At 71.0% G+C, this 115,343-nt stretch carries 79 protein-coding genes, 2 pseudogenes and 1 CRISPR repeat array (2 of these 82 only partly in view); of the genes and pseudogenes, 51 read left to right on the forward strand and 30 right to left on the reverse strand.

What is annotated here, in order from left to right:
* The 4 genes from ACIRQY_RS12485 to ACIRQY_RS12500 all read left to right on the forward strand — a co-directional run.
* A protein-coding gene (locus ACIRQY_RS12485) for a hypothetical protein (RefSeq protein WP_403924421.1) crosses the window boundary here: on the forward strand, window positions 1–1,360 show its final stretch. It extends 1,397 nt beyond the left edge of the window; the window shows 1,360 of its 2,757 coding nt (coding positions 1,398–2,757); the start codon falls outside the window, past its left edge; its stop codon occupies window positions 1,358–1,360.
* Between the two features lie 171 nt (window positions 1,361–1,531).
* Window positions 1,532–2,764 carry an arginine deiminase gene (locus ACIRQY_RS12490; RefSeq protein ID WP_351781399.1) on the forward strand — a complete coding sequence of 411 codons (1,233 nt, stop codon included), beginning with the start codon at window positions 1,532–1,534 and terminating at the stop codon, window positions 2,762–2,764.
* Window positions 2,765–2,881: 117 nt separating this feature from the next.
* Window positions 2,882–3,907, forward strand: coding sequence for an ornithine carbamoyltransferase (argF, locus tag ACIRQY_RS12495; RefSeq protein ID WP_403924424.1), 1,026 nt, complete (start codon window positions 2,882–2,884; stop codon window positions 3,905–3,907).
* A 263-nt stretch (window positions 3,908–4,170) separates the two neighbouring features.
* Window positions 4,171–5,649 carry an amino acid permease gene (locus tag ACIRQY_RS12500; protein WP_403924427.1) on the forward strand — a complete coding sequence of 493 codons (1,479 nt, stop codon included), beginning with the start codon at window positions 4,171–4,173 and terminating at the stop codon, window positions 5,647–5,649.
* On the opposite strand, the gene ACIRQY_RS12505 is transcribed toward ACIRQY_RS12500, so the two are convergent.
* The gene (locus ACIRQY_RS12505; protein ID WP_403924430.1) at window positions 5,603–6,169 is read right to left on the reverse strand and encodes an ATP-binding protein; all 567 of its coding nucleotides are present in this window, start codon (window positions 6,167–6,169) and stop codon (window positions 5,603–5,605) included. The genes ACIRQY_RS12500 and ACIRQY_RS12505 overlap by 47 nt on opposite strands.
* 241 nt (window positions 6,170–6,410) lie before the next feature.
* On the opposite strand from ACIRQY_RS12505, the gene ACIRQY_RS12510 reads away from it, so the two are divergent.
* Both ACIRQY_RS12510 and ACIRQY_RS12515 read left to right on the forward strand, forming a co-directional pair.
* The gene (locus ACIRQY_RS12510) at window positions 6,411–7,238 is read left to right on the forward strand and encodes an enoyl-CoA hydratase family protein (RefSeq protein WP_403924433.1); all 828 of its coding nucleotides are present in this window, start codon (window positions 6,411–6,413) and stop codon (window positions 7,236–7,238) included.
* A 302-nt stretch (window positions 7,239–7,540) separates the two neighbouring features.
* Window positions 7,541–9,775 (forward strand): bifunctional salicylyl-CoA 5-hydroxylase/oxidoreductase, encoded by a 2,235-nt coding sequence (locus ACIRQY_RS12515; protein ID WP_403924705.1) that lies wholly within the window; start codon window positions 7,541–7,543, stop codon window positions 9,773–9,775.
* 130 nt (window positions 9,776–9,905) lie between these two features.
* On the opposite strand, the gene ACIRQY_RS12520 is transcribed toward ACIRQY_RS12515, so the two are convergent.
* Together ACIRQY_RS12520 and ACIRQY_RS12525 are read right to left on the reverse strand one after the other, a co-directional pair.
* Window positions 9,906–10,802: a PaaX family transcriptional regulator C-terminal domain-containing protein gene (locus ACIRQY_RS12520; protein ID WP_403924436.1), complete on the reverse strand. Its 897-nt coding sequence runs from the start codon at window positions 10,800–10,802 to the stop codon at window positions 9,906–9,908.
* 72 nt (window positions 10,803–10,874) lie between these two features.
* Window positions 10,875–12,497: an AMP-binding protein gene (locus ACIRQY_RS12525; RefSeq protein ID WP_403924439.1), complete on the reverse strand. Its 1,623-nt coding sequence runs from the start codon at window positions 12,495–12,497 to the stop codon at window positions 10,875–10,877.
* A gap of 231 nt (window positions 12,498–12,728) precedes the next feature.
* Here ACIRQY_RS12525 and ACIRQY_RS12530 point away from each other — a divergent pair, with 231 nt between their 5' ends.
* From ACIRQY_RS12530 to ACIRQY_RS12545, 4 genes are all read left to right on the forward strand, one after another.
* A complete protein-coding gene (locus ACIRQY_RS12530) occupies window positions 12,729–14,060 on the forward strand; it encodes an acyl-CoA dehydrogenase family protein (RefSeq protein WP_403924442.1) in 1,332 nt (443 codons plus the stop codon).
* The gene (locus tag ACIRQY_RS12535; RefSeq protein WP_351781411.1) at window positions 14,057–14,470 is read left to right on the forward strand and encodes a RidA family protein; all 414 of its coding nucleotides are present in this window, start codon (window positions 14,057–14,059) and stop codon (window positions 14,468–14,470) included. The genes ACIRQY_RS12530 and ACIRQY_RS12535 overlap by 4 nt, the downstream gene beginning before the upstream one ends.
* A 96-nt stretch (window positions 14,471–14,566) precedes the next feature.
* Window positions 14,567–16,117, forward strand: coding sequence for an MFS transporter (locus tag ACIRQY_RS12540; protein ID WP_351781413.1), 1,551 nt, complete (start codon window positions 14,567–14,569; stop codon window positions 16,115–16,117).
* 201 nt (window positions 16,118–16,318) lie between these two features.
* Window positions 16,319–18,238 (forward strand): fibronectin type III domain-containing protein, encoded by a 1,920-nt coding sequence (locus tag ACIRQY_RS12545; RefSeq protein WP_403924445.1) that lies wholly within the window; start codon window positions 16,319–16,321, stop codon window positions 18,236–18,238.
* A 101-nt stretch (window positions 18,239–18,339) separates the two neighbouring features.
* Here the strand turns inward: ACIRQY_RS12545 and ACIRQY_RS12550 are convergent, their stop codons facing one another.
* The 3 genes from ACIRQY_RS12550 to ACIRQY_RS12560 form a co-directional block, all read right to left on the reverse strand.
* Window positions 18,340–18,615, reverse strand: coding sequence for a DNA-binding protein (locus ACIRQY_RS12550; protein WP_403924448.1), 276 nt, complete (start codon window positions 18,613–18,615; stop codon window positions 18,340–18,342).
* Complete coding sequence (locus tag ACIRQY_RS12555) at window positions 18,612–19,379, reverse strand: hypothetical protein (RefSeq protein WP_403924450.1); 768 nt, start codon at window positions 19,377–19,379, stop codon at window positions 18,612–18,614. The genes ACIRQY_RS12550 and ACIRQY_RS12555 overlap by 4 nt, the downstream gene beginning before the upstream one ends.
* Before the next feature lie 302 nt (window positions 19,380–19,681).
* A complete protein-coding gene (locus tag ACIRQY_RS12560; protein WP_403924453.1) occupies window positions 19,682–19,840 on the reverse strand; it encodes a hypothetical protein in 159 nt (52 codons plus the stop codon).
* A gap of 165 nt (window positions 19,841–20,005) precedes the next feature.
* Between ACIRQY_RS12560 and ACIRQY_RS12565 the strand changes: the two genes are divergently transcribed.
* The gene (locus ACIRQY_RS12565; protein ID WP_403924456.1) at window positions 20,006–22,828 is read left to right on the forward strand and encodes a tetratricopeptide repeat protein; all 2,823 of its coding nucleotides are present in this window, start codon (window positions 20,006–20,008) and stop codon (window positions 22,826–22,828) included.
* Window positions 22,829–22,858: 30 nt separating this feature from the next.
* Here ACIRQY_RS12565 and ACIRQY_RS12570 read toward each other — a convergent pair whose 3' ends face one another.
* The gene (locus ACIRQY_RS12570) at window positions 22,859–23,824 is read right to left on the reverse strand and encodes a serine/threonine protein kinase (protein ID WP_403924459.1); all 966 of its coding nucleotides are present in this window, start codon (window positions 23,822–23,824) and stop codon (window positions 22,859–22,861) included.
* A 28-nt stretch (window positions 23,825–23,852) separates the two neighbouring features.
* Between ACIRQY_RS12570 and ACIRQY_RS12575 the strand changes: the two genes are divergently transcribed.
* The 4 genes from ACIRQY_RS12575 to ACIRQY_RS12590 are packed head-to-tail and all read left to right on the forward strand — an operon-like array spanning window position 23,853 to window position 33,021.
* A complete protein-coding gene (locus ACIRQY_RS12575; RefSeq protein WP_403924462.1) occupies window positions 23,853–25,391 on the forward strand; it encodes a PD-(D/E)XK nuclease family protein in 1,539 nt (512 codons plus the stop codon).
* The gene (locus ACIRQY_RS12580) at window positions 25,388–26,584 is read left to right on the forward strand and encodes a hypothetical protein (RefSeq protein WP_403924465.1); all 1,197 of its coding nucleotides are present in this window, start codon (window positions 25,388–25,390) and stop codon (window positions 26,582–26,584) included. The genes ACIRQY_RS12575 and ACIRQY_RS12580 overlap by 4 nt, the downstream gene beginning before the upstream one ends.
* Entirely contained in the window at window positions 26,577–30,158 is a 3,582-nt protein-coding gene (locus ACIRQY_RS12585; RefSeq protein ID WP_403924468.1) for a hypothetical protein, read from the forward strand. The genes ACIRQY_RS12580 and ACIRQY_RS12585 overlap by 8 nt, the downstream gene beginning before the upstream one ends.
* A 10-nt stretch (window positions 30,159–30,168) precedes the next feature.
* Window positions 30,169–33,021 (forward strand): pPIWI_RE module domain-containing protein, encoded by a 2,853-nt coding sequence (locus ACIRQY_RS12590; protein WP_403924470.1) that lies wholly within the window; start codon window positions 30,169–30,171, stop codon window positions 33,019–33,021.
* Between the two features lie 58 nt (window positions 33,022–33,079).
* On the opposite strand, the gene ACIRQY_RS12595 is transcribed toward ACIRQY_RS12590, so the two are convergent.
* Window positions 33,080–34,243, reverse strand: coding sequence for an aminotransferase class V-fold PLP-dependent enzyme (locus ACIRQY_RS12595; RefSeq protein ID WP_403924473.1), 1,164 nt, complete (start codon window positions 34,241–34,243; stop codon window positions 33,080–33,082).
* Window positions 34,240–36,231: a hypothetical protein gene (locus ACIRQY_RS12600; protein ID WP_403924476.1), complete on the reverse strand. Its 1,992-nt coding sequence runs from the start codon at window positions 36,229–36,231 to the stop codon at window positions 34,240–34,242. The genes ACIRQY_RS12595 and ACIRQY_RS12600 overlap by 4 nt, the downstream gene beginning before the upstream one ends.
* Before the next feature lie 159 nt (window positions 36,232–36,390).
* Between ACIRQY_RS12600 and ACIRQY_RS12605 the strand changes: the two genes are divergently transcribed.
* The 6 genes from ACIRQY_RS12605 to ACIRQY_RS12630 all read left to right on the forward strand — a co-directional run bounded on the left by ACIRQY_RS12605 (window position 36,391) and on the right by ACIRQY_RS12630 (window position 43,581).
* Window positions 36,391–37,773 (forward strand): ABC transporter substrate-binding protein, encoded by a 1,383-nt coding sequence (locus ACIRQY_RS12605; RefSeq protein ID WP_403924479.1) that lies wholly within the window; start codon window positions 36,391–36,393, stop codon window positions 37,771–37,773.
* Complete coding sequence (locus tag ACIRQY_RS12610; RefSeq protein WP_403924482.1) at window positions 37,770–38,702, forward strand: carbohydrate ABC transporter permease; 933 nt, start codon at window positions 37,770–37,772, stop codon at window positions 38,700–38,702. The genes ACIRQY_RS12605 and ACIRQY_RS12610 overlap by 4 nt, the downstream gene beginning before the upstream one ends.
* Window positions 38,699–39,790: an ABC transporter permease subunit gene (locus ACIRQY_RS12615; protein WP_403924485.1), complete on the forward strand. Its 1,092-nt coding sequence runs from the start codon at window positions 38,699–38,701 to the stop codon at window positions 39,788–39,790. The genes ACIRQY_RS12610 and ACIRQY_RS12615 overlap by 4 nt, the downstream gene beginning before the upstream one ends.
* 2 nt (window positions 39,791–39,792) lie before the next feature.
* On the forward strand, window positions 39,793–41,772 hold the full coding sequence (locus tag ACIRQY_RS12620; protein WP_403924488.1) for an alpha-galactosidase: 1,980 nt from the start codon (window positions 39,793–39,795) through the stop codon (window positions 41,770–41,772).
* Complete coding sequence (locus tag ACIRQY_RS12625) at window positions 41,769–42,764, forward strand: LacI family DNA-binding transcriptional regulator (RefSeq protein ID WP_403924491.1); 996 nt, start codon at window positions 41,769–41,771, stop codon at window positions 42,762–42,764. Before ACIRQY_RS12620 ends, ACIRQY_RS12625 begins: the two co-directional genes overlap by 4 nt.
* A 244-nt stretch (window positions 42,765–43,008) precedes the next feature.
* Window positions 43,009–43,581 (forward strand): hypothetical protein, encoded by a 573-nt coding sequence (locus tag ACIRQY_RS12630; RefSeq protein ID WP_403924494.1) that lies wholly within the window; start codon window positions 43,009–43,011, stop codon window positions 43,579–43,581.
* Window positions 43,582–43,594: 13 nt separating this feature from the next.
* Here ACIRQY_RS12630 and ACIRQY_RS12635 read toward each other — a convergent pair whose 3' ends face one another.
* Together ACIRQY_RS12635 and ACIRQY_RS12640 are read right to left on the reverse strand one after the other, a co-directional pair.
* Complete coding sequence (locus ACIRQY_RS12635) at window positions 43,595–43,897, reverse strand: hypothetical protein (protein WP_403924497.1); 303 nt, start codon at window positions 43,895–43,897, stop codon at window positions 43,595–43,597.
* The gene (locus ACIRQY_RS12640) at window positions 43,894–44,139 is read right to left on the reverse strand and encodes a hypothetical protein (protein WP_403924500.1); all 246 of its coding nucleotides are present in this window, start codon (window positions 44,137–44,139) and stop codon (window positions 43,894–43,896) included. Before ACIRQY_RS12640 ends, ACIRQY_RS12635 begins: the two co-directional genes overlap by 4 nt.
* A 216-nt stretch (window positions 44,140–44,355) precedes the next feature.
* On the opposite strand from ACIRQY_RS12640, the gene ACIRQY_RS12645 reads away from it, so the two are divergent.
* Together ACIRQY_RS12645 and ACIRQY_RS12650 are read left to right on the forward strand one after the other, a co-directional pair.
* Window positions 44,356–45,198 carry a helix-turn-helix domain-containing protein gene (locus ACIRQY_RS12645; protein WP_403924503.1) on the forward strand — a complete coding sequence of 281 codons (843 nt, stop codon included), beginning with the start codon at window positions 44,356–44,358 and terminating at the stop codon, window positions 45,196–45,198.
* Window positions 45,180–45,389: a DUF397 domain-containing protein gene (locus ACIRQY_RS12650; protein WP_403924506.1), complete on the forward strand. Its 210-nt coding sequence runs from the start codon at window positions 45,180–45,182 to the stop codon at window positions 45,387–45,389. The genes ACIRQY_RS12645 and ACIRQY_RS12650 overlap by 19 nt, the downstream gene beginning before the upstream one ends.
* Window positions 45,390–45,533: 144 nt before the next feature.
* Here the strand turns inward: ACIRQY_RS12650 and ACIRQY_RS12655 are convergent, their stop codons facing one another.
* Window positions 45,534–49,046 carry an FG-GAP-like repeat-containing protein gene (locus tag ACIRQY_RS12655; RefSeq protein WP_403924509.1) on the reverse strand — a complete coding sequence of 1,171 codons (3,513 nt, stop codon included), beginning with the start codon at window positions 49,044–49,046 and terminating at the stop codon, window positions 45,534–45,536.
* Between the two features lie 633 nt (window positions 49,047–49,679).
* Between ACIRQY_RS12655 and ACIRQY_RS12660 the strand changes: the two genes are divergently transcribed.
* Window positions 49,680–56,450, forward strand: a complete 6,771-nt coding sequence (locus ACIRQY_RS12660) for an RHS repeat domain-containing protein (protein ID WP_403924708.1) — start codon at window positions 49,680–49,682, stop codon at window positions 56,448–56,450.
* Window positions 56,451–56,470: 20 nt separating this feature from the next.
* On the forward strand, window positions 56,471–56,896 hold the full coding sequence (locus ACIRQY_RS12665; RefSeq protein WP_403924512.1) for a hypothetical protein: 426 nt from the start codon (window positions 56,471–56,473) through the stop codon (window positions 56,894–56,896).
* Window positions 56,897–57,072: 176 nt separating this feature from the next.
* On the opposite strand, the gene ACIRQY_RS12670 is transcribed toward ACIRQY_RS12665, so the two are convergent.
* From ACIRQY_RS12670 to ACIRQY_RS12690, 5 genes are all read right to left on the reverse strand, one after another.
* The gene (locus ACIRQY_RS12670) at window positions 57,073–58,602 is read right to left on the reverse strand and encodes a UDP-N-acetylglucosamine 1-carboxyvinyltransferase (RefSeq protein WP_351781474.1); all 1,530 of its coding nucleotides are present in this window, start codon (window positions 58,600–58,602) and stop codon (window positions 57,073–57,075) included.
* A gap of 86 nt (window positions 58,603–58,688) precedes the next feature.
* Complete coding sequence (locus ACIRQY_RS12675; protein WP_351781476.1) at window positions 58,689–59,045, reverse strand: VOC family protein; 357 nt, start codon at window positions 59,043–59,045, stop codon at window positions 58,689–58,691.
* Between the two features lie 206 nt (window positions 59,046–59,251).
* A complete protein-coding gene (locus ACIRQY_RS12680; protein ID WP_403924516.1) occupies window positions 59,252–62,077 on the reverse strand; it encodes a phosphotransferase in 2,826 nt (941 codons plus the stop codon).
* 360 nt (window positions 62,078–62,437) lie between these two features.
* On the reverse strand, window positions 62,438–63,199 hold the full coding sequence (locus ACIRQY_RS12685; protein WP_351781479.1) for a hypothetical protein: 762 nt from the start codon (window positions 63,197–63,199) through the stop codon (window positions 62,438–62,440).
* A 221-nt stretch (window positions 63,200–63,420) separates the two neighbouring features.
* The gene (locus tag ACIRQY_RS12690; protein WP_403924519.1) at window positions 63,421–64,239 is read right to left on the reverse strand and encodes a leucine-rich repeat domain-containing protein; all 819 of its coding nucleotides are present in this window, start codon (window positions 64,237–64,239) and stop codon (window positions 63,421–63,423) included.
* Between the two features lie 468 nt (window positions 64,240–64,707).
* Between ACIRQY_RS12690 and ACIRQY_RS12695 the strand changes: the two genes are divergently transcribed.
* The 11 genes and pseudogenes from ACIRQY_RS12695 to cas2e all read left to right on the forward strand — a co-directional run bounded on the left by ACIRQY_RS12695 (window position 64,708) and on the right by cas2e (window position 79,373).
* On the forward strand, window positions 64,708–64,989 hold the full coding sequence (locus ACIRQY_RS12695) for a hypothetical protein (RefSeq protein ID WP_403924522.1): 282 nt from the start codon (window positions 64,708–64,710) through the stop codon (window positions 64,987–64,989).
* A 173-nt stretch (window positions 64,990–65,162) separates the two neighbouring features.
* Complete coding sequence (gene acnA, locus ACIRQY_RS12700; protein ID WP_403924525.1) at window positions 65,163–67,877, forward strand: aconitate hydratase AcnA; 2,715 nt, start codon at window positions 65,163–65,165, stop codon at window positions 67,875–67,877.
* A gap of 304 nt (window positions 67,878–68,181) precedes the next feature.
* Window positions 68,182–68,639 (forward strand): annotated as a pseudogene (locus tag ACIRQY_RS12705) (transposase); the annotation flags it as partial.
* A gap of 475 nt (window positions 68,640–69,114) precedes the next feature.
* Window positions 69,115–69,324 carry a hypothetical protein gene (locus ACIRQY_RS12710; RefSeq protein WP_403924528.1) on the forward strand — a complete coding sequence of 70 codons (210 nt, stop codon included), beginning with the start codon at window positions 69,115–69,117 and terminating at the stop codon, window positions 69,322–69,324.
* A 559-nt stretch (window positions 69,325–69,883) separates the two neighbouring features.
* On the forward strand, window positions 69,884–74,488 hold the full coding sequence (casA, locus tag ACIRQY_RS12715; protein ID WP_403924531.1) for a type I-E CRISPR-associated protein Cse1/CasA: 4,605 nt from the start codon (window positions 69,884–69,886) through the stop codon (window positions 74,486–74,488).
* Window positions 74,489–74,546: 58 nt separating this feature from the next.
* On the forward strand, window positions 74,547–75,308 hold the full coding sequence (gene casB / locus ACIRQY_RS12720; protein ID WP_403924534.1) for a type I-E CRISPR-associated protein Cse2/CasB: 762 nt from the start codon (window positions 74,547–74,549) through the stop codon (window positions 75,306–75,308).
* Window positions 75,309–75,386: 78 nt separating this feature from the next.
* Window positions 75,387–76,613: a type I-E CRISPR-associated protein Cas7/Cse4/CasC gene (cas7e, locus tag ACIRQY_RS12725; RefSeq protein ID WP_403924537.1), complete on the forward strand. Its 1,227-nt coding sequence runs from the start codon at window positions 75,387–75,389 to the stop codon at window positions 76,611–76,613.
* Entirely contained in the window at window positions 76,610–77,353 is a 744-nt protein-coding gene (gene cas5e, locus ACIRQY_RS12730; RefSeq protein WP_403924539.1) for a type I-E CRISPR-associated protein Cas5/CasD, read from the forward strand. Before cas7e ends, cas5e begins: the two co-directional genes overlap by 4 nt.
* Window positions 77,344–78,060 (forward strand): type I-E CRISPR-associated protein Cas6/Cse3/CasE, encoded by a 717-nt coding sequence (gene cas6e, locus ACIRQY_RS12735; protein ID WP_403924542.1) that lies wholly within the window; start codon window positions 77,344–77,346, stop codon window positions 78,058–78,060. Before cas5e ends, cas6e begins: the two co-directional genes overlap by 10 nt.
* A 3-nt stretch (window positions 78,061–78,063) precedes the next feature.
* Window positions 78,064–79,014 carry a type I-E CRISPR-associated endonuclease Cas1e gene (gene cas1e, locus ACIRQY_RS12740; RefSeq protein WP_351781499.1) on the forward strand — a complete coding sequence of 317 codons (951 nt, stop codon included), beginning with the start codon at window positions 78,064–78,066 and terminating at the stop codon, window positions 79,012–79,014.
* Window positions 79,011–79,373: a type I-E CRISPR-associated endoribonuclease Cas2e gene (gene cas2e, locus ACIRQY_RS12745; protein WP_403924545.1), complete on the forward strand. Its 363-nt coding sequence runs from the start codon at window positions 79,011–79,013 to the stop codon at window positions 79,371–79,373. The genes cas1e and cas2e overlap by 4 nt, the downstream gene beginning before the upstream one ends.
* A gap of 156 nt (window positions 79,374–79,529) precedes the next feature.
* A CRISPR array of direct repeats spans window positions 79,530–80,290; the repeat unit is 29 nt; unit sequence GTGATCCCCGCGCACGCGGGGTTGGCCCC.
* Between the two features lie 20 nt (window positions 80,291–80,310).
* Here the strand turns inward: cas2e and ACIRQY_RS12750 are convergent.
* Together ACIRQY_RS12750 and ACIRQY_RS12755 are read right to left on the reverse strand one after the other, a co-directional pair.
* A pseudogene (locus ACIRQY_RS12750) lies at window positions 80,311–80,568 on the reverse strand (helix-turn-helix domain-containing protein); the annotation flags it as partial.
* A 436-nt stretch (window positions 80,569–81,004) separates the two neighbouring features.
* Window positions 81,005–81,952 carry an FG-GAP repeat domain-containing protein gene (locus ACIRQY_RS12755; RefSeq protein ID WP_403924548.1) on the reverse strand — a complete coding sequence of 316 codons (948 nt, stop codon included), beginning with the start codon at window positions 81,950–81,952 and terminating at the stop codon, window positions 81,005–81,007.
* Between the two features lie 503 nt (window positions 81,953–82,455).
* Between ACIRQY_RS12755 and ngcE the strand changes: the two genes are divergently transcribed.
* The 8 genes from ngcE (at window position 82,456) to ACIRQY_RS12795 (ending at window position 92,579) form a co-directional block, all read left to right on the forward strand.
* A complete protein-coding gene (gene ngcE / locus ACIRQY_RS12760) occupies window positions 82,456–83,901 on the forward strand; it encodes an N-acetylglucosamine/diacetylchitobiose ABC transporter substrate-binding protein (protein WP_351781508.1) in 1,446 nt (481 codons plus the stop codon).
* 100 nt (window positions 83,902–84,001) lie between these two features.
* Window positions 84,002–84,931 (forward strand): sugar ABC transporter permease, encoded by a 930-nt coding sequence (locus tag ACIRQY_RS12765; protein WP_351781510.1) that lies wholly within the window; start codon window positions 84,002–84,004, stop codon window positions 84,929–84,931.
* On the forward strand, window positions 84,931–85,869 hold the full coding sequence (locus ACIRQY_RS12770) for a carbohydrate ABC transporter permease (RefSeq protein ID WP_403924553.1): 939 nt from the start codon (window positions 84,931–84,933) through the stop codon (window positions 85,867–85,869). The genes ACIRQY_RS12765 and ACIRQY_RS12770 overlap by 1 nt, the downstream gene beginning before the upstream one ends.
* 226 nt (window positions 85,870–86,095) lie before the next feature.
* Window positions 86,096–87,307, forward strand: a complete 1,212-nt coding sequence (locus tag ACIRQY_RS12775) for an ROK family protein (protein ID WP_403924555.1) — start codon at window positions 86,096–86,098, stop codon at window positions 87,305–87,307.
* Between the two features lie 122 nt (window positions 87,308–87,429).
* On the forward strand, window positions 87,430–88,503 hold the full coding sequence (locus ACIRQY_RS12780; RefSeq protein WP_403924558.1) for a sugar ABC transporter substrate-binding protein: 1,074 nt from the start codon (window positions 87,430–87,432) through the stop codon (window positions 88,501–88,503).
* A 307-nt stretch (window positions 88,504–88,810) separates the two neighbouring features.
* Window positions 88,811–89,590, forward strand: a complete 780-nt coding sequence (locus tag ACIRQY_RS12785) for an ATP-binding cassette domain-containing protein (protein ID WP_351781516.1) — start codon at window positions 88,811–88,813, stop codon at window positions 89,588–89,590.
* Window positions 89,587–90,900, forward strand: a complete 1,314-nt coding sequence (locus ACIRQY_RS12790; RefSeq protein WP_403924563.1) for a sugar ABC transporter permease — start codon at window positions 89,587–89,589, stop codon at window positions 90,898–90,900. Before ACIRQY_RS12785 ends, ACIRQY_RS12790 begins: the two co-directional genes overlap by 4 nt.
* Before the next feature lie 560 nt (window positions 90,901–91,460).
* A complete protein-coding gene (locus ACIRQY_RS12795; protein ID WP_403924566.1) occupies window positions 91,461–92,579 on the forward strand; it encodes a hypothetical protein in 1,119 nt (372 codons plus the stop codon).
* Window positions 92,580–92,620: 41 nt separating this feature from the next.
* Here the strand turns inward: ACIRQY_RS12795 and ACIRQY_RS12800 are convergent, their stop codons facing one another.
* Window positions 92,621–93,817: an MFS transporter gene (locus ACIRQY_RS12800; protein WP_403924569.1), complete on the reverse strand. Its 1,197-nt coding sequence runs from the start codon at window positions 93,815–93,817 to the stop codon at window positions 92,621–92,623.
* A 166-nt stretch (window positions 93,818–93,983) separates the two neighbouring features.
* Between ACIRQY_RS12800 and ACIRQY_RS12805 the strand changes: the two genes are divergently transcribed.
* From ACIRQY_RS12805 to ACIRQY_RS12820, 4 genes are all read left to right on the forward strand, one after another.
* The gene (locus ACIRQY_RS12805; RefSeq protein WP_403924572.1) at window positions 93,984–94,343 is read left to right on the forward strand and encodes a zinc ribbon domain-containing protein YjdM; all 360 of its coding nucleotides are present in this window, start codon (window positions 93,984–93,986) and stop codon (window positions 94,341–94,343) included.
* Window positions 94,344–94,727: 384 nt separating this feature from the next.
* Window positions 94,728–96,656, forward strand: coding sequence for a 1-deoxy-D-xylulose-5-phosphate synthase (gene dxs, locus ACIRQY_RS12810; RefSeq protein WP_403924575.1), 1,929 nt, complete (start codon window positions 94,728–94,730; stop codon window positions 96,654–96,656).
* A 110-nt stretch (window positions 96,657–96,766) separates the two neighbouring features.
* Window positions 96,767–98,281 (forward strand): amino acid permease, encoded by a 1,515-nt coding sequence (locus tag ACIRQY_RS12815; RefSeq protein ID WP_403924578.1) that lies wholly within the window; start codon window positions 96,767–96,769, stop codon window positions 98,279–98,281.
* A 98-nt stretch (window positions 98,282–98,379) separates the two neighbouring features.
* Window positions 98,380–99,459, forward strand: a complete 1,080-nt coding sequence (locus ACIRQY_RS12820) for a hypothetical protein (RefSeq protein ID WP_351781527.1) — start codon at window positions 98,380–98,382, stop codon at window positions 99,457–99,459.
* Between the two features lie 71 nt (window positions 99,460–99,530).
* On the opposite strand, the gene ACIRQY_RS12825 is transcribed toward ACIRQY_RS12820, so the two are convergent.
* The 5 genes from ACIRQY_RS12825 to ACIRQY_RS12845 form a co-directional block, all read right to left on the reverse strand.
* Window positions 99,531–101,669: a 3-hydroxyacyl-CoA dehydrogenase NAD-binding domain-containing protein gene (locus tag ACIRQY_RS12825; protein WP_403924581.1), complete on the reverse strand. Its 2,139-nt coding sequence runs from the start codon at window positions 101,667–101,669 to the stop codon at window positions 99,531–99,533.
* Entirely contained in the window at window positions 101,666–102,880 is a 1,215-nt protein-coding gene (locus ACIRQY_RS12830) for a thiolase family protein (protein WP_403924584.1), read from the reverse strand. The genes ACIRQY_RS12825 and ACIRQY_RS12830 overlap by 4 nt, the downstream gene beginning before the upstream one ends.
* Before the next feature lie 234 nt (window positions 102,881–103,114).
* Entirely contained in the window at window positions 103,115–104,395 is a 1,281-nt protein-coding gene (locus tag ACIRQY_RS12835; protein WP_403924587.1) for an HRDC domain-containing protein, read from the reverse strand.
* A gap of 83 nt (window positions 104,396–104,478) precedes the next feature.
* Window positions 104,479–105,144, reverse strand: a complete 666-nt coding sequence (locus tag ACIRQY_RS12840) for a response regulator transcription factor (protein ID WP_015037008.1) — start codon at window positions 105,142–105,144, stop codon at window positions 104,479–104,481.
* A gap of 368 nt (window positions 105,145–105,512) precedes the next feature.
* Window positions 105,513–106,208, reverse strand: a complete 696-nt coding sequence (locus tag ACIRQY_RS12845; RefSeq protein WP_403924590.1) for a DUF3000 domain-containing protein — start codon at window positions 106,206–106,208, stop codon at window positions 105,513–105,515.
* Window positions 106,209–106,298: 90 nt separating this feature from the next.
* Between ACIRQY_RS12845 and hemE the strand changes: the two genes are divergently transcribed.
* Window positions 106,299–107,414 (forward strand): uroporphyrinogen decarboxylase, encoded by a 1,116-nt coding sequence (hemE, locus tag ACIRQY_RS12850; RefSeq protein ID WP_351781537.1) that lies wholly within the window; start codon window positions 106,299–106,301, stop codon window positions 107,412–107,414.
* A 172-nt stretch (window positions 107,415–107,586) separates the two neighbouring features.
* Here hemE and ACIRQY_RS12855 read toward each other — a convergent pair whose 3' ends face one another.
* Both ACIRQY_RS12855 and ACIRQY_RS12860 read right to left on the reverse strand, forming a co-directional pair.
* A complete protein-coding gene (locus ACIRQY_RS12855; RefSeq protein WP_403924593.1) occupies window positions 107,587–108,960 on the reverse strand; it encodes an FAD-dependent oxidoreductase in 1,374 nt (457 codons plus the stop codon).
* A 70-nt stretch (window positions 108,961–109,030) separates the two neighbouring features.
* The gene (locus ACIRQY_RS12860; protein ID WP_403924596.1) at window positions 109,031–110,053 is read right to left on the reverse strand and encodes a DUF4349 domain-containing protein; all 1,023 of its coding nucleotides are present in this window, start codon (window positions 110,051–110,053) and stop codon (window positions 109,031–109,033) included.
* A gap of 173 nt (window positions 110,054–110,226) precedes the next feature.
* Between ACIRQY_RS12860 and hemG the strand changes: the two genes are divergently transcribed.
* Together hemG and hemQ are read left to right on the forward strand one after the other, a co-directional pair.
* The gene (gene hemG / locus ACIRQY_RS12865) at window positions 110,227–111,678 is read left to right on the forward strand and encodes a protoporphyrinogen oxidase (protein WP_403924599.1); all 1,452 of its coding nucleotides are present in this window, start codon (window positions 110,227–110,229) and stop codon (window positions 111,676–111,678) included.
* Between the two features lie 17 nt (window positions 111,679–111,695).
* Window positions 111,696–112,409 (forward strand): hydrogen peroxide-dependent heme synthase, encoded by a 714-nt coding sequence (gene hemQ / locus ACIRQY_RS12870; protein ID WP_351781545.1) that lies wholly within the window; start codon window positions 111,696–111,698, stop codon window positions 112,407–112,409.
* A gap of 188 nt (window positions 112,410–112,597) precedes the next feature.
* Here the strand turns inward: hemQ and ACIRQY_RS12875 are convergent, their stop codons facing one another.
* The 3 genes from ACIRQY_RS12875 to ACIRQY_RS12885 form a co-directional block, all read right to left on the reverse strand.
* Window positions 112,598–113,614, reverse strand: a complete 1,017-nt coding sequence (locus ACIRQY_RS12875; RefSeq protein WP_403924603.1) for a TIGR04222 domain-containing membrane protein — start codon at window positions 113,612–113,614, stop codon at window positions 112,598–112,600.
* A gap of 7 nt (window positions 113,615–113,621) precedes the next feature.
* The gene (locus ACIRQY_RS12880) at window positions 113,622–115,088 is read right to left on the reverse strand and encodes a DUF692 family multinuclear iron-containing protein (protein WP_403924606.1); all 1,467 of its coding nucleotides are present in this window, start codon (window positions 115,086–115,088) and stop codon (window positions 113,622–113,624) included.
* Window positions 115,089–115,171: 83 nt separating this feature from the next.
* Window positions 115,172–115,343: the end of a hypothetical protein gene (locus tag ACIRQY_RS12885; protein ID WP_403924609.1), read on the reverse strand. Its footprint extends 290 nt past the window's final position; 172 of the gene's 462 nt are visible here — the last part of the coding sequence; its start codon lies beyond the right edge, outside the window; it ends in the stop codon at window positions 115,172–115,174.

Genomic DNA, 115,343 nt, shown 5'->3' on the forward strand with positions numbered 1-115,343 from the left:
CGACCGCCCGGCAGGCCCGTCCCATCCGGACCGGCGAGTGGAGGCGGGGCGCCCGGAGCGCCCGCAGCCGCTCACCGGGGCCGACCGTCCGGAACGGCCCCCGGGCGCCGACGCGTGGAACCGCCCGGCGGAGGCGGAGGACCGCGCCGACTCCGCACCGAAGGCGCCCGACCGTCCGACCCGGCCCGACCGTCCGTCCGTGCCTGACCGTCCGTCCGTGCCTGACCGTCCGTCCGGCCCCGACCGTCCGACCCGGGCCGGCCGCGAGGACCCTCCGGAGTCCCCGGGGAATCCCCAGGGGACCCCCCGACCCGCACTCGACAAGTCCCCGCAACCCCGACACCCTCACCAGCCCCCACAGCGTCCACGGCCTCCACAGTCCCCACAGCGCAATGAACCGCACCAGCCCCACGAACACCCCGATTCCCCTCTTTCGGATCCCTCCGATCCCTTCGATCCCTCCGACGGCCCCGCGACCGTCACCTTGACCCTCAGGGACCCCGACCCCTACCCAGACCCCTACCCCGACCCGCCCGCCGACCCCTCCCCGCGCCCCGACCCCGACGCCTCCCCGGCCGGGCCTCCCGTCCGTGATCCGTACCCCCGGCCCGTCCTGACCCTGAACGCGCCCCAGTGGACCGGGCCCGACGCCACCGGGCGGGTGCGGCTCCGGGGGCGGGGCCGGGAGCGGGACGCCGAGACCGGGCTCGTGCACAAGCTGGCCGACGCCCGCTCGGTGGACGAGGCCCGCGAACTCGTCGAGCGGGGCGGGGGCCGCGAACTGCTCGACGCGCTGCGGCGCCAGCAGGTGTACGCCGTGCTCACCGTCCTGCTCGCCGAGGTGGCCCGCCGTCTGCCGTCCTGGGACCACGGGCGGCGCCGGGAGCTGTGCGAGATCGCCATCGCCCGGGAACTGTGGGCGGTCCGGCCGCCGGGCGCGGACGCCGACCCCTCGGACCCTCCGGAGGAGCAGCGCGCGGCGAACTCCGCCGCACTGCACCGCTGGGCCGTCCGTCCCCTCCTCGGCGGCGGCGACGCCCCCGTCGGCACGGTCGCCGAACTGCTCTCCCGGCTCCGTACGGCCCCGGAACCGTCCGCCCGCGAGACCTTCTGGCAGATCGTCGACGGCGAGCGGCCGGGGCTGCCGGACGCGGTGTGGCTGGCGCTGCTCAAGGAGGCGTACGGGCTGCCGCGTTCGGCCCCGCGCCCGGTGGCGGCGTCCTGGCACGGGGCCGGTCAGGACGTCCCCGAGGACCCGGGCGACCCGGGTGACGGCTACACCCGGCGCTTCCTGTTCCGCGCCGGGCTGTTCCTGGGGGGCCTGGTGTCCGTGATCCTCCTGATCATGGTCTTCTTCTGAGCCCCGGCCCCCCGACCCCCCGGCCCCCCGGCCCCCGCACCCGGGGCCCGGCCCCCGCCCGCCGCGCCCCCGCCTGTCGTGTGCCCGTCCGCCGTGCCCCCGCCCGCCGCGCCCCGGCCCGCCCATGAGGAAAGGCGGGCCGGGGGCCCTTCGCTCCGTCAGGATGGCCGTATGGGATTCCACGTCGACTCCGAGACCGGGCGGCTGCGCCGCGTCATCCTGCACCGGCCCGATCTGGAGCTGAAGCGGCTGACACCGACCAACAAGGACGCGCTGCTCTTCGACGACGTGCTGTGGGTGCGCCGGGCGCGGCAGGAGCACGACGGCTTCGCGGACGTGCTGAGGGACCGGGGGGTGGCGGTGCACCTCTTCGGGGACCTGCTGCGGGAGTCCCTGGAGGTGCCCGTGGCGCGCGCCCTGGTCCTGGACCGGGTCTTCGACGAGAAGGAGTACGGGCCGCTGGCCGCCGACCACATCCGGGCCGCGTTCGACTCGCTGGACGCGGGCGCGCTGGCCGAGGCGCTGGTCGGGGGGATGACGAAGCGGGAGTTCCTGGCGGCGCACCGGGAGCCGACGTCCGTGCGGTTCCACGCGCTGGACCTGGACGACTTCGTGCTGGGGCCGCTGCCGAACCACCTGTTCACCCGGGACACCTCGGCGTGGATCTACGACGGTGTGTCGATCAACGCGATGCGCTGGCCGGCGCGGCAGCGCGAGACCGTGCACTTCGAGGCGATCTACCGGCATCACCCGCTCTTCGCGGGGGAGCGGGCGGGGCCGTTCCACCAGTGGTCGCAGGGGCAGGCGGACTATCCGTCGACGATCGAGGGCGGGGACGTCCTGGTCATCGGGAACGGCGCCGTGCTGATCGGGATGAGCGAGCGGACGACCCCGCAGGCGGTGGAGATGCTGGCCCGGCGCATGTTCGAGGCCGGTTCGGCGCGGGCGATCGTCGCCCTCGACATGCCGAAGCGGCGCGCGTTCATGCATCTGGACACGGTGATGACGATGGTGGACCAGGACACGTTCACGCAGTACGCGGGGCTCGGGATGCTCCGCTCGTACACGATCGAGCCGGGGGACGAGGGGCAGTCCCTGCGGGTGACGGACCGTCCGCCGGAGCGGATGCACGGCGCGATCGCGGCGGCCCTCGGCCTTCAGGAGATCCGGGTCCTCACGGCGACGCAGGACGTGCACGCGGCGGAGCGCGAGCAGTGGGACGACGGGTGCAACGTGCTGGCGGTGGAGCCGGGGGTGGTGGTGGCGTACGAGCGGAACGTCACCACCAACACGCATCTGCGGAAGCGGGGCATCGAGGTGATCGAGATCCCCGGCAGCGAGCTGGGCCGGGGGAGGGGCGGACCGCGCTGCATGAGCTGTCCAGTGGAGCGGGACGCGGCCTGAGTACCGGGGGACGCCGAACGGGGCCGCACCTGGGCTGTATATAAATGTTGAAGTATGTATACACTTCCAGGGTCCTGATCGCCGTCGCCCCGACCCGTACCCCCAGGAGCGCGTCCCATGTCCACAGACCTCATCGGCCGCCCCTTCCTCAAGGAGCTGGACTTCACCGCCGAGGAGTTCCGCGGCCTGATCGCGCTCTCCGCCGAGCTGAAGGCGGCCAAGAAGGCGGGTGCCGAGGTACAGCGGCTGCGCGGCAGGAACATCGCCCTGATCTTCGAGAAGACCTCGACCCGCACCCGCTGCGCCTTCGAGGTGGCCGCCGCCGACCAGGGCGCCTCCACCACCTATCTCGACCCCTCCGGCTCCCAGATGGGCCACAAGGAGTCCGTCAAGGACACCGCCCGGGTCCTCGGCCGCATGTTCGACGGCATCGAGTACCGGGGTGACAGCCAGGCGGCGGTGGAGGACCTCGCGGCCTTCTCCGGCGTGCCCGTCTTCAACGGTCTCACCGACGACTGGCACCCCACCCAGATGCTCGCCGACGTCCTCACCATGACCGAGCACACCGACAAGCCGCTGGACCGGATCGCCTTCGCCTACCTCGGCGACGCCCGCTTCAACATGGGCAACTCCTATCTGATCACCGGCGCGCTGCTCGGCATGGACGTGCGGATCGTGGCCCCGGAGGCGTACTGGCCGGGCGCGGAGGTCGTCGCCCGCGCCCGGGAGCTCGCCGTGGCCAGCGGCGCCACGGTCACCCTCACCGAGGACGTGGCCGAGGGCGTCGCGGGCGCCGACTTCGTCGCCACCGACGTCTGGGTCTCCATGGGGGAGCCCAAGGAGGTGTGGGACGAGCGGATCGCCGCCCTCGCCCCGTACTCCGTGACCATGGACGTGCTGCGCGCCACCGGGAACCCGGACGTCGGCTTCCTGCACTGCCTGCCCGCCTTCCATGACCTGGGCACGGCCGTCGGGCGGGACATCCACGCCCGGCACGGACTGACCGAGCTGGAGGTCTCCGACGAGGTCTTCGAGTCGGCCCACTCGGTCGTCTTCGACGAGGCGGAGAACAGGATGCACACGATCAAGGCGGTCCTGGTCGCCACGATGGCCGGCGGCCCGCTCCCCGCGCTTCCCGCGTAACCCGGCGGTTCGGGCGGGCTTGGCTCAGAGGGGCCCGGCGGAAGGGCTCAGGGGCCCGGCCGAGGGGCCTCTGGGGTCCGCCGAAGAGCTTCGGAGACCCGACGGAGGGCCGCAGGCCCCGCCGAAGAGCTTCGGCGGCATAGTTTTACGCCCGATTGGGTGAATATGCACGACGCGGTTTACGATCGCGTTCCTCAGGGGGGTTCAGGCGGATATGCCCGAACCCCCCTCTCGCGTGCGCCACCAGAGATGAGAACCACCGCATGACCCCGTCCGCCCCACGGAGCACCACCCGCTGGAGGATCGCCTCCCCCCAGCGGATCAAGAGCCCGCAGCAGCTCCTCGCCGAATCGGGCGCCGACCTGGAGGGCCACGGCCTCAGGCGCACCATGGGCCTCTTCCAGCTCGTGTGCTTCGGCATCGGTGCGATCGTCGGCACCGGCATCTTCGTCGGGCTCTCCGACAGCGTCGCCAAGGCGGGGCCCGCAGTCGTCGTCTCCTTCGTCCTCGCCGCGATCACCTGCGTCTTCACCGCCTTCTCCTTCGCGGAGCTGGGCGGCGCGATCCCGGTGTCCGGCTCCTCCTACTCCTTCGCCTACGCGAGCCTCGGCGAGCGGACCGCCTTCCTCGTCGGCTGGTGCCTGCTCCTGGAGTACGGCGTCTCCGTCTCCGCCGTCGCCGTCGGCTGGAGCCAGTACCTCAACGAACTGCTCGACAGCCTCGTCGGCTGGCGGCTGCCCGCCGTGCTCTCCGCGGGCCCCGCCGACGGCGGAGCGGTCAACCTGCCCGCCGTGGTCGTCATCCTGCTCGCCGCCACCCTCCTCGTGCGCGGGGTGCGGGAGAGCGCGCGGGCCACCGCCGCGATGGCGATCCTCAAGATCGGCATCCTGATCGTCTTCTGCGCCATCGGCTTCTCCGCCTTCCAGGACGGCAACCTCTCGCCGTTCGCCGGAGCCGGGCTCGACGGGATCACGGCGGGCGCCTCGGTGGCCTTCTTCTCGTACATCGGCTTCGACGCGATCACCACGGCGGGGGAGGAGGTCAAGAACCCGCGCCGGAACATCCCGATCGCCATCCTCGTCTGCATCGGTGTCGTCACCCTGCTGTACTGCGCCGTCGCGCTCGCCGCGATCGGGGCCCTCGGCGCCGACGCCGTGGCCGGCCGTCCGGCCGCGCTCTCGGTCGTCGTCGACCAGGTCACCGGCTCCTCGGTCGGCGGCGGGATCATCGCCTTCGGCGCGGTCGTCGCCATCGCGTCCGTCGTCCTCGCGGTGATGTACGGGCAGACCCGCATCCTGATGTCGATGTCCCGCGACGGGCTCGTCCCCCGGGTCTTCGAGCGGGTCTCGCCGAAGTCGGCGACACCGGTCGCCAACACCTGGATCGTGGCCGCCGTCTTCGCCGTCCCGGCCGCCTTCGTACCGCTCGACGTGGTCGTCAACCTGACCACCATCGGCACCCTCGCCATCATGGTGGCCGTCAACCTCGCCGTGATGGTGCTGCGCCGCCGCGACCCGGAGCTGCCGCGCTCCTTCCGGGTGCCGCTCTTCCCCCTGAGCCCGGTCCTCGGGATCGGCTTCTGCCTCTATCTGATCTGGGGCACCGGCTGGACGACCTGGGTCCAGTTCGCGGCCTTCCTGGCCGTCGGCTCGCTCGTGTACGCGGGATACGGGCGGCGCCACTCGCGCCTCGCCGTCACCGCTCCGAGCGCGGACGCGGAGCCGGGATCGCGGGGAGCGTGAACCAGACCGCCTTGCCGCGCGCGGTGGGGCGGTGCCCGCAGTCGCTGCTGAGGGCCCGGATGAGGAGGAGGCCGCGGCCGTGCTCCTGCCAGGGGTCGACCTCGGTCTCCGGGTCGGGGCAGACGAGCTGACCGGGACGGGCGGGCTCGGCGTCGTGGACCTCGATCTGGCAGCCGCCGGGCGACGCGAACAGCTCGACGACCAGTGCGATGGGGCCCCGGCCCGCGGTGTGCTCGACGGCGTTGGCGACCAGCTCGGCGGTGAGCAGTTCGGCCGTGTCGCGGTCGGGGCGGCCGGTGGCGGCGGGGTCGATGTCGGCGAGCGCGGTACGGATCAGCGCGCGGGCGAGCGGCACGGCGGCGGTCGTGTGGGGCAGCTCGACGCGCCAGGACGCGACGGCGTCGGTTCCCGGGCCGTCCGGGAATCCGGCCGGTCCGGGGACGTCGTCGGCCCCGGTGCTGATGGTGCTGGTGGTGTCGTCGATGGCGGCGTGGACGGACGGTCCGTCGGCCTCGGGCATGGTGCGGGCTCCCTTCGCCGGAGGGGCGGGTGGGCGATGACCTCCCAGACGTCCCGGTTTCAACCTTACGAGGTGCAATCCGCAAGTCCAGAGGCGCCTCTCCCGCCCCGGGGAGGACCTCGGTCGCGGGCCGGGGGACCTCGGTCGCCCCCCTACGACTGCCGTCGGGCTCTATCGCGTACTCATGACGACAGTCACAGGTGAGTGATACCCTCCGGGAGGAGGAAGGAGGCCGTTCCGGATGAGCCCCTTTACCGGTTCCGCGCCCCGCACCGAGGAATGGCGGCATCTGCGCCTCACCGTCGACCGGGGCGTCGCCACCGTCACCCTCGCCCGCCCCGCGAAGCTCAACGCCCTCACCTTCGGCGCCTACGCCGACCTGCGCGACCTCCTCGCCGAGCTGTCCCGCGAGCGGTCCGTGCGCGCCCTCGTCCTCGACGGCGAAGGCCGGGGCTTCTGCTCCGGCGGCGACGTCGACGAGATCATCGGCGCCACCCTCGCCCTCGACACGGCCCAGCTCCTCGACTTCAACCGGATGACCGGCCAGGTCGTCCGGGCCCTGCGCGAATGCCCCTTCCCCGTCGTCGCCGCCCTCCACGGAGTCGCCGCCGGAGCCGGGGCCGTCCTCGCCCTCGCCGCCGACTTCCGGGTCGCCGACCCCACCACCCGCTTCGCCTTCCTCTTCACCCGCGTCGGACTCTCCGGCGGCGACATGGGCGCCGCCTATCTGCTCCCCCGGGTCGTCGGGCTCGGCCACGCCACCCGCCTCCTCATGCTGGGCGAACCCGTCCACGCCGCCGAGGCCGACCGCATCGGGCTGCTCTCCGAGCTGACCGAGCCGGGCAGGGCGGGCGAGCGGGCCGCCGCGCTGGCCCGGCGCCTCGCCGACGGCCCCGCCCTGGCCCTCGCCCAGACCAAGGCCCTGCTCACCGCCGAACTCGACATGCCGCTCGCCGCCTCCGTCGAACTGGACGCGGCGACCCAGGCGCTCCTGATGAACGGCGCGGACTACGCCGAGTTCCACGCCGCCTTCACCGAGAAGCGCCCCCCGAACTGGCGGGGGTGCTGACGGTGCCGCCCCCCGAAGGCACCACCAGCACCACCGCCCCCACCGGTGCCACCGATCCCCGCGCCCCTTCCCGTACGGCCCCGGGAGACGACGGAGCCCCCTCCCGCACGGGAGACGACGGAGCCCCCTCCCGTATCGCCCGGGGCGGCGACGCCCCTTCCCGTACGGGCCCCGCCGACGAAGGCGGCGAAGGCCGCGAAGGCGCCCCCGCGCGGACCACCGCCGCCTCCCGTCCCGGCCCCGCCTCCCGTCCCGGCCCCGCCTCCCGTCCCGGCCCCGCGGACCGGCCCGGCCCCTCCCGGATCGCCGTGGTCGGCGGCGGGCCCGGCGGGCTCTACGCCGCCGCCCTGCTCAAACGGTCCGACCCCGCCCGCGAGGTCACCGTCTGGGAGCGGAACGCGCCCTCCGACACCTTCGGCTTCGGAGTCGTCCTCTCCGACGAGACCCTCGGCGGCATCGGCGACGCCGACCCCGCCGTCCACGAGGCACTCACCCGCGACCTCGTCCGCTGGGACGACATCGACGTCGTCCACCGGGGCCACCGCACCACCTCCACCGGCCACGGCTTCGCCGCCCTCGGCCGCCGCAGACTCCTGGAGATCCTCCGGACCCGCTGCGCCGAGCTGGACGTACGCCTCCGCTTCCGCACCGAGGCCCCTCCCGCCGCCGACCTCGCCGCCACCCACGACCTGGTCGTCGCCGCCGACGGCGTCCACAGCCGCACCCGCGAAGCCCACGCCGAGCACTTCCGGCCCCGGATCACCACCCACCGCTGCCGGTACGTCTGGCTCGCCGCCGACTTCCCCTTCGAGGCGTTCCGCTTCGAGATCGCGGAGACCCGGCACGGCGTGATGCAACTGCACGCCTACCCGTACGAGGCGGACGCCTCCACCGTCATCGTGGAGATGCGCGAGGAGGTCTGGCGGGCGGCGGGCTTCGACATGATGGACGAGGCCGAATCGGCCGCCCGCTGCGCCAGGATCTTCACCGAGGCGCTCGGCGGCCGGACCCTGCGCTCCCACCGCTCCGCCTGGACCGCCTTCCGTACCGTCGTCAACACCCACTGGTCGTACGGGAACACCGTCCTCATCGGCGACGCCGCCCACACCGCGCACTTCTCCATCGGCTCCGGCACCAAACTCGCCGTCGAGGACGCCGTCTCCCTCGTCCGCGCGCTCGACACGCACCCCGCGCTCCCCGAGGCCCTCACCGCCTACGAGACCGAGCGCCGTCCCCTCGTCGAGTCCACCCAGCGCGCCGCCGCCGCCAGCCTGCGCTGGTTCGAGGACCTCGCCGAGCACGTGGACCGCCCGCCCCGGCGCTTCGCCTTCGACCTGCTCACCCGCAGCCGCCGGGTCACCCACGCCAACCTCAGGCTCCGCGACCCCTCCTTCACGGCCACCGTCGAACGCGACTTCGGCTGCCCGCCCGGCACCCCGCCCATGTTCACCCCGCTCAGACTGCGCGGACTGACCCTCCGCAACCGGATCGTCGTGTCCCCCATGGATATGTACGTCGCCGAGGACGGCGTCCCCGGCGACTTCCACCTCGTCCACCTCGGCTCCCGCGCCCTCGGCGGCGCCGGACTCGTCATGACCGAGATGGTCTGTGTCAGCCCCGAGGGCCGCATCACCCCCGGCTGCACCGGCCTGTGGAACGACGGACAGGCCGACGCCTGGGCCCGGATCACCGCCTTCGTCCACGAACGGGCCCCCGGCACCGCCCTCGGAGTCCAGCTCGGCCACGCGGGCCGCAAGGGCTCCACCCGGCGCATGTGGGAGGGCATCGACCAGCCCCTGCCCACCGGCAACTGGCCGCTCGTCGCCGCCTCGCCCCTGCCGTACCGGCCCGGCGTCAACCAGGTGCCGCGCGCCCTCGACCGCACCGGACTCACCGCCGTCCGCGAGGAGTTCACCGCCGCCGCCCGCCGCGCCGCCCGCAGCGGCTTCGACCTCCTCGAACTGCACTGCGCCCACGGCTATCTGCTGTCCGGCTTCCTCTCCCCGCTCACCAACCACCGCACCGACCGCTACGGCGGCGACCTCCACGGCAGGCTCCGCTTCCCGCTCGAAGTCTTCGACGCGGTACGGGAGGTCTGGCCCGAGGACCGCCCGGCGACCGTCCGGATCTCGGCCACCGACTGGGCCGAGGGCGGCACCACGGAGGAGGAGGCCGTCGCCGTCGCCCGCGCCTTCGCCGAGCACGGCGCCGACGCCGTGGACGTCTCCACCGGCCAGGTCGTCCCCCACGAGACCCCCGCCTACGGACGCTCGTACCAGACCCCCCACGCCGACCGGATACGCAACGGGGCGGGCGTCCCCGTGATCGCCGTCGGCGCGATCTCCTCCTGGGACGACGTCAACTCCCTGCTCCTGGCGGGCCGCGCCGACCTGTGCGCCCTGGCCCGTCCCCACCTCTACGACCCGCACTGGACCCTGCACGCGGCGGCCGAACAGGGCTACGAGGGCCCCGCCGCGCCCTGGCCCGCCCCCTACCGGGCAGGCAACCGGCCGCCCCCGACAGGCCGCAGGGCGTAGGGGCGCCTGCCCGGATGTACTTCCCCCGATGCCGTCGGGCGTCGTCCCCCGGACCCGCCGAAACGGTAGGGCGGTCGGGGACGGTCCTGGCCTTCGTCGCGTCCGTGCCGGCCCCTCGGAGGACGGGCGCTCAGGGCCCGGTGGAGTCCTCCCCCTGCCGGGGCGCCCCGGCGGACGGAGCGGTACCCCCTCCGGGTCCCCCGTCCGCGTCCCCGGTCAGGAACGGGCGTACGTACTCCGCGCCCCGGGCCCGCAGCAGTTCGTGCAGCGCGGCGAAGACCTCGGCCGAGCGGCGGCCCGGCCAGTCGTCAGGGAGCAGCTCCGCCGGGAGGACCGGGTCGGCGTACGGCAGCCTGCGCCAGGAGTCGAGGGCCAGCAGATGGTCCCGGTAGGCGTCCTCGGGTCCCGCCGGAGCGGTCCGCCAGGCCCGTAGCACCGGCTCGTGCGCGGCCAGGAACTCCTCGTGGAGCCCGGCGACGGCGGGCAGGTCCCACCAGCGGGCCACCGCCCCGGCGGTCGCCGCGTACCCCAGGTGGTCGCCCCGGAAGAGGTCCACGTAGGGGGAGAGCCCGAGCCGTTCCAGGGCGTTGCGGGTCTCCTCGTGGAGACGCGCGGGCGCGATCCAGACGCCCGGTGCCGCCGTGCCGAAGCCGAGCCTGCCCAGCCGGGAGCGCAGCAGGTGCCGCTTGTGCCGTTCGGCCTCGGGGACGGAGAAGACGGCGAGCACCCAGCCATCGGACAGCTTGGGCTCGGTGCGGGCGTAGATGCGCCGGTCGCCGTCGTCGAGGAGCCTGCGGGCGTCCTCGGAGAGGGCGTATCCGGCGGCCCCGTCGGCGGTCCTGCCCGGCAGCAGCAGTCCGCGCCGCTTCAGCCGGGACACCGAGGAGCGCACCGAGGGCGCGTCCACGCCGAGGACCCCGAGCAGCCTGATGAGCCCGGCCACCGGCAGGGGGGAGCCGTCGGGGGTACGGCCGTAGGCGCCGTAGAGGGAGACGATCAGGGATCGGGGGGTGTGCTGCTCGGCCACGTGATCACTTTAGGGGGTGTCGTGGCGGACGCGCCCGGCCGAGGCGGGCCCCGGGGAGCGGATCGGGGCCGGTCAGGCGGGGTCGCGCAGCCGGAAGCGCTGGAGCTTGCCGGTCGCGGTGCGGGGCAGCGCGTCCACGAAGACGATCTCGCGGGGGGACTTGTACGGGGCGAGCCGGGCGCGGACGAAGGCCCGCAGGGCGGCGGCGGTGGCCGCGTCGCGCGGCACCCCGTCCCGTATCACCGTGTAGGCCACGACGACCTGCCCGCGCAGTTCGTCGGGGCGGCCCACGACGGCGGTCTCGACCACGTCGGGGTGGTCCAGGAGGACCTCCTCCACCTGGGTTCCCGCGATGTTGTAGCCCGCCGAGATGATCATGTCGTCGGCGCGTGAGACGTACCGGAAGTAGCCGTCGGGATCGCGGACGTAGGTGTCTCCCGTGACGTTCCAGCCGTTCCGTACGTACTCCGTCTGGCGGGGGTCGCCCAGATAGCGGCAGCCCACCGGGCCGCGCACGGCCAGCAGCCCCTCCTCGCCGTCCGGGACGCCCCGGCCCTCGTGGTCGACGATCCTGGCCCGCCAGCCGGGGACCGGGCGGCCGGTGGTGCCGGGGCGGATGTCGCCGTCGGCGGCCGAGATGAAGATGTGCAGGAGTTCCGTGGCGCCGATGCCGTTGATGAGGCGGATTCCGGTGCGGGCGTACCAGGACTTCCAGGTGGCCTCCGGCAGGTTCTCCCCGGCGGAGACGCAGCGGCGCAGCGAGCCCAGGTCGGGCGCGGTGCCCTCGGCCAGCTCGTCCAGCATGACCCGGTAGGCGGTGGGGGCCGTGAAGAGCACCGACACCCGGTGCCGTTCGACCGCCGCGAGGAGTTGTTTCGGTCCGGCCTGTTCGAGGAGGACCGTGCTCGCCCCGGCCCGCAGGGGGAAGACGACGAGCCCGCCGAGGCCGAAGGTGAAGGCGAGCGGCGGCGAACCGGCGAACACGTCGTCGGGCACCGGGCGCAGGACGTGCGCGGAGAAGGTGTCGGCGACGGCCAGGACGTCCCGGTGGAAGTGGACGCACCCCTTGGGGCGGCCGGTGGTGCCGGAGGTGAAGGCGATGAGGGCCACGTCGTCGGCGGCGGTGGGCACGGCCCGGTAGCGGCCGGGGCGGCGGGCGGCGAGGGCGAGCAGGTCGTCCGGCCCGTCCCCGCCGAAGGGGGTGACGCGGAGCCCGGGGATCCGGGCGGCGAGGAGTTCGTCGACGGTGTGGGCGTCACAGAGGGCGTGGGTGCAGCGGGCTGCTTCGGCCATCGCGGCGAGTTCGGGGGCGCGCTGCTGGGCGAGGACGGTCACCGCGACCGCCCCCGCCTTCATCACGGCGAGCCAGCAGGCGGCCAGCCAGGGGGTGGTGGGGCCCCGGAGCAGGACCCGGTTGCCGGGCAGGACCCGCAGGTCGGAGGTGAGGACGTGGGCGATGCGGTCGACGTGGTCGCTGAGCCGGCCGTAGCTCCAGACGCCGCCGTCGCCGTCGCGGAAGGCCGGCCGGTCGGGGCCGAAGCGTTCCACCGTGCGGTCGAGGAGTTCCGTCCCGCAGTTGAGCCGGTCGGGGTACGCCAGCTCGGGGAGGTCGAAGACGAGGCGCGGCCACCGGTCGGGCGGGGGGAGCCGGTCGCGGGCGAAGGTGTCGAGGTGGGCCGAGGGCGTCAGCTCCATGAGTCCGTCCCCCTGTCGTGGTGGGGTCGCACATCGCTCCACGAGCGTATCGTGTCGGTGACGACAGTCAACGGTTCGCTACAGATGGGCTGGACCGGGCCCGTGCCACCGCCCCGCCGGGGGCGCGCGCGGAACCCCGGACCACCCCGACGGAGGAGCCGTCCGGCGCCCGGAGGAGAGCGCCGGACGGCACGGGGACGGAGACGCCCGAGGGCGTCGGAGAGGGCCCACATGCCCGCATTCTCGCTCGATCCCGCACAGATCACCTGGTGTGCGGAGCTCCGTGCGCTCACGGACACGCATCTGCGGCCCCTCGCCGAGGGCGGCGAACCCGGCCGGGTCAACCGCCCCCTCCTCGCCGCCCTCGGCGACCTCGGACTGCTCGCCCGGCTCTTCGACTCCGGCGCCCTCGGGCTCTGCCTCCTCCGGGAGAGCCTCGCCCGCGTCTGCACCGAGGCGGAGACCGCCCTCGCCCTCCAGGGCCTCGGCGGCCACCCCGTCGCCGCCTTCGGCAGCCCCGCCCAGCGGGCCCGCTGGCTCCCCGGGATCACCTCGGGCCGGGCCGTCGCCGCCTTCGCACTCTCCGAACCGGGCGCGGGCTCCGACGCCGCCGCCCTCGCCCTCGACGCCGTCCCCGACGGGCACGGCGGCTGGCGCCTGCACGGGGAGAAGCGGTGGATCTCCAACGCCCCCGAGGCCGACTTCGCCACCGTCTTCGCCCGCACCACCCGGGGCGCCGGGGCCCGGGGGGTCACCGCCTTCCTCGTCCCCGCCGACCGGCCGGGGCTCGGCGGCGAACCGCTCGACATGCTCGCCCCGCACGCCCTCGGCACCCTCACCTTCGACGGCGTCCCCGTCGGCCCCGAGGACCTCCTCGGCGACCCCGACCGGGGCTTCCGGGTCGCCATGGGCACCCTCAACCTCTTCCGCCCCAGCGTCGGCGCCTTCGCCGTCGGGATGGCCCAGGCCGCCCTGGACGCGACCCTCGCCCACACCGCCGCCCGCCCCGCCTTCGGCGGTGTCCTGCGCGACCTCCAGTCCGTCGCCCACCAGGTCGCCGAGATGGCCACCCGGACCGAGGCCGCCCGCCTCCTCGTCTACGCGGCGGCCACCGCGTACGACGAGGGCGACCCCGACGTCCCCCGGCGCTCCGCCATGGCCAAGCTCCTGGCCACCGAGACCGCGCAGTACGTCGTCGACGCCGCCGTCCAGCTCCACGGCGCCCGCGCCCTGCAACGCGGCCACCTCCTCGAACACCTCTACCGGGAGGTCCGCGCACCCCGGATCTACGAGGGCGCCACCGAGGTCCAGCGCACGATCATCGCGAAGGAGCTGTACGGGTCCCTGGCGGGGACGACCGCGCGCGGCCGGGTCGCCGGGACACCCGCCCCCACCGGACCCGCCACCCCTGACGAGGTCCCGAACTCTGCCCAGGTCACGGCCACCCCTGCCCAGGCCGTGACCGGCCCCGCCCGGATCACGACCGCCCCCGACCCGGCCGCAGCCGCCCCCGGGCGCCGTCCGCCCGCACCCCACCGCCGCCAGGAGGAGCCGTCCCCATGAGCCTGCACCGGCACAATCCCGCCGAGCTGTCCCCGCCCGCCGGGTTCTCGCACGCGGTCACCGCGACCGGCACCCGGCTCGTCTTCCTCGCCGGACAGACCGCGCTCGACCAGCAGGGGAAGATCGTCGGGGACACCCTCGCCGAACAGTTCACCACCGCCCTCGGCAACCTCCTCACCGCGCTCCGCCACGCCGGAGGCGCCCCCGCCGACCTCGCCCGCGTCACCGTCTACACCACCGACGTCGACGACTACCGCGCCCACGCCCCCGAACTCGGCCGGACCTGGCGCCGGTTGGCGGGCCGCGACTATCCGGCGATGGCCGTGATCGGAGTCGTACGGCTCTGGGACGAACAGGCCAGGGTCGAGCTGGACGGCTTCGCGGTCCTGGACGGACCCGCCCCCGCTTGATCGACTGGTCCGCCCTCCGGGGCGGGCTTAGGGTCGAGAGGTGGACCGACCGGCCCACGGCTCCCTCCCCGAGGGCGCGATGCGCCATGACCAGCGATGACCAGCAGTAGCCCCGCACCGAAGACAGCCGCCGCCCGACCCCGGCGCGGCGGGGACGGCAAGGGCATCGCCCTGTTCGTCATCGCCTCCTGCCAGCTGATGGTGGTCCTGGACATCACCATCGTGAACATCGCGCTCCCGCACATCCAGAGCGCCCTGAACTTCTCCACCACCAACCTCTCCTGGGTCGTCAACGCCTACACCCTCACCTTCGGCGGACTGCTGCTCCTCGGCGGACGCGCGGGTGACATCCTCGGCCGCCGCCGGGTCTTCGTCTTCGGCGTGCTGCTCTTCGGACTCGCCTCCCTGCTCGGCGGGTTCTCCCAGACCTCCTGGCAACTCCTCGCGGCCCGCGCGGTGCAGGGCGTGGGCGGCGCGATCGCCTCGCCGACGGCGCTCTCCCTGATCACCACCACCTTCGAGGAGGGCCCCGAACGCAACCGGGCGTTCGGCGTCTTCGCGGGCGTCTCCGCGGCGGGAAGCGCGATCGGCCTCCTCGCGGGAGGCGTCCTCGTCGAATGGCTCGACTGGCGCTGGGTGTTCTTCGTGAACGTCCCGATCGCCCTGCTCATCGCCTTCCTGACACCACGCCACGTCAAGGAGTCCGAGCGCCGTCCCGGCAACTTCGACCTCACCGGCGCGCTCACCTCGACCCTCGGCATGGTGTCCCTGGTGTACGGCTTCATCCGCGCCGCCCAGCGGGGCTGGAGCGACCCCTACACGATCGGCTCCTTCGTGGCGGCGGTCGTCCTGCTGACCGCCTTCGTCCTGGTGGAACGCCGATCCCGGCAGCCGATCACCCCGCTGCACATGTTCGCCGACCGCAACAGGGCGGGCACCTACGGCATCATGCTCTGTCTGTCCGCGTCCATCTTCGGCATGTTCTTCTTCCTGACGCTCTTCGTCCAGACCGTCCTCGGCTTCAGCCCGCTGCGGGCCGGTCTCGCCTTCCTCCCGGTCAGCGCCGTGATCGCGGTCCTCGCCGGGATCACCTCCCAACTGCTGCCCCGGTACGGTCCGAAGCCCTTCATGGTGGTGGGCTCGGTCTTCCTCGCGGCCGGCCTCTCCTGGCTGACCCAGACCGATGTCCACTCCACGTACCTGGGCAGCATCCTCGGACCGATGCTGGTCCTCAGCGCGGGCATGGGCATGATGTTCGTCTCGCTGACCCTGATGGCGCTCTCCGGGATCGCCCCCAAGGAGGCGGGCGCGGGCTCCGGACTCCTCAACGCGACGCAGCAGGTGGGTGGTTCACTGGGCCTGTCCATCCTGGTCACGGTCTTCGGCACCGCCAGCCGCAACGAGGCCGACCGGCAGGTGCCCGCCTTCCTCGCCCAGGCGGACCCCCTGGAGAAGGCCCGGTTCGCCAGGACCGGCCAACTCCCCCCGGAGTGGGGCAACCAGATCCTCACCTCCGGCGTCTCGGCGGGCTTCGTCGTGGCGGCGGTCTTCGCGGCCGTGGCCCTCCTGGTCGCCCTCTTCGTCATCCAGGTCCGCCCCTCCGACCTCGAACGGCTGAAGGGCGGCGGACCGATGCCGGGCGGCTGACCGCACGGAAGGGACGGCGATGCCGGGCGACCGCGCGGAAGGGACGGCGATGCCGGGCGGCTGACCGCGCGGAAGGACGGCGGGGACGCGCGGAGGCCCCGCGCGAAAAAACCGCCCCGACCCGTACAACCATGATCCGTTCCCAGGGGTCTTGATCACGCGCGCTCTGTGACGCGCGCGGGACCACGACCGAAGGAACGCATGAGAACTGCCCGTCGGACCACGGCGGCCACCGCCCTGGTACTCGCCACCGCCGGTGGACTGCTCACCACCGCGCCCGCCGCCGAAGCCGCGGTGAGCTGCGCCTCCCCGCTCTTCAAGCGGGAGTACTTCGCCAACACCACCCTCACCGGCGCCCCCAGGCGCACCGACTGCGACAGCGCGGTCAACGAGCACTGGACCGGCGCCCCGGCCACCGGTCTGCCCCGCGACCGGTTCGGCGTCCGCTGGACCCTCACCCGTGACTTCGGCTCCGGCGGCCCCTTCGCGCTGTCGGTCCAGGCCAGGGACGGTGTGCGCGTGTACCTCGACGGCGTCCGCAAGTACGACGCCTGGAGCGATCTCACCGCCGTCCGCAAGGGCACGGTGAACCTCTCCGTCCCCAAGGGCCGTCACACCCTGCGGATCGACTTCGTGAACTGGACAGGACCCGCCGACGTCACGTTCACCTACGCGCCCCGCACCTCCGCCACCGTCGACAAGGTCAAGCCGCTGGCCCCGGCGGGCTTCGGCGTCGCCCACGACCGCGCCACCGCCCGGACCAAGCTGAGCTGGGTCCGGAACAAGGAGATGGACCTCGGCGGCTACCGCGTCTACCGGCGCCTGGCGGGCCAGCCGTTCCCCGCCCGCCCGCTGGCGGTCACCACCGGCGCCGCGTACACCGACGCCACGCCCGCCACCGGCCAGACCTTCCTCTACGAGCTCCGCGCCCACGACCGCGCGGGCAACGAGTCGCCGGGCACCTCGGACCTCGCCGTCACCACCGCCGACCGGACCGCGCCCGCCGCCCCGACCGCTCCCCGGGCCACCGTCGCGGCCGGTGCGGTGAAGGTCGGCTGGCAGGCCGTGACCGGGGCGGACCGCTACCGGGTGCTGCGCGCCCCCGGCACGAGCGGCCCGTGGACCACGGCCGTCGACCGTGTGACCGCCGTGTCCTGGCAGGACACCGGGGCCGACATCAGGAAGCAGTGGTACTACCGGATCGCCGCGATCGACGCGGCGGGCAACGTCTCCGCGCCCTCAGCCACCGGCACCACCGGCGCCCCCGACACGACCGCGCCGCAGCCCGTCGCGGGGATCGCCGGACAGGGCACCACCGCGGGGAACCGGATCACCTGGACGGCGCCCGTCTCCACCGACACCGCCGGGTACCAGGTGTTCGCCGCACCGGCCGGGGGAGCGGACCCGGACGGCCCCACGCACGTCACGGGAACCAGCTTCCACGACGACCTCGCGGAGACCGGCGCCGAGACCGTGTACCGGGTCCAGGCCGTGGACCACTACGGGAACCTGTCGCCGTCCGCCGAGGTCCGCGTCACCCGCCCGGCGCCCGCCGCACTGCCCGCCCCCGAGATCGACCGGGCCCGCCCCGGCGACCTCGGCAACCAGATCTCCTTCGGCCCGGTCGGCCCGGAGGCCACCGGCTACCGCCTCTACCGCCGCACGGACTCCACCTCCGCGTGGACCGTGGCCGACACCACCGGAGCGGACGCCTACGAGGGCATCGACCGCGGGGCCCCGCTGGGCCGCTCCTTCTACTACGTGGTCGCCCTCGACGCCCAGGGAGCCGAGGGCCCGCCCTCGGCCACGGCGGAGGTGCGCCGCGACCGCCCGGTCCTGACGGCCCCGCTGAGCGCCCCGAAGCTGACGGTCGTCCAGGACGTCCGGATCGCCGTGAAGGTCGACGTGAAGCCCGCCGACGCGGACCGGGGCAAGGGCGTCGCCGGCTACGAGTGGAGCTTCTCCTGCACGAACGGCGTCTGGCAGTGGTCCGCGGGCGAGACCGTCCGCATCGAGAAGAGCATCGGCACGGCGGGCCCCTGCACCCTCATGGTCCGCGCGATCGGCCACTACGGCAGCGAGGGCGACATCGCGTCCCACGACTTCTTCTGGCTGAGGTGACCTGCTGAGGGCCGCCCGACCGACCCCCTCATGACGACGAGGGCCCGCACTCCCCTTCCGGGGAGCACGGGCCCTCGTCCGTTTCGGTGGCGGGCCCGGCCCTAGAAGATGGTTCCCTGCCCTTCCTCGTCCGACTCCAGGTCCACGGTGTACAGGGGCCGCTCCTCGATTCCCAGGGCCCGCATCAACGCGGTGGTCGGCACCCGGTACCTACCGCCGACCCGGAGCACGGGGCAGGGGAACTGCCCCAGTCGGTTCAGCCGGTACGCGGTCCCCAGACAGATGCCGAGCGCACGCGCCGCCGTCCGCAGGTCGGTCGCGACGGGCAACTCGAACATCTCGGTGAAGCCGAGACCACGGTCCACCGGCCGTGTCACGCCCGCCTCGCGGTGGGCCGGATCGGGAGGGTGCCGACACGACGCCCGGTCCGGCGCCTGCGGGAACACCGTCCCGGCGGGATCCTTCCTTCGGCGTCGGAGGCATCGTCGACGGCCGGGCCCCGCAGGTGTTCGGCGTTCACACGGAAGCGCAAGGAGGCCCGCAGCCCCTCCGGTCCATCGGGACGGTCCACCCGCACGTCCAGTCCGCCCGGGGACGCCGGGGAGTCGGGGGCGTCGTACACGGACCTGACGGCGTGCTCCTCGGTCATGCGCTCGACGCGGGTCGAGGGGATCTCCCGGATCGCCGAACGGGCGTACCTCCAGGCCCTGTTGCGGGCAGCCCCGAGAATGAGCGGGACGGAGGCGGGGTCGGCGGACCCGAGGGCTGCGAGTTCCTCGAACAGGGCCAGTGCCATCTCCGACTCCACGTCGCCCGGTTCGGCCCGCATGCGCCTGCTGATGTGATGCGCCGTGCGGGTCAGCGGGGGCAGGGCGAGCCAGAGCACCAGCAGGCGGGCCGTTCCGTGCGAGCCGCGGTCGGCCAGGGCGGAGCCGAGCGCCGCGGCCCAGACGGCGTCGGAGAGTTGCGAGGTGCTGCCCGCCCCGTACAGGGCGTCGTGGGCCTCGTCAGGGGTGAGTTCGACCGGCTGGACGCCGAAGGCCCCGGCGGGAACCTTCACCAGCGCCGATTCCTTGATCCGAGGATCGGCGAAGTGCTGCCTGACAGAGGTGAAGACACTTGCGGAGGGTGCATATGTCATGAAGATCCTCTTGATGGCTGAAGGGGTGCTGTCGGACGGAATGAGGGGAGGCGGTGGTCATCTCTTCGGGTGGACAAATCGGTCAGCTGTCACAGGGGCCCCACTTTTGTCCATGCGTGCACGTGGGGGACGAAGCTGACGAGGGAGTGGTGTCAGGAGCCCCGAGTACGAAGTCGGGCGTGCGCGGCTGTCCGCGTGGTGGTCCGACCGGTTGACGGGTGGAGATCGGGGCTCGGAGGGCGCCCTGAGCCAGAGGTCGGGGCGCCCTCCTGTCCCGGGGTGCGGGCCCCGGGTGATGGGTGTCAGGCGGAGTCGGAGGAGCTCGCGGTCGGGTTCTCGGTCTGGGGGGTCGTCGGGGTCGTTCCCTCGGCGGGGGTGGCCGGCTGGCGGCGACGGCTCGGGGGGAAGCCGGGGGACTTGCGGAGGCGGCTGAGGCGCTGGCTGCGCTGGCGGCTGTTCAAGGGCTGACGCTCCTTCTCGGATGGATTGCGCCGTTCTCTCACCGTTTGGTGAGCGGCTGATGCCATGGTGCCCCGATCGCAACGAGTCCCGCAGAGCCAAAACTGAGCGAAAACTGAGCGCGAGGGGGCGTGAAGGCGCATACGTGTGTGAAGGGAGGTGCCGCCGTGTACAGAGGTGTTGATGGGGAGAGGAGCAGCAGTTCCGGCGCCCCGCCGCACAGGGAGGGAGTGAGCGTGATGGATGGGCGAGTGCTGGGCCCGATCGGCTTCGAGGTGGGGGGACGGAAGGAGGTCCTCGGCACGAGGAAGGAGGCCGAACTCCTCGCCCTGCTGGTCACGTCCGAGGGGCTCAGCCGCAGCAGGGAGGAGATCATCGAGATCCTCTGGCCCGAGGAGAAGGATGAGAAGAAGCGCAAGGACCTGATCAACTCGGTGGTGCGGGAACTTCGGAAGAGACTGGGCAAGGAGTTCGTGCCGCACGCCGGACGGACGAGGCGCTGCACGCTCCTGTTACCGAGCGGGAGCTTCGACTACCTCCGCTTTCTCGAAGGGCGCCGGCGCGCCGAGGGACTTCCGCCGTCCGCGCGCTTCGAGTGCCTTCGCGTCGCTCTGGGTGAATGGGGGAGCGGTGAACCGCTGCTGGGACTCCTCGGGCCTCACTTCGAGCTTCTCCGGGAGAAGCTGAGGAGGGAGCGGATCGATGCCGTGTGCGAGCTGCTGCGAGCGGCGTGGGAGGACCGGCCCGGGACGTTCCTCCTGGAGGAGGCGCGGAAGTGGTTCGAGTTGTTCCCCGAGAACCACCATGTCTTCGCCTACTACCTGCTCGCACACGAACACCAGCAGATGGACAAGAGCCTCGAACGGACCGTCGCCCAGTGGATCGAACGTCACGGGGAGCCGGGAGAGTTCCTCCAGACGGTCATCGACAGGCTACGCGGAGAAGAGCCGCGGGAGGGCCGGTCGAGGTTCCTCTCCGTACCGGACCAGCTGCCTCCCGAGAAGCGGGTTCCCGTCGGGCAGGAGAAGCTCCTCGGCGAGCTCGTCGATCTCGTCGAGGAGGCGCAGTCCGCCGGAAGGGGACTGATCCTGCTCCTCAGCGGAATGGCGGGGGTGGGGAAGAGCACGGTGGCCCTCCATCTCGCCCATCGGCTGCGGGGCAGGTTCCCCGACGGGGCGCTCTACGGTGAGCTGAACGGGCACACCGACGGTGCTTCCCCCGCTGATCCGGAAATCATCCTGGACGGTTTCCTGGCGGCTCTTCCGCCCTATCCCACGGTGAGGTCACTGGAGGCGAAGGGCAAGGAGCTGCGTTCCGCTCTGGCCCATCGCTCGGCGCTGATCTTTCTCGACAACGCGTTGAACGTGAAGCAGGTGAAGGAGCTGCTTCCGGGAACCGGCGCCTGTGTGGCGATCGTCACCAGCCGCAACGAGTTGGGCGCCCTCTACTCGTGGAGAGGGGTGCATCCGCGCAGGGTGGAACTGCTCGGGGACGATGACGCGCTGAGAGTTCTCCAGGAGAATGTGGCCGAGAAGGAATGGTCGAATTGTGCCCAGGCGTTCGCGCAACTGATCAGACACTGTGGAAATCTGCCACTCGCGCTCACGGTCGTGGGGCGACGGCTGGCTCATCGTTCGGCGAACACGATTCACGCCCTGGTGAAGGAGATGGATGAGGAGAGGAGAAGGCTGGAGTCCTTGCATCTTCCGGAGGAGGAACTCTCGGTCCGTGTGGCACTGAATTGCTCGGTACGGGATCTCAGTGCGGAAGCAGTTCTGCTGCTCTGGCAACTGGCCGTCCATCCGGGGCCGGGGATCTCCTGGGAAGCGGTGATGGACCTCGGTATGGCGGCGGAGGAGCAGCACACGGACAAGGCCCTGGGGGAACTCCAGCGAGCCAATCTGGTGGAGCTGCGATCGGACCGGTATCGCCTCCACGACCTGGTGCGCACCTTCGCTCGGCACCACCTGACTCCCGTATCGCCGGAGGAGAGGGACGCGGTCGAAGCGGCGACTCTCCGCCAGGTGATGGAGCATCAGTTGCACAACGTCAGGGCCTGTGACCGTGTCCTGGACAGTCAGCGCGCCCTCCCCATCGGCGACCCGGAGGGAGTGAGGGTCTTCTCCCCCGAGGACCCGGCCCAGGCCATGGAGTGGATGGACAAGGAGTATGAGACCACCCGGCAATGCCTGGAACTGGCCAGGAGGAAGGAAATGGACCGGTACGCGTGGCTGCTGCCCACGGCGCTGGTCACCTATCAATGGCGTCGCAGCCTGTTCCGAAGCATGGAGAGCGACCTCCGTGAAGCCGCTGAGACCGCGGAACGGGCGGGAGCGTCTCCCGTGGAATGCGCCATGGTCCACCGGATGCTGGCGGGCACGCAATGGCGCCTGTCGGAATTCGAGAAGGCGGCGGCCACTCTCGCCCGGGCGGTCCTCCTGAGCCGGGAGGACGACAGCGGGAGCGGGCGGCTCAGCCTCGCCCGCTCTCTTTACGCGCTCGGCATCACCCACCGGAAGAAGGGTGAGGAGACAGCGGCGGAGGAGCGTCTCCGGCAGGCTCTCGACCTGTACCAGGAACTGGGCGAACCGGTGGGCGAGGCGATGGCGCGGAACGCCATCGGTGTGCTCCATCTGGATGAGGGGGACTGCGACCAGGCGCTTCAGTGGTGCGAGGGCGCCCTTCAGTTGATCGCGCAGACCGCTGATCACAGTGGCCAGGCCGATGTCCTGTTCACCCTGGCGAAGGTGCGCCTCGCGCGGGCGGAACGGGAGGAGGGCATCGCCCTGTACACCGAGGCGTGCGCCATCTACCAGGCGCAGGAATGCTGGACGGACGAGGACAAGACCCGTCGGCTCTTCGCGGAGGTGCTGGTGTCCGCCGGCCGAGCGGAGGAAGCGGTACGGGAACTGGAACGGGTCCTTGTGCTGCGCGAGCAGATGGATACGGACACGAACGAGATCCGGGATCTTCTCGAGACCCTGAGGTGACGCTGCCCGCGCGGTCGGGAGCGTGCGCCGTCACAGCCGTGGCAGGCTGCGCCGGTAGTACTCCGTGGGATCCGGCCGCAGCGGTTTGGCGGGCCGTGGGGAGTGGGGTGGGGGGAGGTGGCGGCGGATCCTGTCGAGTACCTCGAGGGCATCGTGCGGGCGTTCCTCGGGCTCCCATTTCACCATCTGCAGAGCGAGGTCGCGGAAGGCCTCCGGGATCAGGGCGCTGAGCCCGTCCGGGAGCACGGGGTACCCCTTGTGGACATGCTTGTTCAGTCCACCGTAGGGGAGTCGGTGCACGGTCATCTCCAGCAGCATGCAGCCGAGGCCGAAGATGTCCGCGTGGGGCGTCAGCCCTCGCTCGCTCCCTTCGAGTTGGGGCGCCGAGGCGTATCCGGTCGAGCCGTGCCCAGGGTCGGTCGGAACGTCGGCGCGGACGGACAGCCCCATGTCGATGAGGCGCAGACGGCCGTCCGGCTCCACGATGACGTTCTCCGGCTTCAGGTCGCAGTGCACGAAGCCACTCTCGTGCACCTCGTGCAGAACCTCGCAGAGCTGACCGATCACCGATGCCACCGTCCCCTGGTCCTTGATCGGGACCCGCTCCGTCAGGCACTCCCGCAGTGATCGCCCCTCGATGTACTCCATGACGATGCAGCGGTCGTTCTCGTAGGTGCCGATCCCGATGACCTTCGGAATTGCTTTGATTCCGCTGAGATCGTGCATGAGACTTCCTTCGCGGCCTAGATCTACTCCTTGCTGTTTGTGCTGGATGTAGGGGCCTTCTCGCCATGGCTTTTGTTTCTTCACGGCTACGGTCTGCCCGGACTTACGGTCACGGGCGACGTAAAGGTCACCGAATCCTCCATCACCGAAGAATCGAAGGACCTGGTAGGACTCCTCGATCCTGCCGATGTCCCTGACTTCACTCATAGCTTCTCCCGTGCTTTCTGCTCCGAAGACCGGAATGTCGGACCACAAGAAAGGACATGTCATGTCTCAGCCCTGGCTACCCCCTGACGGAGTGCGGCGAACGTCCCGCACCATCACGGTGTCCGCCGCCATGTTCAAGAAGGGGGAGCTGCGCTGCCCGGCCGCCGACGCGCTCACAGCGCGCGGCTATCTGGCGACGCACACCGTGCCCCGTCGTGGCGAGCGTCTCGAGCACTTCACCCTCGGTCCGTTCATGGAGGCGTGCGACGCGCGCCGATCGGCCTCCTCGTCCGGTGAACCCCCACGCGGAAGGCGAACCCATCGGGTCCACGACGCGCTCCGCGTATGGACGGAGCACGGGCTGGAGAACTACGCGGTGGCCTTCCCCGAGGACCAGGAACTGAGGGAGGTCGACCCCCGGTGGACCTATCGCCATCGGCCCTCCGGACCCGACACGAGAGCCGCCGACGAGTACAGGTTCACCGTGTGGGGCCGCTGTCTGGCCTCGGTGGACGGAAGCCTCCGTGAACTCCGCCTTCCCGTCCACCGGATCGGACCCGGGCTGCCGCCGGCGGAGTTCGTCGCCGCGGCGGCCCTCGTCCTGGCGGAGGGGGCACCGGGACCTCCGCCCGAGCGGGTGCGGATCGTGGAGTTCGCACTGTTCGACGGGCGGACGCGTCAGCTCTTCGACGGGAGCCGGGCGGAAGCACTCGCCCTCTACCGGGCGAGCGGGCGAGCGGCGCTGACCACTCTGCTGGACAGCCAGGAGTACCGGCCGGGGCCCTCGTGCGGCGGCTGCGTCTTCGCGCAGGTGTGTCCCGCCCTGCGAAGTGCCCCGGGACTGCTGGGAGTCACCTCGACGAATCGCCCGCGACGCACCTGGTCGGTGACCAACGGGCGTAACTACCGCGACTGCCCGGCACGCGACCACATGCGCCGTCTGCGGCTGCCCGCCGCCGACGCCATCGAGCGCGATGCCCCGGCCGAGCGGGGCAGGGCCTTGCACGCGTATCTCGCCGACCGCCACGCCCAGAGCCCCCTGCGGCCGTGCACGGCCGATGTCCCCGATCACTGGGTGCCGACCGGGTTCGACCTGCCGGAGCACGAACGCGCCCTCGGAGTGACCCTGCTGCGCCGGCACGCGGAGGTGTGCCCGCTCAGCCGCGTCGCAGACGGTACGGACGTCCGTACCGAACCCAGAGTGGTCCGGCACGACACCGCGGCCGACGTCGTGGTGGTCGCGGCACCGGATCTGCTCTACCGGGACGGGGAGTCCTGGGTGTGGCGGGAGACGAAGACGTCGGCCAGTGACCACGTCTCCACGCGACCGCTGCTCGACCGGTACCCGCAATTGGCCCTCGCGGTCCTGCTGGTCGCACGTGGTGACCTCGGAGGCACGCGCGCGCGGGCCAGGGTCGAACTGGAGTTGCTGCGTCCCGGTGGCGCGGACCTGGAGGTCATCGACCCGTTCGTTCCCGCCAACCTGAACGCGTCGGAGAAGGTCCTGCGGGCGATGGTGGCCGACTGGCACGACGACGACGCCTTCGCGCCCGCCCCGGGCCGTTCCTGCGCGCGGTGCGAGATGTCCCGTTGGTGTTCGGCGAAGGCAGCCGTGGAGGAGGCCGCATGACGACAGGGACGGCTGAGCGGGAGAGCGGTCGTACGGGAACCCCCGGGAGGGACAGGGCGGGCACGACTCTCTTCCGGGACCTCGCCCGCATGGTGGTGGCGCTGTCCGAGGAGGAGGGGCTTCGTTCCTTCAGCCTGCCCTACTCGGGGCTGGCGCAGTACGCGTTGGACCGGACGGTCGCGCACTGCATCGGCATCGGGGAGACTCCGCCGACGAGCCTTCCGGAGCTCTGGGAGTGGTGCCGGCTCAGGAGCGCGGACGACCCCCTCTTCGGAGTTCCGGTCTCCTTCGTCACGCCCGGGACGACGCTGGTGCATCCCGTCGGCCGGATGCCCACCCGAGCGTGCCTGGAGATCGCCTCGCACGGGCCGATCGGTGGCATGGCGGGAGAGGCACGGATGGTCCTGAACGATCTGGAGGCGCGCGCCGGATCGACCGAGCGCTACCGGAGGTGCCGACGCTTCCTGGCAGGCCACCCCCTGGTGCGGCAGGGGGACCGAGGGCTCGGGTGGAGCAGTACGGTGTGGAGTCACGTCAGGGACCTCTACCGTCCGCTGCCCGAGTTCCTGACGGTCGGCGGAGCCTTCCCGTTCTGTCCGGAGTGCCGGCTCCCGGCCAGGCCGCGTGACCCGGCCACCGACCTTCCGGGGCAGCCCTCCTCGCACGAGGCGCTCTGGTGCGAGGGGGAGGAGTGCCCCCGGGACCAGGGTTTCCAGCTGGTCCGGGACCCCGGTCGCGCCGTGGTCCTCCGGCGTTCCCTGCGCGCGTTCCTGGTGCTCCCGCATCGGGTCGAGGAGGCCGCACTGGACGCGCTCCGGAGCGCGGACGTCGAACACACGCCCGTATCGGGGAGGCTGGCTGCCTATCGGCTGCTGGGCACCGGATCGTCCGGAACGCTCGAGATCCAGATGCACGACCGGGTACAGCCCGCCCTGCTCGCTGCCCACGTCGCCGACGACACGGACCTCGCGGACCGCACGCTCGTCGTGGTGCCCCAGCGAGCCGCCGACCGCGTCGACTACCGGCGTGGATTCGCCGAGGGACTGCCCCAGGCCCTGCGGGGGCGGGTGGCCCTGACGACACCGACCGAACTCGTGCGTGACCTCGGAACGCCCGTCAGCACTCAGGCCGGAGCGGCACCGGGCCGGAGCGGCCCGGCACCGACGCCAAGGGGGAAGGACAACGATGCGTAGCATCACACCACCGCTCAACGACACGATCGGCGCCCTTCAGGCCTTCCTGGGGGATGCCGTGCGCAGACCCGCGATCGAAGCCTTCTGCCAGGTGGAACTCGGGCTGTACCTGCAGGAGAAGCTTCTGCCGGGGACTCCCGCGGGCAGTGCCTGGGTCCTGTTCAGCGGCTACGGGTTCGCGCAGGCGTACGGGGTGCCCCTGCCGCCCGATGGGGAACGGACGCTGAGGGTCGCCCGGTACTCGCTGTGGACGCTGCGCCGGAGCAGGGTCTGGCGGGAGGCCCTCGACCGCTATCAGCGGGTCGCCGTGGCGGCACGTGCCTACGACGTGCCGGACACCGAAGCGCCGGCGGCCGTCCGGGACCCCTCCGTCGCGAGTGATCGGTTCCAGGTCTACGAAGGGCTGCTGAAGGTGGCCCCGCCGCTGGCCGGTCGGAGGCTCCCGGTGGCGGGTCCGGGCCCGCACGCCTTCGCCGTCAGTCGTTCCCTGGCGGTGGTCGACCTTCCGGTGGTCCCCTCCGCACCGGTCGTCGCGCACGACCTGGACATGGTTCCGGCAGGGGGCGGCGCGCCCTTGCGCTTCACCAGGAAGGCGCTGGAGCGGACGGCGGCGGACATGGACGCCACGCACGCCCGTGCGGGAAAGGGAAAACCGCCGCGATGGGTGGACCGGCTCAGGGCGTTCGAGCTGTCCGTGAAAGAGGACGGTGTCTTCCACAAGAAGTACGACTTCGCGTTCACGATCGACGAGATGCAGCACCTGCTGGGCATCGTGGGCGCGGGCAAGAGCACCCTCCGCGACATCATCGCCGTCCACCTCGCGAAGCGGGGCCTGCGCACCACGATCGTGGTCACGGACGTGGCGGAGGTGCTCAAACTGGTCCAGCTCTACAACCTGTACACGGACGGTGCCGCCGCTCCCGTACTCGGTTCCTCGGGCCGGGAACGGCATGCCCAGCGTCTGCACCGAAGGCTGGCCGGACGGGGCGAGCACCGGTTGCTGGCCCATGACGACCCCGCCTTCGCGTACCTCGGAACCTCCTGTGTGCTGAACACCTTGCGGCAGGAAGCCGACACGCTGGGGGAGCCACTGGCCTTCGGCGAGGCCCCCTGCGTCCGGCTGAGGCCATCGAGGGAGTCGCGCAGGGGCGGCGCGGGCCGGTCCCCGTGGCGGAAGGACCTGGCGAGTTGCCCCTATTGGTCCTTCTGTCCCCGCCATCACGGTTCCCGCGTCCTGGTCGACGCGAGCATCTGGGTGACCACACCGGGTGGACTGATCGACGCGTCGCCGCCCCGGCCGCAGAACGGCGAGCGCATCCGCTACCTCGAACTCGCCTGCCGCCGCAGCGATCTCGTGATCATCGACGAGGCCGACCGCGTTCAGATGCAGCTGGACCAGATCTTCGCACCCTCCACCGTGCTCGCCAGCGACGAGGACAAGGGGCTGGTCGACGAACTCGTCCGGCACAAGACCAGGGAGCTGGCGGAGAGCGGGCGCACCCAGCTCTCCGAGCGGGACGTGGAGACCTTCTCCGCCGCGCTGAACACGGTGACCGCGGCCACCGACCGGCTGTACGCGATGCTCGTGTCCGACTTCCAGCTCCGTTCCTGGGTCCGAACCGGCCACTTCAGTTCCTGGACCCTGCAGGCCGGTCTTCTCGACGAGCGTTATCCGCTGCCCGAGGAGAGCGGTCCCGACCACGAGAACCACGCGCCGAGGGAGGCGCTGGGCAAACTCATCGGTGCCTTCAGGGACAACCCCTTCGGTGACCGGGCCCGACGCGCGGACACGGACTCCAGCCGCCTCACCGTTCTGCTCAACGAGCTGCTGCACACCGGGAGTCCCGAGGTCACACGGCAGCGGTTGACCCAGGTCATGGACGAGGTCTTCCAGCTCGACGAGAGCTGCATGGAAGCCCGGCGGAAGGAGTACGAGGACGAACTCGCCGAGTGGCGGAGGCGACAGGAGGAGTCCGCGAGGAGGAAGGGAACGCGTGAGGGCGACGGCTCACGGTCCCGCGGCCGGTCCGCACCGCGTTCCCCCGAGGCCTGGCGCAAAGAACTGGCCACACACTTCGAGTTCACTCTGCTGCTGAGCGCTCTCGAACCCCGGCTCGCGATGATCAACGCGATGTGGCCGCGGGTCGAGGCGGCTCTCAGCCTCGGGTACAACGAGATGTACCGCAGACCCCTCGACTACGGACCGATGGTCCCCGAGGCCCCCATGGGCAATGTACTGGGGTTCCAGTTCAAGGTCCCCGGTGAGGACGAGGGCGGGGTGCGCAGCGGGGAGCTGACGTTCTTCCGTTGCAGCGGGGTCGGCCGTGAACTGCTCCGATCCATCCCCCACCTCGCCTCCGTGGACGACCGGCCCGGCGCGCACCTGCTGCTGATGTCCGCGAGCAGTTGGGCGGGTGAGTCCAGTCGCTATCACGTCTCCGTTCCGGTGGGGGTGGTCATCGAGCCGCCGTCCGACGTGACGGAGCGCATCGCCACCGGGAGTGAGATGCGCTTCGAGTTCATCGACGACGGCGACGAGAAGCTGCGCATGTCCGGCACCGCCCCCGAACAGCGGCCCGAGAAGCTGCGTCGTATCGCCCGGTACCTGGGGGGCGAGGACGACGGCACCAGCGGTCCGCTCCAGCAGGAGCTGCTGTCCCTTCCCGAAGGAAGGGACCACATCCTGTTGCTGGTCGGCAGTTACGCCGAGGCGCGCGTCGTCGCCGACGAACTGCACAACCTCCAGGCCCGGTGGCACAACAACGTCCTCTGCCTGGTGTCGGACGACGAGGACCTCGGCCCCGAAGAGGAGTTCCCCTCCGTCCACCAGGCACGAGCGCTACGGCGGGGAGACGTCGAGCGACTCAAGGACCTCGAAGCCGATGTCCTCGTGGCTCCCCTCCTCGCGGTGGAACGCGGCCACAACATCCTCAACAAAGGAGACGAGGCCGCGATCGGGACCGTCTACTTCCTCGCCCGGCCCAACCCGCATCCGGACGACCTCTACCAGGCCGTCCACGCGGTCAACGACTGGATCGTCCGGGCGACCACCGGCGAGACCTTCAGCACGCTGGTACGACGGGCCCCCAGCGTCGAGAAGGGGGCCGAAGAGGTCCGGAGCGCGGCTCGTTCGCGCTGGCACCAAGTACTGAAGCGGTCCCTGGCCTGGAGCCGTCTCGGTGACGAACGGCACCGTGTCACCTGGGACATGCTCGTCCTGATGTGGCAGGTGATCGGACGTCTCGTACGTGGCGGCGTGCCCGCGAGGGTCGTCTTCGTCGACGCCGCCTTCGCCCCGAACCGCGGAGCCGCGACGCGCGGTCCCGGAACTCCGGAGAACGAGGTCCTGGTGTGGCGCCCGGACACCCCCGAGACCAGCCTCCTGCACAGCATGCTCGAGGTGCTGGATCCCTACTTCGAGCCCGACACGAAGCCCGCCGAGGAGCGGTTCATCGCCCAGGCCCTCTACGGGCCGCTGCGGAGCATGCTCATGCGCGTCCTCGCGGACCCGCCCGCCGGACACCGCCCCGACGGCACGGCCCAGGTCTCGGACGGCACAGCCCAAGTCTCGTAGGAGGAGCACCGTGTATCCCACCATTCGATCAGCGGCGTACGAACCCGACCCCCGGCACGGGCCGTGGCAGCAGGACCTCCACGTCCTGCGGCTCGGAGAGGAGCTCCACACGGAACTCACCCGGATCAACGGGGGGTCCGAGGGGCCTGGGGGCCGCCCCGATCAACTGCCGACCCGTCGGCTCGACTCCCTTCTCCAGGCCGTGGCGCCGGGAGTGATCGCGACCGGACGGAACGCGGGTACCGACGGCCGACTGCCCTGGCTCTACGCGCGGGAGCCCGTGCCGCCGGAGGTCCTGGCCCCCGTCATCGGGACCTGGGCGGCGAGTCTGGCACCCGACCGGGAGGACGACGACGAACCGGAACTGGAGGAGAGGCTGCTGGCGGACCAGCCCGCCGAGCCCGTCCTGCTGCCGCGCTGGGAGACCGAGCGGGCCGACCTCACCGAGTCGGCCGGATCGGCGGGCGGCACGGTGGAACCGGTGCCCCGGCTCTACGGGCTGCTGCCGGAATGGATCGCCTTCCGGCTCGCGGCCCGCCCCTTCCACGCACGCGGCGCGACCCTTCACTTCCGTGTCGAGAGCTCGGCGAACGGAGCCCGCCTGGTCTCCTGGCCGCCCCGGCGGTACGAGCACCGCAAGAAGACCTGGTACTACTCGGCGTGCCTGGGCATCACCGTCCACACCGTTCCGTTCGCGGAGCGGTTCCGTGTCCACGTCTCCTCCCATGTGCGCCGGTGGGCGACCCACCTGGACGTGCGCCCGCACCAGGTCAAGGGGGCGACCGTCCTCCTGGACGCACCCCTGCCCTGGCCCGAGGGACCCGACAGGGGATACCGGATCACGGCCAACACCCTCGGCCGCGATCCGCGCACCAGGGAGCTCGTCTGGCGTCGGCACAGCCCGGCGCCCTTGCTGCCGGACCTGGACATCGTGCGTCGCTACCCGCGGCCCCAGGAGCTCTTCGACCATCCGGAACGCTGGATCAACGGATGCGGCGACGTGGCGGCGGGCATCGTCCACCACCCGGCGCTGGGTCCCCACGCGGTCGGCAGCGGACTGATGCCCCGGGAGAGGGCCGATCTGGACGCCTGGGTCGAGGAGGGGCTGGGCCCGATGCTGCGCCGGGTCCCCGACCTCACCCGGGTGACACGGCGCAACACCCCGTCCCTGCTGCCGAGGTCGGGCGGGAAGAGCACACCGGAGGCGCGAGAGGCACAGCTGGTCCTGCGGCGCCGGGAGACGCTGGCGCACGTCCTCGGGGGCCGTGCCCTGGAGGTCGAGGTCCTCTGGCAGTCCCCCGAGACCCGCGCCGCGCTCCTCGCTGAACTCCCGGAACTCATCGGCCTGCCGCCCGCCGAACGGGTGGGGGAGGAGGCGGACGACACCTGGCGGTGGCAGGGCGGCGGGCTGGACATCCGGCTCCGCGCCAGGCCCGCCGGTGCCGTGGCCGACGCGCTGAAGATCTCCCGTGACCGCACGCGCACCAAGGGAGCGCGCTTCGCGGAGGCCGTCGAGGAGCGCTGTGGGGTGGTGGCGGACCGCCTGGCGGCACCGGGCGACGCCCTCGGTGTCGTCATCGCCGAGATCGCCGGAAAGGAGCGATTCACGGCGGTCCCCGACTCCGACCCCAAGCACGCCCTGCGGATCGCCTGGGCGAGGCAGGGGTGGCTCAGCCAGTTCGTCAACCTCGCGGACGACGCCGGGACCACCCTGGAGCACCGCGCTCGGTGGACCTGGCTGGACGTCTTCCGGCAGCTCGGCGCGACCAGGCCGCCCGCCCACCGGGTGGGGGAGGCGATCCCCGCCGACCTCCAGTACGCCGCGCTCTGGCTCGTACGGCACACGCGGAAGGGGCCGACGCGCCGCCCGGTGCACCGTCTGGTGGCCGTCCGGGTCCGTCCCGGGGAGGGTTCCGGCGGGATCGAGGGGTGGGATGCCGAGCGAGCCGAGTGGGTGCCCTACCCGCGACTGATGGTTCTGCTCGCCGGGGCACGTGAACAGGCCGTCGGGACCCCGGACACGGCCGGTCCCGGATCCGCCGACGCCTCCCCGCCGGTCAGCCGGTCCATCGGACGCGCCACGGGTACGGCGCAGCGCAGGCGGCAGGAGATGGAGCGGCAGATCCGGACCCTGCTCTTCCAGCTGCGGGACCGGCCCACGCTCCTGCTGGTGGACTCGGCCAATCTCCGGCAGTGCTGGCCACGGCTGCGCAACGGCTCGCTGAGCCGCGACATGCTCGGCTTCGGCTCGGGGCCCGACCAGCGCCTCGCCACCTACGGCGGTGATCTGCGCGTGGTGTGCCTGCGGGACGCGAACGGACGCGGCGAGGTCGCCGAGTGGTACGCGCACGACGGCCGGGGCAAGGTCGGTTTCGCCGAGGGGGTGTGGGGCGCCGACGAGCCGGACGGCCGGGTGTTCTCCAGTACGGTTCCCACCCCCCACACCGCCGCGAAGCTCCCGAAGGGCCTGATGAAGCTGGTGCCCACGGCGGAAGGGAGGACGGCCCCCGGAAAGACGGCCTGGAACCCGGGCCAGCTGGAGATCACCGTCCTCGGCTGTCTCTCCGGGAAGGCACTGGCGGACGCCGGGCGGGAGGGCGAGACTCCCGATCGTCCGGCGGAGTGGGCGACGCTGACGCACCAGCTGCGCCACCACGACGACTATCCGCCGCTGGCCCGCCCGCTCCCGCTGCACCTGGCGCGCCTCGCGGGAGAGTACGTGCTCCCTCTCGCGGGACCGGTGACGATCCGGGCAGCCGCCCAGGGGTCCGATGAGGCGGCGGCGGAGCCATGCGGGCTCGCCGCGGCGGGAACGGCGACGCGTCTCCCACGGGTGGCCACGGAGAGCGGTGCCCAGGTCTGAGGCCCGAGCGCGCCCATGGTGGCCCGGCGAGGGCACTCCCCGCCGGGCCACCCGCCCCTCACCCCCCGTCCAGCACCTCCCCCACCCCCCGCGCCAGCGCCTCGTACTCCGCCGGGTGGTTGTAGATCTGGGCGGAGACGCGGAGGCCGCCGCCGGTCGGCCAGGGCCAGACGGCCACCCGGCAGCCGAGGCGGGTCATCAGTTCCTCGCGCAGGGCCTCCGCCTCCGGTTTCGTACGGGCGAACCGTTCCGGCAGGCGCAGGGAGCGCATCGCGAGCCGGTCGTCGAAGGGCAGCGGGCGCACCCCGGGCAGCGCCGCGAGAAGTGCGGCGCCGTACGTGACCAGGGCCGCGTTGTGCCGTCGTACGGCCGGGGCGCCGAGCCGTTCCAGCAGGTCCAGGCCCTCGGGGGCGGCGAGCGGGCCGGTGTAGTCGGCGGTGGCCCGGTACTCCACCGAGCGGGGGAAGCCCCGGTGGTCCTCCCAGGACGGCACGGGCGCCGGGACCCGGTCGCGGAGCGCGGGCGCGACCACCAGGACGGCGCTGCCCGGGGGCGCGTACGCCCACTTGTGCAGGTTGCCGAACCACAGGTCGGGCCGTCCGGCGAGCGGTTCGGCCAGCATCCCGGGCGCGTGCGCCCCGTCCACGACCGTGGTCACGCCCCGCGCGGCGAGGTCGCCGAGCAGCCCGGGTCCCGCGACGATCCGGGCCGTCGGCGAGCTGATCTGGTCGAGCAGCGCCACTCTCGTACGGGGGGTCAGCGAGGCCAGGACCGCTTTCCGCACGGCCTCCTCGTCGGGCAGTTCCGGGTCGAGCGGGACGGTGACGAGCCGGGCCCGCCGGGCGGCGGCGGCCGTGACCGTGCCGTACCCGTGGTCGGTGACCAGCACCTCGTCGTCCGGGCCCAGGTCCAGCGCGTCCAGGGCCAGGTGCGCCGCCTCGGTGGCGTTGGTGACGAGCGCGGTGCCGTCCGGGTCGGTGCCCAGGCGGGCGGCGATCCGTGTCCGGGCGGCGGCGAGCCGGTCCGGGGCGCCGAGGAAGAAGGCGTCCGGGTCGGCCGCCGCCTCGGCGGCGATCCGCCGCTGCTCCAGGGCCACGGGCAGCGGGACGGCCCCGTAGGAGCCGTGGTTGAGGTGCGCGGTCCGCCGGTCGAGCCGGAAGAGCTCCGCTCCGCCGGGGAAGACGCCGGGCCCGGTCATGGCGGTGCCGTCCTCGCCGCTCATCGGAGTTCCGCCGTCACTGTGCGGCCCGGCGCCACGTTCACCCGGACCGTCGTGGTCGTGACGCCGTCGAGCACCTCGACCCGGGCCGGGCGGGCCACGCCGTCGACGAGGACCGTGCGGTGGGCGCCGGGGAACCGGGCCTGCCAGGTGTACGGGGCGGAGCCCGTGGTGTGGGTCAGGGTGGAGCGGCGGGTCCCGTCGTGGCGGAGCGCGAAGGAGGAGTCGCCGGTCCGCAGGTCCTCGATGCCGAGCCAGGCCATGCCGGCGGGCAGTGCGGACCGGGTGGTGAGGGTGCGGGCCGGGGCGTCCGGGGTGACCCCGAGGAGGCCCCGTACGGTCTGGCCGACCAGGGTGAAGGAGACCTCCGGGTAGTCACCGTTGGTGCCCTGACGGGTGTTCACGTGCGGGACGTCCTTCTGGGCGTAGACGTGCCGCATCCACTTCCAGGCGGTGCCGGGGCGCCCGTTGGCGAAGAAGGTGTCGGGCAGATAGGTGAGGGCCTCGATGTTGTCGGGGCGGCCCGCGCCCTCCGCCTGGGCGTCGATGTAGTCGAGGTAGGCCTCGCGGCGGGCGCCCGGGGCGACGATCCCCTTCATCGGCATGAACCAGCTGTTCTCCTTGCCCCAGCCGGTCAGCGGCTGTCCGTCGGTGGTGTAGCCGCGGACCATGTCGGCGCCCGAACCGGTGCCGCTCCACTCGGAGTTGAAGTACCGCTTGAGCTCGCGGGCGCGGCGGGCGAAGTCGGCGGCCAGGCGTCCGTCGCCCTTGGCGCGGGCCAGCGCCGACATGGCCAGGTACGCCTGGTACTGGGAGCCGATGGCGTCGCCCGCCTCGGCGAGCGGCTCGTCGCTCTGCTCGTTGTAGCTGGCCACGCCCTGGAAGATGCCCTTGCCGGTGCCCTCGGCCACCTCCACCCGGCGCCCGTTGTCCTTGCGGCCGTCGTGGAGGGTGACGAACTCCTCGGTGGCGTGCCGGTAGAAGTCCCAGAGCGCCGGGTCGTCGAGATAGCTCCGGTCGCCGGTCCAGCGGTACGCCTCCTCGGCCTTCTGCACCAGTTCGAAGACGGCGGGGACCTCGCGGACGAAGAGGTCGGGGCGGCGGTAGTCGATGGACAGATAGGTGCGGTTGTCGAAGTTGAGGGCCCACACCGGGTAATAGGCGTGCTCGGCGGTGGCGGAGGCGGCGAACGCGCGGAGCATGGCCTTGTTCTCGGCGTGCAGCCCGAGGGCGCCCGCGCCCGCCAGCTGGTGGGCCATGTCCCGGGAGTAGTAGCCGCTGCGGTTGGCGTAACCGGCCCAGTAGGAGGGGGCGTAGACGCCGGTGCCGTCGCCGCCGGTCTGCCGCTCGTCGGCGTTCAGGGGGCCCTCGGTGCCGGGGAGGTGGACCCAGCTGTTCGCCTTGCGGGCCGCCCAGTCGAACATGGCCGTCAGTTCCGGGTCGCTGGAGGTCACCCGGGGCGCGGCGGTCGCGGGGGAGACCATCACGTCGTCGGCGTTGACCCAGCCGCGGCCGGACTCGAAGGCGATCTCCAGCCGGTCGCCGGGGGCGAGTGCGACCGGACCCAGCGTGTAGCGGCGGTAGTCGGCCGCCGAGGGCAGGTCCAGGGCTGCGGCGGGGGAGCCGTTGACGCGGAGCGCGTACCGGCCGCCGGTGCCGCCGGTGGCGATCCAGGCGGAGACGACGTACCGGCCCCGGCCGGTGGCGGTGACGGTCTGGGAGACCTTCATGCCGTCGCCCTCGTCGAGGTAGGCGAGCCGGGAACCGGCGTGCGGCCGGTTGGTGGCCGTGCCGGTGCCGGAGGTGAACTCCCAGCCGGTGCCGCCCGCTTCGAAGCCGGGATCGGAGACGGTGAGCGGGGCGGACGTCCCGGCGGCGCGAGCCGTCGCGGGGAGCGCGGAGGCGGCCGGGGCAGCCGGGGCGACGGCGAGCGGGGCGAGGGCGGCGAGCAGGGCGACCGCGGATCTGAGAGCCAGGCGGGAACGCGTCATCGGATTCTCCCGGTGAGGGCGGACGGGATCGGCGCGCGGCACGCTAGCAACCCTGACGCAGGCTTGCAATGATTCTGCCGCTCTTGAGCAGACAGATGAACTGAAAGTTTTCGCAGAAGGATTGCAAGTGAAGGAGGGGCGCTTGTACTGTCCGGCCCCATGACCGACACCGCCCGCGACGACGCGGACAGATCGACCCCCGGACGCAGAGGCGTCCTGCGCATGGGCGGCGGCGCCCTCGCCGCCGCGTTCGGCGGACTCGCCCTCACCGCCTGCTCCGGCACCGGCGCCACGGCGGGCGCCGGAAGCGAGGGTGACCCGGAGAAGGGCCGCATCACCGTCTGGTCCTGGCAGGGGCCCGCCGCCGAACTCAAGGCCCTGATACCGGAGTTCAACAAGGCCCACCCCGGCATCCAGGTCACCGTCGAGGACATCGGCAACCCCGCCATCTGGGAGAAGATCACCGCCGGTCTCGCCGCCGGGGGCCAGGGACTCGCCGACGTCCTGCACATCGGCGTCGACTACCTCCCCGGCTACGTCGAACGCTTCCCCGGCGGCCTCGCCGACCTCGCCCCGCTCGGCGCCACCGCCCACGAGGACGCCTTCGCCGCCGGTCTCTGGGGCACGGTCTGCCCCGACGGCAAGCGGGTGAACGCCCTTCCCTGGGAGGCTAATTCGGGCGGCTTCTACTACCGCTCCGACCTCTTCGAGAAGGCGGGCGTCGACGCCGGGGCCCTCCAGACCTGGGACGAGACCATCGAGGCGGGCAAGGCCCTCAAGGCGAAGACCGGCGCCCACCTCCTCGGCCTCGACAAGCCCGCCTCACAGCCCGACGCCGCCAACTTCTTCCAGCTCCTGCTCCAGCTCCAGGGCGCCTTCTACTTCGACCTCGAAGGCCGCGTCACCCTCGACTCGCCCGAGGCGGTCAAGGCCATGACCCTGATCAAGACCATGAACGACGCCGGTCTCGTCAGCGACCTCTCCGGCGGCTGGAACGCCCTGATGAGCTCCCTCAAGAAGGGCACCAACGCCGTCGTGCCCTGGCCCACCTGGTTCGGCGGCGTCATCGAGGAGCAGGTCCCCGAGGAGGCCGGACGGTGGAAGGTCCGGCTGCCCCCGGCCGTCCGCCGGGGCGGCCCCACCGCCGCCACCGTCAACTCCACCCACCTCGCCGTCGCGGGCGCCAGCCAGCACCGGGCCGCCGCCTGGACCTTCGTCGAGTACGCCCTCACCCGGCCCGCCTCCCAGGTGCGGATCTACCGGGGCAAGGGCATCGCCCCCGCCCTCATGAAGGCGTACGACGACGCCGTCTTCCACGAGCCGTCCGCCTTCTTCGGCGGCCAGAAGAAGGGCGAGGTCTTCCTCGGGGCCCTCAAGGCGCCGTCCCCGCCGGTCAATTACACCGCCGACTACGCCCGCGCCCTCAAGCTCGTCACCGACGCCCAGTCCAAGGTCCTCCTCAAGGGCGCGGACCCCGCCGCCGTACTCCGCGACGCCGCCACCGAACTCGTCCGGCAGACCGGCCGGAAGGCCGCCCGGTGAGCCTGGCCGTCACCCGCCCGGCCGCCCGGCGGAAGACGCCCGGCTCCCTCCCGGCCGCCGCCCGTCCCAGGCGGCGGCGCGGCCGGGCGGCCCCGTACCTCTTCGTCCTGCCCGCCCTGCTGCTCTTCGGCGCCTTCAAGCTCTACCCCATCGGCTGGTCCTTCGTCCTCAGCCTGCACCGCACCGTCGCGGGCGTCGACACCTTCGTCGGCCTCGACAACTACGCCCGGCTGGTCGAGGACCCGCTGATGTGGACCGCGCTCCGCAACACCGCCGTCATCCTCGTCGTCCAGGTCCCGCTCATGCTGGCCCTCGCCACCGGCCTCGCCGTCGCGCTGAACTCCACTCTCCTCAAAGGCCGTTCCGTCTTCCGCCTCGGCTTCTTCCTGCCGATGGTCACCGGCCTCGTCGCGTACGGCATCGTCTTCTCCGTCCTCCTCAACAAGGACTACGGGCTCGTCAACTGGGCCCTCGGCCTCCTCGGTCTCGACCCCGTGCCCTGGCTCACCGACGGCACCTGGGCGCGGATCTCCCTCGGCCTCGCCCTCACCTGGCACTACACCGGCTACAACGCCGTCATCCTGCTCGCCCGCCTCCAGACCGTGCCCCGCGAGCTGTACGACGCCGCCGCCGTCGACGGAGCGGGCGCCTTCACTGCCTTCCGGCACGTCACCCTGCCCGGACTTCGCCCGGCGCTGCTGCTCACCACGGTCCTGTCGACGATCGGCACCCTCCAGCTCTTCGACGAACCGACCGTCCTCACCGGCGGCGGCCCCGACAACGCCACCCTCACCCTCGGCATGTACCTCTACCGCAACGCCTTCACCTACTTCGACTTCGGTTACGCCTCCGCCGTCGGCTACGCCCTCACCGTCCTCATCGGACTCCTGGGCCTGCTCCAGTTCCGCCTCCTGGGAGACAAGTCGTGAGACCAGCCGAGACATCCGACGGCCCGGCCGACAGGTCCACGGGCCCGGCCGACGACTCCACGGGCCCGGCCGCGAAGAGCACCGGACCGGCAGGGAGCAGCACCGGACCGGCAGGGAACAGCACCGGACCGGCAGGGAAGAGCCCGGGTCCGGCAGGGAGGGCCGCCGGACGACGAACCGGGCGCACGGCCGCCGAGGGAGCGCCGGGGACGACCGTACGAGCTGCCGCCCGCCCCGCCCCTCCCACACCCGGCCGCACCACGCGCCCCACCCGGACCGGCCGCTCGATCCTCCTCACCTCCGGCCTGGCCATCGTCCTCGCCGCCGTCGTGGTCCCCTTCTACTGGCTCACGGTCGGAGCGACCCACAGCTCTCAGGAGCTGTTCTCCAGCCCGCCGCCGGTGCTGCCCGGCGGCCACCTCGCCGAGAACCTCGCCACCCTCCAGGAGACCGCCCACTTCGGCCGGGTCGTCCTCAACTCCCTCGGCATCGCCACCGTCTACACCCTGCTCGCCGGGACGGTCTGCACCCTCGCCGGATACGGCTTCGCCACCTACCGCTTCCGTGGCCGGGAGGCCCTCTTCGGCCTGCTCATGCTGGGCCTGGTCGTCCCCGCCCAGATCACCCTGGTCCCGCTCTTCCGGATGATGGCGGAGCTCCACTGGCTGGGCACCTACCAGGCCGTCATCGCCCCCAACCTCGCGCTGCCCTTCGGGATCTTCCTCATGCGCCAGTCCATGGGCGCGCTCCCGCAGGAACTCCTCGACTCCGGGCGGATGGACGGCTGCGGCGAACTGAGGCTCTTCCTCCGGGTCGCGCTGCCGCCGATGCGGCCCGCCCTCGCCGCCCTCGCGATCTTCCTCTTCCTCTACCAGTGGAACGACTTCATCTGGCCGCTCATCGTGCTCCGCGACGAGCTGACCTTCACCATCCCGGTCGCCCTCGCCTCCCTCCAGGGACTCGACGAGACCGACTACGGCGCCATCCTCGCCGGCACCTCGATCGCCGCCGTCCCGATGGCGGTCGTCTTCCTCCTCCTCCAGCGCCACTTCGTCTCCGGCCTCCTCGCGGGAGCGGTGAAGGAATGACCATGAACCCCCACCCGTCGACCGAACCCGCGTCCGAGCCTGAGACCGGGGCCGCGCCCCACCCCGCGACCGGACGCGCGCACGCGACCGTCCCCGGGCAGGCGACCGGGCCCGCCACCGCCATCGAGGCCCCGGCCCCCGCCGAACCCCTCATCACCGCCCACCGGGCCCCGGCCCCCGCCGAACCCCTCACCACCGCCCACCAGGCCCCGGCCGCCCCCGAACCCCTCACCACCGCCCACGACGTCCCCGCCCCCGCCGAACCCCTCCTCGACCAGGTGTCGATCGCCCTCGTCGCCCCCGGCGCGGACCCGCGCTGGACCCTCACCGACCTCACCGACCTCACCGGGCCCGGCGGTCTGCGCGCCCTCGACGTCCACGCCCCCGGCGCCCCCGTCGAGATCCGGCTCTCCGTCCCCCTCGGCGACGCCACCGGCTACTGGCACCCCCAGGGCGGCTGGCGCCGCACCCTCGTCCCCGACTGGGCGGGCCGCACCACCACCTGCCTGGTCGACGGCCCCGCCGCGGGCAGCCTCTACGAGCACTCCGGCGCCACCCTCCTCACCTGGGCCGCCGCCGACCCCGTCACCGAGGCCACCGTCCGCTACGGGGTGTCCGAGGAGAACGACACCCATGTCGTCCACCTCCGCCTGCCCGCCGCCGACCGCCCCCACCGACTGCTCCTCGCGCCCCGCGCCCCGTCCGTCGCCGCCGCCCTGCGGCCCCTGCGCGCCCACTTCGCCGCCGCGCACCCGCCCATGCCCGTCCCCGAGGCCGCCCGCGTCCCCGTCTACTCCACCTGGTACGCCTTCAACCAGGACGTCACCGCCGAAGCCGTCGAGACCCAGGCCGCCCTCGCCGCCGGACTCGGCTGCGGCGCCCTGATCCTGGACGACGGCTGGCAGCGGTACGGCTCCGGCCGGGGCTACTCCGGCGTCGGCGACTGGACGCCCGACCCGGCCAAGTTCCCCGACCTCACCGCCCATGTGGCCCGCGTCCGGGAGCACGGCCTGCGCTACCTCCTGTGGGCCGCGCCCCTCCTCCTCGGCCCCGGCGCCGACTGCCACCCCCGCTGGGCCGCCGCCGCGCCCCGCCCCGCCACCGTCCCCGGCGCCCACGTCCTCGACCCGCGCCTCCCCGAGGTCCGCGCGCACGTCGTCGGACTGTGCGTCCGGCTGGTCGCGGAGCACGGACTCGACGGGCTCAAGCTCGACTTCCTCGACGAGGCCGCCGTCTACGCGGGCGACGGAGGCGGCGATGTCGGCCACGCCATGACCACGCTCCTGGCCGAACTGCGCGCGGCCCTCGAAGCCGTACGGCCCGATGTCCTGATCGAGCTGCGCCAGCCGTACACCGGACCCGGCATGGCCCCGTACGGGAACATGCTGCGGTCCTTCGACTGCCCCGCCGACGCCACCGCCAACCGGGTCCGCACCCTGGACACCGCGCTCCTCGCGGTCGGCGGCGCCGTCCACTCGGACATGCTCCTGTGGTCCGCCGACGCCCCGCCCGAGGCCGTCGCCCGGCAGCTGATCGGCGCCCTCCACTCCGTACCGCAGATCTCCGTCCGTCTGGACCGGGTGCCCGAGGCGCACCGCGAGACCGTACGGTTCTGGCTCGGCTGGTGGCGGGCGCACCGGGAGCTGATCCTCGACGGGGAGACCGAACCCGGCAGGCCGGACGACCTCTACCCGCTGGTCACCGCCGTCCGGGGCGAGGAGTGCCTGATCAGTGTGCACGGTGACCGGGTCGTCCCGCTCGACACCGCCACCCACCGGGTCTTCCACCTCGTCAACGGCACCGGCGGGGACCGGCTCGTGGTCGACGTCACCGGCGGCGGGGGTACGGTCTCGGCCCGGGTCCACGGACCCGACGGACGTATGATGGGCGACCGTCCGACGCCGCTGCCGGAGGGGCCGGGGCCGCTGAACGTCCCACGCGGCGGCCTGGTGTCGCTCACTCTCACGGAAGGACCGCGATGAAGGTCGGCATCACCGACCTCGCAGCCCACGCACAGGTCAGCGAGGCCACCGTCAGCCGGGTGATCAACCGGCGCCAGGGGGTGTCCCGCAAGACCCGCGAGGCCGTCGAGCGGGCCATGGTCGAGCTGGGGTACGAGCGGGCCACTCAGGGTCAACTGGTCGCGGTCGTCACCGAGTTCGTGTCGAACCCGTTCTTCGCGGACGTCGCCGAACGCATCGAGTCGGCCCTCGCCCCGCACGGCCTGAAGACCGTGCTCTGCCCGGTCTTCCCCGGTGGCGTACAGGAACTGGACTTCCTCACGGCGCTCGTCGACAAGGGCGTCGCCGCCGTCGTCTTCCTCTCCGCGTCCAACACCGTCGAGGGCGCCGACACCGAGAGCTACGAACTGCTGCGCCAGCGCCGGGTGCCGTACGTCGGTGTCAACGGCGAGTTCGCCGACGGGGTGCCCGTGCCCGTGTACTCCACGGACGACGCCCTCGCCGCCGAACTCGCCGTCGACCATCTGCACCGGCTCGGCCACCGCCGCATCGGCATGGCCTCGGGCCCGGCCGGGAACCGGCCCGCCGACCGGCGGGTGCGGGGCTTCGTCGAGTCGATGGCCCGCCGGGGCGTCACCGACGCCGAGCGCTGGGTGGTCCGCCAGTCCTACACCGTCGAGGGCGGTCAGGCGGCCTCCTCCGTCCTCGTCGCCCTGGGCGTCACCGCGATCGTCGCCGCCAGCGACTACATGGCGCTGGGCGCCGTCCGGGGGCTGCGGCGGCAGGGCCTGTCGGTGCCCGACGACGTCTCCGTGGTCGGCTACGACGGCACCTCGGTCACCGAGTTCACCGATCCCGCGCTCACCACGGTCCGCCAGCCGGCCGACCGCCTGGCCCTGGAGGTCGGCCGCTCGGTCCTGGCTCTGGTCAGCAACCGGGACGTGCCGACCGGGGAGCTCCTCTTCGACCCGGAGCTGGTGATCCGCGCGTCGACCGGCCCGGCGAAGGACTGACGAGGGGGCGGAGGTACGGGACCGTGCCCGCACGGGACGGGGTTTCCGTACCAGGGCCGTACGGGGCCGGGCTTCCGTACCCGGGTCGTACCGGACCGGGCGTACGGAGCCGGGGCCCGGGGGCTCCCCGCAGGTTCCGCCCCCACACCCGTCCGGCGGTGCGCGGACCCCCGTGCGCGGGAATTCCGGCCCCCGGATCGAACCTCTTTACGCACTCCACAGCCGCGTCGGCCATACTGCGGCCGTGGAGCAGCAGAGCACAGGACCCAGCACCCAGCCCCTGCCCGGCGCCTCGGCGGACCCGGGATTCATACCGGGCATCATGGCGGCGCCCGTCCCGGTGGTGACACCGAAGGCCGAGGAGGAACCGCCCGAGGACGCGCGCCCGGCAGCCGCCGACGCGCCCGCCGAGGCCGAATCCGAACCCGGCCCCGGACCCGGACCCGCCGACGCCGAGGCGGACACGGACGCGGACGAACCGGCCGAGGAGGAACCCGAGGACGCCGCCCCCGAGGCGGCCGACGGCCCCGTCTTCGAGGCGGCGGACCGGCGGGGCCGCATCGTCGCCGACGCCGACGGCGTCCGGCTGAGCTACGACGAGGAGGCGTGCGAGTTCCGCTGGGACGAGATCAACGCGGTCGAGTCGGAGACGAAGCGCTTCGGCCGCCGCTTCCTCGTCACCGTGCACACCCCCGGCCCCCGCTGGTACCCCATCGAGATCATCGCCCCGGACCGCAACCAGCTCCCCGTCTGGGAGAAGGAACTGGACGCGGCCCTGGACGCGTACTTCGAGGACGAGGCCGAGGACGGCGAGTAGCCGCCGGAATCCGTCAGACCGGGCCGCCCCCAGGAGGGGGCGGCCCTTCGGTTTCCCCCGGAGCCAGCCCGAGTGGCGGCCCGTTGCCGCCGTTGCGGCGACTGCGGGCGTTGGCCTCGGCGACGAGGGTGCTCAGCAGCTCCGCGCCGGTGAGGCGGTGGAGCTGCGCCGCCGTGACGTCCCACTCGCGGCCGCCGCCGAGGGGACGGAGCTGGAGGTAAGGGCCCTCGGAGCCCATGACACGGCCCACGCGGTTGCGGGCGGTGTCGAGGACGACCGCGTCCACGAGGGGCGGCCCGTCGCCTTCCTCCGTCACCGGGCGAGCCCGTTGAGGATCACGGTGGCGAGCGCGTGGGCGACCGGCGCGGAGCAGACCCCGAGATGAACGAGGGCGTACCGGGTCTCGCCCTCGCGGTCGTCCTGCCACGGGGTGCGGATGTCCATGGCGGGAAGCTGGACACCGGCCCGGCTGAGGGCGGCGGCGAGCGCGTCCCGCGCGTCCAGGGCCTCCTGGATCTTGAGGGAGGGGGTGTCCGGTTCGTCGGGGGTGAATACCATGGGTCGGCTCCTCGTGGGGGTCGATTACGCGGATTCCCGGACTCGCTGACAATGCGGTGAATTACGCTGCGTAGTCCGGATGTGACGAGGATGTGCCCGACTGTGCGGGGGCCGGACGTGGACGGGGAGCGTGCTTCCCCGGGCGTGCCGCCGGTTCCACACCTTCCACGGCCTGTCCCGTCCTCCGCCCGCGCGAGCGATTCGGAAGGAAGCACCATGCCGCAGCGACGAGTGGTCAGCGGTCGCAGCCAGGAGCCACGTCAGCGGTTCGCGGAGGAACTGCGCAGACTGCGGGTGGAGCGGAAGCTGAGCCTGCGGCAGCTCGGGGAACGGGTCGGCTGGGACTGGTCGCTCTTCGGCAAGATGGAGAAGGGCGAGACGATCAGCAGCCCGGACGTCGTCCGGGCCCTGGACACCTTCTACGGAACGCCGGAACTGCTGCTGGCCCTCTGGGAACTGGCGGCGGGGGACAAGTCGCAGTTCAAGGAACGCTACCGGCGGTACATGACGCTGGAGGCCGAGGCGGTGAGCCTGTGGCACTTCGCGGTGAGCGTGCTGCCGGGGCTGCTGCAGACGCCGGGGTACGCGCGGGAACTGCTGTCGCTGGGCGGGTTCAAAGGAAAGCAGCTGGAGCAGCAGGTCGAGGCGCGGATGGAGCGGCGGGAACTACTGGAGGGTGAGGACCCGCCTCCCTTCCGGACGATCCTGTCGGAGGTGGCCTTGCGGACGGCCTTGAGGGACGCGGCGGCGTGGCGGGAGCAGCTCAAGTACTTGTACGAGGTGGCCGAGCGGCCGAACGTGACGCTCCAAGTGCTGCCGCAAGAGGCGGGACTGCACGGCTTGTCGAGCACGGACGTCTGGTTCCTACGTCTGCCGGGCTGGCGCACCGTGGCATATACGGAGCACGGATACGGCGGCGAACTCTTCGAGGACAACGCTGTAGTGGAGCGTATGCAGCGTGCGTACGATGCGATGCGTGACCTGGCGCTTTCCCCTGCCGAGTCGCGGAAAACCGTCCTGTGCATGTTGGAGGAACTACCGTGCGATCCATCGACCTGAGCGCTGTGAACTGGCGCAAGAGCAGTTACAGCAACCAGGACGGTGGGGCGTGCGTCGAGATCTCCGACGACTTCACCCCCCTCGTCCCGGTACGGGACAGCAAGGTTCCGGGCGGCCCGGTGCTCGTGTTCCCGGTGGGTGACTGGTCGTCCTTCGTGACGGCTGTCAAGGCGGGGCGGCTGAACGGCTGAGTACGAGGCAGAGGCCCCGCGAACCATCGGGACCGCAGGTCTCGCTGGAAGGCGTCGGAGGTCCCGGGCAGGTCGCGGAGAACGGGTAAGGGGAACGACCACGGTGTGGCCGTTCCCCTTACCCTTCGCCGTCGTGTCGGCCGGTCAGCCGATGGCGCGGTTGGTGGTCCAGCCCACGTCGCTGGCCATGAAGCGGATGCCGTGCTCGGTCTGCTTGCCGGGGTAGAAGTACAGCTTGCCGTCGGAGGCGGCCGCCCAGATGTCGGGGACGGTGTCGCCGTTGGCGTCGGGGGTGCCCATGAGCATGGGCATGGAGGCCTTGTTCCAGCCACCGGTGCCGTAGACCTCGTCCTGGCCGGTCTTGGAGTTCGCGGCGATGGCGAGAGACGTGAGGTCGACTCCGCCGTTCGCGCCGGGCTTGCCGTGTCGCAGGAGCAGACCGCGTCCGGACTCCTCGGTGCGGAAGAGCAGGTCGGGCACGCCGTCCCCGCCGATGTCGGCGACGCTGACGAGGTCGCGTGCGGCCCAGGGGGCGCTGGTCAGCATGCGGGCTTCGGAGAAGGAGGCTCCGTTGTAGCCGGTGAAGGCCCAGAGCTGGTCGCCCGCGGTGGCGAACAGGTCGGGCAGGCCGTCACCGGTGACGTCACCGGTGGCGAGGATCTGGGTGTAGACGAAGGTGGAGGGAACGGGCGCGTTGGGAGGCAGAAGGATCTCACGGCGTTTGGTGATGTTGATGGCCCCGTAGCCGTCGCCGGGGTAGACCCACCACTTGCCGCCCACGCCCGCGATGACGTCCTGCAGGCCGTCGCCGCCGTAGAAGTCTCCGTTGTGGGTGATCAGCGCGCCGCTGAAGTAGCCCGAGGGCGGGCCGATGAGTTTGGGCAGCTTGTCCGTGCCGTTGGGATCCCTGGCGGGGTTCTCCTGGTACGCGCCGGACATGGAGTAGTCGATGTCACCGGTGGGCTTGAGGTTCTTGTCGGCCTGTGAGGGGTAGAGGCGGAGGTTGCCGCCCGCGGTGATGGTCAGCATGTCGGGGAGTCGGTCGCCGGTGAAGTCGCCTGCGGCGTCCGCCTGGTCCCGTGGCGTGATGTAGAAGAAGTACTTCGTGGGCTGGGAGTAGTTGTCGGCGCCGTCGACGGTTCTCACATAGAGCACGTTGGGACCGGCCGCGGGGGGCTTCACGTCGTCGAGGGTGGCGGGGACCGAGGTGGCGGTGCCGGCGGTGCGCTTCAGGACGTGGGGGTAGCTGCCGGCGTTGAAGCCGTACTCGTAGCGGACGACATCTGTCTCTAGAGCCCGGAAGGTGAAGGAGCCCGGGGTGCCGAACTTCTTCTTCGACCAGGTGGAGTCCTCGGGCGCGTTGCCGAAGGAGTTGTCGTTGTCCTCGCCGTCGGCGTCGGGGAAGTCGACGGAGCTGACCCTGGGAGGGCTGGGCTCGGCACTGTCGAAGACGAACCGGCAAGGAACCTTGGGCGTGTAGACGGACGAGGCACCGGCGGCGTCGATCGCCCGGACGTTCCACGAGTAGGTGACGTTGTTGGTCAGGGTACTGGTGGAGAAACCAGAGGTGGTGCGCTTGGCATCGCTGGTGTCCGCCCCGACGGAGACGGTTCCGGTGGACTTCAGCAGGTTGCCGGTGGTGGACCACTTGTTGGTGGGCCACAGGGCGAAGTTGAGGGAGGCGAGGTTCTTGTCCTTGTCGGTGGCGCGTGCGGTGAAGGCGATGCTGGAGGCGCCGACGCGGACGTAGGGAGGTGTGGTGGTGCACCTGGCGTCGGGGCTGAGGTCGTGGCCCGTCGGGGCCGTCGGGGGACTGTTGAAGGTCAGTTCGAGGACGGGGCCGTTGTCACCGTTGGCCGAGAACTTCTTCCAGGCGAACTGGCTCTTCTCGTCCCTGGCACGCATGCCGAAGGTGATCAGGTCCTTGCCCCTGTCGGCCGTCTTCTGCGCGGCGGCCCTCACGTCGAAGGTCTCGTAGTCGTCCCTGCAGCCCGTCTTGTATCCGTGGGCGAAGCTCCTTGGCGCGGCGGCCAGGTTCGCGTCGGTCAGGGCGGGGGCGTTCTTCCAGTTGGTCCGCCCGTTGATGGGACCGGTGAGGTGGACGGACATGGACCTCGGGCTGCAGGACCAGGAATAGGTCTCCAGCACCCGCAGGGTGGCCGTCTCGATCTTGGCGTCCTTCAGGTCCCTGCCGAAGGCGATGTTGAAGTACGAACGGGAGGTTCCCCAGGTGTCGGACTCGAACCCGACGCGGGCCTCGTGGGTACCGCCCTTGTTGAAGTCCTTGCCGTTGAAGAAGGTGGCGTTCGGATGACGGCTGTAGGCGGTCGTCCAGTCCTGGGTGTGCTTCTTCACCGTCGGGTCGATGAAGACCGGGAAGACCGTGGCCGGGTCGTTCAGGAAGTCCAGATCCGGCGTGAGAAGCCAGCTGTCTTCACCCAGGTCGCTCTCCACCACGTCGCCACGCGACTCGGGCGAGGGCCCGTTGAGCAGCGGCAGGCTCAACGTGGCCGCGGAGCCCGTCTGTGAGGGCGCCGGTAGGGGCTCGGCGGGGACCGTGGGCAGCGGGGCGCCGGTGAGCGTGGGAGCCGGCTCGTCCGTGGCGGTGGGCAGCACCTCGGCCTCGGGGTCGACGTTGTCGTCGGCCAGCCCCTCGGTGCTCGTGCTGGGGCTGGGTTCCGGAGCGGAGGTCGTGGTGACCGGCTCGACGGACTCGGGAGCGGTCGGCTGCGAGGACGCGCCGAGCTGACCGTCGGTGACGGCGGGAGCGCCACTGCTGTCCCACATCAGAGGGGTCGGCGACAGCGCCACCCCCTGGCCGTCGGCGTCCTCGGCCCCGACGATGCCCGACACCGGGTCGAGACGGAAGTTCAGCGTGGGCGAGGTCAGTCCGTACGTCAGCTGCGCGACGTGCGGGTCCGCCGCGGCCTGACGGTTCTTCAGGACGACGAGCTGGGCGAAGCCGTCGTCCTCTGCCGTCAGCACCAGGTCGGCGCCGGGGAAGATCTCCGGGTACAGCGCCCTCGATCCGTCGATGATCGGCGTGGGCACCGGCCCGGGCCAGGTCAGCTGGATGTCGTGGAGGTCCGGAACCTCCGCCGTGCCGCCGACGGTGAGCGTGACCAGCGGGGTTCCCGTACCGGCCTCGGTCTTGAAGCCCTTCACGAGGGCCTTGTGGTCCTTCACGAGGGAGACACGGCTCACCCGTGCGCGCGACGCCCGCTCGGAGCGCCCGGCCTCGCCGCCGGCGGAGAACACCACGCGGGTGTTGGTCGCCGCGGGTGCCCAGCCTCGGTCCGTCCGCCGCAGTGTCGTGTCGATCGCCTTCCACTCCTGGCCGACCTTGGCCCGGATCGGCGAGGCGTAGAGCTTCTTCGTCATCCGCCCGTCCGGACGGGCCCACGTCGTCGAACGGGTCGTCCGCAGCGCCGTGACCTCCACCGGCTCACCGGTCTCGCGTGCCAGCGACACCGCGCGCGCCTGGCTCACCGTCCGAGGCGCGTTCCCGCCGCTCTGCCCCGCCTCCGGGGCGAGGGCTCCGTCAACGGGGGAGGAGGTGTGGAGGCTCGCGTAGGTGATGCCGCCCGCGGCGAGTGCCGCCGCGATCACCGCGGCGCCCAGGCGCCGGGCCGCGGGCTGCTGCCATGTCTGTCTCATCAGGAGAGAACCCCTCACTTCCCAGGATCCGGGCTCTCAGGGCACCGGCTGAAACCACGAAGCCGGCCATGACGTCATAGCGGGTGGGTCCGGGACGGAGCACCTTTCGCGCAGGCACGGCTGGGCCAGCAGATGATGTCCCATCGACCGGACGCCGTCACCTGTCTTATGGGGGACCGGTTTCGCCCCTTGAGGCCGCTTCCTGTTCCTGGTGGTGGGAGAAACCGCCCTCGACGCACGGCGCACACACGTCGAGGGGCAGGGCGGAAGGGTGGAAATCGCCTGAAGCGGCTTCACAGGCGCGCCTTTTACGCACAAGACACATCAGTCGCGAATTTTGATGACCTTGGTGGCTTGGCCAACGGCTTTGCCGGTTCGATTCGCATACCGGCATCCTCGCCCGTGTCTGCGTGATTACGTTCCGTGATGATAATCACGGCGAGGATATATTCCCTGGCTTTCCTTCACGGCCTGCCCACAGAATCTGCCGAATCTGAAGTGAAATCACCTGCGGTCCGTCTCCGGTTCCCGCTTCAAGTGGTCCGGAGGGTCCCCTTGTTCGCTCGTCATTCCCGTCACCGGGCCCGCCGCGCCGTCATACCCGCGCTCGGCGCGGCACTGTTGCTGGGACTCATGCCGGCCGAGTCCCTGGCCATGCCACCCGACCCGGCGAACATCGAGACCGGCCGGGAGACCCTCGCCGACACCGAGCCCCTCGACCTTGAGGCGATCGAGGTCGAGAAGCCCCTCGACGGCCGGACGTTCGAGCAGGGTCTCGATTCGCTCAAGGTCCAGGTGCCCACCGATCTGGCGCAGGCGCCAGTGGGCACGGCGACGACCCCGGCTCCGGACACCGGGGCGCTCACCTTCGGCCCCACGGTCGGCCCCGCCTCGGCGACCTCCACCACGACAGCCGCGGAAAGCGACGGCCTCAAGCAGATCTCCGGCCTTCCCGTCCTGGCAGGGCCGGCGGAGGGTCGGCCCGCGCCCACCGGCACCTGGCAGTTCGGTGTCGTCGACCGCAGCGGCGAGACCGGCAAGGGCGTCGAGGAAGCGCTCAAGGTCGGGGCCCTCGTCACGGTCCAGGCCCCCGCCACCGGCTCCGTGCCCATCAACGTCGGCCTCAAGTACGACAAGTTCGAGAACCTCCACGGAGCCGACTGGGCCTCGCGCCTGCGGCTGGTGCAGTTCCCCGAGTGCTACCTCACCACGCCCCTCGAAGAGGCGTGCCAGGCGTACGAGGAACTTGAGACGGCCAACGACCCCGTCACCCACACCCTGACCGCAGTGGTCGACACCGCGGCCGACGGCACCGTCACGCCCGCCTCGTCCGCGGGCGCCCCCCAGTCCGGCCCGTCGATCATGCAGGCGTCCTACGCGACCGCCACCCCCGCAGCCGCGGGTGGCGACAAGGCGGTCGTCGGCGCGGTGGACTCCGGCGCGGGTCCCGGCGGCTCCTTCAAGGCCACCCCGCTCGCCTCCAGCGGCAAGTGGGGCGCGGGCGGTTCGTCCGGCGCGTTCACCTGGTCCTACCCGATGACCATGCCCGCCGCCCCGGCCGGCCCCGCACCGAGCATCACGCTCTCCTACAGCTCGCAGGCCGTCGACGGCAAGACCGCCGTCTCCTCGCCCCAGGCGTCCTGGATCGGCGAGGGCTGGGACTACAGCCCCGGCTTCATCGAACGCCGCTACCGCTCCTGCAAGGACGACACCCACAAGTTGGGCGACGAGCTCCCGAACAACACGGCCAAGGCCGACAAGACGAGCGACCTGTGCTGGGTGTCGTACAACGCCGTCATGTCCTTGGGCGGCAGCACCACCGAGCTCGTCCGTGACGCCCCCGCCACCAGCGACCCCGAGTCCGACGTCGAGATCTACCGTCCCCAGCGCGACGACGGCACCCGCATCGAGCACCGCCCCCGGAAGCTCGAAGGCAGTACCGCCAACGACGACGACAACGGCGAGTACTGGACCGTCACCACCACCGACGGCACCAAGTACCACTTCGGCCTGAACAAGGTGGGCGGCGGCCACGGCGACACCAACTCGGTCTCCACCGTCCCTGTCTTCGGCAACCACCCCGGCGAGCCCTGCCGCGCCGGCACGTTCGCCGCCTCGCGCTGTGGCGACGGCAAGCAGCAGGCGTGGCGCTGGGGCCTGGACAAGGTCGAGGACGTCCACGGCAACGTCATGATCGTCAACTGGAAGCAGGAGACGAACCACTACGCCGTCCGGGACAAGCGCAAGACCCCCGAGAAGTACGACCGCGCCGCCTACCCGGTGAGCATCGAGTACGGCATGCGCGCCTCCGACCTCACCAAGCCGTCCGCCACGGTCGAGTTCGGCGTCGAACAGCGCTGCCTGAGGTCCGTCGCCGCCTGCGCCGAGGCCAACTTCGCCAAGACCGGCGACCCCGGAGCGTACCGCCCCTGGTGGGACACGCCCGGATCCCTGAACTGCAAGAGCACGTCCAAGCTCTGCCCCGGATTCCCGTCCTTCTGGACCCAGCTGCGCCTCGACACCGTCACCACCAAGGCCGCCCGCGCCGGCCAGACCGGTCTGGGATACGTCGACGTCTACAAGTTGCACCAGTCCTTCCCGGAAGACTGGTACGACACCGCTCCCGGCCTCTGGCTCAACTCCCTCACCCGCACCGGCTACAGCCCCGGTGAGACTCCTGAGGGCGGTGGCGGCACCCGCCAGTCCGAGGACGGCGTCAGCTTCGCCCAGTACCAGGTCAAGCCGCACCACCCCCTCGCCTACCGCAAGGCGGAACCAGGAACGCCCCGCGAGCCCCACCTCCTCGACAAGCAGCTGCCGAACCTCGTCCCCACCGGCCCCCGCGACAAGCGCCCCGGCTTCACCCGGCCCCGTATCGGCATCGTCGCCACCGAAGCCGGTGGGGAGATCGAGGTCGAGTACACCGGCGGCTGCCAGACCGAGCCCACCACCGACGCGGGCAAGGCCAACGGCACCTGCTACCCGGTCCGCTGGTCCCCGGACGGTGAGGAGAAGAAGCCCGCCAAGGCCTGGTTCAACAAGTACGTCGTCGCCTCGGTCACCGAGAACGACAAAGTGGCGAACCTGTTCGGTGCTTCCATCAAGACCGAGTACACCTACTCCGGCCCCGCCTGGGCCCAGAGCGAGGACGAGTTCGTCCGCCCCGCCCTGCGTACCCACAGCGACTGGCGCGGCTACCGGCAGGTCACCGTCACCAAGGGCGGCACGTCCACGAAGACCGCGACCGCTCCGAAGTCGCTCTCCGTCACACGCTACTTCCTGGGTGCCGGAGGTGAGGTCAAGGACTCCATCGACGACACGGTCCTCCTCGCCGACGACGCACCGCAGTACGCCGGTATGACGGCCGAGACCCTCACGTACCTGAACTCCTTCAAGAAACCGGGGGAGTTCACCGCCCGCACCCGCACCTTCCCCGACACGGCCTTCAAGACCGCCGCACGCCCCCGGAAGGCCGAGGACGGCACCACGCTCCCCGATCTGGTCGCCTACCGCACCAGCGTCAAGAAGACCGACTCCATCCAGAAGATCGGTGAAACCAGCTGGCGAGGGGTGCGCAGCACCACCCTCGAACGCGATCCCACGTACAACCTCCCCACAGCGGTCGAGACGGTGGTCGTCACCCCGAAGACCAGCGGGGGAGAGACCCTCTCCGAACCCACCTGCACCAAGACGGCCTACGTCCACAACACCACCGCGTGGCTGATCGCACTGCCCACCACGGTCCGCACCACCGCCACCACCTGCGCCGGCCACGCCACGGCCAAACCGGCCACCGAACTCAAGAGCTCGGTCCGCACCCGCTACGACGGCCTCGCCCAGGGCGCCACCCCCACCAAGGGCCTGGTGACCGGCGTCGACACCATCGACGGAACCGGCACCGCCCACTCCGTCACCACGACCACCACCCACGACCCCCTCGGCCGCGTCCGCACCGTCACCAAGCCCGGAGCCGGTGAGGTGGAGGTCCAGTACCTCCCCGGCGGCGACAAGGGAGGCCCGGTCAACTCCACCAAGACCTTCAACGCCGCCGACCACGCGACCACCACGACCTTCGACGCCGGCCGCGCACTGCCCCTGACGGTCACCGACCCCAACGGCCGTGTCACCCGCACCGAGTACGACGACCTCGGCCGTCTCACCAAGGGCTGGTCCGCCTCCCGGTCGACCGGCACCCAGAGCCCCAGCGTCGAGATCGCCTACCAGCCCGCCACCGCTACGACCAAGGACACCCGCCCCGCGGCCGTCACCGTCAAGACGCTCAAGGACGACGGCACCTACGCCCGCCAGGTCACCCTCTACGACGGTCTGATGCGCCAGGTGCAGACCCAGTCCGAAGCCCACGGCCCTGGACGCATCGTCACCGACACCCACTACAACGACCACGGCCTGGTCTCCGAACAGACGGGCGGCTACCTCGTCAAGGACGAGCCGACAGCAGAACTGTTCCAGGTCAAGTCTCCGAGCATCGTCCCGAGCCGGGTCCTGACCACCTACGACGGCCTGGAGCGCCCGACCAGGCAGACCCCGTATCGCGGGAGGACGGCGCAGACGCCGACCACGACCACCTACGCGGCGGACACCAGCGTCACAGTCGACCCTGCCGGGGCCACGGTTCCCACCGTCACCACGGTCACCGACGCCCTCGGTCGTGTCACCGAGATCAAGCACCACACCGGCTCCGGCAACACCCGCACCACCAGCTACGCCTACGACCAGCGCGGCAACCGCGCAAAGGTCACCGACCCGGCCGGTAACGCCTGGACGTACATCCATGACGCACGGGGCCGGGTCACTTCCACCACCGACCCCGACACCGGCACCACCGAAACCACGTACGACAGCGCAGACCGCCCCGAGATCGTCAAGGACACTCTCAACCAGGCGACCCGTACCACCTATGACATCCTCGGCAGGATCACCGAGGTGGCCACGGGCAAAACGAGCTTCACCCCGGTCAAGAAGTTCACCTACGACGCAGAAGGAGCACTTGGCCTGCCCTACGAATCGAAGCGGATAACTGCCCTCGGTGACTACGTCGCCCGGGTGACAAATTACGACGCCGAGTACCGGCCGACCAGGCACGAAACCGTTATCCCTGAGAACGAAATGACCACGGGCCTCCACGGCACGTACACCTACGACTACACCTACACCCATACCGGCATGCCGCAGTCCGTCACCTTGCCGGCCAAGGGAGGCCTGGCAAAAGAGAAGGTCATCACTCGGTACAACGAAGATGGTTTGCCCGAATCCACCTCCGGGCTCGCCTGGTACACCTCCGACGCCACCTACTCGCCCTACGGCGAGGTCCTGCGCGCTGTCTCCAGTGCCCAGCCCTACCGCGTCTGGACGACCAACTTCATCGACGAACACACCGGCCGCCTCCAGCGCACGGTGACCGACCGGGAAACCGCTGGCCCCCATCGCCTGTCGGATACCGGATATAGCTACGACGCCTCCGGCCTGATGACCTCCAGCGCCCGGCAAACCGCCGAGACACCAACCCTCACGACCTGGGACAACCAGTGTTTCACCTATGACGCAATGGGTGAACTCGTCAACGCTTGGACCTCGAGCATCACGCCTGATGGTAAGGGGCGCGGCTGCAAGTCGGCCTCAGGAGCCGCGTGGGGCTACAGCAGTGTCGGAACTCCGTCCAACGGCCCCGTGGCTGATGCCGCCCACCAGGAGGGAATTGCGCCCGCAGGCCTCGCCAACACGGCACCCGCCACCGGCACTGTCGCCGTCGGCTCTGCAGTCACCGGCGCTGCCGCCTACCACCAGTCCTTCATTTATGACTGGCTCGGAAACCGAACCAGGAAGACCGATCACGATCCGGCTGGCGACACTTCCAAGAACACTGAATACGCATACGCCTACACCAGTGCCCAGCCTCACGCGCTGACCTCAGTGACTTCCCCTATCGCAGGCATGAGCAGCACCTACACTTATCACGAAACTGGTACCACCAAGACCCGTACCATTCTCGGCGGTACCAAGACTCAGGCCCTGCAGTGGACGCCCGAAGGGAAGCTCGATTCGAACACCGTAGGCAACGACAAGATCGTTTATGTCTACGACGCCGCAGGCAACCGCATCCTGGAGAAGACATCGACAGGCAGCACCCTGTACCTCGGCGAAACCGAACTTACGACCAACGGCGCCACCATTACCAGGGCATCCCGCTCTTACGCCCATACAGGCGCTCCGACCGTCACGCGAACCACCATGAACGGTTCCATCGCCGGTCACACGACCAGCGTTCTGATTGCTGACCATCTCGGCACAGCCAACACCTCTGTCCAAATCTCCACCGGCCAGGCCGTTAACCGCCGTTCCTTCAAGCCCTATGGCGAACTTCGCGGAACCAAGCCGACTGCCTGGCCCAACAAGCGGAGCTACCTAGGCGTTGGCATCGACGACACCGCCACCGGCCTCACTCATATCGGCGCCCGTGAGTATGACCAGAACACCGGCCGGTTCCTCTCCGCTGACCCCATCATCGACATGGCCGACCCGCTCCAAATGAATGGATACGCCTACAGTCATAACAGCCCCGTCTCGCGGAGTGATCCAACAGGTTTGATGGACGACGAGGCGTATCGCCTAGGAAACTCCAACTCGCCCACGCCGAATCCTGGTTGGGATAAGCCTCGCGCGGCGAGGCCCAATGTTCAAAATAAGGGACTGCAGGGCGTTCTCAAACAGATCTATGCGAAAGACGTGGCGAAATCCGTCAAGGGTGACGGAAAGCTGGCTACAGTTGTGATTTATGAGCTGAACAGAGGTGAGCGCCTGGAGGGTAAGGGTCAGTGGCATGTTCGGAAGGGCTGGGAAACGATGAAGGCCCTCGGGAAGGTTCTGGAGAGCGACAAGAAGGCGCGAGAAGGTCTTTTCAGGAGGCCGGGAGAGAATGATCTGCATCTGCTGTCGGATGTGGAGAGGGAATTGGCGAGGGCTGAAGCTGTCGAGTTGTGGAATGCTCTTAATGCGGATGACAAAACAGGTAATGTAGGGAAAGTTGTTGCTGCGGATCCTGAAATGAAAAGGGTGATGGTGGGTGCCAGGAATGACGTGTTGAAAATGGCATCCCTGACTGACATTACGGGACAGTTGTTCGAGAAGGTTCCGCACAAGCTTGATAAGCCCACGGGGAATCCGGAGAACTTGAGAGGATTCGGTAGGACGTTCGGTGTCGCAGGCGCAGGGGTCTCGGTACTCTCGTACCCTGCGGACGTTTGGAACTATGGATGGGAAGAGGCTTCCAAAGCTGCGGTTGACTCGCTCCTTGATCCCTTTGGGATGTACGACGATCTCAATAGCGGACGTGGCGTTCGATGTGACCTGTGGGGCGAGGGATGTCCAGCACCGGACATTGCCTGACCGAAGGGGAGTGGATTCCGGTGATCAGTTCTGATGACTTTCTCGTGCGTCTGGTGGAGGAGGTTCCCGAGGCGAAGGGGTTCGTGGAGGATAAGTACGAACTTCAGAAGGGTGAGGTGCCGCCGAGGGCGGGCACTGGGGTTGATCTTTATGAGAACCTCCTCGACATTTTGACCAGGTCAGTAATTCAGCCCGCCCTGTGTGAGGAGAATCTGAATGTCGATCTGCTAAGGCGATGCTTTCGTCTCGCAGAAGAGGTCTATAATTTCCCGGGAATGAGTTCGAAGGATGCTGTGTATTTCACGGTACTAGAGCCCCTGCTCGAGTCTCGTAGATATCTGACGGGTGCTGTTCCGTTCCTGGTGGGGAATATTCGGGTTCGTACTTCAAGGATGCTTGAGCAGTATGAGGTCGAAGGGTATGAGAGCGGTATTTCCCCTCTCTGATGCCTCATTCGTCAACGGGCTCAGCTTCTGATGGGGCCATCGACGGGATCTTCGCGTAGCCGGTCGGCGGAGCATGGCCTGCAGCCTGCCGCAGATCAAAGTCCCAGAAGTGCCGCCGTACCCCACTCTGACCGGCTGAATGCCAGGTTTGGGAAGGGTGCGGCGGCATCCTCGTATCAGATGTCCCGGAAGATCTCGATCTGCGCGCCGATCGAGTTCAGGCGCTCCGCCAGGTCCTCGTAGCCGCGGTTGATGACGTAGACGTTGCGCAGGACCGAGGTGCCCTCCGCCGCCATCATCGCGAGGAGGACGACCACCGCCGGGCGCAGGGCCGGGGGGCACATCATCTCGGCGGCGCGCCAGCGGGTGGGGCCCTCGACCAGGACGCGGTGGGGGTCCAGGAGCTGGAGGCGGCCGCCGAGGCGGTTGAGGTCCGTGAGGTAGATGGCGCGGTTGTCGTAGACCCAGTCGTGGATGAGGGTCTTGCCCTGTGCCGTGGCCGCGATGGCCGCGAAGAAGGGCACGTTGTCGATGTTCAGGCCGGGGAACGGCATCGGGTGGATCTTGTCGATCGGCGCCTCCAGCTTGGAGGGGCGGACCGTCAGGTCGACCAGGCGCGTACGTCCGTTGTCCGCCGCGTACTCCGGCGAGCGGTCGTGGTCGAGGCCCATCTCCTCCAGGACGGCCAGCTCGATCTCCATGAACTCGATCGGGACCCGGCGGATCGTCAGCTCCGACTCGGTGACGACGGCCGCGGCCAGCAGGCTCATCGCCTCGACCGGGTCCTCCGAGGGGGAGTAGTCGACGTCCACGTCGATCTGCGGCACCCCGTGCACGGTGAGCGTGGTGGTGCCGATGCCGTCCACCCGTACGCCCAGCGCCTCCAGGAAGAAGCACAGGTCCTGGACCATGTAGTTGGAGGAGGCGTTGCGGATGACGGTCGCGCCGTCGTGGCGGGCGGCGGCGAGCAGCGCGTTCTCGGTGACGGTGTCCCCGCGCTCGGTCAGCACGATCGGCCGGTCGGGGGAGACGGAACGCTCCACCTGGGCGTGGTAGATGCCCTCGGTGGCCGTGACGTCGAGACCGAAGCGGCGCAGCGCGATCATGTGCGGCTCGATCGTCCGCGTACCGAGGTCGCAGCCGCCCGCGTACGGCAGCTTGAAGCGGTCCATGCGGTGCAGCAGCGGGCCGAGGAACATGATGATCGAGCGGGTGCGGATCGCGGCCTCGGAGTCGATCGAGTCCATGTCCAGCTCGGCCGGGGGCACGATCTCCAGGTCGACGCCCTCGTTGATCCAGCGGGTGCGGACGCCGATGGAGTTCAGCACCTCAAGAAGCCGGAACACCTCCTCGATGCGGGCGACCCGGCGCAGCACCGTGCGGCCCCTGTTGAGGAGGGAGGCGCAGAGCAGCGCGACACAGGCGTTCTTGCTCGTCTTGACGTCGATGGAGCCGGAGAGCCGGCGGCGGCCCACGACCCTCAGGTGCATGGGGCCCGCGTAGCCCAGGGACACGATCTCGCTGTCGAGGGCCTCGCCGATCCGGGCGATCATCTCAAGGCTGATGTTCTGGTTGCCGCGCTCGATCCGGTTGACGGCGCTCTGGCTCGTGGCCAGTGCCTCGGCGAGCTGTGTCTGTGTCCAGCCACGGTGCTGACGGGCGTCACGGATGAGCTTGCCGATGCGTACGAGGTAGTCGTCTGCCATGGCGTCACGGTATCTCAGATATGAGATGAGCCTGACGGTTGGGGTGGGCCATCGGAGTGAAACGCCCCGCGCGGTGGGGCGGGGCGTCAGGGCGAGCCGTCGTGCGCGGTGACGTGACGCGGTTCGTACAGGGGGAGTTCGGTGCCGCTCGGCAGCCGTACGGCGGCGAGCAGTCCCCAGGACTGTTCGGTGATGGCCCGCGAGACCTCGGCGCCCCGGTCCTCCAGGGCGGTCAGGGTCCGGGCGAGGTCCTCGCACATGAGGTAGACCTCGCTGCGGGGCTCGCGCCCGGTGGGGTGCACGGCGATCTCGGCGGGCGGCAGCCGGAACACCAGCCACCCACCGCCCGCGTCCACGTGCTCGAACCCGAAGACGTCCTTCAGGAAGGCGCGGTCCGCCTCCGCGTCGCGGGTGTAGAGGACCAGGTGCGCGCCACTGAACATGCCCCGATCGTCGGCCGCGCCCCCGCCCCGGGCAATCCACGGGGGGCCGTACGGGTGGGGGCGCGGGCCGGAGCCGGGGCGGGGTCCCGGGCGGGGACGCCGACCGGAGCCGGGGCGCCCGAGGCTTGCGACCCTGCCCCCCGCCCCCCGCCCCCTGCCCCCTGCCGCTGCCCCCCGCCCCCTGCCCCTGTCCTCCGGCCGCTGTCCTATGACCCCGCCCCGGACCGGGTTTTCTTTCCGCCCCCGGCCGTCTCCTCCGTCTCCGTGCCCTCCGTCGCCTCCCTGGCCCTGCTGACCAGGGCGTCGGCGACATCGGCGGCCAGGAAGAACGGCAGCCAACGGTTCACCAGGTCCTCGTGGTCGCGGTAGCGGGCGAAGGGGAGCAGGGAGGCGAGCAGGGCCCACTGGTATTCGAGGTCGTTGAAGGCCCAGTTCGACTGCTCGCAGCCCTTGAGAATGCTCCGCAGCTCGATCACACAGGTCAGGACCCGGCGGACCGAGTCGTCCACGCCCTCCGGCACGACCGGGTTCCAGAGCCGGTCCGGACGGAGCGACGCCGCGAACCACTCACGGATGACACGCACCTGTTCCGTCGCCCACGGGAACGTCCGCGACCACAGGGCCGCTTCGAGGCGGGCGAAGTCCTTGGCGATGTGGCCGCGGTGCGTGGTCTCGAAGTCGATCACGTAGAGGTGGGGGGTGCTGGCGTCCGGACCGCTGGTGAGGATGTTCTCGCAGTGCAGGTCGCCGTGTGAGACACAGGTGAGGTAGCGGGTCGTCAGGCCGTGCTCACGGTCGTACAGCAGCCAGTCCACGAGCCGGGCGGACTCCGGGGAGGGCACGGCGACCTCGGCGATCTGCGCCACCAGCCAGAGCGGGCTGGTCCGTTTCCGGTCCGCCGCCTCGAGACCGCCGACGTCGAGGTGCTCCCCGAGCAGTTCCCCCAGGCTCCGGGGCCGCCAGGCCAGGCCGTCCGGGACGCCGAAGACGGTGCCGACCTCCGGCGAGGCGAACTTCCGGAGCTCCGATTCGGCGTTCTTGCCGGGGCGGTACCCCGCCCGCTCGAAACCGGCCGGGCGCAGGGCGGGGTACTCGCCCCGCAGGTCGCCCACGGCCCGGCTGGCGTTGCTCAGCCAGGGGCCGAGGGCCTTGACGAAGAGCTTCCTGACCACGCCCCTGAGGGTCTCGTCGCCCACGGGCTCCCGCCGCGTGAGCCAGTCGCGGAAGGTGCTCGGCTCGTCGTCCTCGCGGAAGACGTAGGAGGTGAGGATCGCCTGGTAGCGGCTGCCGTTGCTGCGGTTGACGATCGAGGTGGACGAGACCGTGCACTTGCTCGACCGGTAGAACGGCTGGAGCTGTTCGCCGAACTCGTCGAAGTTCCGCTTCTCGCGCTGGACCTTGCTCTCCTCGTCCATCTTCAGCACGCCGACCGGGCCGAAGACGTTGCGCGCGAGGAACGTCGGTACGGGCCGGCCGGCGAACAGGGCGCCCTGCACCATGAGGCCGCCGTGCCGGGGCGCCAGCTCGGCGGCGACGCCCTGGAGCAGCCGGTTGGGCAGCTGGAGCGTCTGGTCCCGTTCGGTGAGGGACATCGAGGCGGTCGCCTCCGCGGCGGTGCCGGGCTCCCAGGCGTTCTTCACGACGCTCACGTCCCTGGCCTTGTCCAGCAGGCCGACCGCGCGCCCGCGCCAGAGCCTGCGGACGTCCCGGTAGCGAGCCGACGGCTCCTCGTGCGGGTTGTGGTAGAGCCCCGTGAGCAGCCGGTCCAGCTGGTTCTCCTTCCAGCCGGAGAGGCTCAGCAGCATGAAGGCGGTGCTGTGCCGGTGCTCCGGCGCGTTGGCCCACTCGTCGAGCAGATGGGTCGCCCACCCCTCGGCGGTCGTCACGCCCCGCACCCGCTGGTCCTGGTTGCTGTACTCGGGGTCCACGGGATCGGGCCCGCCGATGAGCAGCTGGATGCCCACCGCGTGGCGCAGCCAGCGGCAGACGTCGGGCAGCCGCAGCTCCAGGTCGACGTCCTGGAGCTCGCTGACGGCGACGAGGGTGGTCGCCTCGGCGGCGGCGAGCAGCAGTTCGCGCTGATCGCTGTTGCGCCGGTGCTCGGCCTGGATGATCTGGAGGTAGCCGACGACATCGGCGACCACCTGGTAGTTGTTGGACTTCAGGTGCTCGCGCAGGCAGAAGTTGAGCAGTGCGCTCTGCAGGAACCGGTTCCGGATCTGCTGGGCCTCGGACGCGGTGCCTCCGGCCATGTAGTTGCGCATGGCGGTACGCGCCGCGTTGCGGACCGTCATCGCGCCCTCGTGCAGGGGCCAGTACTCGTCGGCCGGGACCCGGATCGGGGCGAGGCCCTCCGCCAGCATCTTCAGGTCCGCGTCCACGAGGGGCCGCAGCACCTCGGCGGCGTCGGGGGCGTGCCTCGTGAGGCATTCCACCAGCCATTTCTCGAAGCCGGAGTACAGCTTCGAGAAGGACTCCCGCCACGGCTGGTCGGACCGCCACCGGTCGAACAGGCCCAGCGCGGCCTGCCCGGCGGCGACGGGCACGCGGATCTGGCCGGGAACCCTCGCCCTGGGCGGGCTCACGGGGCTCTCCGGCTCCGTCTCGGCGGTGTCCGCGTCGCCCTCGACGGCCTCCGTGGTGTCGGCCGCCGGGCTCTCCTCCCGGACCCGGAGCGCGGGACCGAGCTGGAGGAGCCCCTTCTGGCACTCGTCGATGGACGAGTGGTATCTCTCCGGGTTCCGGGCCTCGTACAGACGGATCGCCCATTCGAAGAGGAGGCGGGCCCGTCCGGGGTCCGTCTCCGCGTAGTGCTGCTCGGCGGCGAGCTTGGCCGCGTTGGCTATCTTGAACGTGGGTCCCGCGAAGTTTCCGCTCGCGAGTTCCTCCCCGGCCGTCGCCAGGATGGCGCGCGCCTTGGCGAGGCCGCTCGGCAGGTGGCCGTCGGCCCCGGCGATGTCCTGGAGGGCCGTGGTGACGATGTCGTACGCCTCGTTGAACTCCTCCGGCGACACCGGTGAACCAACCATCATCTGTTCCTTCCGAGAGGTCACCACGGCCCCGCACGACCGGGGGCGTAGCAGGGCGAATCCGGCAGGTGGTGCACGGTCGGGTGCGGGGGAGGGCGGGGGAGGGGACGCTCCGGCGTCCCGCGCGCGGGACGGACCCGGGGTGATCAGGGCCGGGGGCGCTTCCGACGGGAGGTGATCCGGGCGGGAGAGGGTCTGGGCGATGCGCGGAAGACGGAGGCCGAGGCGGACGACGGGGACGGATGACGGAAGACGGATGGCGGAAGACGGGAGGTGCCTGAGGTCATCCGGGGGAGTGTCGCCCCGGGAGCGGTCCGGCCCGGGAGCAGTCCGGCCCGGAGCCGAAGGACCGTGCCGACCGCCTCAGGACACCGGGGCGATGTCCTCCCGCACCCGGCGGTCGCCCGCGAGGAAGGCCGACTGGGGCAGCACCACATGGGTCCGGGACCGTCCCCTGGTGATGTCGCGCCGGGTCACGCCGATGACCAGGGGATCCTCGGCGTCCGACGCCAGATCCAGTACGGCGGAACGGAGTGCGACCGCCTCCGGCCTGTCGGGCACGAGCTCGTACACCTCGAAGAAGCGGATCTGCCGGTACGTCTCCCCCGGAACCTTCAGGGGCCCGTCTATGTACCGGGCCACGGGCTGGAAACCGGCCTCCCGGGCCAGCGGGACGAGCTCCTCATGGCCCACCTCGCCCAGTTCCTCGACGAGTTCGCGGCGCAGGCACTCGGTCGGGGCCTCGCGGTCCGTGCCCCGCTGGAGCCAGCGGGCGAAGCCCAGGACCCGCAGGGCGGGCAGGAAACCGCGCAGATCGTGCCGCATCTCGGCGCGGACGCGGCCCTCGGGCTCGAACCCGAAGCGCTCGAGCCGGGGCTTGGCCGCTTCGTGGTACTTGACCACACCGCCGGGCGGGCCGAAGGCGCCCGGGCGGGTGACCGAGGAGAAGAGGACGTAGTGGTCCTCGTCGTTCACCCGCAGCAGTACGGCGACGGAGACGCGCACCCGGCCGAGCGGGGTGAGCAGGACGCGGAGCAGGGTGAGGTGCCGCCTGTTCTGCCACAGGGCCCGGCCCACGGCGGTCAGCAGGGCGACCAGGACACCACCGACGATCTTCTCCACCACGAGGGCAGCCCTCCCCATCGAGCACGCGTCATCGGGTGCCGACAATGTACCTCCAGAGTAAGCGAATTGACTGCCAGTCATACGTTTTCGGGCGTCATCTTCCCCGGGGGTACGAGAGTGGATCACCGGCTGCCCCCGGACTGCCGGATCGCCGCCGCGCCGGGGACACGGAGGCACGCCGGACGGCGTCGCGCGTGCCGAAGGCGCTCCGGGCCCCACGGTCACGTCGGTCGGTCAGTCCCCTGGTCGGACCTCGGCTGATCGACTCGGCCGCCTGTGTGCGATGTGGGGATGTGGCCCTCCGCACCGCCGGGCAGTTCAGCGACACATGCCGACGAGCAGGCGCTGACCAGCAGAGGAAGCACGTCGGTGGCCACGCGTAGCGAGATCCACACCTGATGGAGTCCGCCCTGCGCGATCGGATGGTTGCAGACACCACAGCGATGGATGGCGGTGACGCCCCACCGCCGGGGATCCAGATTCTCCGGATCGAGGTCTGCGACGGAGCCCCGGGCAGGCTGAAGTCTCGGGAAGGGCGGCCGCAGCTTCTCGTTGCCGAACAACGCGCGCGTGCTCACTGTGCTGCGGGTCAGCTTTCGGCATCGGGTGATCTCGTAGGGGAACCAGTGAAGGCGGTACGAGGTGTACGGGGTGAACTCCTCCAGGCTGGTCATGGATCCGATCTCGGGCGGGATGCGGACCATGTTGCTGCCGTAGAGCACCAGGTGTCTGACCGCCGTCAGCCCGGCGATGCTCGGCGGCAGGGTGATGACCTGCCGCCGCTCCTCCGGGCTCAGTTCGGTGAGGGGGCGGAACTCCTCGCGCCCGTCGTCGGCGGCCTCATCGACCAGCTCCAGCAGGTGTTGCCAGCCCGGGGCGGAGGTGTCCTGCCGTTCTGTGTGGAATCCGGCGCGGGCGCGCGGGCGTGGCCTGGACTGGTCGAAGCACGAGCACGTGTCCTGACGGTGCCGCTCCGGGGCTGGATCCGATGTGTCGCCCCAGCGGTTCACGTGGAGCCTCGGCTCTTCCACCTCCGTCATGGCGCCAAGATACGGGGGTCGCCGAGGGGAGAGGCGGCGTCTGGACAGGTCACGGGTGGTCGCGGTCCGGACCGGGCGGTCTCGCGGATGCGGAGGGCCGAGTCAGGGCAGTCGGCCGAGGGAGCGTTGCCGGGGTGGCGGACGTTCCGGCGGGGTGCGTCGTCGTGGCGATGCGGCGTCGGCGGAGCCCGTTCGAGCGAGCGTCCGGGGCGGCCGGAGCCTTACGGGGCGGCCGGAGACCGAGGCGAGGCGGGAGCGACCGGGTTTGCCGAACCGGTCGCGGGGAGGTGCTCCGGGAAGTACTTCAGGGTGCCGAAGACCTCGCCGTCGGGCGGCATCGGCTCCGATCATCCACGGGATCAGGGCCGAGAAGGCTGCCCGGAGCCGGTCCATGGGACGGTCCCGCTCCAGACACGATGCGCAACCGACGTCTTGCCTGGCCGTCGGCGCCCGGTACCGGCCGGAGACGTGACGCTCACCGTGCGGCCGGCGGAACGGGCGTACGGCAGCCGCGTCCTCGAACCGGGCCGTCGCACGGTCCAGCAGCGGACCGCCCACGCCCACGTACGGCATCCAGGTACGGCATCCACGTACGACAGCTCCACGTACGGCTCCGCAAGACCCGCCGACCGGTACGCCCCCCCCCGCACCCCCGGCGCGTCACCTCGTACGACCGGGTTCGTCTTCGGACGGCTCGATCGGATGGCGGCGGACGACCGGACGAGCGTGGTCAAGGGCATCCCGGCATGACCTCGCGGCGGCGATGCACTAGAGTTATCTCGACATCGAGATAACTGCTCACGGCGCACCGTGTCCGCCCCGCCGGGTAAGGGTTACCTAACTAAGTCTTACCTTAGCGGATCGGCGAGGGGTCGTGGCGGCAGCATGGCGGTAATACGCGCACTTTGATGAAGGAGACTGTCGTGTCGGCGAACAGCTTCGACGCCCGCAGCACGCTGCACGTGGGCGACGAGTCGTACGAGATCTTCAAGCTGGACAAGGTCGAGGGCTCCGCGCGCCTCCCGTACAGCCTGAAGGTTCTCCTGGAGAACCTGCTCCGCACCGAGGACGGCGCGAACATCACCGCCGACCACATCCGGGCCCTCGGCGGCTGGGACTCGCAGGCGCAGCCGAGCCAGGAGATCCAGTTCACGCCGGCCCGCGTGATCATGCAGGACTTCACGGGTGTTCCCTGTGTCGTCGACCTCGCCACCATGCGCGAGGCCGTCAAGGAGCTCGGCGGCGACCCGGCGAAGGTCAACCCGCTCTCCCCGGCCGAGCTGGTCATCGACCACTCGGTGATCGCCGACAAGTTCGGCACGAAGGACGCCTTCGGCCAGAACGTCGAGCTGGAGTACGGCCGCAACAAGGAGCGCTACCAGTTCCTGCGCTGGGGCCAGACGGCCTTCGACGACTTCAAGGTCGTCCCCCCGGGCACCGGCATCGTCCACCAGGTGAACATCGAGCACCTGGCCCGCACGGTCATGGTCCGGGGCGGCCAGGCGTACCCCGACACCCTCGTCGGCACCGACTCGCACACCACCATGGTCAACGGCCTCGGCGTGCTGGGCTGGGGCGTCGGCGGCATCGAGGCCGAGGCCGCGATGCTGGGCCAGCCGGTCTCCATGCTCATCCCGCGCGTCGTCGGCTTCAAGCTGACCGGTGAGCTCCCGGCTGGCACCACCGCCACCGACCTGGTCCTCACGATCACCGAGATGCTGCGCAAGCACGGCGTCGTCGGCAAGTTCGTCGAGTTCTACGGCCAGGGCGTCGCCGCCACCTCGCTCGCGAACCGCGCCACCATCGGCAACATGTCGCCGGAGTTCGGTTCCACCGCCGCGATCTTCCCGATCGACGACGAGACCCTGAAGTACCTGCGCCTGACCGGCCGCGACGCCCAGCAGGTCGCGCTCGTCGAGGCGTACGCCAAGGAGCAGGGCCTCTGGCTCGACCCGGCCGCCGAGCCCGACTTCTCCGAGAAGCTGGAGCTCGACCTCTCCACGGTCGTCCCCTCCATCGCCGGTCCGAAGCGCCCGCAGGACCGCATCGTCCTCGCGAACGCCGCCGAGCAGTTCGCCCTGGACGTCCGCAACTACGTGGACACCGCCGACGAGGCGGGCAAGGAGTCCTTCCCGGCCTCCGACGCCCCGGCGCAGACCAACGGCGTCCCGTCGAACCCGGTCCAGGTCACCGCCCCCGACGGCACGACCTACACGATCGACCACGGCGCCGTCACCGTCGCCGCGATCACCTCCTGCACCAACACCTCGAACCCGTACGTCATGGTCGCCGCCGCGCTCGTCGCGAAGAAGGCCGTGGAGCGTGGCCTGACCCGCAAGCCGTGGGTCAAGACCACCCTCGCTCCGGGCTCCAAGGTCGTCACCGACTACTTCGACAAGGCGGGTCTCACCCCGTACCTCGACAAGGTCGGCTTCAACCTCGTCGGCTACGGCTGCACCACCTGCATCGGCAACTCCGGCCCGCTGCCGGAGGAGGTCTCCAAGGCGGTCAACGAGCACGACCTGGCCGTGACCTCGGTCCTCTCGGGCAACCGCAACTTCGAGGGCCGCATCAACCCCGACGTCAAGATGAACTACCTGGCGTCCCCGCCGCTGGTCGTCGCGTACGCGCTCGCGGGCTCCATGAAGGTGGACATCACCAAGGACGCCCTGGGCATCGACCAGGACGGCAAGCCTGTCTACCTGGCGGACATCTGGCCGACCGAGGCCGAGGTCAACGACGTCGTCGCCAACGCCATCGGCGAGGACATGTTCAACAAGTCCTACCAGGACGTCTTCGCGGGCGACGCCCAGTGGCAGGCGCTGCCGATCCCGACCGGCAACACCTTCGAGTGGGACACCGAGTCCACCTACGTCCGCAAGCCCCCGTACTTCGAGGGCATGACGATGGAGACGACCCCGGTCAGCGACATCGTCGGCGCGCGCGTCCTGGCCAAGCTGGGCGACTCGGTCACCACCGACCACATCTCCCCGGCCGGTGCGATCAAGGCCGACACCCCGGCCGGAAAGTACCTCACCGAGCACGGTGTGGAGCGTCGTGACTTCAACTCCTACGGCTCGCGCCGTGGCAACCACGAGGTCATGATCCGCGGCACGTTCGCCAACATCCGCCTGCGCAACCAGATCGCGCCGGGCACCGAGGGCGGCTACACCCGCGACTTCACGAAGGACGGCGCCCCCGTCTCCTTCATCTACGACGCCTCGCGCAACTACATCGACCAGGGCACCCCGCTCGCGATCCTGGCGGGCAAGGAGTACGGCTCCGGCTCGTCCCGCGACTGGGCCGCCAAGGGCACCGCCCTGCTCGGCGTCAAGGCCGTCATCGCCGAGTCGTACGAGCGCATCCACCGCTCGAACCTCATCGGCATGGGCGTCCTGCCGCTCCAGTTCCCCGAGGGCCAGTCGGCCGAGACCCTGGGCCTGACCGGCGAGGAGACCTTCTCCTTCACCGGCGTCGAGGAGCTGAACAACGGCACCACCCCGCGCACGGTCAAGGTCAGCACCGACACCGGTGTCGAGTTCGACGCGGTCGTCCGCATCGACACCCCCGGTGAGGCGGACTACTACCGCAACGGCGGCATCATGCAGTACGTGCTCCGCAACCTGATCCGCGGCTGACCTGATGTGAACGAGCGCTCCGCCCCCGCCTCTCGTGCGGCGGGCGCAGCGCTTGAGCTCGACGGGGCGGAAGGTTCGCCTGTGGGCACGATCGCAGGCGATCTGTTCCCGGGGCGGATCTGAGCATCCCCCGACGACGAAGAGCCCCGCACCTGATACCAGGTGCGGGGCTCTTCGTCGTCGTGAGCGCGTGACGAACGAGCGCCGCCGGAGCAGGACTTGTCCGGGCAATCTTGGGAGCCGTGGGTGGGCTCCCGCCGGCGGCTCCCACTCCCGAACGACGTCACCTCCACCCCGGGCGAGAGTCACGGCCTGGCGCCGGCTGTGGGATTGGACCCACGCCGGCTTCTGGCCCCGCCTGCACCCCGTGCTGCTGACCGAACTGCAACGCGCGGACCTGCTGGACCTGGACGACTGCGCCGTGGATGGCTCGCATGTCCGGGCTCTCAAAGGGGGAATCATGTCTGCCCCTCGCCTGTCGACCGCGCCCGCCCTGGCTCCAAGCGCCATGTGATCGTGGACCGTTGTGGCACCCCGCTCACCGGAGGCAATCGCGACGACGTCACCCAGTTGCTGCCCCTGCTGGACGCGATACCGCCGATTCGAGGACTGCGCGGACGCCCGCGACGCAGGCTGCGGCGGCTGTTCGCTGACCGGGGCTACGGCTTCGACAAGTACCGCCGCCTGCTGTGGAAGCGCGGCATCAAGCCGATGATCGCCCGACGCGGAGTCGCCCACGGTGCGGGACTCGGCAAGTTCCGCTAGGGCGTAGAGCGCGCCTTCGCCGTCCTGGTCCTGCGGATGCGTCGACGAGATCCATCTGTAGGCTGGCCCACAGCTATGGGGCGTGCACTCGCCCTTCCGCCTCCGCGTAGCCGTTGACGGACGCGCAGAGGAGACCGTCCCCGCCACTGCGGGGCTGATCCCCATGAACTTTTGGGGTGCCCGTGCTCCCCGCGCCCGCGGGGCTGGATTGATCTTCAATCTGCGTGGCCAGTCGGCGATCCCTGCCAGTCCTCAACCATGAACATTTCGTGTGTCCCGGCCGATCACCTGAGGAGCGTGGCCCCTTGGGGGAATCGGAACCGCTCAATCTGGCGGCAGACACTCTGTGGATGCATTAAGTTACTTGCTGTGATGAGGCAGTCCCCGATCCAGGGGGATCACTCGGCCCGTCGCACGGGGGAGGTCTGCCCTCCTCCGTCCTCATCGGTGAACACCTCTACAGGAGAACAACATGGCGAACAGCCATAACCAGGGCGACGGCCGCGACTGGCGCGGGGCGATGGTCGCGCTGCTCACGGCAATGGTCGCGTCGGCGCCCCTTGCCCCCTCGCCCGTCATGGCGTGGATCTGGGGCATTGCGGTGATCGTGGTCGTGGTCGTCGTCGCTCTGGGACAGAGGGGCAGGGGCTTCGGCTCCTGCCCCTCCGCTCATGGCGTCTAGCCGATTCCCGGCTCCACAGGCGCCCTGACCCTCACCTGGTTCGACGTTTGAGCCCAGCGGCCCTCGTGCTCATCGACCGACCCGACAAGTTGGATTGTTTGGGTGGGGAGACCGCTCGGGGGTCGACCGGGGAGAGCCTCTGCGGCGAACTGCCGGGCCGGGGCGGCAGTTCGCGTGGACGTTGCCACCACCCGGCCCTCCCGGGAGCAAGACGCCCACGTGCCGGTGGCCAGCGCAAGCGACAGGGAGACCGTCGCCCGGCGGCCACGAGGTGGTTCACACCAGCCCCGGTCCAAACCCCGGTGGAACACGCTTCCCCATGTCGGCACTCGACGGCCGACGACAACCCGACCGGCATCCCGGCCTGGCCGTCCGCATCAAGCGCCGTGTCGCCGGCCGGTTGGATTCGGCGCTCGTCCCGGACGGCTACGGTCCCCCGAGGCTGTCGACGACCGAGCCCACCACGCGCGCGGGCCTTCGGAAGTGCGACCATCCAGACCCGACTTCGGTCTCTCCATGGACCCTTTGGAACACCACAGCCCGGCGGGGGTATGCAGCCATGCCACATTCATTACCGAGTTCAAACGATCCCGGCTCCGGGGCACCCTTCGATCTCCTTTCCCCCGCCGCCAGACGGGCCTGGGGAAAGCACGACAGACGGACCGAAGAGTGGCTCCCCCTATGGCGTCATATGGCGGACAGCGCCGCCGTGGCGGGGGTGTTGTGGGATGAATGGGTACCCAACCGTGTGAAGACACTTGTCGCCGAAGTGCTGCCCGGGGGCGCCGACGACGCACGTCGCCTGCTGGTCTTCCTCGCCGCCACACACGATATCGGCAAGTCGACACCGGCCTTCGCCTGCCAGGTGGAGGGTCTGGCGGATCGTATGCGGTCAGCGGGGCTGGAAATGCCGTATCAGAAGCAGTTCGGCACCGACCGGCGCATGGCTCCGCACGGGCTGGCGAGTCAACTCCTGCTCCAGGAGTGGCTTTCCGAGCGGTTCGGACTGGCCGACCGCTTCACCGGGCAGTTCGCCGTGGTGGCCGGTGGCCATCACGGTACGCCGCCGGACCACCAGCAGATCCACGATCTCCGGCTCCGCCCCCGGCTGCTCCGGACCCCGGGGACGAGCGAGGACACATGGCGTTCTGTGCAGTACGAGTTGATGGACGCCTGCGCACAAGTCGCCGGGGTCACGGACCGGTTCAGGAACTGGTCGTCGGTGCGCCTGCCGCAGACGGTGCAGGTGGCGCTGACAGGCCTGGTGATCGTCTCCGACTGGATCGCGAGTTCGACGGAGTTGTTTCCGTACGACCCCTCGTCCTGGTCGCCGCGGGGCCCGGAGGGAGAGGCCCGGCGCCTGTCGGCGGCATGGGCTGGGCTCGACCTACCGGGACCTTGGACGGCGGCGGAACCGGAAGGTACAGCGGCCGAGTTGTTCAGGAATCGCTTCGCACTCCCGGACGGTGCGGTGATCCGGCCGGTGCAGGAGGAGGCGGTACGGATGGCCCGGGTGATGCCCGCGGCCGGGCTCCTGATCATCGAGGCGCCGATGGGCGAGGGCAAGACGGAGGCGGCCTTCGCGGCGGCGGAGATCCTCGCCGCCAGGACCGGGGCCGGTGGCTGTCTGGTGGCGCTGCCGACCCGGGCCACGGGAGACGCGATGTTCCCGCGTCTGCTGAGCTGGCTTGACCGCCTTCCCCCGGACGGCCCGCGCTCCGTCGTACTGGCGCACGCGAAGTCGGCGCTCAATGAGGTCTGGTCAGGGCTGATGCGTGCCGGGGACCGTACGATCGCCGCCGTCGAGCCGGACCGTACGGATGCCGTGCCCAGTCCCGGGGCAGCCGTCCGCTCCGGCCCCTCGGGACTCCACGCGCACCAGTGGCTGCGGGGGCGGAAGAAGGGTCTGCTCTCGTCATTCGCGGTGGGGACGATCGACCAGGTGCTCTTCGCCGGGCTCAAGAGCCGGCATCTGGCGCTGCGGCATCTGGCGGTCGCGGGCAAGGTCGTCGTCATCGACGAGGTCCACGCCTATGACGCCTATATGAATGCCTACCTCGACCGGGTGCTGGAATGGCTGGCGGCGTACGGAGTACCGGTGGTGCTGCTGTCGGCGACGCTTCCCGCAGGCCGGAGGAGGGAGCTCGCGGCGGCCTACGCGGGAGAGGAAGCGGGTCACCCGGGGGGCGGCACGGACGTACCGGAGGACGCGTACCCGCTGCTCACCGCCGTGGCTCCCGGGGCGGCGGTGACGACCGCCTGCCCGGACCCGGCCACGGGCCGCCGCACCGAGGTGCTGCTGGAGAGAGTGGACGACGATCTGTCGCTCCTGGTTCGGCGGCTGGCGGACGAACTCCGGGACGGCGGCTGCGCACTGGTCGTACGGAACACCGTCGACCGGGTGCTGGAGGCCGCGGAACAGCTGAGGCTCCACTTCGGCACCGACGCCGTGACCGTGGCGCACTCCCGGTTCCTCGCGGCCGACCGGGCGGGCAAGGACACCGAGTTGCGTGAGCGTTTCGGTCCGGACGGGGAGCGTCCCACCGGGCCGCACATCGTCGTGGCCAGTCAAGTGGTCGAGCAGTCGCTCGACATCGACTTCGATCTACTCGTCACCGATCTGGCGCCGGTGGACCTGATGCTCCAGCGCATGGGGCGGCTGCACCGCCATCCACGCTCCCGCCCGCCCCGGCTGGTCCGGGCCCGGTGTCTGGTCACCGGCGCCGACTGGCGGGCCGACCCCCCCGGGCCCGTGCGCGGCTCGCTCGGCGTCTACCGGGGGCCGCACACGCTGCTGCGGGCGCTCGCGGTCCTTGGCCCGCATCTGGACGGGGCTCCGCTCGTCCTGCCCGACCACATCAGCCCGCTGGTCCAGTCCGCCTACGGGGACGGTCCGGTCGGCCCCGGGCACTGGGCTTCCGCGCTGGCCGATCACCGTCGCGCGTACCTCGACGGCCTCGCCACGAAACGGGAGAACGCCGATGCCTTCCGTCTGGGACCCGTCCGCCGGGCCGGACGCCCGGTGATCGGCTGGCTCGACGCGAACGCGGGCGACGCGGACGACACCCGCGAGGGGCGCGCTCAGGTACGCGACAGCGAGGAGAGCCTGGAGGTGCTGGTCATCCAGCGCCGCCGGGACGGCCGGCTGACCACCGTCGACTGGCTCGACGGCGGGAGGGGCGGGCTGGAGCTGCCCGAGCACGCACCTCCGACGCGCTGGGCCGCCGAGGCCGTCGCCGCGAGCGCTCTGACACTGCCCTGGCAGTTCTCCAAGCGGTGGGCGATCGACCGGACCATCGCCGAGCTGGAGCGATTCGCCGTTCCGGCCTGGCAGGTCAAGGAATGCCCCTGGCTGGCAGGGGAGTTGCTTCTCGTCCTGGACGAGGATTGTCAGACCCGTCTGGCAGGCTTCGACCTCCGATACAGCCGTGCCGACGGACTTCGGGTGACTCCCGTCGGCGCACTGGAAGCAAAGGTGCCTGATCCCGTGCCGAAATCATTCGACCTGGTCTCCCGGCCGTGGCTGCCGGTCCAGCGCCTCGACGGCACAATGGCGGAACTCTCTCTGCTGGAGGTCTTCGCGCACGCCCGTGATCTGCGGCGTCTCGTGGGTGATCTGCCCACACAGGAGTTCGCGCTTCTCCGGCTGCTGCTGGCGATCCTCCACGACGCGGTGGAAGGACCCGCGGAGATGGAGGACTGGGAGGAGCTGTGGCACGCGGCGGACCCCTTCTCCACCGTGCCCGGGTATCTCGCCCGGCATCAGGGCCGGTTCGATCTGCTCCACGCGGAGCGCCCCTTCTTCCAGACGGCGGGCCTGCACACGGAGAAGAACGAGGTCGCCTCACTGAACCGGATCGTCGCCGACGTTCCGAACGGGGACCCCTTCTTCGCCATGCGCAGGCCTGGTGCGGACCGGCTCTCTCTCGCCGAGGCCGCCCGGTGGCTGGTGCACACACACGCCTTCGACCCGTCGGGGATCAAGTCCGGTATGGCCGGTGACGACCGGACCACGGGCGGCAGGGTCTATCCCCAGGGCACCGGCTGGGCGGGCAACCTCGGTGGTGTCTTCGCCGAGGGAGCGTCCCTGCACGAGACCCTGCTGCTGAATCTGATCCCCACGGACGAGGACCTGCTCACCGTCGACCGGCGCAGGGACATGCCGGTCTGGCGCCGGGAGGAGGCGCCGGGCCCCGGCCGGATCGCGGAGGACCCCGAGGTCCGCCGGCCCTCCGGCCCCCGTGATCTCTACACCTGGCAGTCACGGCGTGTCCTCCTGCACACCGAGGACGACGCCGGCCTCACCGTCACCGGGGTCGTCCTCGGCTACGGGGACCCGCTCACCCCGCACGACCGGTGGAAGTCGGAGCCCATGTCCGGCTGGCGCCGCAGCGCCCCGCAGGAGAAGAAGCTGGGCCGTCCGCTGGTCTACATGCCGCGGCAGCACGACCCCACCCGCGCCGCGTGGCGGGGCCTCGGCAGCCTGCTGTACGCGCAGCGCTCCCCGTCGGACGGAACAGGGCGCGGCACCCCGCAGACTCTGCCTTCGGGAGTGGTGAAGTGGCTCGCCCTGCTCACCACCGAGGGAGTGCTGCCGAAGGGTTCCCTCATCCGGGTACGACTGGTGGGGGCGGTGTACGGGACTCAGCAGTCCGTGGTGGACGAGGTCGTCGACGACGGGGTCACGCTGCCCGTCGTCCTGCTCCACGAGGAGCGGCCGTTCCACGGCGCCGCGGCGGTGGACGCGGTCTCGGACGCGGAGCAGGCGGTGACCGCGCTGGGACACCTCGCGGGCAATCTCGCGCGCGCCGCAGGATCGGACCCGGTGCCGCTGACGGAGATCGCCCGCGACCTGGGGTTCGGGGCGCTGGACGGTCCCTACCGGCAGTGGCTGCGGAACCTCGGGGAGAGCGACGACCCGGTCGCCGACCGTGCCTCATGGCAGGCGACCGTGCGGCGGATCGTCCATCGCCTCGGCCGACAGCTGCTCGACACCGCGGGTCCGGCCGCGGCGGAAGGGCGGATCATCGATCTCCCGCGTACGGGCAAGCGCTGGGTGGACGACGCCCGCGCGGATCTGTGGTTCCGGACCAGGATCAACAAGATCCTTCCGGTGGGCGATCCGCTGCCGGAAGCCGGTGCTCCCCCGCGACCGCCCACCTGACAAGCCGTTCACTCGCCTGCGCACACCACCCTCACACCGACGCCACGGAGCATTCCGTATGACCACGATGAAACAAGAGCCCGCACCCCGGCAGCCCGCCGGTCCGTCCCCGGCCCGGCGGCAGCACGGGCCCGGTCCGGCGGGTGTAGCCGCTGCCCGCTGTGTCTCCCGGCTTCAGCGCGGCTACCGCCGGGACAACCCGGCCGCGGTGGCGGACCTCGCCCGGCTGCGGCGCGGTGCCGGGCAGACCGCGCACATGGTGCAGGACCACTGGGGCCTGGGAGGACTGGAGGAACTGGGCGACGCCCTCGCGGAAAGCAGCACACGCGTACGCCGGGAACACGCCGAGGAAGCGGTGTACCTGGCGGTGACGCTCTGGGCCCTGCACCAGCAGTCCGTCCGAGACGGCGACATGCACAGCCCCGGGACGACCTTGGGGGGCGCGGTCCGGACGCTCATCCAGAAGAAGACGGAGGAGAAGCCCGGCTCCGACGACTCGGAGAACGAACCGCTGCGCAAGCGGCTCGTCCGGGTCGGTACCGCCGACTCCATCGTGTCGGTGGCCGTCCGGCTGCGGGAGATCGTGCTGTTGCTGCGCGGAGGGCAGGTGCCGCTCGACTACGGGCGCCTGGCCGATCAGCTCTGCCGCTGGCAAACGCCGTCGGGACGCGCGGCGGTGCGGCGCGAGTGGGGCCGGGAGTTCCACCTCGCCGCCCCCCGCCGTGGAAGCACAGCGCGGAACGGGGACGACGGGAGCGACGCGATCGACCCGTCCCTGAGCTTCGGCGGCACGGACGACGACTACGGCCCGGGGGACTGATCACCCCCTGTCCCTGCCATCACTTTCCCTCTACCCCTTGTCCTTCCCACGTCGAGCACACAGAGGAACCGAGCGTTCATGAACCGGACCATCATCGACATCCACGTTCTCCAGACCGTGCCTCCGAGCAACCTCAACCGGGACGACACCGGTACGCCGAAGTCGGCCGTCTACGGCGGCAAGCGCCGGGCCCGGGTCTCCAGCCAGGCATGGAAGCGCGCCACCCGTACGGCCTTCTCCGAACTGCTCGACCCCTCCGAGCTGGGGGTCCGGACGAAGCGGGTGGTCGAGGTACTGGCGGAGAGGATTTCCGTCCTGGACACATCGCTCTCCCCAGCAGCGGCCGAGGAGCTGGCCGCGGAGACCCTGGCGACCGCGACGGGAGTGAAGCTCACGGTCCCCAAGCGCAGGAAGGGCGGAGGCGGCGACGAGACCGAATCCGCCCCGGAATCGACCTATCTGATGTTTCTGAGCAGCCGCCAGTTCGACGCGCTGGCCGCTCTCACGGTCGAAGGCACATCGGACGGCGATCTCAAGACGCTCAAGGAGTTCTTCAGGACCAGGGAGAACAAGGCACGCGCTCGCCGGTCGGTGGACACCGGGCACTCGGTGGACATCGCCCTCTTCGGCCGTATGGTGGCGGACTCGACCGATCTCAACGTCGACGCGGCAGCCCAGGTGGCACATGCCCTGAGTGTGCATGCGGTCGAGGTCGAGTCGGACTACTTCACGGCCGTCGACGATACGAAAACGGACGCCGAGATGGGCGCCGGCATGATCGGCACCGTCGACTTCAACTCGTCGACCCTCTACCGCTACGCGGCGGTCGACGCCAACCGGCTCCAGGAGAACCTGGGTGGTCTGAGCGAGGGCCGGACACCGTCCGCGGACCCCACCAGGCGGGCGGTGGAGGCCTTCCTCGAAGGATTCATCACCTCGCTCCCCACGGGGAAGATCAACACCTTCGGCAATCACACGTTGCCCGCGGCGGTGATCGTCAAGCTCCGTACCCGGCGCCCGATCAGTTTCGTCGGGGCCTTCGAGGAGCCCGTGGAGACGGCTGAGGAAGGCGGCTTCCTGCGCCGGAGCTGCGAACGGCTCGCCACGTACGTACCCGAGCTGGAGAAGGCGTTCGGGCTCACGGACAAGGGAGGGACCTGGGTGCTGCGGGTCGGTCAGGACACTGAAGCTCTCTCCTCCCTGGGCGAAGAGCTGGCTCTTCCCGAACTGGTGACGGCCGTGGGTGAGGCGGTGGCCGCCCGGCTGAAGGCCGGGGAGAGCGCCCAGCTGGAGACCGGAGCATGAGCGTGCTGCTGCTGCGGCTCGCGGGGCCCCTCCAGTCCTGGGGTTCGGCGGCCCGCTTCACCCGCCGCACCACCGAGAACGCGCCCACCAAGAGCGGCGTCCTCGGCCTCCTGGCCGGTGCCCAGGGGCGTTCCCGGGAGGCGGATCTTTCCGATCTCGCCGCGCTGGAGTTCGGTGTACGGATCGATCAGCCCGGCAGCCGGATGCGTGACTTCCAGACCGCGCACCACGCCGACTCGGGCAAGTCCATGCCGCTCTCCGAACGCTTCTACCTCGCGGACGCGGTCTTCGTCGCGGGTGTCGCGGGCGAGCCCGGACTCATCAGGGCGCTGTACGAGGCGCTGCTGGACCCGGTCTTCCTGCCCTATCTCGGGCGGCGCTCCTGTCCTCCGTCACGACCGATTCCGATGTCGGAGCCGCTGGAGACGAGCCTCAAGGATGCGTTGGAGAGAGCGGAATGGCAGGCGTCGGGGTGGTACCGGAATCAGTTCTCCGGCAGCAGGCGCCCGGAGAGGGCTCCGGGCACCGGACCGGAGACGCTGGAGGTTCTGCTCGACTGTCCGGCCGGAGAGACCCCAGACGTCACGCTCCGTGACCTTCCGCTGAGTTTTGATCCCCGCCACCGGCGCTACGGACTGCGCGGTGTGCGCTGGGGCGAGCCGGTGCCCGTACAGCCACCGGCCCACGATCCGACCGATGGGCTTCCGCCCGCCGCACCGAGGACCACCCGATGTATCTGACCCGCTTCCGCATCAACACCGCCCGATCCGGTGCCCGGCGGCTCCTCGGCTCACCGCATCTCCTGCACGGTGCGGTGAACATGTCCTTCCCGGTGCCTCCGCCGCGGGACGGATCGGGCCCCCGGGTGCTCTGGCGAGTGGACCACGACACCCCCGCCGAGACCCGGCTGTTCATCGTCAGTCCCACCCGCCCCGACCTGACCCATCTGGTCGAACAGGCGGGCTGGCCCACCGCCGGTGAAGCCGGCTGGGCGACTTTTGAGTACGGGCAGTTCCTCGACGCACTCGCCAAGGGGGACACCTGGGGCTTCAGGCTCACGGCGAACCCCGTGCACAACATCCGTCACCAGCACAGCGCCGAGGGCGAGGAGACGAAGCGTGCCGCGCACCGGACTCCACGGCATCAGATGCGCTGGCTCATCGAACGCCAGGAGCAGGCGGGGTTCGAGGTGGTGCGGAAGTCGGTGGAACGGCAACTCGTGGAACGGGGTGACGAACACGAACTGATCGTCCGCGATCAGCGCGCCCTCCAGTTCCGCAGGTCTCCCGACAGGTCCGGCCGTGACGACGTACGCATCACCAGGGCCACCTTCGACGGCCGGCTGCGCGTCACGGACCCGGACGTCTTCCGCCGGACACTCACCCACGGTCTGGGCAAGGCCAAGGCGTACGGCTGCGGTCTCATGACGCTCGCCCCGGTGCGGTGAACGATGGGCACCATCGGCCGACGGGGAGCCTCCTCGCCACGCGAACTCGCCAGGATCGGTGATCGCATCTCATTCGTCTATCTGGAACGGTGCACCGTGCACCGGGAATCCAACGCCATCACGGCGGAGGACGCCGACGGGGTGACGCAGATCCCGTCCGCCACCATCGGCACCCTGCTCCTCGGACCGGGAACGCGCATCACCCATCAGGCCATGTCCGTCCTCGGCGACTCCGGCGCCGGCGTGGCCTGGGTCGGCGAGCACGGGGTGCGCTACTACGCGGGCGGCCGGGCCCTCACCCGCTCCTCCGGCCTGGTCGAAGCACAGGCCACGGCCTGGGCCAACCGGCGGACCCGGCTGGACGTGGCGCGGGCCATGTACCGGCTCCGGTTCCCCGACCAGGACCCGGCCGGCCGCACCCGCCAGGAACTCCTCAGCATGGAGGGAGGGCGCGTCAAGACCTGTTACCGCGAGGAATCGGTCCGCACCGGCGTGCCCTGGGTCCGCCGCGAGTTCCACCGCGGCGACTTCTCCGCAGGTGACGCCCCCAACCAGGGCATCACCGCGGCGGCCCAGTGCATGTACGGCATAGCCCACGCCGTCGTCGCCGCGCTCGGCTGCTCACCCGGTCTCGGCTTCGTCCATTCCGGACACGAGCGCTCGTTCGTGCTGGACGTGGCCGACTTCTACCGGACCGAGATCGCCATCCCGGCCGCCTTCGACGCGGCCGTCGAAGGCGAGGAGGATGTCGCGGCCCGCACGCGACGGCTGCTCCGCGACCGCATCAACGAGACGCGCCTGCTGGATCGTTGTGTCCGGGACATCAAGGACGTCCTCGGATTCGACGGCACCCGCGACACGGGCGATGCGGCCGAGGACCGTGTCACCCTCCAGTCCGACGGGGACGTGCATGTTGAAAGTGGCCGCAACTATGGCAACGAGATCATCTGGTGACCGTCATTGTTCTCACCAATTGCCCGGTCGGCCTGAGGGGGTTTCTCACCCGCTGGCTTCTGGAGATCTCTCCGGGAGTCTTCCTCGGCTCTCCCTCAGCCCGCATCCGCGAGGCACTCTGGAACGAGGTCCGTCAATACGCCAACCAAGGCCGTGCTCTGCTCGCCTATCAGACGAACAATGAGCAGGGCTACACCTTTGAAACCCACGATCACGCGTGGCACCCCACCGATCACGAAGGGCTGACGCTGATCCATCGCCCGAACCCAGCTTCGGACCGCCCGGCACAGCGAACGCCTTCGGTTCCCCGGGAGGGGTGGAGCAAGGCGTCCAAGCGCCGCAGATTCGGCGGCAGGTAGGAGATGGCACCTTTGGCGAGGTCCGGAGCGGCGGGCATGAGCATGGAGGATGAGGGTTCATCGAAATCCGCGATGCGAGATAAGTCCTCAATGTCGCAATCTTGGGAAGTAAGTAAAAGCGGGCACCTGACGGGATAAAGTCGCTGGTCAGCTCCTGTGATCCCCGCGCACGCGGGGTTGGCCCCTGGAGTGACGTCGTCGGCGTACGTCATGTCGGGTGATCCCCGCGCACGCGGGGTTGGCCCCCAGATCCGCCCGCAGCGGACGAGACCGATGGTGTGATCCCCGCGCACGCGGGGTTGGCCCCGGGGTGATCGAGTGGCCCTTGTACTTCTTGCTGTGATCCCCGCGCACGCGGGGTTGGCCCCGTCCTTCTCGGCCGAGGCGTCGACCACCGTGGGTGATCCCCGCGCACGCGGGGTTGGCCCCCAGGCCGGAAACTTCGATGTCTCCGAATTTTGGTGATCCCCGCGCACGCGGGGTTGGCCCCGTTGTGTAGCGGTCATTCCCCAACAACCGCGCGTGATCCCCGCGCACGCGGGGTTGGCCCCGACGCCGACGAGGACCTGGACGACGAGGACGAGTGATCCCCGCGCACGCGGGGTTGGCCCCGTTCAGGTGCTTTGCAAGCGGTGCCACGTGGTGTGATCCCCGCGCACGCGGGGTTGGCCCCGGGTCGAACATCACCTGTTCTGCAGTTTCCCCGTGATCCCCGCGCACGCGGGGTTGGCCCCGACGCCCGCCGTCCGCCGTTCCGGACGAACAAGTGATCCCCGCGCACGCGGGGTTGGCCCCGAGTAACAACCGCAGGTCAGGGGGAGCAATCGGTGATCCCCGCGCACGCGGGGTTGGCCCCGGCAGCGCGGACAAGTACCTCTCGGACCTCGAGTGATCCCCGCGCACGCGGGGTTGGCCCCCGGGGATGCAGGCGGCGCAGCTCGCAGATCTCGGCCTCGACCTCGGTGGGCAGGCGCGTGGGACTGTTCCGTGGTCGGCGGGAGCGATCCAGCAGACCCGGCATACCTTCCTGCTCGAACCGCCGTCGCCAGCTGTGCAGGGACTGGCGCGAGATGCCGTATCGGGCCGCGACCTCACCGATCGCAGACCCGCCGAGCACTTCGCGGACAGCCCGATAGCGGTACTCGGCCAACCGCTGTACATCCACGACTCCGACGGAAGCACACCTCTGCCGCACCGGCAGGTGGGGACAGCAGACGTTCAGCCGAACGCGTCAACCATGTCCAGAGCACAAACGGTCAAGCGTCTCCTGAGACCTCTTACCGGCAACAGCAACAATCGCCAATGAAGCACGTTGGCTCACCCGTGTCGCGCGTTTCGAGGTGCTGCGCGAGCGGTTTGAAAGACGGTCCAGATGCGCTCTCCGTGCCCGGAAACCATGGTCATTATGGCGATCTGGTGTCAGAATCATTGTCGGAACGTCATCATCCCTCGAAATCTTGGCAGAACTACCGGGCAGTGGAAGCATGTCTCAGTACGTGCTCCGCAACCTGATCCGCGGCTGACCCACCGGATCCGGCCATAGGGAAGGGCCCCGCTCCTCTGAGAGGAGCGGGGCCCTTTCGCTGCTCCGGAGAGGTCCGGATGCGGCTCCGGAGAGGTCCGGATCAGAATCAGAAGAGGATCTTGAAGCCGTTCCAGCCGGACGTGCCGATCTTGACCTTGGAGTGGAACGCGGCGGGGGCGTTGCCGGTGCCCTTGTACAGCCACAGGGCACCCGCGCCGTCCCGGGCGATCAGGTCCGAGACGCCGTCGAAGTTGATGTCGCCGACGGAGACCAGGGTGTTGAAGCTGCTCCAGCCGCCACCGACGCGGATGCGGTCTCCGAAGGGCTTCTTGTAGTTGCCGGTGCCCTTGTACAGCCACAGCACGCCCGAGCCGTCACGCGCGACGAGGTCGGCCTTGCCGTCGTTGGTCAGGTCGCCCTTGCCGGCGATCTGGTTGTAGGCGTTCCAGCCGGAGCCCACCTTGTAGCGGGTGGTGAGCTTGCCGTTGCCGTGGCCCAGGTAGAGCCAGAGGACGCCCGCGCTGTCGCGCGCGAGGAGGTCGTCCGCCGTGCCGCCACCGAGGTTGCTCGCGGAGAGAACCTTGGTGTACGCACCCCAGCCGCCGCCGATGTCGGTCGGGGCTCCGTCGTACTTCATGTAGGCGAGACGGTTGTTCTCGACGAACCAGAGGCCGTCCGCGTAACCGTCGGAGTTCTGGTCGGCCTGCGTGATGTTCTTGCTGTACTGCCAGCCGCTGCCGCTCTTCACGGCGGCCTTCAGGCCTCCGTTGCCGTTGAGGTCGTAGCGGGAGAGGTCGCCGTTCGAGGAGGCGCCGTACAGGGAGTTGGTCGGCGTCACGACTGCGGCGGCGGTCGAGGCGAGCGCGCCCGCGCGCGCGCCCGACTCGGCGGCACCGGCGGACTGCGCGGTCCGGGGAGCGTCGGCCGCGAAGGCGGCCGTGGTGGTGCTCACGAGCGCCGCGGCGACGGCCGCGACCGTCACACGGGACAGGACGCTCGTGCGGTTCAGGCCAGAAGACTTGGCCACGTAGTACTCCAGATGAGAGGGAGACAAGACAGGTTCCACCAGGCATCCGCACAGGAGTGCGGGGGCGGTGAAGTTCCTATGATCCCGGATCGCCCTTACAGGACCTTCACCGGGCGGCCTCTCTGTGACACAACTGTTTCGATCCCGTTCATATGACCGCCTTTCCTCTCCGCTGTCCGACTTGCCCCGTTGATAGTGTTCCGAACACCTCCAGTAAGGCCTCTCCTGAGGTGGTGTCAAGAGTGTTGCAGGGCGAATCCTTGGACGAAACGCCGCAGATGCCTCGTGCTAATCCCGGAGGTCTCAACTCGGGAAAGATGGTTGTCGAAACCTGCTTACGATCTTGCTCAGGTGAAGGGAAGTGGACTATACCTGTCGGCGTCCAGCCAGTCGTATCCATCACACGACGGCCCGACGTCTGCATGACCCGGCTGCAAATGACTGCGGTGGCGGGGCCCTTCGCCTGTGGCGAGCGAGATACGGGCGACCGGTACACCGCCTGAGTCCTGAATGAAGGCGAGGACTTGAGCATGGGATCCACCTCCGCGCACACCAGTGAGGGCCTTGGCCGTCGCGATCTGATCAAGCGCTCCGCCGCTATCGGCCTGATCTCCGTCCCGACGATGGGCTTCCTCTCCGCCTGTGCGAGCAGTGACACCGGTGGTAACGGAAAGGTCGAAAAGGGTAAGAAGACCGACAAGAACCCGCTCGGCGTGAACGAGTCGGCACCGCTCGACTTCGTCCTCTTCGACGGCGGTTTCGGACAGCAGTACGCCAAGGACGCTGTCAAGATCTACGAGACGAATTACCCCAAGGCGAAGGTCAAGTTCACCCCGACCCAGAAGATCACCACCACACTCCAGCCCCGCTTCAACGGCGGCAACCCGCCGGACCTGATCGACAACTCGGGCGCCGAGCAGATGGACATGGGTGTCCTCGTCGGCCAGAAGCAGCTCACCGACCTCACCCCGCTCCTGGACTCGCCGTCCATCGACGACCCGAACAAGAAGGTCCGCGACACCCTGCGGCCGGGCATCATCGAGATGGGCCAGTTCGACGGCCAGCAGTGCTGGATCCTGAACTACGCCTACACGGTCTACGGCGTCTGGTACTCGCAGAAGCTCCTCGACTCGCTCGAAGTGAAGTACCCCGAGACCTGGGACGAGATGCTGGCCGTCTGCGAGAAGGCCAAGCGCAAGGGCATCGCGGCCTGGACGTACGCGGGCAAGCACCCGTACTACGTCCCCTTCTCGCTCTACCCGATGATCGGCAAGGTCGGCGGCCGCGACGTCCTGGACGCCATCGACAACCTGGAGCCGAAGGCCTGGGAGCACCCCGCGGTCAAGGCCTGTTTCGAGGCCTACTACGAGCTGGTCCAGAAGGGCTACATCCTCAAGGGCACCCCCGGTCTCGACCACATCCAGTCGCAGACCGCCTGGACCGAGGGCAAGGCGCTGTTCATCCCGAACGGCTCCTGGGTCGAGAACGAGGCCGCGAAGACCATGCCGGCCGACTTCGGCCTCGCGGTCTCCGGCCCGACCGGCATCGACTCCTCGGACAAGATGCCGTTCGGCACCATCTGGGCGGCCGGCGGCGAGCCCTTCATCGTTCCCGCGAAGGCCGCCAACCCCGAGGGCGGCATGGAGCAGCTGCGCATCATGCTCAGCGAGGCCTCCTCCAAGAACTTCACGCAGTCCGTGAAGTCCCTGAGCGCGCTGAACGGCGGCACCGACGGCATCGAGCTGTCCCCGGGCCTCAAGTCCGGTGTCGCGGCCCTGGCGAAGGCCGGTCAGAACGTGGTCAACCCGCGCCTCCAGGACTGGTACGTCGCCCTCCAGAAGGAGAAGATCGGCGTCGCCGGCATCGGCGAGATGATGGCGGGCCGCGCGACCCCGGCCGAGACGATCAAGAAGATCCAGAAGTACGCCGACGAGGCGGCCAAGGACTCCTCGATCAAGCACTACAAGCACCAGTGAGCTGTACCGGGGCCCCTTCCCGCCGACCGGGAGCGGGCCCCGGGCCCTTCGCGCGCGGCAGCAGCGGCGCGCCTCCGCGGGAAGATCGGGGTCGGTAGGAATGCAACACGGCAAGTACCGTTTCATCGTGGGGTTCCTGACGGCCCCCCTCGCGCTCTACGCGCTGTTCGTCATCTGGCCGTTCATCCAGTCCATCTACTACTCGTTCACGGACTGGACCGGGCTGAGTCCCGAATTCGGCATGATCGGATTCGACAACTACAGCCGCATGCTGGACGACGAGATCTTCTGGAAGTCGTTGCAGCACAGTCTGACCCTCGCGGTGGTACTGCCACTGGTGACCGTCGGGCTCGCGTTGTTCTTCGCCTTCATGCTGAATGTCGGCGGTCGGCGCCGTAGGGGCGCGGCCATCGCGGGTGTGCGCGGTTCCGCTTTCTACAAGATCGTGTATTTCTTCCCGCAGGTGCTGTCGATCGCGATCGTCGCGCTGCTCTTCCAGTTCGCGTACAACCCGAACAGCGGAGCCATCAATTCCGTTCTGAAGGGGGTCGGTCTCGGGAGTATTCAGCCGGACTGGCTGGGTGACCCCGACCTCGCCCTCATCTGTGTGATGGTGGTTCTCGTCTGGTCCACCGTCGGATTCTTCGTCGTCCTCTTCTCGGCGGGCATGGCGTCCATTCCCCGGGACTTCTACGAGGCGGCGCTGCTCGACGGCGCGAGCCGGTTCACCACCTTCTTCAAGATCACCCTGCCGCTGCTCTGGGACACCGTGCAGTCGGGCTGGATCTACATGGGCATCCTGGCGCTCGGCGCCGAGTCCTTCGCCGTCGTTCAGATCATGACCGTCGGCCCCAGCGGCGGCGGGCCGGACTACTCGACCATCGTCCTTCCGCTGTACGTGTACCAGAAGGCGTTCCGGGACGGTCAGGCCGCCTACGCAACGACCATCGGTGTCGCGCTCCTCCTCGTCACGCTCGCCTTCGCCGCGATCGTGATGAAGCTGGGCCGGCGCGAGCGGCTGGAGTTCTGATGAAGACCACCGACACGGCCACCACCGGCGTCGAGACCCCCGGCACGCCGGGCGGCTCGGGACCCACGGTCACCAGGACGGCCCCTCCCGCGGCCCGCAAGCAGTCCAAGGGCGAGGGGGCGACGCTCAACGTCTTCTCCCACGGCGTCCTGATCCTCTGGGCGATCATGGTCGTCATGCCGCTGCTCTGGGCGGTCATGACCTCCTTCAAGAACGACCGGGCGATCTTCACCTCGCCGTGGTCGCTGCCCGACAGGCTGCACTTCGAGAACTGGTCACGCGCCTGGACCGAGGCGCACATGAGCGACTACTTCCTGAACACGATCCTGGTGGTCGGCGGCTCGCTGATCGGCACCCTGCTCTTCGGTTCGATGGCGGCGTACGTCCTGGCCCGCTTCGACTTCCCGGGCAACCGCTTCATCTACTTCCTGTTCATCGGCGGGATGAGCTTCCCGATCATCCTGGCGCTCGTGCCGCTGTTCTACGTGATGCAGAACATGGCCCTGCTCAACACGCTGCCCGGCCTGATCCTGGTCTACATCGCGTACTCGCTGCCGTTCACCGTCTTCTTCCTCACCGCCTTCTTCCGCACCCTGCCGTCCTCGGTGGCGGAAGCGGCGTTCGTGGACGGCGCCTCGCACACCCGGACCTTCTTCCAGGTGATGCTGCCGATGGCCAAGCCCGGTCTCATCAGCGTCGGCATCTTCAACTTCCTCGGCCAGTGGAACCAGTACCTGCTGCCGACCGTGCTCAACACCGAGCCGGAGAAGAAGGTGCTCTCGCAGGGCCTCGTCCAGCTGGCCGTCAGCCAGGGGTACAAGGGCGACTGGTCCGGACTCTTCGCGGGACTGGTGATGGCGATGCTCCCGGTGCTCGCCGCGTACATCATCTTCCAGCGGCAGGTGGTGGCCGGTCTGACCGCCGGCGCCGTGAAGTGAACCCCCGGCCCCTCCGAGGGCCCGTCCCGTAGGAGAGATCTCCGGAGATCTCCGGGACCGCAGCACCCCGCAGGGCCCCCGGCGCACCGCGCGCCGGGGGCCCTGTCGTGTCACGTCCTGATGCGCGGCGCGTACGGTCCGCCACTCAAGGTCTTGACGGGAAGCAAGCCGAAAGCGTCCCCTTAGGGTTCACATGTTGGAGAAAACAGTGGGAGTGAGTGAGTCGATGGAGACTCCTGGGTCGCAGACGTCGCTGCACAGGGCCAATCTCGAACGGGTCGTCCGCGCGGTGCGCATGGCGGGTTCGCTGACCCAGGCGGAGATCGCCCGGGCGACGGGCCTCTCCGCCGCCACGGTCTCCAACATCGTGCGGGAACTGAAGGAAGGCGGCAGGGTCGACGTCACGCCGACCTCGGCGGGCGGGCGCCGGGCCCGCAGCGTCTCCCTCTCGGGTGACGCGGGCATCGTGATCGGAGTGGACTTCGGCCACACCCACCTGCGGGTCGCCATCGGCAACCTCGCCCATCAGGTGCTCGCCGAGGAGGCCGAACCGCTCGACGTCGACGCCTCCGCCGCCGAGGGCTTCGACCGGGCGGAGCACCTGGTCAACCGGCTGATCCTGGCCACCGGGATCAGCCGGGACAAGGTGATCGGAGTGGGGCTCGGCGTCCCCGGCCCCATCGACGTCTCGTCCGGCACGCTCGGCTCGACGTCGATCCTGCCGGGCTGGAGCGGCATCAACCCGGCCGAGGAGCTGTCCGGACGGCTGGGCGTCCCCGTGCACGTCGACAACGACGCCAACCTCGGCGCGCTCGGCGAGCTGGTCTGGGGCAGCGGCCGGGGCGTCAAGGACCTGGCGTACATCAAGGTGGCCAGCGGCGTCGGCGCCGGGCTCGTCATCGACGGGCGGGTCTACCGGGGGCCCGGCGGCACCGCGGGGGAGATCGGGCACATCACGATCGACGAGTCGGGGCCGGTCTGCCGCTGCGGCAACCGGGGCTGTCTGGAGACCTTCACCGCCGCCCGGTACGTGCTTCCGCTGCTCCGGCCCGGTCACGGGCCGGACCTGACCATGGAGCGGGTGGTCCAGCTGGCCCGCGAGGGCGACCCGGGATGCCGCCGGGTGATCGCCGACGTGGGACGGCACATCGGCAGCGGTGTCGCCAACCTTTGCAATCTCTTGAACCCGAGCCGGGTCGTGCTCGGCGGTGATCTCGCGGAGGCGGGCGAGCTGCTCCTGGCCCCCGTGAGGGAGTCCGTCTCGCGGTACGCGATCCCCAGCGCCGCCCGTCAACTCACCTTGGTCCAAGGGGCGTTGGGCGGTCGGGCCGAAGTCCTCGGGGCGCTCGCGCTGGTGCTGAGCGAGATGGGCGATTCGACCCTGTTGGAGAGTTCACCGCCGACTTCGCGCCCCTCTTCCCGGCTTGCCTTCACTTAGAGAACGAGCGCCACCGTTGTCATCTCGTTAAGGATTTACTTCTTGACGACATCGTTGCGGCCGAGTTGACTTCGTGCCACCTCGGCCGCAACGTCGCGGCCTCGTCAGGGAGGCAAGCCCACATGAACGCAGTGACGCGTCGTGCCGTCATAGCAACGGCCGCGGTCTCGATGGCCCTCACGCTCGCCGCCTGCGGCAAGGCGGGTGGCGGCGACAGCGACGGCAGTGGTGACAAGGGCGGCTCGACCAAGATCGGCCTGCTGCTGCCGGAGAACAAGACCTCGCGCTACGAGGCCCTGGACAAGCCCCAGTTCGAGAAGGCCGTCCGGGCCGCCTGTCCCGACTGCGAGGTCGTGTACAACAACGCGGTCTCCGAGGTCGTCAAGCAGAAGCAGCAGTTCGACCAGCTGATCGCCGACGGCGTCAAGGTCATCGCCCTCGACCCGGTCGACGCCACCAAGGCCGCCGCCTGGGTCAAGGACGCCAAGGCCAAGGGCGTCAAGATCGTCGCGTACGACCGTGCCGTCGCGGGCGCCGACGCCTACGTCAGCCACGACAACAACAAGGTCGGCGAGCTCCAGGGCCAGGCGCTGCTCGCCGCCCTCGGCGGCAAGGCAGCCACCGCCAACGTGGTGCTGATCAACGGCGACGAGAAGGACCCGAACGCGGCCCTGTTCAAGAAGGGCGTCCACAGCGCCCTGGACGGCAAGGTCGGCAAGATCGCGTACGAGGCGTCCGGCGAGTGGGACCCGAAGGTCGCGGGCGAGAAGATGTCCGCCGCGATCTCCTCCGTCGGCAAGGACAGGATCGGCGCCGTCTACTCGGCCAACGACGGCATGGCCGGAGGCATCATCACCGCCCTGGAGAACGCGGGCATCAAGAACATCCCGGTCGGCGGCCAGGACGCCGAGGTCGCGGGCGTCCAGCGGATCATCGCGGGCACGCAGACCTTCACCATCTACAAGTCCCCGCTCCAACTCGCCCCCGAGGCCGCCAAGTTCGCGGTGAACCTCCTCCAGGGCAAGGACGTGGGCGCCCAGGGCGCGACCGACGGCGTGCCGTCGACGCTCTTCCCGCCGGTCGTCGTCGACAAGACCAACATCCAGACCACGGTCGTCAAGGACGGCATCTACCAGGTCGCCGACCTGTGCACCTCGGACCTCGCTGCCAAGTGCACCGCCCTGGGCATCAAGTAGCAGCCACCCGGGGCCCGGAGGTGAAATCCGCCGGCCCCGGCCCGTCGGCCCCGCGCGGGGCCGGCACCACGGACCGGTCCCCGCCACCGGCCCGCGCGCGTCGCGGGCCCCGCGTACGGGGCCGCGCCCCCGTACGGACCGGAAGGCGTCCGTCCCGGTCCGTCCCCTCCGCCCGTCCGGTCCCCGGCCGACCCAGACCCCGCTGTCGGCCCGGGGGCCGGACGAGCTCCTCCCCCCCTCGAAACGTCGGCGCCGCACGGCGGCGCGACATCCCGCCGTCCCCCGGGCGGCGAAGGAGTTGGTTCACGTGTCCCAGACACCCGTGCTGGCGTTGCGCGGGATCTTCAAGCGGTTCGGAGCGGTCCAGGTCCTCTCCGGTGTCGATCTCGAAGTCCACGCAGGAGAGGTCGTCGCGCTCGTCGGCGACAACGGAGCCGGAAAGTCCACGCTGGTCAAGACCATCGCGGGCGTCCACCCGATCGACGAGGGTGTCATCGAGTGGGAGGGCGGGCGCGTCGAGATCCAGCGCCCGCAGGACTCCCAGAACCTCGGCGTCGCCACCGTCTACCAGGACCTCGCGCTCTGCGACAACCTCGACGTCGTCGCCAATCTGTTCCTCGGCCGCGAGATCAAGAAGGGCGGCGTCCTCGACGAGGTCGCCATGGAGAAGCGGGCCAAGGACCTCCTCTCCACCCTCTCCATCCGCATCCCCAGCGTCCGCATCCCCGTCGCCGCCCTCTCCGGCGGCCAGCGCCAGGTCGTCGCCATCGCACGCGCCCTGGTCGGCGACCCCCGGATCGTCATCCTCGACGAGCCGACCGCCGCCCTCGGCGTCGAGCAGACCGCCCAGGTCCTCGACCTGGTCGAGCGGCTGCGCGAGCGGGGTCTCGGCGTCATCCTCATCAGCCACAACATGGCCGATGTGAAGGCCGTCGCCGACACCGTGGCCGTACTGCGCCTGGGCCGCAACAACGGCACCTTCCCGGTGGCCACCACCACCCACGAAGAGATCATCGCCGCGATCACCGGTGCCACGGACAACGCCGTGACCCGCCGCCAGGCCCGCAACGCGGAGGTAGCGAAGTGAGCGAGACCCCTCCCACCGCGACCGAGGCCGCCGCGGTGCCCGAACCCCGCGGCGGCGGCGCCCCCGCGCCCGAGGCCCCGGCCGCCGCGGCCGTCCCCGCCGTCGACCCCCGCCTCCTCGTGCGCGAGCAGGGCTTCAAGGGGTACGCCGAGGAGTTCAAGCGCAAGATCCGCTCCGGCGAGATCGGCTCGCTGCCCGTCGTGGTCGGCCTGATCGTCATCGGAGTCGTCTTCCAGGCGCTCACCGGCAACTTCATCACCTCGTACAACCTCGACCAGATCACGCTGTACGCGGTCGGCCCCGGCATCATGGCCGTCGGCATCGTCTTCGTCCTGCTGCTCGGCGAGATCGACCTCGCGGTCGGCTCGGTCGCCGGTCTGGCCGGATCGGTCTGGGGCGTCCTCGGCACCGACATGCCCGACTCCCTCGCCATCCTCCTCGGCATCCTGTCCGGCACCCTGCTCGGCGCCTTCCACGGCCTGGTCTTCGCCAAGATCGGCGTGCCCGCCTTCGTCGTCACCCTCGCCGGGTTCCTCGGCTGGGCCGGACTCCAGACCTGGGTGATGGGCGACCGCTCCACCATCCCCACCCCGATCGGCAGCTTCGTCGGCGACCTCACCAAGTACTACTTCTCCGACGTCGCCGCCGCCTACGGCCTGGCCGTCGTGGTGATCGCCGCCTTCTGGTACGCCCAGTTCCGCGACGCGCGCCGCCGCAGGGCCGCCGAGCTGCCGCACCGCCCGCAGAGCGAGATCGCGCTGCGCACCGGCGTCCTCGCGGTCCTGGTGCTCGTCGCCGCGTACGGCTTCAACCAGGAGCAGGGCCTGCCGCTCTCCCTGGTGATCTTCCTGGCGATCCTGCTCGTCACCGACTTCGTGCTGCGCCGCACCACGTACGGCCGTCAGGTCTTCGCGGTCGGCGGCGGCATCGAGGCCGCCCGGCGCGCGGGCGTCAACGTGTCCTGGATCCGGATCTCGGTCTTCATGATCTCCGGCACGACGGGCGCCGTCGGCGGCCTGTTCCTCGCCTCCGCGACCGGCGGCGCCGACCGCTCCCTCGGCGGCGGCAACCAGCTGATGATGTGCATCGCGGCCGCCGTCATCGGCGGTACGTCCCTGTTCGGCGGGCGCGGCAAGGTCTGGTCGGCGCTGCTCGGCATCCTGGTCATCCAGTCGATCGTCCAGGGCCTCAACCAGATGAACCTGTCCTCGAACGCCATCCAGTACATGATCACCGGCGCCGTCCTGCTGATCGCCGTGATCATCGACTCGGTCTCCCGCCGCACCCAGAAAACAGCGGGCCGCGCCTGATCACGCTCCCACCCGGAAGAGCCGGAAGAGCCGACGAGGGGCGCCCACCCCGTGCACACGCACGGGGTGGGCGCCCCTCCGATCGCGTTCAGCGAGCGTTCTCAGTGGTGCTCTTCCAGAGTGAGGACGACTGCGGCGATTGACGTTACGCGGTGGGGATTCGCGAGGGACCGGCGGAAGACGCGCCGGGGCGTCTTCCCGGTGGCTTGTTCCGGGTGCCTCTCCCTCAGATCGGCCTCAACCTAATAGCCGTGCCAGGCCTGTTGTGCTTGTGTCGATCGAGGCGGAACGGCCAACCACTCACATCTCACAGGGGGAGATTCTCATGACGTCGATCTCTCCGGAACTCGCCTTGGCAGGACACCGCCGGCTGCGGCGCGAGATTCCTCGGCGATGAAGGCAGTCTGGCCGCCATCACGGTCTTCCCGTTCTTCTCGGAGTGCATCTCCAGCGGCCCCTGCACGCCCAAGCCGTAGCAGCACCGTGTGGGGGCCGATCCTTGTGGGATCGGCCCCCACACGTGTCCGCCGGTCCCCGTCGAGTCGCACCGAGGAGCCTCCATGACAGCAGTCACCCCCCGTCCCCGTGCCGCACTGCCGTGGCTTGTCGCCGCCGCCCTCGGTCCCCTGATACTGACCGGATGCACCGGCGACGGGTCCCGGGCGGCGGCGCCCCCGCGGGGCATCGTCCTGAACCTCGGAGGAAGCATCGGCGTCCTCGACGAGATCGACTCCCCTGTGAAGATCGCGGCAGAGCGCCCGGCAGGTGCCGGGCCGGGCGAGGACATCCACGCACTGAGCGAGCAGAGCCAGCTGTCCTCCGGTGAGATCGTCGGCATCGACGACGGCAGCCTGGTCTCACTGGAGCCGGACCGCCCCGAACGCGCCACCGTCCTCGGGCCCGCCGTGACCTGGTTCCCCTCTCAGCGGGAGCGCAAGGCCTGGGCCGTCACCGAACAGCCGGCACCGACAGCGTGCGGGGGCGAGGAACTGCCCGAATCGGTGACCGCTCGCTACGCGGTACGACCGTACGACCTCTCCGGACGGCCCGGACCGCAGGGCTACGCGCTTCCCTGCGGGATCCGGCCCCTGGCCGACAGCGCTCAGGGTCTGATCGGGCTGCTCACCACCACGGACGACTCCAGCGTGGGCAACGCGAAGAAAGCACGGACCGACATCGTCCTGCTCGATGCGAAGACCCATCTCCCCACTCGCACGCTGGCGAAGAATGCCTCTGTCGTCAGCACCGGGCCAGCGCGCGTCATCTGGCGGCAGGAGGACTGTGGGAAGAGCGGCTGCATCACCGCCTACGACACCACGGCGAACAAGAAGACGCAGTTGCCCGACTGCGCGGCCGGCACCCCTGCCGGCCGTGGTGTGATCTCCGCTGACGGACGGTGGTACGCCACGGTGCTCACCACCACCACAGCCGCCGACCACCTGGCGGTCCTGGACCTCGCCGAAGGCGGCTGCGAGGACCTGGGGCAGCAGGCGAACCTGTCGGGGGTGGACCTGGACGGGCCTCTTGAGGTGGCCTGGTCGCAGTCCGACCTCCTCGTCCTCGACACGACGAACGGCGCCCTGACGAACTTCGACGCCGTCTCCGGCCGGAGGACAGACCGCAAGTCGAACCTGCCGATCACCGGCACAGCACAGATCTGGGGCACTCGCCTGAACTGATACCAGACCCACACCAGGGCGCCGCCTCCCTCCGCTCCCGTTCAGTGATGTACGGGCGCGGGCGCGGGTTCGGTGGTTGCCGGGGCGGGGGCCGGGGTGTGGCGTTCCAGGGCGGCTGACCAGAGGGCGAGGAGCAGGGCGGAGGCCGCGAGGGCGGCGCCGACCCAGTTGGGGGCGGTGTAGCCGAGGCCCGCGGTGATGACGAGGCCGCCGAGCCAGGCGGCCAGCGCGTTGCCGAGGTTGAAGGCGCCGATGTTGACCGCGGAGGCCAGCGTGGGGGCGCCGTGGGCCTGGTCGAGGACGCGTTTCTGCAGCGGCGGCACGGTGGCGAAGCCGAGGGCTCCGACGAGGAGGACGGCGAGCGCGGCGAGGACCCTGTGGTGGGCGGCCACGGTGAACAGCGCGAGCACGACCGCGAGGCCGCCGAGGGCGACGTACAGCAGGGGCATCGGGGCCCGGTCGGCGTAGCGTCCGCCGAGCAGGTTGCCGAGGAACATGCCGACGCCGAAGAGGACGAGGAGCCAGGTGACCGCTCCCTCGGAGTATCCGGCGGTCTCGGTCATCATCGGGGCGATGTAGGTGATCGCGGCGAAGACCCCGCCGAAGCCGAGGACGGTCATCGCCATGGCGAGCAGCACCTGGGGGTTGCGGAACGCGGTGAGTTCGCCGCGCAGCCGGGTCCCCTCCGGGCGGGGGAGTTCGGGGACGAGCCGGGCGATGCCGAGCAGCCCGAGCACCCCGAGCGCGGCGACGGCGGCGAAGGTGGCGCGCCAGCCGGCCGTCTGCCCGACGAGGGTGCCCAGCGGGACGCCCACCACGTTGGCCAGGGTCAGTCCGGTGAACATGGTGGCGATGGCTCCGGCCTTCCGCTCCGGGGCGACCAGTCCGGCGGCGACGACGGAGCCGATGCCGAAGAACGTGCCGTGCGCGAGTGAGGCGACCACGCGCCCGGCGAGCATCGTCCCGAAGTCCGGGGCGAGGGCGGAGAGCAGGTTCCCGGCGACGAAGAGCCCCATCAGCAGCATGAGCATCCGCTTGCGGCCGACCCGGGAGCCGAGGACGGTGAGCAGCGGGGCGCCGACGACGACGCCGAGCGCGTAGCCGGTGACGAGGAGTCCGGCGGTGGGGACGGTGACCCCGTAGTCGGCGGCGATCCCGGGCAGCAGACCCATGATCACGAATTCTGTGGTGCCGATCCCGAAGGCCCCTACGGCCAGCGCGAGGAGTGCGAGAGGCATGGGTCCGTCCCTTCTCCGAGTGTGTGAGTGGGCCCTTGATGAGACTCGACAATAATTGCAGACGCGCTCTAATTGCAAACGCCGATAATCGCCGTAGTCGCATAGGGGTCGATCGCCGGGAGTCTTCGACTTTCACCGGGGGTGGATCGGCTCCTAAAATCGAACAGTGAACGAGAACCTCCCCCCGTGCCCCCAGTGCTCCGGCGCCTACGCCTACGAGACCGGCGCCCTGCTCGTCTGCCCCGAATGCGGCCACGAGTGGTCGGCGACGACGGACCCCGAGGGCCCGGCCGACGGCGGCGGCGCGCAGGTCGTCAAGGACGCCGTGGGCAACGTGCTCGCCGACGGCGACACCGTGACCGTCGTCAAGGCGCTCAAGGTCAAGGGCAGCCCCGGCGGTATCAAGGCGGGCACCAAGGTCCGCAACATCCGCCTCGTGGACGGCGTGGACGGCCACGACATCGACTGCAAGGTGGACGGTTTCGGCCCCATGCAGCTCAAGTCGAGCGTGGTCAAGAAGGCCTGACGGGCCCGGGGCGGCCCCCGGGGCGCGGCCCGACGGGTGCGGATGGGTGAGAGTGGCCCCCGGGGCCGAGGAGCCCGGACGGACGCGGCCGGCACCCGGCCGTACCGGCCGGGGTCGAGTCCTCGGAAGTCGCGGCCACCCCCGTACCCGCTCCGGGTCCCGCGACCGCTCGGCGCGGGGCCGAGGCCCGGGCCGCTCCGCGCGACCGCCCGGCGACACCCCCACCCGGCCCACGGCCCGCCCCCGCGCGGAGCCGTACAGATTAACGCCATGTAGGCCATACGAGTGATGCCCGACTCCCCGGCCCGATGTCCGCGATCCGGGACGGAACATTAGACTCGACAAATCGGCAAGCTCGACCAGCTCAAACGCAAGGAGGAACGGGTGGCTCTGCTGACCCGTATCAGGGGACCGCGAGATCTGGACCGGCTCTCCCCGGAACAGCTGGACCAGCTGGCCGACGAGATCAGGACGTTCCTGGTGGAGGCCGTCTCCAAGACCGGCGGGCACCTCGGGCCCAACCTCGGCGTGGTCGAGCTGACCATCGCCCTGCACCGCGTGTTCGACTCCCCGAAGGACAAGGTCCTCTGGGACACCGGCCACCAGAGCTACGTCCACAAGCTGCTCACGGGCCGCCAGGACTTCTCGAAGCTCAAGATGAAGGGCGGCCTCTCCGGCTACCCCTCGCAGGCCGAGTCCGAGCACGACGTCATCGAGAACTCGCACGCCTCCACGGTCCTCGGCTGGGCCGACGGACTCGCCAAGGCCAACGAGGTCCTGCGCAAGGACGACCACGTGGTCGCCGTCATCGGCGACGGCGCCCTCACCGGCGGCATGGCCTGGGAGGCGCTGAACAACATCGCCGCCGCCAAGGACCGCCCGCTCGTCATCGTCGTCAACGACAACGAGCGCTCCTACGCGCCGACCATCGGCGGCCTCGCCAACCATCTGGCGACCCTGCGCACCACCGACGGCTACGAGCGCTTCCTCGCCCGCGGCAAGGACATCCTGGAGCGCACCCCGGTCGTCGGGAAGCCGCTCTACGAGACCCTGCACGGCGCCAAGAAGGGCCTCAAGGACTTCATCGCCCCCCAGGGCATGTTCGAGGACCTCGGCCTCAAGTACGTCGGCCCCATCGACGGCCACGACATCGAGGCCCTGGAGTCCGCCCTGACGCGCGCCAAGCGCTTCGGCGGCCCCGTGATCGTCCACTGCCTCACCGAGAAGGGCCGCGGCTACCAGCCGGCCCTCCAGGACGAGGCCGACCGCTTCCACGCCGTCGGCAAGATCCACCCCGACACCGGCCTGCCCATCGCCTCCTCCGGCGCCGACTGGACCTCGGTCTTCGGCCAGGAGATGGTCGAGCTGGGCAAGGAGCGCGAGGACATCGTCGCCATCACGGCGGCCATGCTCCAGCCCGTCGGCCTCGACAAGTTCGCCAAGGCGTTCCCCGAGCGGGTCTTCGACGTCGGCATCGCGGAGCAGCACGCCGCGGTCTCCGCCGCGGGCCTCGCCACCGGCGGCCTCCACCCGGTCTTCGCCGTCTACGCCACCTTCCTCAACCGCGCCTTCGACCAGGTCCTGATGGACGTGGCCCTGCACCGGTGCGGCGTCACCTTCGTCCTGGACCGGGCGGGCGTCACCGGCACCGACGGCGCCTCCCACAACGGCATGTGGGACATGTCGATCCTCCAGGTCGTGCCCGGACTGCGACTCGCCGCCCCGCGCGACGCCGACCAGGTCCGCGCCCAGCTCCGCGAGGCCGTCGAGGTCACCGACGCCCCCACCGTGGTCCGCTTCTCCAAGGGCGCCGTCGGCCCCGCCGTCCCCGCGCTCCGCCGCGTCGGCGGCATGGACGTGCTCCGCGAGCCCGGCAGCGAGCGCCCCGACGTCCTGCTGGTCTCCGTCGGCGCGCTCGCCCCGATGTGCCTGGAGGTCGCCGACCTGCTCGACCGGCAGGGCATCTCCACGACCGTCGTCGACCCCCGCTGGGTCAAGCCGGTCGACGAGGCCCTCGCCCCGCTGGCCAAGGGCCACCGGGTCGTCGTCACCGTCGAGGACAACAGCCGGGTCGGCGGTGTCGGCTCCGCCGTCGCCCAGGCGCTCCGCGACGCGGACGTGGACATCCCGCTGCGCGATTTCGGCATCCCGCCGCGCTTCCTCGACCACGCCTCCCGGGGTGAGGTCATGGCGGAGATCGGCCTGACCGCCCTCGACGTCGCCCGCCAGGTCACCGGCCTGGTCTCGCGCCTCGACGGACGGTACGAGAGTGCCGAGCCCGTCGAGCCCGTCGTGGAGCCCGTGCGCGACTGACGGACCCCGTCACCCGAGGGCCGGTCGGGTTCACTCTTCGGAGTGCCGACCGGCCCTTTCGCGTGCCTTTCGGGCCCGGGGCGGGCAGCCCTCCGGCAGGAGGTACGACGATGAGCACGGACCAACAGCCGCGCGCCGGTTCGGGCATGTTCCGGACCAAGTCGATCGAGCAGTCGATCCGCGACACCGAGGCGCCCGAGCACGCACTCCGCAAGTCCCTGTCCGCCTGGGACCTGACGGTGTTCGGAGTGGGTGTCATCATCGGCACCGGCATCTTCGTCCTCACCGGCAAGGTCGCCAAGGAGAACGCGGGCCCGGCGACCGCCATCGCCTTCGTCGTCGCGGGCGTCGTCTGCGCCCTGGCCGCCCTCTGCTACGCCGAGTTCGCCTCGACGGTGCCGGTGGCGGGATCGGCGTACACCTTCGCCTACGCCTCCATCGGTGAGCTGCCCGCCTGGATCATCGGCTGGGACCTCGTCCTGGAGTTCGCCCTGGGCACGGCGGTGGTCGCCGTCGGCTGGTCGGGCTACGTCCGTTCGCTGATGGACAACATCGGCTGGCACCTGCCACCCGCGCTCGAAGGCCCCGACATCCCCGGCGGCACCTTCGACCTGCTCGCCTTCGTGCTCGTCCTCGTGCTGACCGTCGTCCTCGTCCTCGGCATGGAGCTCTCCGCCCGGATCACCGCCGTCGTCGTCGCCATCAAGGTGACCGTGGTGATGATCGTGATCGTCGCGGGCCTGTTCTTCGTCGTCGGCGACAACTACAAGCCCTTCATCCCGCCCGCCGTCACCCCGCCCGGCGGCGGCTCCGACTGGACCGAGCCACTGATCCAGCTGATGTTCGGCTACCAGCCGACCAACTTCGGCGTCATGGGCATCTTCACCGCCGCCTCCGTCGTCTTCTTCGCGTTCATCGGCTTCGACGTGGTGGCCACCGCCGCCGAGGAGACCAAACTGCCCCAGCGGGACATGCCCCGGGGCATCCTCGGCTCGCTCATCATCTGCACCGTGCTCTACGTGGCCGTCGCCCTCGTCGTCACCGGAATGCAGCACTACACGGAGCTGTCCGTCGACGCCCCGCTCGCGGACGCCTTCAAATCCGTCGGACACCCCTTCTACGCGGGCATCATCAGCTTCGGCGCCGCCGTCGGCCTCACCGTGGTCTGTCTCATCCTGCTCCTCGGCCAGACCCGGGTGTTCTTCGCGATGAGCCGCGACGGACTGCTGCCCCGCTTCTTCTCGGTCACCCACCCGAAGTTCCGGACCCCGTACCGGCCCACCATCCTGCTCGGTGTGGTCATCGCGATCGTGGCGGGCTTCACCAGCATCAACGAACTCGCCACCCTGGTGAACATCGGCACCCTCTTCGCCTTCGTGGTGGTCGCCGTGGGCGTCCTCGTGCTCCGCCGCACCCGCCCCGACCTGCCGCGCGCCTTCCGCACCCCCTGGGTCCCCGCCCTGCCGATCCTCTCCGTCGCGGCCTCGTTCTGGCTGATGCTCAACCTGCCGGCCGAGACCTGGTTCCGGTTCGCCGTCTGGATGCTGCTCGGCTTCGTCGTGTACTTCCTGTACGGCCACCGTCACAGCCGGCTCGCGCGCGAGGACGGCGAACTCCCCTCCTGACCGCCGATCCCGATGGTGGGGAGAAGGGCGTCCCGGAGGGCGACTAAAGTCGGTTCGTACCCGAACTCCTCCCGACGACCGGAGTGCTGGATCCCCCCATGGCGAATCGATCCCAGGTCCCCGCTGCCCGTTCCCACGGCTCCGCCGCCCCCCGGCTCCAGGGAGCCTGGCTGACCCGGGGGGCGGACGGCAGGTTCAGTGCCTATCTGCCGAGGAACGGAGAGGTGGTGCGCTGGACCGAGCGGCAGGACGGCGGCTGGACCGGCCCGGACTCGCTCGGCGGCGAAGGACTGACCGCCTTCCTCGCCGTCGGCCAGGGCGCCGACCGCTATGTGCACCTCGTCGGCCTGCGGCCCACCGACGGGGAGGACGGCCACGTCGAGCTGATGCACTCCGTCCAGTTCCAGACCGGCCGTCCCGCCGTGGCCTGGCGCCCCATCGGGCACTCCAACGGCAAGGGGCCCTGGACCGGCGACCCCGCCGTCGCCGTGGACGCCCAGGGCCGCGCGTACGCCTTCGTGCGCAACGGCGGCGGCGGACTGAGCGTGCGGGCCCAGAAGGACACCGGCGGCTGGCACCCCTGGTGGGACCTGATGGGCTCGAAGACCGACCCCTCGCCGGTCGCCGTCACCAACGGCTCCGGCATGGTCGAACTGTTCAGCTGCCACGCCAAGGGCCTCGTCCGCTACGTGCAGCGGGAGCCGGGCGCCAAGCCGCTCCGCGAGGAGCTGGTCCCCGCCTCGGTGGTCATGGGCACCCTGGCGGCCACCACCGGCCCCTCCGGCCACGTCACCCTCTTCTACCTCGACGAGGACGGCCGGGTCTGCGCCTGGTCCCCCGAGCGCTCCCTGGAGCCCACGCCGCTCGGCGACGCCGTCGGCACCGGGCGCCTCGCCGCCACCCGCTGCCTCATCGACGGCTTCGACTGCACGGTCCTCGCCCAGCAGTCCGCCGACGGCCGCCTCGCCCTCGCCGCCTACCCGAGCGAGCAGGAGGGCGAGGGCATCAAGTGGTCGGAGACCGGGGACGCCCAGGGCGACCTGGCCACCGTCCTCACCCGGGGCCTGGACGGGCGGCTCGTCGCGATGTCCCTGGTCGGCGGCGCCGGACTGGTCACGACCCGGCAGAAGGCGGCGGCCGAAGGCCTCCTCCTGGAGGGCTGGCGCTCCATAGGGTGACCCGAGTCCGACGACGGGAACGGCCCCGGCACCTGGAAGAGGTGCCGGGGCCGTTCGCGTACGCCCGAGGGTTACGCCGGGACGCTCGCCACGCCCTGCGGCAGGAAGCGCCTGCCGACGGCGCGCTCGGAGACGCCCTCGCGGTCCAGGTACGGCGTGATGCCGCCCAGGTGGAAGGGCCAGCCCGCACCGGTGATCAGGCAGAGGTCGATGTCCTGCGCCTCGGCGACGACACCCTCCTTCAGCATCAGACCGATCTCCTGGGCCACCGCGTCCAGGACCCGGGCCCGGACCTGCTCCTCGGTCAGGACGGAGTCGCCCTGGACGAGGAGGGCGGCGACCTCCGGGTCGAGCTCCGGCTTGAAGCCGTTCTCGGGCCGGTAGACGTAGAAGCCGCGCTTGCCCGCCTCGACGACCGCCTTCAGGTTGGGGGAGACCGTGAAGCGGTCCGGGAAGGCGCGGTTCAGGGTCTCGGAGACGTGCAGACCGATCGCCGGGCCGACCAGCTCCAGGAGGACCAGCGGGGACATCGGCAGACCCAGCGGCTCGACCGCCTTCTCCGCCGTGGCCACCGGGGTGCCCTCGTCGATGACGTTCTGGATCTCGCCCATGAAGCGGGTCAGGATGCGGTTCACGACGAACGCCGGGGCGTCCTTGGTGAGGACCGCGGTCTTCTTCAGCTTCTTCGCGACACCGAAGGCGGTGGCCAGCGAAGCCTCGTCGGTCAGCTCGCCGCGCACGATCTCCAGGAGCGGGAGGATCGCGACCGGGTTGAAGAAGTGGAAGCCGACCACGCGCTCGGGGTGCTTCAGCTGAGAGGCCATCTCCGAGACGGACAGCGAGGAGGTGTTGGTGGCGAGGATCGCGTGCGCCGGAGCGACGGCCTCGACCTCCGCGAACACCTTCTGCTTGACGCCCATCTCCTCGAACACGGCCTCGATGATGAAGTCCGCGTCCGCGAAGCCCTCGGCCTTGTCCAGGACACCGGAGACCAGGCCCTTGAGGCGGTTGGCCTTGTCCTGGTTGATGCGGCCCTTGCCGAGCAGCTTCTCGATCTCGCCGTGGACGTAGCCCACGCCCTTGTCGACGCGCTCCTGGTCGATGTCGGTCAGGACGACCGGCACCTCGAGGCGGCGCAGGAACAGCAGGGCGAGCTGGGAGGCCATCAGACCGGCACCGACGACGCCGACCTTGGTGACCGGACGGGCCAGCGACCTGTCCGGGGCACCGGCGGGGCGCTTGGCGCGCTTCTGCACCAGGTTGAAGGCGTAGATGCCGGCGCGCAGCTCGCCGCCCATGATCAGGTCGGCGAGCGCCAGGTCCTCGGCGTCGAAGCCCTTCTGGAGGTCGCCGTCCTTGGCCGCCGCGATGATGTCGAGGGCGCGGTAGGCGGCCGGGGCGGCGCCGTGCACCTTGGAGTCGGCGAGGGCGCGGCCCTTGGCGACGGCCTGGTCCCAGGCCTCGCCGCGGTCGATCTCCGGGCGCTCGACGGTGACGGAGCCGTTGAGGACCCCCGCCGTCCAGACCAGCGACCGCTCCAGGAAGTCGGCGCCCTCGAACAGGGCGTCGGCGATGCCGAGCTCGAAGACCTGCGCGCCCTTGAGCTGGCGGTTCTGGTTCAGCGAGTTCTCGATGATGACCGAGACGGCCTTCTCCGGGCCGATCAGGTTCGGCAGGAGGGCGCAGCCGCCCCAGCCGGGCACCAGACCGAGGAAGACCTCGGGCAGCGAGAAGGCCGGGAGGGCCTTCGACACGGTGCGGTAGGTGCAGTGCAGACCGACCTCGACGCCGCCGCCCATGGCCGCGCCGTTGTAGTACGCGAAGGTCGGCACGGCGAGCCCGGAGAGCCGCTTGAAGACGTCGTGGCCGCCCTTGCCGATGGCGAGCGCCTCGTCGTGCTTCCGCAGCAGTTCGACGCCCTTGAGGTCGGCGCCGACGGCGAAGATGAACGGCTTGCCGGTGAGGCCGACGCCGGTGATCTCACCGTTCGCGGCCTCGGCCTCGACCTGGTCGATCGCCGCGTTCAGGTTGGCCAGCGACTGCGGGCCGAAGGTGGTCGGCTTGGTGTGGTCGAAGCCGTTGTCCAGCGTGATCAGGGCGAACCGGCCCGCACCTGCGGGCAGTTCGAAGTGCCGTACGTGGGCGCTGGTGACGACCTCGTCGGGGAAGAGCTCGGCGGCGCCCTTCAGAAGCTCGGCGGTGGTGCTCACTTGCCCTCCCAGTGGGGGTTCTCCCAGATGACCGTCGCGCCCATGCCGAAGCCGACGCACATGGTGGTGAGGCCGTAACGGACCTGCGGCTGCTCCTCGAACTGGCGGGCCAGCTGAGTCATCAGCCGGACGCCGGAGGAGGCGAGCGGGTGACCGTAGGCGATGGCGCCGCCGTACTGGTTCACCCGGGTGTCGTCGTCGGCGATGCCGTAGTGCTCCAGGAAGGCGAGGACCTGGACGGCGAAGGCCTCGTTGATCTCGAAGAGCTGGATGTCCTCGATGGACAGGCCGGCCTTGGCGAGGGCCTTCTCGGTCGCCGGGATCGGGCCGTAACCCATGACCTCGGGCTCGACGCCCGCGAAGGCGTACGAGACGAGGCGCATCTTGACCGGGAGGCCGTTCTCGCGGGCGAACTCCTCGGAGGCGATGATCGAGGCGGTGGCGCCGTCGTTGAGACCGGCCGCGTTGCCCGCGGTCACGTTGCCGTGCACGCGGAACGGCGTCTTCAGGCCCGCGAGGGACTCCAGGGTGGTGCCGGGACGCATCGGCTCGTCGGCCGTGACCAGGCCCCAGCCGGTCTCACCGGTGGTGGCGTCGGTGCGGCGGACCGAGATCGGCACCAGGTCCTGCTGGATCCTGCCGTCGGCGTACGCCTTGGCGGCCTTCTCCTGCGAGCGCACGGCGTACTCGTCGGCACGCCGCTTGGTGATGCCCGGGTAGCGGTCGTGCAGGTTCTCGGCGGTCATGCCCATGAAGAGGGCGGACTCGTCGACGAGCTTCTCCGACACGAAGCGCGGGTTCGGGTCGACGCCCTCGCCCATGGGGTGGCGGCCCATGTGCTCGACGCCACCGGCGATGACGGCGTCGTACGCGCCGAAGGCGATCGAACCGGCGACCGAGGTCACGGCGGTCAGGGCGCCCGCGCACATGCGGTCGATGGAGTAGCCGGGCACCGACTGGGGCAGTCCGGCGAGGATGCCCGCCGTACGGCCGAGGGTCAGGCCCTGGTCGCCGATCTGGGTGGTCGCGGCGATGGCGACCTCGTCGATCTTCGCGGGGTCGAGGCCCGGGTTCCGGCGCAGCAGCTCCCGGACGGCCTTCACGACGAGGTCGTCGGCGCGGGTCTCGTGGTAGATGCCCTTCGGGCCCGCCTTGCCGAACGGGGTGCGGACGCCGTCGACGAAGACGACGTCCCTGACGGTACGAGGCACGATGGCTCTCCTCCAGGGTGCGGGATGGCACTGCTGCTGCGGCCCACGCCTAAGCGTGCGCTTGCTCCCCCATGCTACTTACGAGTAACCAGACTGCCCACCCCTTGGGCCCCAAGCGGCGAAGGTCACATCCGTCACCCTGACGCAACGGGCCGGGCGGCGCCGGGGAACCGCCCGGAAAGACACGACGGCCCCCGGCGTCCTCGCGGATGCCGGGGGCCGTTCCGTACCGGGTCAGGCGGTCGCCGTCAGGGCCTTCACCAGGAGCGGGGTCACGAGCTCCACCTGCCAGGGACGCGCGCCGTAGCCGCTCAGGGCGGCGGACACGCCCGCGGTCCCCGCCGTCGGCGGCTCCCAGCAGACCCGGCGCACGGTGTCCGGGGTGATCAGGTTCTCCTGCGGCAGGTGCAGGGTCTCCGCCAGCGCCGACACCGCCGTGCGCGCCGCCGAGAGCCGCGCCGCCGCCGCCGGGTCCTTGTCCGCCCAGGCGCGCGGCGGCGGCGGACCCGCCACCTGCGTGCCCGGCTGCGGCAGCTCGTTCTCCGGCAGCGCCCTGGCCCGGTCCACCGAGGCCTGCCACTGTTCCAGCTGACGGCGGCCCATCCGGTGCCCGAAGCCGGGCAGCACGGTCAGCGCGGCCACGTTCACCGGGACGGCGAGGGCCGCCTCCACGATCGCCGCGTCGCTCAGCACCTTGCCGGGGGAGACGTCCCGCCGCTGGGCGATCCTGTCGCGGGCCGTCCACAGCTCCCGTACGACCGCCATCTGGCGGCGCCGCCGCACCTTGTGCATCCCGGAGGTGCGCCGCCAGGGGTCCTTGCGCGGCGGGGCGGGCGGGGCGGAGGCGATGGCGTCGAACTCCTGGAGGGCCCATTCCAGCTTGCCCTGCCGGTCCAGCTCCTTCTCCAGCGCGTCGCGCAGGTCGACGAGGAGTTCCACGTCGAGCGCCGCGTACCGCAGCCAGGGCTCGGGCAGGGGCCGGGTGGACCAGTCGACGGCGGAGTGGCCCTTCTCCAGGGCGTAGCCGAGGACGGACTCGACCATCGCGCCGAGACCGACGCGCGGGAACCCCGCGAGCCGTCCGGCCAGTTCGGTGTCGAAGAGCGAGGTCGGCAGCATGCCTATGTCCCGCAGGCAGGGCAGGTCCTGGGTCGCCGCGTGCAGGATCCACTCGGTCCCGTCGAGCGCCTCGCCGAAGCCGGAGAGGTCGGGGCAGCCGACCGGGTCGATGAGCGCGGTGCCCGCGCCCTCGCGGCGGAGCTGGACGAGGTAGGCGCGCTGGCCGTAGCGGTAGCCGGAGGCGCGCTCGGCGTCCACGGCGAGCGGCCCGCGTCCGGCGGCGAAGGCGGCGATCACTTCGGCGAGGGCGTCCGCCGTCTCGACGACGGGCGGAATCCCCTCACGGGGCTCCAGCAACGGGATCGGAAGCCCAATCGCAGGGACGTCGTCGTCCGGGGGGCCGCCCCCGGTGGTGCGCAGTGCTGTGTCTGCTGCGGTCTCTTGGGCGTCGGTCACCTGTCAAGGGTATCGGTGAACGGCGGGCGCCCGCCGACGGAACGTTCCGTCGACAGGCGCCGGGTCTTTGTCGACCGGTGGGTTCAGTGGATGATCCCGGTCCGCAGGGCCACCGCGACCATGCCCGCCCGGTCTCCGGTGCCCAGCTTGCGGGCGATCCTGGCGAGGTGGCTCTTCACCGTGAGGGCGGAGAGGCCCATGGAGACGCCGATCGCCTTGTTCGACTGGCCCTCCGCGACGAGCCGGAGCACTTCGACCTCACGGCCGGAGAGCTCGCGGTAGCCGCCCGGGTGGCTCGGGGCACCCGGGGGGCGGCGGTGGCCGAGCCGGGCGGCGGCGGCACCGATGGGGGCGGCGCCCGGCCTGGTCGGATGACCGATGTTGGTCCGGGTACCGGTGACGACATAGCCCTTCACGCCGCCCGCGAGGGCGTTGCGCACGGCGCCGATGTCGTCGGCGGCCGAGAGGGCGAGGCCGTTGGGCCAGCCCGCGGCGCGGGTCTCGGACAGCAGCGTCAGACCGCTGCCGTCGGGCAGGTGGACGTCGGCAACGCAGATGTCGCGCGGGTTGCCGACGCGGGGGCGTGCCTCCGCGATGGACGAAGCCTCGATCACGTCACGTACTCCGAGGGCCCACAGGTGGCGGGTCACGGTGGAACGTACGCGCGGGTCGGCCACGACGACCATGGCCGTCGGCTTGTTCGGGCGGTAGGCGACCAGGCTTGCGGGCTGCTCGAGGAGAACGGACACCAGGCCTCCTGAAAAGGATGCGGGACGGGGCCGGCTCGGGGAAGAAGCCGGGGAGTGAACCCGTGCTGTGAAGGGGTCACTGACTCCTTCGGCAGGAGGGCCGCCCGCCTTTAGGGAAAGATCACGATTTGGTGAGTAACAATTAGGGCAATTCGGATGCGTGATCGATCATCCTACGAACGGCCCCCGCCCTGTCACTCCCACGAGGGAGCGCCGGGGCACCCGTCCGGCAGCCCTGTACCGGCCCGGCCCACGGGTCCGGGCCCGTCGCGGACCCGTGGGCCCGTCGCGGACCCCGGGCCCGCCGCGGACCGCCTCACGCCCGTGGGGCGCCCGCCCGCCGGGGGTGACGCGTCCGCCGCCGGGGCTCATGTCTGCTGCGGGCCGCGTCGCTGGGGCAACGAGACGACCCCCGCCCCCGACACCGTCCCGGCCGCACCCGGTTCCACCGCGACCGGCGGCAGCCCCGCGATCTGGCAGAGCAGATCGCACCAGGCCGCCAGGTGCGCCCCCGTGTCCGGCACCCCGCCCAGCCCCTCCCGGGGCGTCCACGACGCCCGGATCTCGATCTGGGTCGCGGGCCTGCGGTCCGCGAGCCCCCCGAAATAGTGCGAGCCCGCCATCGTCACCGTCCCGCTCGCCTCCCCGTACGAGAGCCCCCGCGCCTCCAGCGCCCCCGTCAGCCAGGACCAGCACACCTCGGGCAGCAGCGGGTCCGCCGCCATCTCCGGCTCCAGCTCCGCGCGTACGAGCGTCACCAGACGGAACGTTCCCTTCCAGGCCTCGTGCCCGTCCGGGTCGTGCAGCAGCACGAGGCGTCCGTCCGCGAGGTCCTCCTCGCCGTCCACCACGGCCGCCTCCACCGCGTACGCGTACGGCGCGAGACGCTGCGGGGGCCGCGTCGGATCGACCTCCACCTCCGGCCTCAGCCGCGCCCCCCGCAGGGCCTCCACCGCCCGCCGGAACGCGAGCGGCACCGGGTTCGTCTCCGCACTGTCCGCCGTTTCGCCCGTCCCTCGATCGCCGTCGGAATGATCGGAAAAATGTCCCTGCGCCGCAGCCATGCGGGGAAGAGTAGGCGGAACGGGCCCTCCGCGCAGGGAGGACACCCGGCCCGGCCGAGCGGCTTCCCGCCACATGCGAAGATTCGGGACGTGAGTGCCAACGACCTTTCCCTCGCCCAAGACCCCACCGGTGCCGCCGCCACCCCCGCCGCGGGCCGCCCGACGGACCCCCGGTCGCGGACGCACGACTCCGCGTTCCTCAAGGCGTGCAGGCGGGAGCCCGTGCCGCACACCCCCGTGTGGTTCATGCGGCAGGCCGGGCGCTCCCTCCCCGAGTACCTGAAGGTGCGCGAGGGCATCCCCATGCTCGAATCGTGCATGCGGCCGGAACTCGTCACCGAGATCACCCTCCAGCCCGTCCGCCGCCACAAGGTCGACGCCGCCATCTACTTCAGCGACATCGTCGTCCCGCTCAAGGCCATCGGCCTCGACCTCGACATCAAGCCCGGCGTCGGGCCCGTCGTCGCCGAGCCGATCCGCACCCGCGCCGACCTCGACCGGCTCCGCGACCTGACCCCCGAGGACGTCCACTACGTCACCGAGGCCATCGGGATGCTCACCGGGGAACTGGGCGACACCCCGCTCATCGGCTTCGCGGGCGCCCCCTTCACGCTCGCGAGCTACCTCGTCGAGGGCGGCCCCTCGCGCAGCCACGAGCGCACCAAGGCGCTCATGTACGGCGACCCGCAGCTCTGGGCCGATCTGCTCGACCGCCTCGCCGAGATCACCTCGGCCTTCCTCAAGGTCCAGATCGAGGCCGGAGCCTCCGCCGTCCAGCTCTTCGACTCCTGGGTCGGCGCCCTCGCCCCCGCCGACTACCGCCGCTCCGTGATGCCCGCCTCCACGAAGGTCTTCGACGCGGTCGCCGGATACGGCGTCCCCCGCATCCACTTCGGCGTCGGCACCGGCGAACTCCTCGGTCTCATGGGCGAGGCCGGAGCGGACGTCGTCGGCGTCGACTGGCGCGTCCCGCTGGACGAGGCCGCCCGCCGGGTCGGTCCCGGCAAGGCGCTCCAGGGCAATCTGGACCCCGCCGTGCTGTTCGCCCCCGAGCAGGTCGTCCGGGACAAGGCCGACGAGGTCCTCGCCGCCGCGAAGGACCTCGAAGGCCATGTCTTCAACCTCGGCCACGGCGTCATGCCCTCGATGGACCCGGACGCGCTGACCCGTCTCGTCGACCACGTCCACACGCGCACGGCGGTCTGAGCCGGGCCCACCACGACGACGGCACGGCCCCACGACGGCCGCCGGGGACCATCCCCGGCGGCCGTCGCCGTACCCGTACAGCCAGCCGCGCTTGTACGGGTACTCCCCGTCCCCGTGCCGCGGTCCCTGCGGCGGTGCAGCCGGAGGGAGCCCCGCCGACACCGCCGGGGCCTCAGCCCGCCGCGCGGACCGCCGCCGTCGCCTTGCGGGCCGCGACCAGGACCGGGTCCCACACCGGTGAGAACGGCGGCGCGTACCCCAGGTCCAGCGCCGTCATCGCCTCCACCGTCATTCGCACCGTCAACGCGACCGCCGCCACGTCCACCCGCTTCGCCGCGCCCTCACGGCCCACGATCTGCACCCCGAGCAGCCGCCCCGAACGCCGCTCCGCCAGCATCTTCACCGTCATCGGCGCCGCCCCCGGGTAGTACCCGGCCCGGCTCGTCGACTCCACCGTCACCGACACGAACCGCAGACCCACCGCACGGGCGTCCTTCTCCCGCAGCCCCGTCCGCGCGATCTCCAGATCGCACACCTTCGACACGGCGGTGCCCACCACCCCCGGGAACGTCGCGTACTCCCCGCCCACGTTCGTCCCGATCACCTGCCCCTGCTTGTTCGCGTGGGTCCCCAGCGGCACGTGCCGCTCCCGGTTCGCCACCAGGTCCAGCACCTCCACGCAGTCACCGCCCGCCCACACGTCCTCCTGCCCCCGCACCCGCATCGCCAGGTCCGTCAGCAGCCCGCCGCGCGCCCCCACCGGCAGGCCCGCCTCCCGCGCCAGCGACGTCTCCGGCACCACGCCCATCCCGAGCACCACCACGTCCGCCGGATACTCGGCCGCGTCCGTCGCCACCGCCCGCACCCGCCCGTCCGGGCCGGTCAGGACCTCCGTCACCTCCGCCGACGCCACCGTCCTGATCCCCAGACCGTCCATCGCCCGGTGCACCAGCCGCCCCATGTCCGGATCGAGCGTCGACATCGGCTGCTCACCCCGGTGCAGCACCGTCACCTCGTACCCCCGGTGCAGCAGCGCCTCCGCCATCTCCACCCCGATGTACCCGGCGCCCACCACCACCGCCCGCCGCCCCGGCGACCCCGCCAGCGAGTCCAGCAGCGCCTGCCCGTCCTCCAGGGTCTGCACCCCGTGCACCCCCGGCGCGTCGATGCCGGGCAGCGCCGGGCGCCGGGGCCGCGCCCCCGTCGCGATCACCAGCTTGTCGAAACCCGTCCACGACTCCGTACCCGCCGCCAGGTCCCGGGCCAGGACCCGGCGGCCCGCCAGGTCGATCGCGGTGACCTCGGTCCGCGTCCGCAGCCCGATGTCCCGCGCCCGGTGCTCCTCCGGCGAACGCGCGATCAGCTCCTCCCGCGTGGCCACCTCACCGCCGACCCAGTACGGAATCCCACAGGCCGAGTACGAAGAGAACCGGCCCCGCTCGAAAGCGACGATCTCCAGCTCCTCCGGACCCCTGAGCCTGCGTGCCTGGGACGCGGCGGACATCCCCGCCGCGTCACCTCCGATGACCACCAGTCGTTCCCTCATGCCTCCATTCTCAAGGGCCCGGTTCCCCTCCGGGGCGCTTCAGCCGTGGAACGGCCCGCGCCCCTCCGGTTCACTCGCCGGGGGTCCCGGGGGTCTCCAGCGGGCCGGGCGACGCCGGGGCCCCGGCGGCATTGCGGGGCACCGTCGGCGGTACGGGGGAGGGGGTGCCCGGTGCCGCGCGGCGCGCGGCCAGGCGCGGGCGGACCAGACGGCGCCACAGCAGGTACGCCACCAGGGCCACCGCCAGCCACGGGGCCAGCGCCGCGAGCACGATCCCGATCCAGGCGACCGCGCCCGCGAGGGCGTTCCACCCGCCCGCGAGGGCGTCACCGAGGCCCGGACGGCCCGGCTCCTCCTCCGCTCCCTCCTTCGGCTTCTCCAGCAGCGTCAGCGTGATCGTCGCCAGCGACGTCCGGTCCTTCAGCGAGGCCTGCTGCGCGAGCAGCGACTCCAGGTCCGCCTGTCGACGGCTCAGCTCGCCCTCCAGGGTCACCACGTCGGCCAGCCGCTCCGCCCGGTCCATCAGCGTCCGCACCCGGGCGACGCTCGCCCGCTGGGTCGCGATCCGGCTCTCGACGTCCACGACCTGCTCGGTCACGTCCTTGGCGTCCGACTTGCGGGCCAGCAGCTTCCCCGCACCCGCCAGTTCCCCGAGGACGGAGTCGTACCGCTCCTGCGGCACCCGGAGCACCACGGTGGACATCATGTGCGCGTCGTCGATCCGCTCCGTCGTCTCGTTCTCGACGTGCCCGCCCGCGCCCGACGCCACCCGGCGGGCCGTGGCCAGCGACTTCGCCGCGTCGGCGACCTCCACTTCCAGCGAGGCCGTCCGGATGACGTGCTGCTGGGCCGGGACCTTCGCCTTCGCCTTGTCCTTCGCCGCGTCGGCCGACGCCTCCGGCGAACCCTTCCGCGCGTCCGAGCCCGATGCGGCCCAGCCCTCCTCGTAGCTCTGCGCCGCGCTCAGGTCCCCCTTCTCCTTCGCTGAGTCCCCCTCCGCGCCGCCCGCGCAGCCGGTCAGCGCCAGTGCGGCGGTGAGCAGGACGGCCCCCGCCGCCGTACGCGTTCTCGCCGTGGTCCGTACGCTCGTCATTCGTCCCCCCAGGGATCGTGGTCAGTACCGGTCCTTCGACGTACGCACCCCGGATCGGGTTGCCGTCCGCCGATCGCGAAGTGGTCACGGTCCGGCCTCGGAACGGAAGCCCCGGGGCCCCGCCACGGCCGCCCCCGGACAAGGCACCCCGGGCGATTTGAGAGAGTGGTCCCATGAACGCGGACACCACGGGACCCCATGTCGTCGTCGCCGGAGGCGGTATCGCCGGACTCGCGGCCGCCCACCGGCTGGCCACCGCCGGTCACCGGGTGACCCTCCTCGAAGCGGGCCCCCGGCTGGGCGGCAAGCTGCTCGCCGGGGAGATCGAGGGCGCCCCCGTGGACCTCGGCGCCGAGTCGCTGCTGGCCCGCCGTCCCGAGGCCGTCGAACTGGCCCGCGCGGTCGGCCTCGGCGACCGTCTCCAGGCCCCCGCCACCACCACCGCGTCCGTCTGGTCCCGGGGCGCCCTCGTGCCCATGCCCAGGGGACACGTCATGGGCGTCCCCGGCGACGCCCGCGCCGTCGCGGAACTCCTCTCCGAGGACGGGCTGCGTCGCGTCGGCCTCGACGCCGAACTGCCCCCGACCGCCATCGGCGACGACATCGCCATCGGCGCGTACGTCGCCGCCCGGATGGGCCACGAGGTCGTCGACCGGCTCGTCGAACCCCTCCTCGGCGGCGTCTACGCCGGAGACGCCTACCGCATCTCGATGCGCGCCGCCGTCCCCGCCCTCTTCGCCGCCGCCCGCGCGCACCCCACGCTCGGCGACGCCGTCCGCGCCGTCCAGTCGGCCGGTGCCACCGTCCCCGCCGACCCGGCGGGGGCCGCCACCGGCCTCGGCGGCTCCGTCTTCGTGGGGCTCCGGGGCGGTGTCGGCACCCTGCCCGGCGCCGTCGCCGACGCCGTCCGCGCCGCGGGCGGCGAGATCCTCACCGACACCCCCGTGACCTCGCTGCGCCGCACCGGGGACGGCGGCTGGCGGGTCGAGGCCGGCGACCGCGTCCTCGACGCCGACGCCGTCGTCCTCGCCACCCCCGCCGGGCCCGCCGCCGCGCTGCTCGCCGACCACGCGCCCGCCGCCGCCACCGAACTGCGGGCCGTCGAGTACGCCTCCATGGCCCTGGTCACCCTCGCCTTCCGGCGCACCGACATGCCCCGGCTCACCGGTTCCGGCTTCCTCGTGCCGCCCGTCGACGGGCACACCGTCAAGGCGTCCACCTTCTCCTCGCAGAAGTGGCGCTGGGTCACCGAAGGAGCCCCCGGCCTCTTCGTGCTCCGCACCTCCGTCGGCCGCCACGGCGAGGAGCAGCAGACCGACCGCGAGGACTCCGACCTCGTCGCCGCCTCCCTCAAGGACCTGGCAGCCGCCACCGGCCTCGCCGCCCGGCCCGTCGCCACCACGGTCACCCGCTGGACCGGCGGTCTGCCCCAGTACCCGGTCGGCCATCTCGCCCGGGTCGCCCGGGTCCGCGAGGCGGTCGCCGCGCTCCCCGGACTGCGGGTCGCGGGAGCCGCGTACGACGGTGTCGGCATCCCCGCGTGCGTCGCCTCGGCCCACCGCGCGGCCGACGAGATCATCGCCACGTCGAAAAGGACCGACCCCGGTGCGGGGCACTCCCTGTGACGGGCGAGAATAGGCGTATGAGTGCGCCCGAAAAGATCCCGAACGCCGGTAAGAAGGCGAAGGACCTCAACGAGGTCATCCGCTACACCCTGTGGTCCGTCTTCAAGCTGCGCGACGTTCTCCCCGAGGACCGAGGCGGCTACGCCGACGAGGTCCAGGAGCTGTTCGACCAGCTCGCCGCCAAGGACGTCACCGTCCGCGGCACGTACGACCTGTCCGGTCTGCGCGCCGACGCCGACGTCATGATCTGGTGGCACGCCGAGACGAGCGACGAGCTCCAGGAGGCCTACAGCCTCTTCCGCCGCACCCGTCTGGGCCGCGCCCTGGAGCCGGTCTGGTCGAACATGGCGCTGCACCGCCCCGCCGAGTTCAACAAGTCGCACATCCCGGCCTTCCTGGCCGACGAGAACCCGCGCGACTACGTCTCGGTCTACCCCTTCGTGCGCTCCTACGACTGGTACCTGCTGCCCGACGAGGACCGTCGCCGGATGCTCGCCGACCACGGCAAGATGGCCCGCGGCTACCCGGACGTGCGCGCCAACACGGTCGCCTCCTTCTCCCTCGGCGACTACGAGTGGATCCTCGCCTTCGAGGCGGACGAGCTGCACCGCATCGTGGACCTCATGCGCCACCTGCGCGCCTCCGAGGCGCGGATGCACGTCCGCGAGGAGGTCCCGTTCTACACGGGCCGTCGCAGGAGCGTCGCCGAGCTGGTGGCGGGCCTGGCCTGACGGCCGTACGAAGACCTGGTGGCGGCCCGGCTCCCGGCCGGGTGCGCCACCCACGACCCGGAAGATCAGACGGCGGGCGGGAACGTTTCGCCCGCCGTTCCAGCGACACCGGGTCCGGCACCGGGTGCGGCGCGCCACCGCGCGCCGCACCGGCGTCCTTTCCGGGCCCTTTTGGCCCGCACCGCGCCTCAGCCGCCGCTCGATCCGCCGCACGAGCTGGAGCTCGAACTCCCGCACGAGCTGGAGGAACCGGAGCCGCCGCAGGAGGAACCGCTCCCGCCGCCGCAGCCGGAGCCCCCGCCGGAGCAGGCACCCGCCGAGCAGGAACCGCCGCCCCCGGAACTCCCGCCGCCGCACGCGCCGGCCCCCGCGCACCACACCGCCGCCGCCCCGGCGGCGTCCCCGGCCCAGGAGGCGTGTCCGGACCGCGTACGGCCCCGGCCGCCGCGCCCCCGGCGCCCGACCGGGCCGTAGAACCGGGCGGCGGCGACGAACAGCTCCCGCAGCACCGGGTCCGGCAGGGCCCCGAGTCCGTGCAGCGCCACCAGATGACCGGCGTCCCCCGAACGCGCGTGGTCACGGCCGTACGCGGAGACCGCCCGCCGCCCGGCCGGGGTGACCTGCCCGGCGCCGAGCGACCCGCAGACGACGGCCGTGAACGCGGCGGCGACCAGCGCGGGCGCCACCTTCAGGACGAACGGGAAGGACGGCTCCTCGGCGGTGGCGAAGTCCAGCACGGTGAGGACGAACGCCACCGGGAACAGCAGGAAGGTCCCCAGGCCGAGCGCCGCGCACCGCCGCAGGACGGACCGCCGCACCGCCGGGGCGACGACCAGCCCGCGCGCGGCCAGACCGTCGCCGATCTCCTGGACCGCCGGGTGCCGCATCACCGTGAGCCGCAGCTGGTGCAGCGCCCCGTGCGGGGCTTCGGCGTGCGCCTGGAACACCGCGCGCTCCACCGGGTCGTACGCGAGGGGGCGGAGCACCGACACGGTGCCGGGGCCGCCGACCGCCAGCCTGCCGTCGGCCTGGAGCGCCGCGAGGGCGGAGTCGGCGACCCTGGCGGGCCCGCCGTTGAGGAAGGCCGCCTCGTACCGGTCGTGGACGGGCCCGCCGGACCCGCGACGGGACCGGACGAGCCCGGTGACGACCAGCGCGACGCCGACGGCGGCGACCAGGTAGGAGAGCGTGACGGCGGTGTTCACGGGCACCTCATCTCCGGGCCAGGGCGTGCCGGGCGGCCCGGACGAGCCGGGTCGCGCGGCCGGGCGGACGATTGCCGGAACGGTCCTGCCACCACGCGGTCAGCTCCCGCCGCGCCTCCTCCCGCTCCGGCCGTCCGGCCACCAGCAGGTGCTCGGCGAAGTCCAGCGCGTCCCGGCGGTAGTTGCCGGTCATGGGGCGGGACCTGGCGTACGCGAGGAACGCGGGCCGGAATCCGCTGCCCAGGATCTCGGGCAGCTCGGGCGCGACCTTCGCGACGATCCCGGCCCGCTTGGCCGCGAGCGCCCGGCTCTGCACCCCGAGCCTCCGGCTGTCGAAGCCCTCGGGCGCGGGCGTCCCGGCGACGAGCGCGGAGAGCAGCGAGACCTGGGCGACGGCGAGCCGCTGCCGGGCGCCGGGAGCGGCGACGGGACCGCCGGACACGGGCGGGGCGACCGACCGCGCTTCCGGCGCCGACCCGGGCCCCGACTCCGCCCCCGCCCCCGACCCCGACTCCGACCCCGACCCGGCCCCCGACTCCGGCCCGTTCGGCATCGTGCCGCCCGAGACGCGGGCGCCCGCGCCGATGAGCAGGGGGTGGCGGTCAGGCGCGGGGTGCCGGGAGGCCCGTACCCCGTGACGGCCCGCCGCCCGCGCCCCCGCGACCGTCGCCCTGACGGCGCTCAGCTCGTCGGCGAGTTCCGACGCCGGAGGGAAGTCGTCGTCCCGTTCGAGCAGGACGCCCGGCGGCGCGACCCGGCCCGCCAGGTCCGCCAGGATGTCGAGGACGGCGCCGGGGACGGGGTGCGCGTGGGTGTCGTGCCAGACGCCGTCCCGCTCCACGCCCCCGGCCACGTGCACGTACGCGAGGGCCTCCAGGGGCAGTTCGGCCAGCGCCCGCGCCGGGTCCTCGCCCCGGTTGACGTGGTTGGTGTGCAGATTGGCGACGTCGATCAGGAGCCGCACCCCCGTGCGCTCCACCAGTTCCGCGAGGAACCGGCCCTCCGACATCTCCTCGCCCGGCCAGGAGACGAGCGCCGCTATGTTCTCCAGGGCCAGCGGGACGGGCAGCGCGTCCTGCGCGGCGCGCACGTTCTCGCAGAGCACGTCGAGCGCGTCCCGGGTCCGGGGCACCGGCAGCAGGTGGCCCGCTTCCAGGAGCGGTGTCGCGGTGAGCGGCCCCCCGGCCCGTACGAACGCGATGTGTTCGGTGACCAGCGGCGCCCCCAGCGCCACCGCCTTCTCGGCCAGCGCCGCGAGGCGCGCCGGGTCGGGCCGGTCGGCGCCGCCGAGCCCCAGCGAGACTCCGTGCGGGACGACCGTGACGCCGCGCTGCCGCAGCCTGGTCAGTGAGTCGGGCAGATGGCCGACGCAGATGTTCTCCGCGACGACCTCCACCCAGTCGATTCCGGCCAGGCCCTCGACCGCTTCCGCGATCTCGGGACGCCAGCCCATGCCGATGCCGAGTTCCGTCATGTCCCCCTCCTTCGGGTCCTCAGTCACCCACGTGATGGCCCCGCGGCGGCTGTTCGAATCCCAGAAGGGGGACGTTCAGAGCTTCATTTGAGGTTCCGGCCGGGAGTCCTTCCAGGAGTCCGGGCCGGAGGTGACGGGAGGGCCGGTCGGGGCGCCCGGTGGCCGAGAGCGGTCACCGCGAGGGCGATCAGGACGGCCGTACCCGCCGTCTCGACGTACAGCGTCGGCCGTACGAGCTCCGCGTGGACCGACTCC

The sequence above is a fragment of the Streptomyces sp. NPDC101490 genome (genome assembly GCF_044767145.1).
In the GTDB taxonomy this organism is placed as follows: Bacteria; Actinomycetota; Actinomycetes; order Streptomycetales; family Streptomycetaceae; genus Streptomyces.

Coding starts and splice junctions, on each gene's coding strand:
- argF (WP_403924424.1), top strand. CDS start 2,882: ATGTCCACAGACCTCATCGGCCGCCCCTTCCTCAAGGAGCTGGACTTC.
- hemQ (WP_351781545.1), top strand. CDS start 111,696: ATGAGTGCGCCCGAAAAGATCCCGAACGCCGGTAAGAAGGCGAAGGAC.
- ACIRQY_RS12640 (WP_403924500.1), bottom strand. CDS start 44,139: ATGGTATTCACCCCCGACGAACCGGACACCCCCTCCCTCAAGATCCAG.
- ACIRQY_RS12855 (WP_403924593.1), bottom strand. CDS start 108,960: ATGAGGGAACGACTGGTGGTCATCGGAGGTGACGCGGCGGGGATGTCC.
- ACIRQY_RS12545 (WP_403924445.1), top strand. CDS start 16,319: ATGAGAACTGCCCGTCGGACCACGGCGGCCACCGCCCTGGTACTCGCC.
- ACIRQY_RS12530 (WP_403924442.1), top strand. CDS start 12,729: ATGCCCGCATTCTCGCTCGATCCCGCACAGATCACCTGGTGTGCGGAG.
- ACIRQY_RS12710 (WP_403924528.1), top strand. CDS start 69,115: ATGGCGAACAGCCATAACCAGGGCGACGGCCGCGACTGGCGCGGGGCG.
- ACIRQY_RS12540 (WP_351781413.1), top strand. CDS start 14,567: ATGACCAGCAGTAGCCCCGCACCGAAGACAGCCGCCGCCCGACCCCGG.
- ACIRQY_RS12510 (WP_403924433.1), top strand. CDS start 6,411: ATGAGCCCCTTTACCGGTTCCGCGCCCCGCACCGAGGAATGGCGGCAT.
- ACIRQY_RS12780 (WP_403924558.1), top strand. CDS start 87,430: ATGAACGCAGTGACGCGTCGTGCCGTCATAGCAACGGCCGCGGTCTCG.
- ACIRQY_RS12675 (WP_351781476.1), bottom strand. CDS start 59,045: ATGTTCAGTGGCGCGCACCTGGTCCTCTACACCCGCGACGCGGAGGCG.
- ACIRQY_RS12580 (WP_403924465.1), top strand. CDS start 25,388: ATGACGACAGGGACGGCTGAGCGGGAGAGCGGTCGTACGGGAACCCCC.
- ACIRQY_RS12500 (WP_403924427.1), top strand. CDS start 4,171: ATGACCCCGTCCGCCCCACGGAGCACCACCCGCTGGAGGATCGCCTCC.
- ACIRQY_RS12770 (WP_403924553.1), top strand. CDS start 84,931: ATGAAGACCACCGACACGGCCACCACCGGCGTCGAGACCCCCGGCACG.
- ACIRQY_RS12645 (WP_403924503.1), top strand. CDS start 44,356: ATGCCGCAGCGACGAGTGGTCAGCGGTCGCAGCCAGGAGCCACGTCAG.
- ACIRQY_RS12815 (WP_403924578.1), top strand. CDS start 96,767: ATGAGCACGGACCAACAGCCGCGCGCCGGTTCGGGCATGTTCCGGACC.
- ACIRQY_RS12595 (WP_403924473.1), bottom strand. CDS start 34,243: ATGAGCGGCGAGGACGGCACCGCCATGACCGGGCCCGGCGTCTTCCCC.
- ACIRQY_RS12660 (WP_403924708.1), top strand. CDS start 49,680: ATGCCGGCCGAGTCCCTGGCCATGCCACCCGACCCGGCGAACATCGAG.
- ACIRQY_RS12535 (WP_351781411.1), top strand. CDS start 14,057: ATGAGCCTGCACCGGCACAATCCCGCCGAGCTGTCCCCGCCCGCCGGG.
- ACIRQY_RS12585 (WP_403924468.1), top strand. CDS start 26,577: ATGCGTAGCATCACACCACCGCTCAACGACACGATCGGCGCCCTTCAG.
- ACIRQY_RS12775 (WP_403924555.1), top strand. CDS start 86,096: ATGGAGACTCCTGGGTCGCAGACGTCGCTGCACAGGGCCAATCTCGAA.
- cas7e (WP_403924537.1), top strand. CDS start 75,387: ATGAACCGGACCATCATCGACATCCACGTTCTCCAGACCGTGCCTCCG.
- ACIRQY_RS12800 (WP_403924569.1), bottom strand. CDS start 93,817: ATGCCTCTCGCACTCCTCGCGCTGGCCGTAGGGGCCTTCGGGATCGGC.
- casB (WP_403924534.1), top strand. CDS start 74,547: ATGACCACGATGAAACAAGAGCCCGCACCCCGGCAGCCCGCCGGTCCG.
- hemG (WP_403924599.1), top strand. CDS start 110,227: ATGAACGCGGACACCACGGGACCCCATGTCGTCGTCGCCGGAGGCGGT.
- ACIRQY_RS12620 (WP_403924488.1), top strand. CDS start 39,793: ATGAACCCCCACCCGTCGACCGAACCCGCGTCCGAGCCTGAGACCGGG.
- ACIRQY_RS12820 (WP_351781527.1), top strand. CDS start 98,380: ATGGCGAATCGATCCCAGGTCCCCGCTGCCCGTTCCCACGGCTCCGCC.
- ACIRQY_RS12680 (WP_403924516.1), bottom strand. CDS start 62,077: ATGATGGTTGGTTCACCGGTGTCGCCGGAGGAGTTCAACGAGGCGTAC.
- ACIRQY_RS12795 (WP_403924566.1), top strand. CDS start 91,461: ATGACAGCAGTCACCCCCCGTCCCCGTGCCGCACTGCCGTGGCTTGTC.
- ACIRQY_RS12880 (WP_403924606.1), bottom strand. CDS start 115,088: ATGACGGAACTCGGCATCGGCATGGGCTGGCGTCCCGAGATCGCGGAA.
- ACIRQY_RS12655 (WP_403924509.1), bottom strand. CDS start 49,046: ATGAGACAGACATGGCAGCAGCCCGCGGCCCGGCGCCTGGGCGCCGCG.
- cas6e (WP_403924542.1), top strand. CDS start 77,344: ATGTATCTGACCCGCTTCCGCATCAACACCGCCCGATCCGGTGCCCGG.
- ACIRQY_RS12505 (WP_403924430.1), bottom strand. CDS start 6,169: ATGCCCGAGGCCGACGGACCGTCCGTCCACGCCGCCATCGACGACACC.
- ACIRQY_RS12570 (WP_403924459.1), bottom strand. CDS start 23,824: ATGACATGTCCTTTCTTGTGGTCCGACATTCCGGTCTTCGGAGCAGAA.
- casA (WP_403924531.1), top strand. CDS start 69,884: ATGCCACATTCATTACCGAGTTCAAACGATCCCGGCTCCGGGGCACCC.
- ACIRQY_RS12555 (WP_403924450.1), bottom strand. CDS start 19,379: ATGACATATGCACCCTCCGCAAGTGTCTTCACCTCTGTCAGGCAGCAC.
- ACIRQY_RS12690 (WP_403924519.1), bottom strand. CDS start 64,239: ATGACGGAGGTGGAAGAGCCGAGGCTCCACGTGAACCGCTGGGGCGAC.
- ngcE (WP_351781508.1), top strand. CDS start 82,456: ATGGGATCCACCTCCGCGCACACCAGTGAGGGCCTTGGCCGTCGCGAT.
- ACIRQY_RS12860 (WP_403924596.1), bottom strand. CDS start 110,053: ATGACGAGCGTACGGACCACGGCGAGAACGCGTACGGCGGCGGGGGCC.
- ACIRQY_RS12490 (WP_351781399.1), top strand. CDS start 1,532: ATGGGATTCCACGTCGACTCCGAGACCGGGCGGCTGCGCCGCGTCATC.
- ACIRQY_RS12625 (WP_403924491.1), top strand. CDS start 41,769: ATGAAGGTCGGCATCACCGACCTCGCAGCCCACGCACAGGTCAGCGAG.
- cas5e (WP_403924539.1), top strand. CDS start 76,610: ATGAGCGTGCTGCTGCTGCGGCTCGCGGGGCCCCTCCAGTCCTGGGGT.
- ACIRQY_RS12605 (WP_403924479.1), top strand. CDS start 36,391: ATGACCGACACCGCCCGCGACGACGCGGACAGATCGACCCCCGGACGC.
- cas1e (WP_351781499.1), top strand. CDS start 78,064: ATGGGCACCATCGGCCGACGGGGAGCCTCCTCGCCACGCGAACTCGCC.
- ACIRQY_RS12670 (WP_351781474.1), bottom strand. CDS start 58,602: ATGGCAGACGACTACCTCGTACGCATCGGCAAGCTCATCCGTGACGCC.
- ACIRQY_RS12525 (WP_403924439.1), bottom strand. CDS start 12,497: ATGGAGCTGACGCCCTCGGCCCACCTCGACACCTTCGCCCGCGACCGG.
- ACIRQY_RS12600 (WP_403924476.1), bottom strand. CDS start 36,231: ATGACGCGTTCCCGCCTGGCTCTCAGATCCGCGGTCGCCCTGCTCGCC.
- ACIRQY_RS12845 (WP_403924590.1), bottom strand. CDS start 106,208: ATGGCTGCGGCGCAGGGACATTTTTCCGATCATTCCGACGGCGATCGA.
- ACIRQY_RS12765 (WP_351781510.1), top strand. CDS start 84,002: ATGCAACACGGCAAGTACCGTTTCATCGTGGGGTTCCTGACGGCCCCC.